Genomic DNA, 115,343 nt, shown 5'->3' on the forward strand with positions numbered 1-115,343 from the left:
ATAGGAACTGCTTCTGCCATCGCTGATGCGGCAACGCGCTCTGCCATCGACGGAACTGATTTTGGCGATAACGTTCTCGCTATACTGCCCAGCGTGATCGGACAGACGATTGGTAAAGCTATTGCGGGGGGGGTCTCAAAATCGATTGAGAGCGCGAAGGGTGGCGAGGATCGCGAAATCGACTATCTCAACGACGATCTTGAGACGATATTCCCTAGTCTCGACCGTCTTCGCAAATTGGCAGGATTGTCAGATTCGACGTCTCTCGGAACCGAATCTGGCTTGTTCTCCTTATCTGCCGATTTTTGGGATTTGGTAGACCCCGTATCTTTGCCAGCCTTCGACGTTGCACAGACTGCAATCTTAGCATCAGACGCAGCCTCGGGCGTCTTCGGCGCGGGATCAGCCTCTAGAGCCGAATTCTTGACTTCGGGGGCGCTTAGAATTTTCGGGACCTTGGTGACCGCGGAGCACTTCTTAAGATATTCCGTAGCCCAAGCTGAGAGAGCTCAGGTGGAGCAAGCGATTGAGGATTTTGGCCTCGATTCATCTCAGACCTCTCATGTAATGGCGGCCAACGCATATGTGTGGGCACAATACCAGTTGCCGTTGCATTCAAGTGCAAATTTCTACGGAGGAGATCTTAACGCGGCGTCTGAAGCGATCATGCGCCTTGAGTTGGTGAATCCAGGCCTTACGGCCATTGCATCCAACCGCGCTTTTATCGGGACCGAGGATCAGCGGCAGGCACGAATCATCATCCGGATGGCAGCCGAGGCGGCTATTGCCGACTACAATCTTGAAAGCCGCAGCCGACGACCAAGCGGTGTAGACAGGCATTTGCAAACAACATCAGCCTCGGCGCGGGCAGCCCTATCACTCCGAACTGGCGATGATATGCGGGCCCACCATCTTGTTCCGGCAAACGTTTGGGGGCAAACTCCGATATTGGCACAATCGGCTTATGAGGCAGGTTGGCGTGTCGATAGCATCATGAATCTCATTGCTTTGCCGGCAAATGAGATTGCACAGCAAAGGATTGGCAATACACTTCCTATCCACAACACGCAGCATCCCGACTATGATACGCAGACTCGCGTCCAAATCGCTACGTTGCGAGCGACGATTGGCGGGCGAGCACCAACACCTCTTGAGGCAAGAGGCATTTTCGAAACGGTCGCGCTGGTCAACCGGCTCCAGATTGTTTCGAGAATTTGGCACCCAAGGATGCACTGACCATGACTAGATATTGGGTGTTCACGCCATGGCTTCCTTACACAGTTGATGCAGATGAAATGGTCGCGAACTGTAAGTTCTTGAACGGCCAGGAAGTCTTTGCCGCCGGGCTTTCCGCTGGCGAGTTTCGCAGCACGCCCTTCCCAATGGCGCAATTGAAGATGACCATGCCTGGCTTCGATCTCGATTGTTTTGATTGGGATGGTCAAACGATTGTGTCTGAGAAGTTTCGTCTTGCGGCGGGGTTGGCGTCAGATGAAATCGAGTACTTCGATATTGATGCCTCTGAGACAGCGAGTTGGGCGCAAGAGAAGAAATACAAGATCATGAGCATCCCCGTGAACGCAGCGCTGGCCGATGTGTCGCTTAGGTTTGGGGGAGCACCTTCAACTTCAGCTGTGGTCAGCGCCATGATGGCCGGAAAGATCGCGGTCAAGAGCTCAGTGTCTATTCCGTTCGAGCTGTTTCACGATACGGTTCTGCGGGGGTACAGGTTCTGCACGGATGAATTTGCGCTGCGCCTGCTTCGCGCTGGCTGCACTGGGATGCGTTTTCTTGATCCCGACTTTATTGGACGACCTAGGCCGATGCGCTATCGAACCCTCCGAGGCGTGGAAGAGGCGGGTGATTGGGATCCTGTCGCGAAAATTTTGCATTCTAAATTGGTCGAGAGCATTCCAGACGCGATCTCGAACTAAGCGCTTTTCGACCCGCTTACGAATTTGGGCGTGGCCCGTGGTCATGGTCTGCGTCCCTTTCTACCGGACAACGCCATTGCCCGGTGTGTCCTCCGGGTCACGCGGTCGGATCCTGTCTGTCAGGCGCACGAGCGGGTCAGCTGTCACACAAGATGCACAACTGCGCGCGCTTCCTTCGGAATCGTGATAAGCAGCGGAAATCATCACGTAAATAGGATTGCTTCTGTGCGCAGTGCTCGAAATGCCCCGGGCCAGAGCGGCCCGGCGGTGGCACTGCATCCCTCAACCGCCTGAATTTACGCGTCTAAGGTATGGGCCATGAAGGCCCGGCGTGCGTGGCGCGGGGCGGGTCTGCCGCACAGTGCGGCATGGCGTGTTGGCGGCCCTTGCGGGCCGGTTGAGGGAGGATGTGTGGTGTCTGTGTCACAGAAGAACGGGGCGTCTGATCGGGATCCGGAACGGATGCGGGTTCCCCGTGAGCTGGCCGAGGGCTCAAATACAACTCGGTGCGCCTCTGGCCGAAAGCTTCGTTTGGATACTGGTCGTGTGAACGTCGAACAAGTGATGGGGCTGTCTGGCGGTTCACTTATTGTTATGCAAGGCCGGTTTTACGATCGGGGCTTTGACGATGATCAGGAACGCTTCATGTTTGATAATGCAGAGTATGTTGCGCGCAATTTTAATGACCCTCTGCAAGTCACGGAAATCATCGCGGTGCATCCGAACCTGTCGTGCGAACCTAGCCGTCAGGCATCGTCAACTGAACATTGAGTGATCGTGCCGAGCTACCTATTCTGCCTCATTCCGTCTGATGTTGTCATTTGTTCCACTGCTTCGTTCATTTGCGCCGCGCCCATACCCCCAATTCCCTTCGCGGTCGCGTCACCCTCTCCGACGCCCCCCGCGTATTCGCGGGTTTGATTCCGGGCTCCTGAAATCAACTATCGGCGGGCAAGCGCAAGATAACAGATTGCACCCTCCTCGCTGAAAACAGGCCCCGGGACAAACCCGAGAGAGAGACCACACCCAGCCCCATTTCGGTTGCATAACACGAATATCACCAATCCCACTTGCATCGCGCCAAAAGTGTGGTCTAGGGTCCGCGCCGTATGTGGGGTACGCGTTATGGACTTGTTGAGTGTTGCTGAAATCATGTTATCGACGTCGCAAAAGCGGCTCGAAACCGTGTCACGCAATATTTCCAACACCGAAACGAGTGGCCATAAGCGACTGGTTTCATTTGAAAATATTCTTGAAACCGCGCGCTCTGGCTCGATCACATCGCCCCTTGCGGCCCAGGCCTTCGCCACCGATGTGGTGATGGCGCAGGGCGCGTTGAGCCTCACCGATCGCCCGCTTGATCTTGCAATCAGTGGTTCGGGCTTTTTCAAAATGATGGACGGGGGGCAGATTCAGCTCTCCCGCAACGGCGCCTTCCAGCTGGATGGTGACGGGCATCTGATCGATGTTCAGGGCCGATATCTGCTCGATGAACACGACACCCCCATCCGCCTGCCCCACGCCGCAGTGAGCATTGAGAGCGACGGCACGATCATCGATGACGGCATCGCCCTGGCCCGTATCGGCCTGGTGGATGTCACCGACGGGGCCGTCCTGTCACCGCTCGGCGGTGCCAGCTTCCAGGCCGACCCTGCCGACCTGCTCCCTGTGGAGCGGGCCCAGGTGCTACAGGGCATGCTGGAAGGTTCCAATGTCGATCTGGCGCCGGAAATGCTGTCCATGATGACGGCCCTGCGACAGGGCGAAATGGGGGCCCGCATGGTCCAGGTCTATGATCAGCTGATGGGTCAGGTCTTTACAACATTCGGGAGTTCGCGCCGATGAATACCGCCTTTGATATCGCCGGTGTGGGCCTGTCAAACTACCAGCGCGCGCTGGATATTCTCGCCCATAATGTCACCAATCTGAACACCACCGGGTTCAAGCGCACGGATGTGCGGTTCAGCGATATCCTGGCTGCCTCGGCCGGTGAGCCCCGCCCGGCGGCCGGCGCGCGCCTTACCCCGCACACGGTGATGTCGGTTCAGGGTGAGATGCAACAGACCGGCGGCGCTCTGGATCTGGCCATTGATGGTCTGGGCTTTATCGAGCTGATGGGCGATCACGGCGAGAGCGTGCTGTGGCGCGGCGGTCATCTGCGCCTGAATGAAGACGGATATCTGACCGCCGATAATGGTCTGACCCTGCGCGCGATGATCAATCTGCCCTATGACAGTGCCGAGCTGGAAATCGCGGAGGATGGCCGTGTGCTCTCGCGCGATGGCACCGGCGAGACCCGCGAGATCGGTCATATCGATCTGGTACGGGTGATGGATGACGGCGCTCTGACCGCCCGAAGCGGCGGGTATTACACCCTGGAGCCGGGCACGCGCCTGGTGGATGTCCAGCCGGGCGAAGACGGGGCGGGCCTGTTGCGCCATGGCTATGTGGAGCGCTCGAATGTGGATCTCAGCGCGGAGATGATCGAGCTGATGATCATCCAGCGCGCCTATACGGCCAATGCCCAGGTGGTCCAGGCCGCCGATCAGCTGGCCTCGATCACCAATAATCTCAGGCGCTGATGATGTCCGGTCTTGTGAGTTCCATTGTTCTGGGTGCTGCGGCCTGTGTCGCAACGCATACGGACGTGCCTGGGGGGAGCCTGATCACCCGGGACATGGTCCAGGTGGTGGCGTGTGAGCTCAACGCCGAGCGCCCGGCCGTGGTGTATGATCGCCGCTCAGCGTCTGTCCGCACGATCACCGCCCTGCCCGCGGGCACCTATCTGGGCTCGGTCGTGCTGGCGCCATCGCACACCCATGATCGCGGCACACAGATGGTGATGCAGGTGGAGCGCGGCGCTGTGCGCATTGAACGCCAGGTCGCGCTGGCGCAGACCCTTCATGCCGATCAGGCACGTGTCTTCGTGCAGGGCGAGGACGGATCCGTCTTTGCGGTCTCCCGCGAGGCTCTGAGCCCGGCTGCCCCAAGCGATCGGGAGCCGGCCTCATGAAACGCCCCACCCGTCTGCACGCCCTGCTCGCCGCGCTCTGCCTGATCCTGCCAGCGGGAACGGCACAGGCCGACGATCTGTTCCGCAATTCACGCTTTGCCGGCATGGCGCATGATCTCAAGGCCGGTGCCATTGGCGACAGCCTGACCGTGCTGGTGATTGAAAATGCCGAAGCGCGCAATTCATCCAGCCAGGCCTCGCGCCGGGGCGGTTCGATCGATGGCGGGCTGAACACCTCGGCCCAGATCGATTTCGGTGAACTCTCTCTGGGGGGCGAATATGGTCGCCAGGGCGAAGTCCGTCGCAGCGACAGCCTGGTGGCGCAGATCAGCGTGGTGATCGAGGACATTCTGCCCAATGGCGATTTCCGCATCCAGGGGGAACAATCGCTGCTGGTGAATGGCAAGCAGACCGTCATCAGCATTCGCGGCCGTGTGCGTCCCAGCGATGTCAGCGCGAGCAATGAAGTTTTGTCCTACCGTATCTCCGAAGCCGAGATCCACTATGACGGCGAGGGCTTTGACCAGGATGCTGACGCGCCGGGCCCGATCCGCTCCTTCTTCCGTCGACTGGGTCTGGGTTGATGCGTACGACGATGACCCTCCTCGCCGGCCTGACCCTGGCCGCCAGCCCGGCAGCGCAGGTCCGGGCAGATGAGCCGGGCATAGCTCCCGCTGTCGCACCCGTGACCCGCGGCGTGCCGCTCAGCGCGCTGGGCCGGTATGAAGGTTGGCGGGAAAATGCCCTGATCGGTTACGGCCTCGTCGTGGGCCTTGCGGGTTCGGGCGATAGCGGTCGGTCCGATGTGACCCGCCAGGCCTTGCAGAATGTCTATGCGCGCCTGGGCACAACGGTCAGCGAAGCCGATATCTCCAGCCGCAATGTCGCTGTGGTGATTGTGACAGCGCGCCTGCCCGCAGCGGCCAATGTCGGCGATGAAATCGATATCACCGTATCCTCCGCTGCAGATGCACGCAGCCTGGCTGGCGGGCAATTATTGATGACGCCCCTTTTGGGCCCGGATGGCCAGCCCTACGCCCTCGCCCAGGGCGCGCTGGTCACCGGCGGCGACAGTTTCGAGAGCGAGCTGAACCGGTCTCAGCGCAACTATCCCACGACTGGCCGAATCGAAGCCGGCGCCACGGTCGAACGCTCGGTCAACGCCCATCTGGTGGGTGCTGATGGCCAGATCCGGTTTTTCCTGTACGACCCCAATTTCACGACGGCCACACGGATCGCCTCGGCGATCAATGCCCGTTTTGGTTATGCCATCGCAACGGCCGATCATGCTGACCAGGTGTCCATCCGCCCCGTGGGACATGACAGCGCGCTGACCGCCTTTATCGCCAGCCTGGAAGAGATCCGGGTCGAACCCGGCCGCGTCCCGCGCATCGTCATCAATGAGCGCACCGGAACCATTGTTGCGGGCGGTGATGTGATCATCGACAGCGTGGTGATTTCCCAGGGCGATATTCGCATCACGGTGACAGCCGAGAACACCGCATCACAACCGGCCTTCATTTCCGGCTTTGCAAGTGATGTATCGAGCCTGGTCGTGACCAATACTGAGCTGAGCGTCGAACGGGCCGCGAATGATGTGGTCGCCAGCTTTCCCAATACAACCGTCGCCGACCTGGTTCAGGGCCTGGCCGACGCCAATGTCGATACCCGTCGCATGATCAGCATATTGCAGGCCGTCCAGTCCGCGGGCGCCCTGCATGCTGAAATCATCGTGCAGTAGGAGCGAGATCATGGACGCGATCACCGGCGCCATTCTGGAAAAGGCCATTGATGGCCTGTCGACCCGGTATCTTTATCTGGCGCAAAACATCGCCAACGCCAATTCCGGTGCATTTCGTCCGGTCGAAGTGCGGTTTGAAGACGATTTGCGCCTGGCCGCCCAGTCCGGCCTGTCTGCAATCGAGGCCGTGGAGCCGGAGGTTGTCACGTCCAGCCGTGTGATTGAGGGCTCCGAGCAAAGACTGGACCTCCAGCTGGCAGAGGCCGCGCAAACCTCCATGCGGTACTCGGCCCTCATCGAACTTCTCAGCCGCAACATGTCGCTGCACCGCAGTGTCGTGACATCGAGGTAGTCCCCATGAATGCGTACGACATCAGTATCAGTGGCCTGAATGTTGAGTGGCAGCGCCTGGAAATCATCGCGCAGAACCTTGCCAACATGAATTCGAGCGCCGCGGACGGTTCAACGTTTCAACCCCTGCGACTGGTGAGTGGTCCAGCACAAAGCTTCCAGTCCACGCTCGATCAGGCGGGTGAACACGCGGGTCCAATGGGTGTTCAGGTGCTGGGTGTCGAGGCCGATTCCACCCGTCCACGCCAGGTTCTCGATCCCGACCACCCCCACGCTGACGCGGAAGGTTTTGTGAACTACCCCGATATCGATCACGCCGCCCAGATGACGCTGATGATCCGCACCTCGCGGGCCTATGAAGCCAATCTGACAACAATCACCCTGGCCCAGCAGATGTACAGCCGGGCCCTGGAGATCGGGCGGCAAGCATGACGGGCGTTGAACTCATTGCCGCCATTTCTGCGGTCAGCACTCAAGGCGTGACACCACAGGCCGTTACGCCACAGACGATCACGCAGGACCCGCCCCAGGCCGGTGCGCCCGGTTTTGCCGAGCTCATGCAGACCGGACTCGCCAATCTTGAAGCCAAGGTGGATACCGCCGACGATCTAGTGCGGGCCTTCGCCCTGGGTGAAGATGTCCCCATTCATGAGGTGACAATCGCTCTGGAAGAGGCCCGTCTCTCCGTGGAACTGGCCCTGCAAGTGCGCAATCGCATGGTGGAAGCCTATCGCGACATCATGAATACACAGCTGTGACCGCACTATGAGTGATCCGTCTTCCCAACCCCTCTCGGAACGCCAACAATATATGCGTGTCGGCCTGGTTCTCGCCGCCATGGCGATCGTCCTGGCCCTGGTCTATGTCCTGGTTCTGCGGGACAGCTATGAGCCCTTGCTGGCAGACCTGCCGCGCGAAAACATCGCCCTGGCGCGCGATCATCTCAACGAGGCGGGTATTCCAAACAGGCTGACCGCGGACGGGACTGGAATTAGCGTTCCCAGCCGACAAGGCGGAGCGGCCCGGATCGCCCTCACCTCGGCGGAAGTCCAGCTGAGCGCGGTCGACGGATGGGAAATCTTTGACACAAACGAAATGGGTCTGACCGATTTTGCCCAGCGGATCCGATTCCAGCGCGCCCTCCAGGGAGAGTTGACCCGGACGCTGATCAATATGGACGATATCGCAGAAGCCCGGGTGCATATCGCGCTCGCCGAACGCACCCTGTTTCGGCAGGAACAGAACCGCTCCACTGCTGCCGTATCGCTGATCTCGGCTCCAGGGGTTGAGCTGGGCCCATCACAGATCGAAGGCGTACAACGTCTCGTCGCGGCTGCCGTGCCCGACATGCGGGCGACAGATGTCGTCGTGCTGGCGTCGCAAGGCGATGTTGTCAGCGTTCTCGAGGCCGTCGACACCGCGAATGTCATCACCGGCAGCAATTCAGGAACGGATGAACTGGTTCAGCTGAGAGCCGTTGTCCGCGATGTTCTTCAGGACCAGGTCTTCGACCTGATGGTCGAACGCCAGAATGTCACCGTCGACGTGGTTGAGCCCAGTGAAAATGCCGGCGAGACGTCGACAGAGCCCTTTGCCCCGCAAACGCAAGCGCGCTTGAACGTTATCATTGTGTCGTCAACCCCGCTGCCCACGCGCTACAAACAGTCCATCCAGGCCCGGTTGGATGCTCTGAGATTCGAGAACGGTCGACAGGTCGGAACGATCAGCTTTGGCGTCGATGCGACGCTGGCACAGGTCGAACGCGTCACCAATGCCGAGGCCGCCGACCCAGGTGCAGCAGCGACATCGCCAACCCCGACCCCCAGTCTCACGCCGGCGACGCCTGCACCGCTGGTCTGGCCGATCGGGCTGGCCCTTGGATTGATCCTTGCGATCGGCGCCGCCGTGCTGTGGCGCCTGGTCCTGCGTCCGGACTTTGACAGCCCTCGCCATGAAGCCCTGGCCGCTCGACTTCAGCTTCTGCTCGACACGCCCTCGGGGGGAGTCCATGCAGATCGCTGACACCGAATTGCCGCAACTCTTGTCGCTCTACCGATCGTTGAAATGGACAGATCGCTGGGCCGTGCGCCGTCATTTACCGGCAAAGGCCCGCGCTGAGCTGGACAAAGCTCTTCAAACACCTGTGCCTGATGACACCCGATCGCCCGACCGATCCGCAGACGGGTTCGATGCCCTCAGCCCGGAGTTTTCCGCCTATTTGAGGCAACAACTCGAAAACAGGGACCTCTTGCCCGGCGAGCGATACGGGTCAGCCTTAATCGCGCATCTGCAGCACCTCGCTGCCGCGCCACGGGGGTAAAGCCATGTCCTCCCTGATCAAGTCAAACGAGGCCTACACGCGGCAAATCGGTCCCCCGGACATGAACACCCCACCGGCCTCAACGCACAAAATCGCTACCGCGCCTGTTGCGTCCCCTCTGGACGCGTTGGAGGCTGAGAATAAAAGGCTGCGCGATGCGCTGGCGGCTGCAAATGACACCGCAAAAGCGGCAATTGAAGACGCCCAGACCCGCGGGTTCGAGGCTGGCAAACGCGCGGCAGAGCAAGTTCGCACGCATGAATCCGACCGACTGGACAGGCTCACCCGCGACATCGAGCAGGCCGCTCACCGTCAGTTCGAGACACAGCAAGACCATGTGGTGGAGATTGCTGTGTTTGCCATCCGACACTTTGCATCCCTTCCCGACAACAAGCGGGCCTGGCTGGAATCGGTCATCAAACAGGCCTTCCAGGCCTTTCGCGACGAACACGCGCTTGTCTTGTGTCTTTCGCCAGACGATTTCGAGACCCATGACCTTCCCTCCGGTATCGGCGCGGCGCCCCCTTCAGGCGATCTGACCATTCAACTCGACCCCCGTCTCGGTTCGGGCGAGTTCGAGATCGTGTATGCCTCAGATCGCGTCCAGTTCAGTCTGGATACATTGCTGGATGAGATTTCCCATACGCTCCGTGACGTTGACGCGACCGGTGCGGCCCCATGAAAATGAGTGCCGTCAAATCCGCGCTGGCTTCGATCCCCACTTATCGACGAGTGGGAACGGTCGATCAGGTCACCCCATCCCATGTGAGAGCGACGGGACCGAAACTACCCACCGGGCGAATCTGTCGAATTCATCGCGCCGACACCGATATTCACTCCACCGTGGACGGGCTGGCGGAAGTGGTTGCGAGCGGGCCGGATGGCGTGGTGCTCTACCCGTTCTTCTCCACATCCTCCGTCCAGATCGGCGATTCGGTCGTCGAAGAGAGGCGGTTCCACGAGGCCGTTGTCGGCGAGACCCTGTCCGGACGTATTCTCGATGCCTTCGCCGAACCTCTTGATGGCGGACACGCTCTCGACACAAGCCAGACCGCCCGTCTGGACGCCCGTCCGCCGCTTCCGCGCGAGCGGGCCACTGTCACACCGAGGCTGACGACAGGGGTGCGCACGATCGACGGACTGCTGACCCTGAGTGTAGGACAACGGATCGGACTGTTTGCGGCCGGGGGTGTGGGCAAGACCACCCTCATTCGACAGATCGCAACACATGCGTCGTGTGACCGTTTGATCCTGTGCCTCGTCGGCGAGCGTGGCCGGGAAGTCGAGGGCCTGTCGTCCGACCTGGCTGGCCCTAAGACGAGCTGTATCGCTGCGACCTCCGACCAGAGTGCGCCTGTAAGGGCACGCGCGGTCCAGCAAGCCGTGGCCGCTGCGGAATTCTGGCGGGCGCGGGGCGAGCATGTCCTGCTGGTGATTGATTCCATCACGCGATACGCAATGGCCCTGCGCGAAATGGGTCTTGCGGCCGGTGAACCGCCAACGGTCAGAGCCTACACGCCTAACGTCTTCAGCGCCCTGCCCAAGATTGTAGAGCGGTGCGGCGCAACAAAGAACGGCGGTGCGATCACCGCAGTCATGGCTGTGCTGAGCGAGACAGATGATGTGGACGACCCGGTTGTTGAAGTGATGAAATCGCTGCTCGATGGGCACATCATCCTGTCTCGTCGCATCGCCGAACGCGGAATCTATCCCGCAATCGACATCCAGAAGAGTGTCAGTCGTCTCGCCGACACGGTCCGCACCCCCGCCCACAGCGCGCTCGCGCGTGAGACGCTGCGCACGCTCAGCCTCTATGAAGAATCGCGATTGATGATCGAGTCCGGCCTCTACAAGGCGGGAAGCAATCCTCAGACGGACCAGGCGATCTCCACCCGGTCAGCCATCGATGCCTTTGCGCATCAGCCGGTCGACGAACACAGCCTGTTCGAGACGACACTCGCCCGTCTGAACGCCCTTCATCAGGGCAAGGGGGAGACCCATGTCTAGCGCACACCCCTCCTCCCAGTTCGAAACCCTTCTCGCCCTGCGCTCTTTGCAAACACAGTTGGAACATGCCGCGCTAGCAGAAGAGACACGCCGGCTTGAGGCGGTCGAAACGGATCTCGGTCAGGCCGAGCTTGAATTGAACGACGCCCAGGAGCAATGGAAGGCCTATGTCAATCGCTCCACCCTGGCACCCGAGCAATTGCAGGCCTATGCGCAACACCTCATTGCAACCGATGCCCGTAGAAACCAGGCTCGGGATAAACATGAGTTCCAAAAAGACACGCTGGCCGTCCAACGCACACGTGTCTTCCAGGCACAGGCTCACGAGGATGTCGCCGAACACCTTCTGGAACACAATCGCGTCCAAGTAAAAAAGAAGAAAGAGCGTTTAATCGAAGACGCCCGGGATGAGCGCGTAGGCTTGGACTGGGGGCGATCATGACTGAAGCGATCAATTCGCGCGATACACTCTCTCCCGCGCACACACCTGCCTCGCCAACGGATGCGTCCCTGCAAGACGACAACCGCGATGTCGGCTCGTTTAAGGCCTGGCTGTTACCGACAGACCGGTCCCGGAACGAATTTGAGTCCCCATCGCAAAGGTCCTACTCCGAACCGGATCTGTCCGACACCATCCTGGCGTCATCTGACCCGACACTCGGCGGCTCATCGAGACACACTTTTGCGTTTAACCATTGGGGTGTATGGGCTCCTGACCGCACGACCTCCCCATCCAACAGCGCTGACCGCCAGAGCCTCACTCACCTCGCTCTGCGACACGGCACGGCCGAGCTGGCGCCCGTCGCGCTTTCCACGGCGGCACCGAACACGCCAAAACGCACACATTCTCTCTCCGGGCCTGGCGTGGAGACGAAACCTGCTTCTGACAGGTCGATCGGCAGAACACGTCACACTGCTCCGCCGCCCCTCCCGCCGATGCGCGCCAATCCATCGCGGATTGCACCTCTGTCCTCACCCAGCCCCTCCGATCCCATCGCACAAGATGCAGAGCCGGTCGGCTCGGAGAAGCCCGTCGCCCGGGCGTTCAAATCCACACCCGCGACCTCCGGCCGCGCATCTCCAACGGCCATAAAGATCATCCTGAACGCGCTGAACGGGCGGATGAACGTGCACATCAACGCCCCCGCCGCGCTACTCTCCGAGGTCCCGTCGCTCAGTCGCGATATTCGCGTCCTTCTCGCCGAATACGGGGAACACGCCGACACAATTACCGTCGCGACCTCAACGGTCCTCCCTCAAGTCACAGGAGTTCATGATGCAAGTCATCGATCCGATCGGTAGCGGTGGAGCCACCGGCGTGAACCGCGTTACCACTGATGCCAGTTCTGCCTTTGGCGTCGGGTTTGAGGACCTTCTGAGAATTGTGCTGACCCAGCTCACCTATCAGGATCCACTTCAGCCCATGGAGAATTTCGAGTTTGTCTCGCAGCTCGCTCAATTCTCCCAGATCCAGCAAACCGAGACCACCAACGAAAACCTTGAAGGCATTCGCCAGATCGGCACTGTCGGACAGGCAACGGGATTGCTGGGTCAGGTCGTCGACATTCCCAGCGGCGGCACGGTGCTCAGAGGACGTGTAACGGCCGTCAGCTTTGTGTCGGGCGCACCCAGCGTCTCAATCGAGACACAAGACGGAACCGTGATCAATTCAATCTCGCTATCAGCCATTAGTCGCGTTGCCGAAGGAGGTACACAATGATCGGTGCCATGTTTATCGGTCTGAGTGGCATGCAAGCCTATTCCAACGGCTTGCGCCAGATCAGCAATAATATCACCAATTTGAACACGCCGGGCTTCAAGGCGACAGACCTGACATTCCAGGGCATGTTCGGCGACTCTGGCCAATCCTCCGGCCTTGGCTACGGGGTGACCCTGGCGGACTCGCGCCTGAGCATGAAACAAGGTGAAGTCCGACTGTCCGACAATCCGCTGGATCTCGCCGTCGATGGAGAAGGCTTCCTGGTTCTCTTGGGCGATGACGAAATTCTCTATACGCGCACCGGATCGTTCGAAGTCGGCCCGGACGGAGATATCATTCTGTCAGGCACCCAGTACAAGCTGGCGGTTCTGGACGACACCGGACAGGCCACGCCCGTGAATATCGAGAGTCACCGGATCAGCCAGCCCCAGGCCACTCAATCGATCACCTTCTCGGACAATCTCTCTTCAACCGCCACAGAACATACGGTGGCGGCCATTGACGTCTTCAACGCACTGGGCGAGCAGGATTCCTGGGATATTCGCTTCGAGAAAGACACAAGCGTCACCAATCAGAATTCCTGGACCGTGATTGTCGAAAACAGTGCGGGTGTTGAGATCGCGCGTGAAACCCTGAGCTTCATCGCCGGTGTCGTGGATCCTCTTACCTCGTCATTCACCGTCGAGGACGTGGATGGTGGATACTCGATCGAGCTGGATTTCTCCTCAGGCGTGACCTCGTTCTCCTCCGGCTCCGTGTCGACCTTGCGGCTGGATGACAGCGATGGATACGGGATTGGCGAAATCACCTCATTGACCGCCAATGAGAATGGCGAGTTTGAGCTGACCTATTCCAATGGACAGGATCAGACTTTGGGTGCCATTGCCCTGGCCACGCTTCGCGATCTCTCCTCCATCACCCAAACGGGTCGTGGCCTGTTCCGCTACGACGCCAATAAACGTGTCGACCTGTCTCCCAGCTCACGCGAAACCGTTGGAACTGTTGTGGGCAGTGCCGCAGAAGCCTCCAATGTCGACCTGTCCTCGGAGTTCGGTGATCTGATCCTGATCCAGCGCGGATATCAGGCATCCTCCCAGGTCGTCAGCGTGTCCAATGACATGATCCAGCAATTGTTCGGCTTGCGGGGCCGCTAATGTCGCATGCACAGCCTTGGCTGCCGGATACGGCTTTGCACGATGGTCGCCTGAGCGCCTTGCTCTCAGAGGCCTGTCGGGAGTGGTCCAGCGCCTGGCTCAATACCGATGGCGTCGATCTGCAGCTGCTCGAAGACGAAGCACACGACGACGAGACCCGGATTGTGACCGGTTCAGCGGTCCACCTTCTGGGCGCCGATAGCGATCTGCGGGCCTTTGCTCATATCCTGTTGAACTGGGATGTCATTGGTGCACCCCCTTCAATGTCTGACATCGTGTTTGGCGAAACCATTGCCCAAAAGGCCCTCGGAGAGCTGTGTGACAGGATCGAATCCACGCTCGGACACGACGCGCCCTCCTTGGCTTCAGCCGGGCCGGTGGTACAGCCATATCTGCGCGCCCGAATAACATTCGACCGCCTCAACATGGGGCTATCGCTTGCCCTGTCTCGTCCGGACCTTCTGGCCAGACGACGCGCGATGCTGGCCGCGCCGGCCCTTCAGGACAGGCCACTCACCGCGCGGCATGTCGCGCAAGCCGAGCTCAAAGTGCCCATAGAGATCTGCCTGGCACGCCAGTCCTTGAGTCTGGCCGATCTCAGACATCTCGATGTCGGTGACGTTATTCTGCTGGAGTCCGATATGGGACGTATTGAAGCCTTGCACGTCAACGGCACGGCGTGCGACCTGCCTCCTCGTTCCATAGCGATCTCCGATCAAGGCCTCGTCCTGAGATGAGGAAAGAAAATATTATGTTGGATAAAACCGAGCATTCTCCCAATCCCAAAAACTCGGCCGTGACAGACCGCCTGATCAGTAATGTCCCCGTCGAGATCGATGTCTTTCTTGAGCGCACGCAGGTCACCATTGCCGACCTGAACGCGCTGGCAACAGGCTCTGTCCTGCCGCTCGACAGTCCCCTCAACAGCCTTTTCGAAATCCGCCTCAGCAATGAGACAATTGCGGTGGGCGAGCTGGTGTCCGTCGACGACAAGTTCGGGATCCGGATTGTCGAGATCCGCTAGTTTCCCATGCGCGTGTTTCTTTCCATTCTCGTCATTTGGGGCCTGGCCGGTGCAGAGCCCGTATTCGCCCAGGAGCTGGGTGGCGGGGCGAGTCCGTCGATCTCCTTTTTCCGCGTCTTCTTTGCCCTCGCGATCGGCATCATCGTCGCCCTGCTGGCAACACTGGGACTGAAACGCCTGTCACAACGCCCATCCCTGCCAAGCTGGCTGTCCGGTTTCCGGCTCACCTCACCTAACACACTCATATCGGTGAAAGAGGTCCGGCGCCTGGGCCTGCATGGCGAAATCTGTGTGATCGAAGTCGACGGTGAACGCATCGTCCTGGCCCAGACGGCCCACACGATCGAGGTCTTGAAACGCGAGCCGATAGCTTGCGAGACACACGGAGAGGCCCGATGAACGGTGTGTTGCGAAGCGCTCTGGGCGCCGTCGGCCTTCTGCTGGTCATGAGTGCGCCAGGAGACGCCCAGGAGCTGGCAGCCTCCTCGGAACAAACATCAAATCTCATGCGCACCGCCGCGCTGCTGACGCTTTTTGCCTTTATTCCTGCCCTGTTGATTTCAACGACCAGCTTCATCCGGATCGCCATCGTACTGGCCATGGTACGGCACGCCTTTGGCATGCCGGAAACCCCGCCCAACCAGGTGCTGATCGCCCTGGCGCTTATGTTGACGGCTTTCATCATGGGGCCAACGGTATCGGAGCTGAACCTTGTTGCGATCCAGCCCCTTCTGGACGGCTCTGTGACGGTTGATGAAGCCTTGAGCCTGGGCAGCCTGCCCTTGCGCGACTTCATGCTGTCCCAGGTCCGCGATGAAGACCTGGCGGCTGTTTATGCGCTGTCAAACACCCCGCTTCCCACCAGCCCGGAAGAGGTGGAATTTTTTAAACTCGTCCCGGCCTTCATTATCAATGAACTGCGGATCGCCTTCACGATCGGTTTTGTCGTGCTTTTGCCCTTCCTCCTGATCGAACTCATTGTCGCGAGCATCCTCTTGTCCCTGGGGATGATGATGGTGCCGCCCGCTACGATTTCCCTTCCGATCAAGGTTCTGGTCTTCGTCCTTATTGACGGATGGAGTCTGGTCGTTTTCGGAGTTGTGGGTGGTTTCCAATGAAGCGTGGACGGGGTCTCTCCATGATCCAACGGCCGCGGGCTGTCGAGGCCTCGTTGTGGCGACGCCTGAGGTTTGAAGGCCAGCGCGAGTGTCGTGAAAAACTGTTTCAGCGAAAGCTGACCTTCGCCAAGAAAGTCGCAGGCGGCGAGTATAAGCGAATGCCGTCAGGCCGACTTGACCGGTTGGATTTCAACCAGCTCGCCTTTATCGCCCTGCTCGAAGCCATCGACCGGTATGACCCCAAACGCGGGTCTGAATTCGATGTTTTCGCACGCCCGCGTATCCGGGGCGCGATTCTGGACGGCATCGCCCGGTCCAGTGACCAAACCGCCTATTATGCCGCAAGCCGCAGGCAGCAGGATGAACGCCTGGCATCCCTGACCTTTGAGAGCTCGGAATCACTGGACGTTTCCATTTCACAAGTGGCGCGCATTGCGTCCGGTCTGGCCCTGGGTCTAATTGCCAGCCAGTCGGACACACCGCCCTCCTCCCGGGACGGATATGAGAGTCATGACTGGATCGAACTTCGCCTGACCCTCCAGCGGGAAATCCAGCGCCTGCCCGAGCGTGAACGCTACATCGTGGAACGCCACTATATTGATGGCGTCTCCTTCAGTGAGATCGCGAATGCCATGAACGTTTCCACCGGACGCGTATCCCAACTCCACCGCAAGGCCATCGCCCGAATCCAGTCCCGCCTTACTTTGAGCTGAATGCCCCCACAGGAGAGCCCCTATGACCCTCTGTCCCGATGACGAACTCACCCGGCTTCTTGAAGGCATGGCACAGCCATCAGGTCCTACTCTGGAGGGCCTCAAGGGCGCCGTCAGCGCCTATCCGGATGACCCAAGGCTCCACTTCCTGCTCGGCTCGGTTCTTATTGGTGAAGGCCAGTTGATCGACGCCCACGAACATCTCGCCCGGGCCATTGAAATCGAGCCTGAGTATCATCTCGCGCGTTTTCAACTCGGCTTCTTCTCCCTGACATCTGGCGAACCGGAACGCGCCCTGGATGTCTGGGGGCGTTTGGATCGCCTTCCCGACGACCATTATCTGCGCAAGTTTGTGGACGGTTTGCGATGCCTCATCCGGGATGATTTCAATGGGGCGATTGCCTCACTCTCTGAAGGCATACAGCTGAACCAGGAAAACCTCCCCATGAATTCCGATATGCAGCTGCTTATCGAGGAATGCCATAAGCTCCTGGGAGGACAAACGGCCGATGATGCGCCCAGCGAAACCTCCGCAACCTCCTTGCTTCTCAATCAGCTAAGCGGCCGCGGCCCAGGGCATTAGCCACCGGGAGCAGACCATGACCCGTATTTCCGGTTCAAATCCGATCCTCGCCGCATTGCGCCAGCAGCTCGACCGCAAGTCTGGCATCAAGAAGGCGCCGCAAACCAAAACAGGACAAACCGCGAGCACCTCCGCTCCCGTACCCCATACCGCCGGCTTGGGGAAGAAGCTGCAGCAAGAACCGGAGATTGATGATGACGCCGCGAGACATCTCCTCGTGAAGGCCCTGTTGCTGGATCAGTTCGGAACGCGCTTTGCCAATGATCCCAGTTTTCTGGATCTTGTCCGACAGGTCGAAACACTCATGGCAAATGATGAATCGGTCTCAGCGGAACTGAGCACGATTGTCACTGGGCTGCGAACGGGAAAGACCGACGACAAGCAGAGCTAACGATCCGCATCTCAATATCGGTCGGCCCGTCCTCCTCGCGCATATGCAAGTTAAACACCCAAGTTTGCCCTTTTCGACATCCAACGTACGGCGCCGCTAAGACTTCTTCAGATTATACTCTGAGTAATCTGGTTCTCGCCTATTCCGTAAAAATGATGAGATGAACACTGCGTCGTCAGCAGACATCTCCAGTTTTCGCCCCAAAACAAAGGGCAACAACAAAAATGGAGGAGCTTTGGAGTCTTGGCTCACAACTCGCGTATATCTTTCCGCTGCCTGTGACACCACGATATCCGGGCTATTCATAACCACCAATTCTCGATGGAAAAATCTCGTTCGACAAAACAAAACGTCTCGGAAAGCTAGAGCCAATAGTCTTAGTGCGTTGAACAGATAACTATCGCCAAAAATAAGAAGTTTCTTGTCTGAAACACTTTCCTCGTTGCGGAGGCAGACTAGCCTGCCATCATTTACAGCGGTACCGCTATAATCATGGGTGATACCGTTCTCCGCAACCCGTATTGATGGAGCTAAACGCGGCCAATCTACGTCTTCCCCCTGCTGAGGATCCAGTTTGCGACCGAGGTCACCGTAGAAGATGTCGCCTAGAGGTTTGCAGATGTCCTTCATTCTGATTTCGAGTTGGTCCAACTCTTCTTTAGAGAACGATGCCTGCTTCGCAATTCGCTCAGTCGCCAGCATCATACCCGCAACAGTCCAGTGCGTATCCGTTTTGTAGTAAGATCGTCCGAACCGATTGTTTTTTAGGTCCGACTGTCCATACCAGACGACGCCACTATCGAAGTCGTCGTGATAATCCCAAAACGATTTAGCTCCTTGGATCGGAAAGCAGCGGTCCTCAACTTTATACTTTTCTGGCGCTACTATCTGCAAAAAAGGTGTGTTTCTTCTATCGCAGAACGCACTTCGTTCCTTCACGTTCCAGGCGAAATTTTTAACCGTTTCCACATCCACCGACCGAGCACCAGTAGCGTATTCGATAATGCTGTGGGCGCCTTGCGCAAGAAACAATTCCCCCTCATCACCGATAAGAACACCGTTCTCTATTTTTACATCTGCCATTTCCTCTGCTCTCTTCATCTAGTTAACTTTTTTGAGCAAATTTATATTCCCAAAGCTCCAAAAACACTTCAGCTACACTATCAATGTCGGGAAAATCGGGCTCTACGGGATATTTAGAGAAATCATCGTCGAATAAACTTTCGCGGCGAGGGAACCAATTCGCCCGGATGTACTCGTTCGAACTCGCAAACTGCCTCATAAAATGCTCGGCCTCCGCACGGCTTGGAACAATTCCTGACCCAGGGTACCGTTCTTCAAGCATTTCTCTAACACCACTTCGTAGAGGGTTATTTTTTCCGTCTACAAAACGCGGAAATCTCTCATTAAACCTTCTGAGAAATTCACATGCGGCTGGCGTCAATGAAGGATTGGTACGAGTATCCACCGAGATGTCGATCTCATCCGGCAGTCCTGCCGCAAACTTAAAGTCTACGAAAATATCTCCACCCGTGAGATGTAGAGGGTCAAAGATCCTTACATCAACATTTTCAATCCCAACCCATTTTGACCACAGCTTGAGTTTCTTCCCGTAGAAGATGTAAGCGTTAGAGTCTTTCGGGTAATCTAAGAGAATTCTTTGGCGGGTACCGCCGGTCTTCAAATAGGTGGTGTAATTACTGACCGCATTTAGGTCTTGGCGTCTAATGTAGCAAATAACCTTCGTTATATCACCAATGGGGTCAAGCAACTCTTTAAGTCGAGAAAACTCTGCATCACTGCTTAAACCGGCCAAACCTTCGTTAGACAACAAAACCGTATTACAATTTTTTCCGTCTTCAGAAACCTCAGCGAGCAAACGCTCTCTGATATCTTCCTTAAACGCATTCAGATCCTCGTCTGAAAATATTCCCAACACGGTGTGCGTGCTGTGCTTGTCACCATACTTCGCCGCATAGGCCTCTAACGCAAAATGATTGCGCTCACCGATCACCTGCGGGTAAAAGAAGCCGCTCTCAGCTAAAGACAATCTACTCCCAGCAAGGCCCGCCTGAATGCTAGTGGTACCCGTCTTGGGAAAACCAATATGGAGCACAATAGATTTCATAGTTGATGAACCTTCCTTTGGAGCACTTTACTTGGACACAAAATTCTTGAAAAGCAAGATCCGTTGAGGGGGCGCTCGCCCAATCATCTGTTTCACAGACATACGATTGGGCTCGAGTACCATACTCCATCCAAGAGCCTACATTACCCACAAATCGACGTCATTTCGCAGGTGTTGGTCAACAAAAAACACCCTACGGCTTGACGTTTCACCCATTGGCCAACAACGACACACAAGATAACACCATCCGCTATTTACAACGAATAAGCAGGGATGCAGCCGACCTATTTTCTGTGGAAACTCCCGAAAGGTGATCACACGTCGAAACAAATCTCTCAGGTCAAATCTTGGAGTAAAATAGCTTCGTCTCTAAGAAGTTGAATAGATTTGAATAAACAACTTCAGTAGACATGTAACTATTCACATAATTACGCGCACGGGTTCTTTGCGCATTAATATTTCGGCTGGAACTGAGAACACTAATGCAAGCTTCGGCGTAAGCATCGTAATCAGCAGTTATGACTGCCCCTTCATCAACTGCGCGCTCCAAACCTCGCGCACCCTCTATGGTTGACACGATAGCCTGTCCGTATCCCAATGCCTCTACCATCTTAATGGCTAAGCCGGTCCCAAACGGAGTTGGATTCACTATCAAAGCCGCGGACCGATACATTTCGGCCAAGTCTTCAACCACTCCGCAGAACGTCACGCCATCAAGTTCTATTCCCGCAAACTCATCACATACCGATCCGACCACATTAAACTTGATGCTGTCTCCATACTCTTTTCGAAGAGTCGGCCAGTCCTTCTCTAAAAAATGCCTTACACCATAAACATTGGGTTCGTAGCGATTTCCGACAAACAGAAGGCTCATATCCTTTCTGTTCACTTTTGGAAGGACGGTCTGCTGATTAATCGCAACACCAGCAGTCACAACATTTCTAGCTCCGACCATGTCCTTCAATTGGTCAGCCTCATGTTCGGTGATTGCGATGCATGCATCAGCGCGCGCCAAGTAACCCCTTTCAGTATCCTTACTGACTTTAAATTTATCCAAGGAAGGTACTGCGGATTTTCCAAACTTCTCATAAGCGGAGGCAAACACATCGTAACGCGAATGCTGAACATCATGGGTGTCAAGTAGGCCATAAGCGCCGGCCGGCAGAACATCGTGAATTTCGCAACTCCAGGCGAATTGCGTTACGACCAGATCTGGCTTCAATTCATGCAAGAGCGCGGCGCAGCTAAAGTTAAAATGGCTATCAACTCTTTTATATAGTTCAGAACCGTCGTTCTGAATCAAACGACCCTCTTTTGCGGATTTCGTGACTTTATCTCGCAGGCGGCCATCAACGCCCTGCCCGCCTGAGGATCGCTCGACCAGCCTATCGCGCAAATTAAACAACATCGGCGATTTTAGTTTTTTCGGAACAGTCAAATGAATGTCGATAGTTTTGTAAAACCCATCGAAAAAGGAGGCATTACCCAGGTAATCCCATGGCGCCGTTCGATCTATTAAAGCGACCATATAGCCATTGCTCTTGAGCGCCGACATCATCTGAATGATCCGAGTTGAGGCTCCGCCTTTTTTGTATATCTCTCCTTGATATACAAAAACCGCCAACGGCTCATCTACTGATGAATAGTAACCCACCTCTTCCACAAGGTTTTTCACTACATCTTCTTGCTTAGGAGATTCAATCAGCTCATCTGCACTAACGATCATAGGCTGGAAGTCAGAACTAATCTCGATGAAGTCATCGTTGCCGGCTTGAGCGAACACAGAAACCTTATCACTCGACTTAAGCTCGAAGTTAATCTCCTCCATAACGAACCAAGAACAAGCAGGTTCAGCATCACTGGTCTGAGGAGTGATTACATCAAATGTCCTGCCTATTTTCTTCCCGTTAATCTCAATATACGCTCTCGACGGCGCATGCCCGACTGCCGTCACAAACTTCCCGATAACAAACGACCGACGTTTATCAAACGTCAGCGAGGTGCATTTGGACACTTCCAGCTGGACGTCTTTAGGAGACATCGCACCCCAAAAAACTCGACGCTTCTTTGAGAACAGCGACACGTCAATGTCTAAATTCTTAGAACGCGTTAGCTCCCAGCTTGGAACATCAAACGCACTATCAATACTTTCAGCAATTCGGAACTTATAAACTGGCAAGCCCCGCAAACCCTGAGATTTGCCAAGCCCATCATCACGAACAACGTCGACCAACCCATGAACCGCATGATCATTTAGCTTCAATTCGAGATGTGAGATCGGGTCATGCGAACGGTACCAACCTTCAATTTCGAATTGGCCCTTAACCGCATTAACGTGCACCCGTTGAACTTCAACCATGGGTTCGTTGATAACAATGTTATCAGCAGAAAGCTGCCAAATCTGTTCGCTGCCATCAATGCCTTCCGAAAGCAGAGACATCTGCGAAAGCGCCCCCTCACCCACGAAGTTCACGAATAGGCTGAAGCCGCCGTACCGATTCACAACCCCACCTGTCTTCAACGATACGTTCTCGGACGGAAGGAAGGCATTATCGATTTGAACCCTTCGGCCGTTGGCCAACAGCAGCACGAAACCACGTGAGGGTTTCTCAGGATAAACTTCGCCCTCAATGCGCAAAAACTTGCCTTGGGTATCGTACGAGAACCTTGTCAATATCAAACTTTGATCACTGCCGCCAGCACCATTTGCAGCATAGTTTCGCACATCTAAAGTATCAACATACCTCAAAATTTTTAATTCTTTATCATCTTTAAGTATAAATTGAATATTAAGCTCTTCTTCAAGCAAAGACTCATTTTCAAATTCGACTTCTACTTCAATGCCTGACTTGGCATCCTCAACCAAGCCATACTGCCTATTCACATCCGGCCTAATGGCATTCGTCTCTGAAGATGACCACACCTGAACGACACCAACATACACCAAAATCTCGCGCACGAGTTCTGGGACTGTAACCCAAGCCCGAAAAGACAATGTTTTAGCCAACTTGTTGTATTTGGCTTCGCTTAATCCGGCCTTGGCCGCCACTGATTCACTCATTCATCCCCCCCACAAACTTAAAGAGTTACCCTAGGAATGCGATCCGATATCAGCTCGCTGTTAGTAACTGCCTCTAAACCTATTCCTTTACCTTGAAACCAATCGAAAAACGGCCCACTTGCCCCAGCACAAACCTCTACTTCTTCAGGAATTATTCGAGGTTTATTGTAAAGCACGCCTGCCGAATGCAGAAAACTATTCCGGCTTCTCTTGTCTGGAATATGCCGAGCTTTGGCCAATGAGCGCGTGCGATGAGCGCTTGGTACATCGTAGAAGTGGGGCATTACAGATGAGCTTTTGGCACCAACATCCCAGCCTATAGTCGTAATTTGAGAAACACCGAGGTGCACCGCCAAGTAAAAACCGACCTCATAAAGAACTCCCGGACCCCAAGGTCGTTCGATTTGTTTTTCAAATAAATATCTGTCGAAATCCAACGAACGCGCCAGCTGCTCTGAGGGATCGCTTACAACCGGAACTTGAAACTCTAGATCATGCTCACCATACACCGGGGGGTCGCTTGGCCCGTGCTCGTAAATCACGACTGGACGCCCGAGGGAAAAATCGTACTTTTGATAGTTCCAAGTATTCAATATCAAAAAGTCAGTATATTCAGGCAAATATTCATAGGCCTGCTTAACGGAAATCACGATTTTGTCTTGCGCGAACTTCCTCAACTTTTCTTTTTCGACAGTCGTCAGAGAAGGTCCGCACGCTAAAACAAGACAATGCTGACCCTTAGCGGTGTCCTTCATTGCATCGACCTTCTCGCGCAACGTAGTGACTTTGGTCAAACTTTCGAGAATAGAAGATCGGTATTCTGCATCGAACATTCTTACTGGTCCCCTTATACTACAAATCTTTGAATAAGCGTTTTTTCCAAGTTAAGCAAACCTAGAAACAGAAAGACTGGCCTTCCGGCGGCATAACAATTAGGGGCCGCAAATTCGGTTGTGGCCTGACCCATTTGATTGTTCCAACGCTCGAGTTTGATCTGGAGGTTTTGCGGCGATCATGCCGCTACACCCTTAACGTATGGCGGCAAACTGCCCGTGAGCAAGTATGTTTTGGGTGCTGATATACTATCGATGAGTGCGAGCCAAGCGTGTTATAGAATCGTCGCCATCCCTCGATCAAAGTCGCGACCTCCTTCAGGTGACAGAGGATTACCCGGTCCAAAAACTCGCGGCTGAACGTCGACTTAAAGCGCTTTCAACTTCCATCGTTGAGTCACAAAAACCGGCACCTTGCTCACTCCTGTGGCACCTTCAGGCTCCCTTACAGGTCGATGTAGAGGCCACCTCATACGCTACGACAGAGTGAAAGCACTCGCTCCGTCCCTCGAGGTGCACGGGAGGCCAGGCCAATAGACCCACATTGAAGCTGGCTTACACCGACCTCACGTGAAGTCGAATTGCCCCCGCTTCGCACTTTTCTAAGGTCGTTCCTGTTTGGGCCATCTTTCACCATCCGGGCGGAGCCAGAGCTGACTCAAAACCCAGACAACGCCTTCAGCTGCACACCAACACCTGGAGATGCGCACCTTAGAGCAATCCGATACTTCCTGCGTAGAACGCCCGACAGAAAACACCGCATTTTGGGGCAGACCAAACATCAAAATCTAATCACGCTTTACTCAGGTAAAGCCACTTTATTCATATATCTAAAATCAAGTTAAGACCACGGCGATACCAGGAAAGTACTGATCGAATTCATGTAACAATAAAATCAAATATTTTATTCAGCCCTGACCCTTGTCACGCTTTACCATCGGTGCCAACAACTCACTCAGCGGAGAAAATGTTCTGTCAATTCCAATACAATTTTGAGCATATTGTAGCGCCCGCTGACCTAACCCAATCAACGAACTGTCATCAGACAATAGTTGTGAGATTTGAGCAGACATTGAATCCCAATCCGCAATAATAGCGGCACCGGAGGATTGGATGCCCGGGAAACCGCGCGCCACAAAATCAGTGCATACAACCGGCTTACCAAACCCAAGCGCTTCACCCGTTTTGACACTCCCACCGGATCCAAACCGAACCGGATTAACAATAATTGCGGCATTGTGATACTCGTTTGCCAAATCGTCTACAAAACCTCGTAGGAAAATATTTTTACCCGAGGAAAACTGTAGAGGCACCGCCAATCCGTTACAAACGCTACCAACGACGTGTAACTCGGCGTCGGGGTGGGAACTTAGTATTGCAGGAAACACATCGGTTATAAACTCAGTCATCGCATGGATATTTGGTAGGTAATTATTACCAACAAACAGCAATCTCTTGTTTTTATCAGATCTGACTCGACACTCAACTAACGGAGCAGCACAACCGATTTTGATACTAGGCTTGTTAGGAACCAGCCTTTTCAAGGCCTGGGAATCATTTTCTGAGATGGCAATAATGCAATCAGCACCATTCAATGATTCTACTTCTTCATTTTCGGTTTGATAGTATTCGTCGATTACCTCGCCAATCGGCGCTCCAACAAATTTATGTCGTGCATAGACAAATGTAGCATAACGCGCACTCTGAAGGTCATGTAAATCAAGCACCCGGTACAGACCATCAGGAAGCATATGAAAATGAGAGGTCGTCCATGCGAATGATGAGATGTAGGCGACCGGGTTTACTAAGTTGGCGATTAATGCCGAGAAACAGTTGAAAATCGGATCCGTACGACGCTTAATTAAACATCTCGCACTTCCGTCTTTACCCGTTGAGATGGCACTAGATAGCTCGTCTGCAAGATTGCTGTAAGTGGCGTCAGGCAGGCCCCTCAATTCAGTGACGATTGAAGATGTGGTTTCTTTGGCCAGACTCGGATGCAGAGGAATGTGGAAGTCGACCAATTGGCCGATTTTGGCATAAAGCGCAGGCCTTTGCGCAATGTCCCAAGGCTCAGACCTATCGATCAAGACGATATTGTGCCCCATCGATGCGAGGTGCTCCAGCATATGTAATTGCCGTGTGTTTCCGCCGCCAGATCCAGCCGTGACGCTTCCCGGGAACACAATCAGAAGCGGCCTATGGACGACAGATTGGACAAAATTTATCTGATCTAAACTACGCTGTATTTCTAGCTGCCTAGAAGAAACCACTTCACGACCCTCCAATACGGTCATGGCAGTAGTTATTGTGGTATTTTTTCGCTTATGCTCGTCGGAATCTTCCACTTCGAAATGAAGCAGCACTGTAAGCTCACTGACAGTGAGATTGGCACTTTTGATTGGAAATTCAACAATCCAGTTAAATACCCTAGAATTCTCTTTAAGACATATATCGTTTAGGACATTTACACTAATCAAAGAAGACTCTTTGGGTCCAATTCCGTGCAACTCAACAGTTTTTGGGGCCTGCTCTAATGAGTAACCTGAAATGATCAAGTTTTCTTTATCACGTTCGTAAATACAGACATGGATGAGATCCGACTTTATACACGTTCCAGAAACTTTAACCTTAGCGGAAGTTAGAAGACGGTCCCTGGAAAGCAATTTGACATTCAAATATTGCCCTTCGATACTCTCATCAAAATTTTCTTCGAAGATGTCTTGAACCCTCATATTTACTTTCCAACGGTGAGGGCAAGGACCACAACGACCGAACTCGTTGTAAAGTGATAAATCCTTTTCTATAATTGGCGTGCAGTGAATTTTTTGATTTCGCAAATTAAGCTCAAGATGCGTAAACGCTTCATAGGCACGAAACCATCCTGTGACTGAGAATTCATCTTTCAGTAAGTCAAACTCTAAACTACCAATTTCTAGAACGTTGCTTGAACTAACCTTTGTATCCGCCAGACTGACCTGATATTTTTTACCGTCAACTTTGGTAAAATCGAACGATAGTTCATCAAGTTCCGCACTCGAAACATCGTGCAGAACTGTGTAGAAATAGTCGTAAGTCCCTTTTGTTGATCCAGGCCGTCTTCGAAAGCATTCCTCGACGGGAAAATTACGAGATTTAGTCGATATCGAAATTGACCGACAATGAAAGTCTGGGAGAAATCGCCCTAATATCCATAGAGCTTTTGATTTTGGATCATACTCGTATTCTTCAATAGAGAATTTGGCAAAATTTTGAATGTTCGCCGACAGTCTCGAACGCATAGCTCCATTATAATCATTTAGGTCGATTGTTACTTTCTTAGTTTGCGCGAGATCTAAGTGGAGTTTAAAATTGAACCCACACCGCAAAGTGCCCTCGGTTGCTTCTTTCTGTAAAACGTCATTCCGATCTTCGTTGAATTCATAAAAAGTTGTTTCATTTTCGCCGTCAATCGAGACTTTCAAGCTGTCCACTTCACTCGGATTCGGATACCATCCTCTCAAGAGCAATACGATTGACTGCTCGTTAAAGTCTTCCAAAGCGATGGCCCAAGATATCGCGCCCTCAGTAGACGGCGTTGCAGGAGATTTATTGCTACTCTGAAGATCATTATTAGAATGAGTCACCTGTCTTACCCCTGCAGCTATATTATAGCTTTCCACTTAACCTTGGCGGAAAAAGTTTTCAACTAGTATACCCCTGAATATGTGGTCCTGGTTTCGATCTAGCTCTAACTCCAACTGAGGCGCTAAATTGTGGCCCCAACGCGATATAAGGCTGGAACAATCATAGCACATTTGCATGAGAGCGAAGCTCGCCGCTACGAATGAGAGATGACTGGCTTTGCCTGCCGCCAGATCGGTATCGCAGTGCCAACCCACTATCGCTGAAACGGGTAGAAGATTTACGTCCTGAGGGCGTCATTTTTCATGCACGTGAAACAAGCATGGTGATGGAATTGTTTTGGCGGAAGTTCGGCGCGCAAAATGAATCGTCGCTGATGACTGGCTGACGAAATCGCAATATTATACCACCGGAATTCGCACAACACACAACCGCAACCCAGGCTGCTCTGACGCTAAGTATGACGCGCTTGCATGTCGTAATAAGATAACATATCGCTACACATCCTGTTGAGTATTCTGAGGGGAATAGGGTGATGAGCCTTCCACGAACACCACGCACGCTGAGCACCGTGATCGCAACGGCACTTGCGTCAACGAGCGCCTTGACCGTGTTCACCATGCCGGCACTCGCCCAGTCCAGCGATCCTGAACGGATTGAGGACACGATCTTTGTCCGCGGTGACCGCCAGGCTTACCGAGGCAATATCGAGGCGCTGGAAGTACCGGCTGCCGATCTGTCGCTTGACGCCGATCTCCTGGCTGATGCAGGCGCACTCAATCTCAGTGACGCCCTTGACCTGTCAGCCTCAGCCGCCCGTCAGAACAATTTTGGCGGCCTCTGGAATGCCTTTTCAGTGCGCGGTTTTGCCGGCGACATCAACCTGCCGAGTGGTTTTCTCGTCAACGGTTTCAATGCCGGGCGTGGATTTGGCGGACCGCGCGATCTTGTCGGGATTGAATCCGTCGACATTCTGAAAGGACCGCGCTCGGCGCTGTTCGGTCGGGGTGAACCGGGCGGTACGGTCAATCTGGTCACGAAACGTCCTGATTTCGAAACCGGGGGATACGTCCAGGGCACGATTGGCAGCTGGGACCAGTACCGGTTTGAGGGCGATGCCCAGACCGTATTGGGCACAGATGAAGCCCTCGGGATCCGACTGGTCGGATTCTTCGAGGATGCCGCCAGCTTCCGGGGCCCGGTCGAAACACAAAAATACGGCTTCTACCCCTCAGTGACGTGGAATGTGTCCGATGACACGAACATCACTTACGAACTGGAATATACGAGCCAGGAATTGCCGTTTGACCGCGGCGTTGTCTATTCGGACACGTTCGGCTTCTCGCCGCGCGATGTCTTTGTGGGCGAGAATGTTCCGATCGAGACCGAGGTTGTGGGACACCAGATCGAAGCCCAGCACAATTTCAACGACAATTGGAGTTTTCTGGGTGGCTTCGGATACCGCGAGACCAGCTTGGAAGGGGATGCGTTTGAACCACAATTTGGTTCCCGCCAGACCTATTTCCGGGACGGACAGACGATCTCGCGTTTCTTCCGGTCCCGCGATTTTGAATCCGATTACCTGGTCCTTCGCGGCGAGCTCGCTGGTGAATTCCACACTGGCAGCCTGCGTCACCGCCTGATCGTGGGGGCCGATTATGATGAGTTTGACAACACGCTCGTCATCGATCGCTATCGCAGCCGCTTTTCCGGCGACCTGGCCAATCTGACGCCTGGCGATATCGCGACCCATCTCCTGCTGGATATCGATAATCCGGTCTACGGGGCCAATCTGAGCCCGGCCACGTCGGCCAACACCAATCGCAATGAAGTGCTGACCGGTTATGGTGTCTATGTTCAGGATCAAATCGACCTGACAGAACGTCTCCAGGTTCGTATTGGCGTTCGATTCGACGATTTCGAGCAGGATCTGACGAATTTCCTCGCCTCGCCGGCATCCACTATCACAAGCTCCGATGATCGTGTCTCGCCTCAGTTCGGTGTGCTTTATCAGGTGAATGACGGCTTGAGCCTCTATGCCTCGTACGGCGAAGGATATCGTCAGCAAACGGGCCAGGATTTCCAGGGCAATCAATTCGAGCCCAACATCACGGAATCCGCGGAGATCGGGTTCAAGGTCGATGTCGGGGCCTTCTCAGAAACGATCGACGGCTTCATCAGCGCAACCCTATTCCAGGTTGAACAGAGCAATTTCCTCGTCAATGACGACCGGCCGGAAGCCACCGCAGTCGGTTTCTTTTCCATCCCCGCCGGTGAGGCGGAAAGCACGGGCATCGAGCTCGACGCCAGCCTCGACTTCAACAACGGCTTCGCCCTTTGGGTGTCCTATGCCTATACCGACGCCGAGTTTTCAAACAGCTTCGCAGACGTTGACGGGTTCGGTTTCACGATTGATGCCGGTGACCCGATGATCAACTCGCCGGAGCATCAGCTGAGCGTCCAGGCGAGCCAGAGCTTCGCCCTCGCCAGCATGCCGGTCGAACTGGGCGGTGGCCTGCTGTTTGTCGGCGAGCGCAATGGCTGGGTTGGTTCCGACTTCACCCTGCCTGATTACACGACCGTGCGGATTTTTGGCGAGGTTGAACCGGTTGACGGGATCAAGGTGCGTCTGGATATCGATAACCTCTTCGACGAAACCTTCTACACAAACTCCTTCGCGGATGTCTGGGTTGAACCCGGTGCCCCGCGACGGTTCCGTTTGACGGCCTCATACGCGTTCTAAGGGGGACAAAATGGAAGCCGCGCTCGCCGCCCATGCGGTCACGATCTCACGTTCGGGACAAACTGTTCTCAAAGACGTGTCGTTTGAAGTCGCCACCGGTGATGTTTACGCCTTGCTCGGTGGTAATGGCGCAGGGAAGTCGACAACACTTCTGACTTTCCTCGGCTTCCTGTCCCCTGATGGCGGGACGGTGGAGGTTCTGGGTCTGGATGTCGGGGAACACCTCAAGGACATTCGCCCCAGGATCGCATATCTTCCAGAGGCGGCAACGCTCTACGCCCACCTCAATGCCTATGAAAACCTCAACTACTTCCTGTCCCTGGTGAATGTGAAAGCGGATGAGCGCGCGCTTGATTCCGCTCTAGACCGCGTCTCCCTGAAACCGGGCGCCCGGCGCAATCGCCTCGACACCTATTCCAAGGGGATGCGCCAGAAAGTGGCCATCGCCCTGGCTCTGCTTCGCGACACGCCGGTCTTGCTGCTGGATGAACCCACTTCCGGTCTGGATCCTGTGGCGATCGACGAATTCAACGCCCTGGTCCGGTCTCTGGCGGCGGAGCAACGCACCGTCCTGATGGTGACACACGATGTCTACGGCGCCTGCCAGGTCGCTGACCGGATCGGTCTTTTGCGGGAGGGCGAGCTCGTCGGCACGTTCGATCGCCCCGAAGGAGGCCAGATCGATACAGAGCAGGTTCACGCCGCCTTTGCCGGACGCGCAACCTCATGACCGTGATACTGGCAATCGCCCGGCAGGAATGGCGTCTTTGGCTCCGGTCGCGTGTTGCAATCCTGGCCATGGCCCTCGTGAGCCTGATCATTGCGGCGACCAGCTTGTTAAACGCCCACCGCATGGCTGACGAGCGCGAGCATCGCATCCATCAACAGGCCGTCGCAGAACAGACGTTTCTCGAACAACCCGACCGCCATCCGCACCGCATGGTGCACTACGGACACTATGTTTTCCGCGCGCCACCCCCGCTTTCTCTGGTCGATCCCGGCGTCGATTCCGTCACGGGGCAATCGATTTTCCTGGAAGGGCATCGACAAAACACGCCGATGTTTGCCGATGTGCGTGCCAGTGCCAACCTGGGCAGTTTCCAGTCGATTTCACCCGCTTTTGTCTATCAGCTTCTTGTGCCCTTGCTGCTGATCTCGCTTGGCCATGGCGTGTTTGTGCGTGAACGGGAGTCGAAAACCCTGGCTCCGCTTCTTGCCCAGGGCGTGTCCGGCTCATCGCTCTTCATGGGCAAATTCCTGGCCCTCGCCTCGCTGTCAGGGACTTTGCTGATCCCGCTTGTAATCCTGACGGTCATCGCAATAGCCATCGGTGATCACGCTCTGATGGGTGTCGGGCTGACCCTGGGCTATGCAATGTATCTGCTGGTCTGGTGCGCACTCATCTGCGTGATATCGGCAATTGCCCCCAATCGAGGCCTGGCCCTCGGGGTTCTGGTCTTCATCTGGCTAGCCTGGGCGCTCATCCTGCCGCGCCTTGCAATTGCGTCCGCGGGCGCAATGCACTCAGTCCCGAGCAAGCTGGAAACCGATTTCCAGATGTATGCCGATATTCGCGAACTCGGAGATGGCCATAACGCCTCCGATCCAGCCTTCACACAGCTGAGAGCAAATCTTCTCGCCCAGTATGATGTGGAGCGCGTGGAAGACCTGCCCATCAATTTTCGCGGTGTCGTCGCTCAGACGTCGGAAGCCGATTTGACCACGTTGATGAATGAATATGCTGATCGGCGCATGACCAAAGAGCGCTCCCAGTCTTCGCACAGCAACCGGTTTGGGTGGGTCTCGCCGGTCATCGCGATTTCGACCGCATCGCGTCATTTGTCCGGAACGGATCTGGCCACCCATCACCGTTTTCTTCGTGAAGCGGAAGACGTGCGTTTCGATTTCGTCCAGGGTCTGAACCAAAGCCACATAGATACGCTGTCCTATACAGACGATATCAATCGAAACCGGAATGCCGAAGCAGCTCGTCGAGCCCGAATCTCCGCTGAAAACTGGGAGGTATTGGATCGCTTCGAGTTCACACCGGATCCGTCAGACGCGCGGGCCCAGCGTGCATTGTCTCCGCTGACCCAGCTCGCTCTATGGCTCATCATACTCGTGGGCCTCGGACATTTGGTTTGCGCGAGGGTTAAGCCATGACCGCTGTTATCCGAGAAATCTGGTTCCTCTCCCGTGATCGTGCCGCGCTGGTTTGGCTGCTTATTGCGGTGATCGCGGCAGGCTGTTCCGTGACCTTCGGCCTCGGCGAGATCGCCTCCCAGCGCGCAACCATCGAGCGTCTTGAAACTGCCGACCAGGCCGAACAAACCTATATGGCACAAGCCCACCGGGACTGGGGCAGCGCCGGGTATTATACCTTCCACCTTACCTATGATCCGCCCTCAGACTTTGCGTTTGCAGCCCTTGGACAGCGCGACGCCTCTCCGTGGAAACATCGCATCAGAATGCTGGCCCTGGAAGGTCAGATCTACGAGACAGATGCGGCAAACCCGGACTTCGCACTGACGGGCCGCTTCGACTACGCCTTTGTTGTTGCGATTCTTTCTCCGCTCTTCCTGATCCTGCTCTTGCACGATCTGAAAGCGCGGGAGCGCGCGGCGGGCCGATTCGAACTTCTTGAGGCTTCCGGGTCCGGCCTCTGGCGAGTACGCGCTGGTCTGCGGGTTGGCACGCTTGGCATGGCGCTCGTGCTCCCGCTTCTGATGGCCGGAATCATAAGTGGCAGTCGCGCCGGACCTCTGCTTTTCGGGAGTGCCGCCGTTCTGATTCACTTGCTGTTCTGGTGGGGCGTCATCGCCTGGATCAACCAGCGTGGCTGGACCGCCACCGTCAATCTCACAACGCTTTTTGGCGCCTGGTTAGTACTCGCGGTTCTGGCCCCGGCCGGGATCAAGCTCGCTGTCGACACGGCGATCACCGTGCCGGATGGCGGTGATATCATTTTGACCCAGCGAGAAGCCGTCAATGATGCCTGGGATCTACCGGTCTCAGCCACAATGGAACCCTTTCTGGAGCGTCACCCGGACTGGGCCGACTATGCGACCATCGAAGGCGCATTTGAATGGAAATGGTATTATGCCTTCCAACAGGTGGGCGATCAGACCGCCGAGGATCTCTCGCTGGCCTATCGGGCCGGGCGGGACCGTCGCGATCGCGTGTCATCGATCCTGTCCTGGCTGACCCCACCGGCCAAGCTGGAACGGGTTTTCCAATCCCTTGCAAACACCGATGTGGAAGCCACGCGTGAGTATGAAGACCGTGTACGAGCCTTCCATGCCGACTTGCGGGCGTATTATTATCCAAACCTGTTCATGGACCTGCCCTTCACCGACGAAACCCTCTCCGAACGGCCGGGATATTCCGCAACGCCTCAGACGGAGTGAACTCGTCCCGAGCCGTTGAGTGGATGATAGAAATCGGGTCCGGCAGATCGCTATCCGTTGCGATTATGATCGCGTGGGCCGACGATGAAGCGCTGATCCAGGAGCTTCATCGGGCCAGCCTTGAGGGCGTGGACACCGTTATCGCCGAGGCGACACGGACCCAGGTCGAGTTCGGCACGGAAGAAAACAATGCATGAGGAGACCAGATTGAACACGGGACACCTGCATCTGTTGTGCGGCTTGATGGGGTCGGGAAAATCCACCCTGGCCCGTCAGCTTGTGGACACCCACAAGGCAGTCCTGATCGAGGAAGATGTCTGGGCGGCCACATTATGGCCGGGTGAACTGGTTGATCTGGGCTCCTATCGCGACCGGTCTACCCGCCTTCGGGGCGTGTTATGGCCCCATGTTCGCACTCTTGTGGAGAGCGGCCTCACAGTGGTTCTGGACTTCGCCGCCAATACACGCGGACAAAGACGGAGCCTGGCGAAGCTGATCAGCGAGGGCCATTTCGGCCACACACTGCATGTGCTGGAAACCCCCAAATCGGTCTGCAAGTCGCGTTTGATCGCGCGCAATGCGCACGGCGAACACCCCTATCAGACCGACATGGATACATTCGAACTCTTCGCCCGCTATTACGAACCCCCGTCCGATGATGAGGGGTTCATCCTCCACCCCATCCCCTACCGGGCCTAGTCCATTGCCCCGGCGCCCGTTACGCGCCAAGCTTGGTCGCTTCTTCTCATGCTGACCGGTCCTGCACCGGTCAAGAGCGTCAGGGAGGCGAAATGACACCGACAGAGATGATGGTGACCCTGGTCAGTTGTGTGGCCTTCATGGGGCTCGTCGCCTGGTGGTCCTACCGGCAATCGCGCCAGGAGGTCCAATCCAAGGAAGGCTACTTCTTGGCCGGTCGGCATCTGGGGGGGGTCTTCATTGCCGGCTCTTTGCTGTTGACCAACCTATCGGCGGAACAGCTCATCGGACTCAATGGTTCGGCCTACGGCTATGATCTGTCCAGCATGGCGTGGGAGGTCACCGCCGCCGTGGCCACCATCGCCATGGCCCTGATCTTTTTGCCACGCTATCTGACCCAAGCCTTCACCACCCTTCCGGAATTCCTGCGCGAACGCTTTGATCCGGATGTCCAGCGTTTGTCGGTCATTCTCTTCCTGCTCGGCTATGGTCTCGTCACCATCCCATCTGTCCTCTATTCGGGCTCGATCGCCGTCATCCGGCTGTTCGACATTCCCGAACTCCTGGGCCTCTCACAGTTTGAAGCGCTCGTTCTTACGGTGCTGGTGATCGGTCTGGCCGGTTCGGCCTATGCCGTGCTGGGCGGGCTGAAAGCCGTGGCCGTGTCGGACACGCTCAATGGTGTCGGTCTCTTGATTGTCGGCACACTGGTCCCGGTTCTCGGCCTGATCACGCTGGGCCAGGGCAGTTTTCTCGACGGCCTGTCCACCCTCGCCCAGACCCATCCCGAAAAGCTCAATGCCATCGGGGGCCCCGCTTCGCCCATACCGTTCGGCACGATTTTCACCGGCATGATCTTCGCCAACCTATTCTACTGGTGCGCCAACCAATACGTCATCCAGCGCACCCTCGCGGCCCGGACCCTCGCTGAAGGCCAGAAAGGCGTCCTGCTGTCGGGCTTTTTCAAGATCCTGGTGCCCCTTTTCATGATGATCCCCGGCGTGATCGCCTTTCACCTCTACGGCCCCGGTCTGACGCGTATCGACGAAGCCTATCCAGCGCTCATCCGCGATGTTTTCCCGCTCTGGATGATGGGGTTCTTTCTCGCCGTCCTGTTTGGTGCGGTCTTCTCCTCGTTCAATTCCCTGCTCAACAGCGCCGCAACCTTGTTCACGCTGGACATCTATGCCCCGCTGCGACGAAAATCGTTGTCAGACACACACATTGTGCGGGTCGCCATGATCACCAGCGTGGTGATCGCGCTCTTCTCTTTTTGCGTCGCGCCACTCCTGTGGTTTGCGCCGGAAGGCTTGTGGCAAATCATCCGGATCTTCACCGGCTTCTACAACATACCCATTGTGGCGATCGTGATTGTCGGCCTGTTCGCCCGGCATACACCGGCCATCGCGGCAAAGGTCGTCATCGTCTTTCATGTCATCGCCTACGGCCTCGTGAAGTTCGCGCTAGCCGACATCGTGACGCTCCATTTCCTGCATCTCTATGCGATCCTGTTTGCCATCGAAGTCGCGCTGATGCTCGTGGCGGGATGGGTCGCCCCAAGGCCTGTTCCGTGGACGCCGACCCATCGCGCCCGGATCGATATGACCCCCTGGCGATTTGCCCGGCCTGTCGCCTTCAGCCTGTTCTCCCTGGTCATTGCCCTTTACCTGGTTTTCTCCCCCATCGGGTTTGCCAGCGGGGACATCGGACTGACTTTCCATGTCTGCCTGATGGGGTTGCTCGCGGCCAATGGCGTGGTCTGGGGCCGGCAATTCATGCGCCCCCGACAGGGGTGACACCCGCATCTGTTCTTGCAGTGAATTCTTGCCGTTGCAGAAGGCTTGCGCCATCGTGCAAACCAGACTTGCGGGGGATGCATGCAGACTAGAAAATCCGGCCGGGCGCGCGATTATTATCGCCGCGATCACGCCAAACCCGATGGGCGCCAGCTTTATCTTTACGGCTACTCACCTCATGAGGGGGAGGCCGGACCTGAATTTGATGACCCGGTCTCTTCGCGTTCGGAAATGCGCTTTCATCCGCTACGTCAGGATTGGTCGATTTTCTCCCCGCACCGGCAGAACCGCACATTCAAACCTTCCAAGGCTGCCAATCCACTGGCCCCGGCCACGCCCGGCGGTGCCATCACGGAAATTCCGTTCACCGCGTTCGAGCTTGCGGTGTTTGGCAATCGTTTCCCCAGCCTTCATCCACACGCACCCGTGCCCCCACAATCGCCCTGGCAGTCGCGCCCTGCAACGGGTGATGCGGAGGTGATCGTCTTTTCCTCAGAGGATGACGGCTCGCTTGCCACTCTTGGCCAGGACCGTCGTGTCTTGCTGATCGAGGCGCTGATCGACCGGTATCAGCACCATTTCGATGCCGGGGCGGCCTATGTCCTGCCATTCGAAAACCGTGGCGAAGCGGTTGGCGTGACACTTCATCACCCTCACGGCCAGATCTATGTCTTTCCCGTCATCCCCGAGCCCCAGGCCCGGGCCGAACGCGCTTTCGCGCAAGGTTATGATCTGGAGGCCGATCGCCAGAGCTGGGGCGAGGACTTCGCCATTGCCCAGTCAGGCGGCATCCACGCCTACTGCCCGCCCTTCACACGTTTCCCCTATGAAGTGTGGCTGTCGGCTGAAAGCCGCGCTCCCGGCCCTTGGGCCCTTTCACGTGAAGAGGTAGAAGGTCTCGCCGAGATGATGGGCGAGGTTGTGGCGCGTTATGACCGGCTTTTCGACCAGCCCATGCCCTATATGATGAGTTTTCAGGCCGCTCCACGTGAAACATGCGGCCAGTTCCAGTTCACCGTACAATTCTATCCCCTGATGCGCTCCGCAGGACGTCTGAAATACCTGGCCGGCGTGGAACAGGCGACGGGGGTGTTTACTGTTGATGTCGACCCGGCCACCGCCGCCCACGCGCTGAGGGACGCGACATGACCCGCACCTGCTGGACACCGGGCCGTGTGAACCTGATGGGAGAGTGGGTCGATTTCAACGGCGGGCTTGTTTTGCCCGCGGCCCTTCCTCTTGGCGTGACCGTGAGTCTGGCCCCGTCCGATAGCGACCAAGACCTGGTCACCTCGGCGCAGTTCACGGACGCGGTCCGCGCCCCACTGGATCAGATGGCCAAGCGAAGCTGGGCAGACTATGTGTTGGGCGCGCTGCAACTGGCCCGGCAGAAACGCTGGCTGGACACAGCCATGCGCGTTCACCTTGATAGCGATATTCCGCCCGGCGCCGGCGTATCCTCGTCTGCCGCTGTCACGGTGGGCGTTCTCAAGGCGGCTGCACCCGCTGGCACGGATCTCACGGAAATTGCCCGTCTCGCCCGGTCCGTTGAAAACGACTATATCGGCGTGCCGTGCGGGATCATGGACCAGATGGCGGTCGCGCATGCCGAGCCGGGTGAAGCCATCGCCTTGGACACGGACAGCCTGACGTTCAAACGATTGCCGATTCCACAGGGTTGGCGATTGTGCGTCATCCATTCCGGGGTGGAACGCCAGTTGGCGGATGGTCAGTACAAGCAGCGACGGGATGCATGTCTGCAAGCCGCCCGGCATCTGGGTCTGGATGCCCTATGTCATGCCAAGGACCTGTCCACTCTGCCGCCCGACCTTTATCCCATCGCACGCCATGTCGTGAGCGAGGAAACGCGGACACGCACCGCGCTTGAAGCCTGGCGAGCCGGTGACGGGACAACATTCGGAGCCTGCATGACGGGCACGCATATCTCCCTGCGCGATGATTTCCGCGTATCAACTGCCGATGTTGACGCCCTGGTCGACACCGCTCTCGATCTGGGGGTCGCGGGCGCCCGCATTACCGGCGCGGGGTTTGGCGGGTGTATTGTTGCCGTCGTGACGCAGGACACACCGCTCGACTGGAAAGATGACTTATTGGCCCGACACCCGGCGGCTCGGTGGATATGCGATATCGACCCGGTCGTCGTTACAACGGAGGCGTCCTGATGAAAATTCTCGTCCTGGGAGGGGCTGGCTATATCGGCGCCCATGTCTGCAAGGCGATCGCGGCACGGGGCGACACCCCGATTGTCTACGATAACTTCTCGGCCGGTCACCGTGATTTCGTGCAATGGGGGCCAATGGTCGAGGGTGATATCCGCGATCCGGCCACTCTGGACCGGGCCTTTGCACGCTTCAAACCCGGCGCTGTGATGCATTTTGCCGCTTCGATCGAAGTGGGTATTGGCGAGCGCGAGCCTCTCGCCTTCTGGCAAAACAATGTTGCGGGGGCCCTTACCGTGCTGGACCGGATGGCGCATCACGGATGTGAGATCTTCGTCTTTTCCTCGACCTGCGCCGTGTATGGCCAGCCAGACGCCCTACCCATCACAGAAGCGGAAAACCGCAAGCCTGCCAATGTCTACGGCCGAACCAAACTCGCGGTCGAACGCGCCCTGGAGGATATCAGCCGCGCCAGCCCACTCCGGTTTGCCGCCCTGCGCTATTTCAATGCCGCAGGGGCCAGCCCGGACGCGGAGATTGGCGAGAAACATGACCCCGAGACTCACCTCATTCCCAATGCCCTGAAAGCCGCCGCCGGACTGCTGGACGAGTTTCACCTGTATGGCGACGACTATGAAACACCGGACGGGACGTGTGTGCGGGACTTCATCCATGTCGACGACCTCGCTGCAGGCCATCTTGCTGCAATCGACCGGCTGGCCACCGGCGCGGACAGTTTTACCTGTAATCTGGGAACCGGTCAGGGCACGTCGGTCCGGCAGATCATTGATGCGGTGGAACAAGTCACCGGTCGCTCCATTCCCCTCACCATCCACCCCCGTCGGCCGGGTGATGCAGCCGAGCTATATTCCGATACCACGCGTGCCGGGGAGTTGCTGACGTTTCAGCCCCGCTTCTCCGATATTCACACGATCGTCGCCGATGCCTGGCGTTTCCATCAGAAGGATTGGGCATTGTGAGCCTGCGCATTAGCGGAGATCAGCTTTCGCTTATCGTTGCGTACAGCGAAACCGGCGACCTCCACCTGGTCTGGTTCGGGCCGAAAGAACTGGAAGACATGGCATGCGAGCCGTCTTTCCAGCGCCTGCCGGCCAGTCCGGATATCCCCGTCGGACCGGGGATCATGCCCGAACACGGACGGGGCTTTCATGGCATTGCCCAGCTGGAAGCGTCCTGCGTTGCGACCGCGCGCCGGGTCCGCCTGACCCCGCCGTCTGCGGTGCTGGACACCAACACGCTCGTGATATCTGCACGCGATGAAACGCTCGGGCTCCATGTCACCACAACACTGTCCTTCACCGGGGATCTTCTCGTCTCGGCCACCACGCTTCACAATGAAGGCGCACAGACGATTCACATCGAACGTGCGGCGTCAGCCTTGCTGCCATCGCCAGACTGGGCGGACCAGGTCATTACCGGCTATGGCGCCTGGGGGCGCGAAGGCGGGGAAGACATTAAGCCCTGGACAGCCGGACGGATCGAACAGGCCGGACGCAGCGGCCGCCCGGGATTTGATGGCGGCCCGACACTGTCTGTCTGCGAAACCGGGACCGACCACGCATTCGGTCGCATGCTCACGGTCCACCTAGCCTGGAGCGGACCCTTCCGCCTGGCGGCCGAACGCGCCACGGATGGATCCGGACAAGTCCTGGCCGAACGCCTCTTCGCGCCCGGCGAGGGGCGGCTTGAACCGGGCAAGCGCCTGGATCTGCCCCATGCCCTGATCGCGTCTTCGCGCACCGGACGAAACGGCGCCGCCCATCGACTTCATGACTATGTTCGGGAACATTCCCGGCCCCTGTCACGGCCCGTGCACTTCAACACCTGGGAAGCGCGCTATTTCAATCTGGACGAGGCCAGCTGTATTGAACTCGCCAGGAGTGCCGCATCGCTGGGTGCAGAACGCTTTGTCCTGGATGATGGCTGGTTCAAGGGACGACGGAACGACCAGACAAGCCTGGGCGACTGGACCGTCGATCCCGTCCCCTTCCCCTCCGGTTTCACCCCGCTGATCGAGGCGGTCGAAGCGTTTGGCATGACGTTTGGCCTGTGGGTCGAACCGGAAATGGTGAGCCCAGACAGCGATCTTTATCGCGCGCATCCCGATTGGGTTTTGGGATATCCGGACCCGGATCTGACGACCGGTCGAAACCAGCTCATGCTTGATCTCGCCCTGCCCCCGGTGCAGGCCTATCTGTATGACAGCATCGCAGCCCTGCTCGATACGTATCGGATCTCCTATCTCAAATGGGATCATAATCGCGACCTGTATCCGGCCATGCGCAACGGTAGGCCAAGGCCAGGTGCGCAAACGCTCGGCCTCTACAGCCTTCTCGACCGGATCCGCTCGGCCTATCCGGTTGAGATAGAGAGTTGTGCCAGTGGTGGCGGACGCATCGACGCCGGCATCGCCCGGCGGACCGACCGGTTCTGGACGAGCGATGCAACCGATGCCATCGACCGCCTGCGTATTCAGCGGTCTGCCAGCCGGATCATGCCGCCGGAAAGACTGGGCGCTCATGTCGGTCCCAGCCCCAATCCCATGACCGGTCGGCAGATCCCCATGGCGTTTCGGGTCCTCACAGCCTTGTTCGGGCATCTTGGCATTGAGGTTGATCCGGACACACTGACCACCGAAGACGCGGATATCCTCTCGCGCGGTATCGAAGTCTACAAATCCCATCGCGATTGGATGTCGACCGGCAGGCTCCATCATATGAGCCACAACGAAGATGATCCCGACATCTGCGTCCTTGTCGCAGCCGATGGCACTCAGGGGCTGGCCCGCGTCCTGCGGATCCATACGCCCCCCCGGCCGCTCCAGCCCAGACTCCGCCTGGCCGGACTGGCTCCACACGCTCGCTATAAGGTGACGGAGATCGCCCTATCCGGTGATCCTGTGCTGTGGCCCATCGGCGAGTACAGCGGTGCGGGCCTGATGAGTGAAGGTCTGCCGCTGGATCCAGGCCGGGCACTCACCGGTCGTCTCATCCATCTTGAAAGGAGCCGCTGATGCGCCTGGGCGTGTGTTACTACCCTGAACACTGGCCGGAAGACCGCTGGACCGTAGATGCACAGCAGATGGCCCAGCTGGGGATCGATTGCGTGCGTATGGGCGAGTTTGCCTGGTCGCGTTTTGAACCGGAACCGAGCGTGTATGACTGGGCCTGGTTTGATCGCGCCATCGATACGCTGCATGCGGCCGGTCTCGGCATCATTCTGGGCACACCCACGGCCACACCGCCCAAATGGCTGGTTGATCGCATGCCAGACATGCTGGCCTGCGACGAACACGGTCGTCCGCGACGCTTCGGGTCGCGCCGGCATTATTGCTTCTCGCATGCAGGGTATCGCGCTGAATGTCGTCGTATCGTAAGTGAAATGACCCAGCGCTATGGTCGCCATCCCGGTGTGGTGATGTGGCAGACCGACAATGAATACGGCTGTCATGACACCATCGAAAGCTATTCCGACGCCGCACAATCCGCCTTCCGCGACTGGTTGAAACGGCGCTACACTGACATCCAGTCTCTCAATTCCGCCTGGGGCACCGTGTTCTGGAGCCAGGAGTATCGCAGTTTTGATGAGATCGACGCACCCGCGGCGACTGTGACCGAAGCCAATCCCTCCCATCGTCTCGACTATCAGCGCTTTGCCTCGGATCAGGTGGTGAGTTTCAACCGCGAACAGGTCGATCTCATTCGCACCCATTCGCCCGGGCGCGAGATCACTCACAATTTCATGGGCGCGTTCACGGCCTTTGATCATCACAAGGTCGGAGCCGATCTGGATCTGGCGACATGGGACAGCTATCCGCTGGGTTTTCTTGATCTGAGTCCGGTTCCAGAAGAAATGAAACAGACCTGGCTGCGCCAGGGCCATCCCGATTTCCAGGCGTTCCACCATGATCTCTATCGCGGATGTTCACCCAAATGGGGGGTGATGGAACAACAACCCGGCCCCGTGAACTGGGCACCCTACAATCCTGCGCCCCTTCCCGGCATGGTGCGATTATGGTCGCTAGAAGCCCTGGCACATGGTGCGGACCTGCTCAGCTGGTTCCGCTGGCGCCAGGCGCCCTTTGCCCAGGAACACATGCATGCCGGTCTGCTGCGCCCCGACGGGGAAGCCGCACCGGCCTTCGACGAGGCGGGTCAGGTGGCGCGCGATCTCACGCACATCGACGGAACGCACACCACCCCGGCAAAGGTGGCTGTCATTTTCGATTATGAGGGCCAATGGACCCATATGATCCAGCCCCAGGGTGCGGGCATGGATCTTCTGCGCCAGACGTTTGAGGCCTATATGGCCCTGCGTTCGCTCGGCCTGTCTGTCGACATCCTGCCCCAGAGCGCTGCGCTCGCAGACTATGCCCTCATCATCCTGCCCGGACTGCCGATTGTCGACGAGACGCTGGCCCAACAGCTGACGTCCGGCCAGCAGACTGTGCTCATCCTGCCTCGCACGGGGTCGAAAACCGACCAGTTCCACATTCCCGACGCCCTCCCGCCACATCGGCTGCAGGACCTGGCCGGGCTCACGGTGACACGGGTGGAAAGCCTTCGCCCCTCGATCCGTGAGACTGTGACCTGGCAGGGCACGGAGATCGAGGTTGTGAACTGGCGAGAGACAGTCGAACTGGCAAACCCTGAGCAGACCAACATTCTCGCGCGGTTCGAGGATGGCTCACCCTTCTGGCTGCAACAGGACAGGGTGCATTACATGACCGGATGGCTGGAACCGTTTTCTGCAAGCCTCGCCTTCGATCACGTCGCAAAACAGGCCGGGCTCGAGACCCATGCGCTCGGTCTCAGCCTGCGTCTGCGGCAGTTGGGGGAGATCACCTTTGCCTTCAATTACGGGCTGGAGACGCTCAGCCTGGACACTGTGGTACCGGAGACAGCCCGGTTCTGCCTGGGCGGTCTGGATCTGCCACCCGCAGGTGTCGCGGCCTGGCGCTCCTAACGCGGAAGGCCGACAAACTCCGCGCTGCGCCCCCAGATGATCCGGTTGAGCCCCAGCGCCACCGCAATGGAGGTCACGAGGGTTGCGAACATGAGATGAATATAATGCGGCGGTTCCCAGCCCAGTCCGAAGAGCGTCTGGATCTGCGGCCACAGCAGGGTCAGACAGGCGTAAAACACTGTTCCGAACAGCACGCCCGTCATCGCAGCACCGGCGCTGACATTTCGAAACACCAGACCCACAATGAAGGCCGAGAGGATGGGCATAGACAGGAGCCCGAACAATTCCTGCACGAGATTGATGATGCTTTCAGCGCTTTGATAAACCGGCACCAGAGCGATCGCCAGGGCGACGAAGACCAGGGTGATCACCAGATTCATCACACCGACATTTGGTGAGGAGTCAAAATAGGTCTCGTGAATATCCAGCACATACAACGTGGTGGACGAATTGAGGACCGAGTTAAAACTGGTCAGCACTGCGGCGGCGATCATGGCCGCGAAGGCGCCTGAAAGCCAGGGCGGCAGCACGGTGGCCACGATCTGCCCATAGGCCGCATCGCCCACATCGCCGAACAGTTTGAACGCCACGATACCGGGCACAACCACAATGGCCGGCACAATGAGCAGGCGGATACCGGCCGCCGCCAGAACCCCCTTCTGGGCCTCCTTGAGCGAACTCGCCGCCATTGCTCGCTGAGTAATCGTCTGATTGGTACTCCAGTAAAAGACCTGGATGAAGATCATCCCGGTCAGCAGGGTGTGCCAGGGAATAGGCGAGGCATCATCACCGATCAGGGTCAGGCGTTCAGCCGGAATGCCGGACAGATCGAAATCAATCGCCTTGAGCGCCAGCACAACCACCAGAACGGCCACACCGAGCACGCCAATACCCGATATCGCATCCGACACGGCAACGGCTCGAAGACCGCCAAAAATGGCGTAAGCGGAACCGATCAGGGCCAATGGAATGGCAAAGGCCAGGATGGGCCAGTCGACACCCATCATCGATTTAAGGAAAAGCGAGCCAGTATAGAGCATCACGGGCAGGAAGACGATGATATTGCCCGCGAGGAAAAGAAGGGCGATCAGGGCGCGGATATTGCGGTCATTATAACGCTGCCCCAACAGTTCGGTCGTCGTCCGGCAATTGTTTCGATAGTAGATTGGAAGAAACACAAAGGCGAGAATGACCAGTCCCAAGACGGCAGCCAGTTCCCACCAGGCCAACAATGCCATCTGATTGCCATTCATCCCAACCAGCTGGTCGGTGGACAGGTTCGTGAGGGTAATCGAGCCTGCAACAAGCACCCAGCTCAGGCTTCGTCCGGCGAGAAAGTATTCACTCTCATCATCTGTGGCGGTCTTTTTCATGGCGGCCACACGCCACCAGGTCAAAACCCCGATCGCCAAAGTCAAAGCCGCGAAGATACCGATCTGAACGGGATCCAGTGCAAGATTATTGGTCATGTATATCTCCCCGCTTCGAGCCTAGTGGCGATTGCAGGGCGATCACAAGCCCTATTCGCCGTCCAGCCCGGCCTGGCGAAACAGAGCCGCAAGAAAGTCCGTATCCATTCCGTCCACAGCCTTACGGCCCCAGATCGCGGCGAGTGTGGCATCGGAAATCACGAAATAACACACGGCCCCGATCAATTGATAAGCCGCCGCACGCACACGATCCTCAGGCTCGCCCTGCCATGTTGGCAAAGCGGAGATCAGCGCCACGCTCACATCCAGGAAGCGCTTGAGATACCAGTGCTGACCGGTCTCTGTCCGATCCAGATTATCAAGGAGTTCGCGCGTGATGAGGCGGGCATCGCGCGGTTGGGTCTGCATGTGCGCATACATGCGAGCCAGATAAGCCTGCACACGCTGACGAGGCGAGCCCGTCACCGCCAGCACATCCTCCAGGATAACATCCAGGCGTTTGGCAATGTCGTCGATCACGGCGCCGTAGAGCGCGTCCTTCGTCTTGAAATGATAAAGAACAGACTGCTTGGTCAAAGCCAGCTCACCCGCCACATCAGCCAGTGACACACCGAAATAGCCACGCTCGGCGAACAGGACGAGCGCGGTTTCGACGAATTTCTTCTGGGCGGAGACGGGCCTCTCGGACATGAGACCAACCTAGCACGGGATTGACGACTTACCACTCGTCAAGTACACAACTTACCGACCGGTAAGTTGCCACCCCCGGAGGACGCCATGGGCCCGCAAGACCAGATCGACCTGCTCGAAGAGATCGACGCGCTCGGTAAAACCCAGACCTTCTTCATGGACGAGACGATCTCCCGCTCACCTGTTGAGCGCTATACCTGTAGTGACCGTTTCGACGCTGAAATGAACCGGATCTTCCGCGCCATGCCGGTGATTGCGGCCCATTCCAGCGAACTCCCTGACCCGGGCAGCTTCATCACGCTCCGCCTGGCGGGTCTGCCCGTCCTCCTCACCCGCGACATGACCGGACAGGCAAATGCCTTCCTGAATGTCTGCCGACATCGCGGTTCTCGCCTTGTTGGAGAGGAGCAGGGATGCAAGAAAGTCTTCAGCTGCCCTTATCATGGCTGGACCTGGGATACGGCCGGTACACTGCGCGGCATTCCCCATCAGGAACAGGGTTTCCCCGGGCTGGACACAAACGCCTACGGGCTCAAACGCCTGCCGGTGATTGAACGCCTGGGGCTGATCTGGGTGATTGCAGATCCGGCAGCGGGTGACACGGCCCAGGCGGAGTTTGAGCGCTGCCTGGCCCCGCTGGAGACAGATTTCACCTGGATGGCGATGGACACGCTCGCCATTGCCCACACGACCACGCAAGACCGGTCAGCAAACTGGAAACTGCTGGCAGAAGGCGGAATCGAGGCCTATCATTTCCGTGTGGTTCATAAACGCACGATTGGCCCACATTTCATGGACAATCTCTCCAGCTATCAAATGCTGGGCCCGCACATGAGATCCATTCTACCGCGCACATCCGTCCGTGATCTTCACAATCGTCCGCGTTCACAATGGTCAATCCGCGAACACGCCAATGTACTCTATACCCTGATGCCGATGGACCAGTTTCTGTTGATGCAGGATCACATCGCCTGGATCCATGCAGACCCCGTCGCCGCTGATCGTACACGCCTGCGCGTTTCCACCCTGGTACCCGCTGCGCAGCTGACCGAAGCCCGGCATGATCACTGGGCTCGTAATCACGATCTGACCTGCGCCACACTGGATGAGGATTTCGAGGTCAACGAACACGCCCAGAGTGGATTAACCAGCGGGGCGAATGACACCCTCACATTCGGCCGGTTTGAAAGCGCGCTCCACGCCTTCAATTCTGCTGTCGAAGCCCGCTTGAAGGATTATTGAGCTGTTTCGGGATCGGGTGCCGTGTCCAGCAATTGCGCTGTCAGGTTCAACAGGCCCAATTGCTCGCGTATGAGCTGAAACCGCGCTCTCACCACGTCGAGCTCGGCCTGTTCATAGTTCAATCGTGCGCTCACCAGGTCCGGCAGCGTGCCCAGACCATACTGGAACTCGCCAGAGATCGCGTCGAAATAGGCAAATTGACTGTCTGCGACCGCTTCACGCCGAACCAGTTGCGAGGCCAGCGAGAGCTGACGGCGAAAGGCGATATGCGCCTCTTCGCGCACATCCCGCTGTTCGGCCCGAAGCGCAAATTCTTCCCCAGACAAACGCGCCTGGGCCTGATCATTCCGTGCGCCCAGGGCACTACCGGTATAGAGCGGCACCGAGACATCCACCCCGACGCGGTCCCGGGCCTGCCAGGTATCAAAATCATCATCATAGGCGTAGGACACAATGCCCACGACCTCCACAACAGGCAGACGCGATCGACGCTGGCGCTCGCGCTGAGCCTCCAGAGACCGGACCGAAGCCCGTCGGCTCGACAATTGCGGATTGGCATCCAAGGCTCGGTCCACGGCGGTCTGCGCATCGGGCAGGGCCCGCATCATCTGGCCCATGGCGCTCTCCAGCGCTTCCACCGAGCACAGGCTTGGCCACACACCGGCATACTCATAGATGCGCACCGCGGCCCGGTCGGCCACGGATTGGATCTCCATCATCTCCGCCTCGGCCTGGGCCAATTCGGCGGCGATCTGTGCACTCTCGGCCCGGGTCGCACCGCCTTCCGCCAGAAGCGCATCAACCGATCTTTGCTGACGGGAAAAATACTCTCGCCGCTCATCGACAACACGCAGCAGGGACTCAGCCTCCAACTGCATTAAATAGGCCTGGGCGACGGTCATGGCGGTCCCCAACCGAACGCTGTCCTCAACGGACGCCTGACGATCCAGACCCGCGCGGGCGGCGTCCAGCGCGTAACGGCTATCACCAAAATCCCAGACACGTTGGGAGACCCGCAGACCATACTGGTTTTCGATCTGGGTCGTGCTCAGCCCGTTATCCCCGACAGCACCGCGTCCGAACGTCGACACCTGAGGCAGACGCAGCGAACGCACTTCGCGCACGACCGCCTCGGCTTCCTCAGAACGGGCCTCAGCCGCACCGATCTCCGGCGCCCGGTCGAGCGCCAAAAACAGGGTTTCGCGAAAACCCAGGCACTGGACCTGCGAGGCAGACACGCCAGGTGTTTGGGACTGGGCTTCAACGACACCTGAAGCCAGGAGACCCATGGTCGATACGGCCAGGACAAGGGCGGAACGTGTCGTCATCATGGTTATCCTTCTGGCCTGCGGCGCTACATTGTCTGTCTCGCCCAAGCGGTACTCACTCCTGCGCGGTTTTACGCAACCCCGCCCCAAACTTGAAGAGGGAGAGATGAGACCTGCCGTCAACGTGTACCACGCCGCAAATCCTTGACCTCTTCGATCAGCTCCGTGAGCCGTGCATTGACAACCGGCATGGGGTCCAGCGTATCCCCCGCCGCGGCCTCGCGCAGCAGATCCCGGCTCAGATATCCCGCACTGGCCATGGCGGTCAGCGCCAGCAGGGCGAGCGCCGCAGAGCGACAAATATCCGCATACGTCATCGGCCCGATCAAGAGCATGGCCAGCGCTGCCATCAGCATCACCAGTCCAACGGCAATACTGGAGGCCATGAACATGTCGCGCCAGTCACGCATCCAGCGGAGCAGCACAATCCGGAAGAGCCGCATTTCAAGCAAGGTTTCAATCGCCTCGGCGGCATGGTCGACATCGTCCAGACCGATCGCCTCGCCCGCAAGCGCCGCATTTCGCCGGATCGCGGCAAAACGGCGTTCGACCAGATGCCAGCAGGACTGCCAGATCGTGGCCAATGCTCCAGCGACAAACATGGCCGCAAACAGCCAGCCGGCAAGCTGGCTGATCAATGGTGTCAGACCGGCAATCCGAAAACCTTCAGACACGCCCAGGCCCAGAACCGCCGCAATGACAGGAATGCTCAGCAAGGCCATCTGGCGCCGGACAAGCTTGTGACGGTAGGTACGGTGGGCGGTCAGAATGCGACGTTCTTCAAAACTGGCCGCCGGTTGTCGCGGCACATCCCGCCGCACATCCGTACACGGCGGTGCATCAGACAAAGGGGTTACGACGCTCGCCTCGACGGGCTGCAGGGAAGACCGATCATCCTCATGAAAGGCCCTCACCCCCTCCATGACACCAGCACCGTCCGGATCGGTCGGAGCGGACGTCTGCATTGATCCGGACCTCACGGATGATGAGGAAGTATCAGGCGTTTTGGATTGGCTCATGCTCCCGCCTTTGCGCGTTCAACCGTTTACCCTGTCGTCATCTCTATTTAGTCCAGCCTGAAACGAGATGAAATGGGGCGGTGGAACGCGAGGATGGGGATTCCGACTGCGCGCCCGGGACGGGCATCAAAAAAGGGCGCGCAGCCGGTTCATCACTGCATCAGCCCACCACGGCGTGGCCACGGCCCTGCATGCAGTCGATGACAATCTGGCGGCGTTCGCCGCGGGTCTCATTCATGCGCGCGCCACCACCCGCGATCGCACCAACGACCGCGCCCGTCACAGCACCTTCGGTATCGTCGACCTCGTCATCGAGCACGCCGGCCACCGCGCCGATACCCGCACCGATAAGCGCATCGGTTCGCACATCATCATTGAGATAGCCTCGCTCGGTCGCGATCTGCTGGCACGCGGCGAGATCCGCACGATAGTTCGGACCCACCGGTCCATCGACAATCGGGGAATAGGTTGCGCCCGTATTGGCGCAGGCCGTCGCCAGCAGACCCGTAGACAGGCACAGGGGGAGAAGACGCGATTTCATGGTTTTATCCTTTTCTTTGAGAGGAGGAGTGGCAGACGGCCCGGATTGGGGGGAGGGGCGGACCGTCTGCCAGGGGGGGATCAGAAGGTAAAGCGCGCGCCCAGTGTCACCCGGTCTGCGTCCGACACATCATCGGCAAACGTGTGGTGATACCGACCGGAGACGGACCAGTTTGGCACCAGGTCCAGATCAAAACCCGCGGACAGGTCAGCGCGATTGCGCGCCGTACCCCCGGTTTCGATCCGCGCCCAGTCAGCCGTATTGTCAATGAGGCGTGCGTCCAGGCCATGGCGGCGGTCACCCAGTTCATAGCGCCACCGCGCGCCCACAACAGGGGTGAAACGCGTTGCATCACCCCATTGCCAGCTTGGCCCGCGCCCTTCGAGCAGCCCTTCCAGACGCTCGCTGCGCTGGGTCTGATCGGCATACTCCAGGGCGAGCCCCGTGGCACCGGTTTCGGCAAACCCGTCCAGCTCGAGTTCAGAGACATGAACGGCCACGCGTGAGCGCAGATCAAATCCAAGCCGTTCATAGGTGCGGCTCGCGGACAGGCTGACATCCCAATACCGACCATCGGTCTGCCCCTGCGCTGTCACGAGGTCCACACCGGTCTGACGCTGGATCTGGTCCAGATCCGTCCAGCCATAAACACCCGTCAGGGCATAGGTCATGGAGCCAAACTGAGCCCCGACCCAGGCATGAAGCGCTCGGGTTTTGAGATCAAATCCGCTCTGATCGGCAATATCACCCTGACCCTCGCCATAACTGAACGCAACACCGCCCAGATAGGTCTCGTTCAATCGGGCCTCTGCGCCAAAACTTCCGCCTGTCGAGCGGACATCCGTACGCTTATCGTGCCCCAGACCCTCCAGCCCGGCGTCAACATGCTGGACATCGGAAAACAGTACATATCCCTGTTCAGGCGCCTGACCCTGACGCGCTGCGACATCCTGCTGGATGTTTTCCAGCACGTATTGTGCAGCATTTGGCAAACGGCTGACCTGGCGCGCGGCCTCACCATTCGCGCCGTTCAGCGTCGCGGTCCACCACTGGGCCTCGAGGCGATGTGCCCGTTCGGTGAAGTGCAGGTCGTCGAAGAACAAATAGCTGTTTTGTCCCTCGACATCCGTTGCGCAAATCGTCTCTGCCTCATCGTCATAACAACCCGATACCGTGTTCGAAAAACCGAGGGCCTCGGCATTGCCGGTCATGTGAGCCAGAAGGGCGGAATACTTCATCGTGACCAGATTGACGTCGTCAGGCAGCCCCTGCGCCGCGATCGCTGCCAGCATCGCCTGGTTTGTGGCCTCGACCAGCGCAGCCAGATCGGCCTGCAGCGCGCTCTGCCCGGCAAATTCCGGTGCATACTGGATGGGTTGCATTTCCGACAGGATGATCGTCTTCACCCCTGCCTCTGCCAGGTTGCGCACATTATAGGCGGCGGCATTGGCAACATCCTCGAGAATGTCGAGCGCATTGTCTCCCTGGCCGAGGCGATCCAGGAAGTCATTGCCACCAGCCAGCATGAAGGCAACATCATCGCGATGAATATCCAGCTCGTCTGCTTCAACCATCGCGCCGAACAGATCAGTCTGGACCTGGACACCCGTCTGCACACCGAAGGGCACCAGATCCCCGCCTCGCGTCATGTGCGCGCCGGAAATTGCAAAGTTCAGGCTCGACGCTGTTCGGGTTGGGTCGAGCACGATGTCCACCTCGCGCCCCATCATTTCAGCCCAGATCAGGCCATTCGATTCCCGCGCATATCCATTATTGGAGGAATACGGCCAATGATCCTCGCCGTGTTCGCCCACGATGGCAGACCAATTGCCCTGCCCTGTCGCGCTATCTCCGAAGAAATAGAAATTGCCTTGCCCGGCCTGGGCTTCGCCATCTGCCGCGATCAACGCGATCGCGGCGACACTGGTCAGCAGGCAAGAGGATCCCGTCAGCACGTGCGAGCCCGCACGCGCAGCTTTGAATTTCAGCATGAGTGTCTCCTTCGGACCCGTGAGAACGAGTCCTATCCATGTCTCAGATTGTTGGGGGTATTCAGCGCCGCGACGTGCGGATCAGCCTTAGAAAAGTAAACTCATTCAATCGGCCTCCCGTCCCGGAAGAGGGCATGATCAACAGGCCGGAATCGGTCGCGATAGTCCGAGGCCGACACACCGACATGTCGCTGAAAGGCGCGCCGCATGCGCTCAGCACTTTGAAAACCTGTTTGGCGGGCAATCTCTTCAATTCCCGCGTGTGTTTGTTCGAGTGATACCCGCGCCGCCTGAACACGCGCTGCCTCAACGTAGTGGGCCGGAGTCATCCCGGTTTCATCCTTGAATTTGCGGGCAAAGGTCCGCTCGGACATGGCCGCCCTGGCAGCAAGTGCAGTAACGGTCAGGCTGTCGGTCAGGTGCGCGAGAACATAGTCCAGCGTGGCATTGATCACGGGATCCTCAGCCTTCTGGGCCACCAGATGCGCACTGAATTGTGACTGCCCACCGGGACGCATCATGTACATCACATTATAGCGTGCGACCTGCAGGGCGACATCATGCCCCCAATCGGCTTCAACAAGCGAAAGGGCGAGGTCCATGCCCGTGGTGACGCCTGCGGATGTCCAGATATTGCCGTCCTGGACATAGATCGCGTCCGGTTCGACCTGAACCTTGGGATACTTCTGAGCCATGACCGGACACCACCACCAATGGGTCGTGGCCCGGCGCCCGTCCAGCAGCCCCACCTCGGCCAGGATCATCGCTCCCGTGCAAATCGACACGATCCGACGGGCTTTGGGAGCAGCCTGGCGCACAAAGTCCAGAAGGTCTTTGTCTTCCAGTGCGTCCACAGTGCCGTGACCTCCGGCAATGATAAGCGTGTCAACCTGAGCATCTCTCGCCAGCTCGTCTTCAAAAGACGCTGTCGCCTGCAAGGTGAGACCGCTCGTTGTCGTCACCGGACCAGCCTCGTGAGCAACAACCGTCACCTCATAGGGCTGAATCCCGTCCCCGAGAAACAGCCGGCTGCCCGTGAGGACTTCCAGAGGTCCCACAACATCAAGAATGTGGGCGTCCGGATAGACCACCATGCAGACCTGGCGGGTCTGATTTGTCTGTTTATGTTCTGTGTCTGTCGTCATGATGATCGGACACTAGCCGTTTTCCCGAGACGACGGTTAGGACAACAACCCCACCCTTTCCGCCAAACTCACCGGCCAGCGATTGTCTCAGTTGATCACAAACGCGATATCACCGCTCACTTCGGCTGCCAGTCCACCATCAGAGCGCTGAACAGCGCCACGCCCGTGCGGTGATTTCCGTCTTCATGGCCTCTGAGCTGGTACCGACCGCATTGCAGGAGGCGTTCAAAAACGGTTAGGGCAATTCGACGTGCCAGCCTTTGTCCCAGACAGGTATGCGCGCCGGCGCTGAAACCCAGCGAACCGGACCGGGCAATATCCAGCCGCACAAGTGCGGCCTCGGGATAGACCGCATCATCCCGACCGGCTGACTGGATGTCCAGGTGCAGCATGGCGCCAGCGGGCAAGGTCACGCCTGCCAGTTCGACATCGCGGACGGGACGGCGCGGGATCACAACTGGGGTGCTCGGTCGGACCCGCAGAACCTCTTCCAGGAAACGTTCCAGGAGTCGTCGATCCGCGGCCAATACCTCCTGCAGATCGTCACTTTGAGCCATTAACCGCATGGCCGCGCAGAGATAGCTGACCGTGGTGGCCCAGATCGCACTGATGAAGAATAGCTCCTCATCGCGCAATCCGCGCGCACAGGCCTGACCGAACTGGCGCCCTCCCTGCCGGGGCGGGCTTTGCATGTGAGCAAAGACAAAGGCGAGATCCGCTTCGCAATCGGCGTACTGACTGGCCCGCAAAACGTAGAGGAAGCTCTCCCAGGCCCGGAAAGAACGTCTGACCACCTGTCGTGTCGTGGCGAAATCCAGACCCAATTGTTCGGCCGCGATGGCACTCATGAGGGCTTCAAAGAGCGTGTCATAAAAATCCACTGGCCCCGGATCCACCGCAGACAGACGGGTATCCAGCTCCACACGGAGCCGGTCTTGCGTCCAGACCCGATCCAAATCAGGCATCATCGACAAAAACACCTGTTTCTGCTCGCGATGGCGATCACCCGTCTGAAACACCATATTGCCCTCGGCAAACCGGCGCAGATTCGGGAAGGTCTGGCCCAGCGCCGTCTCCATGCGCTCGATTGTTTCAGTTGCCGAGACAGGCCTGACATCTGAGGACAGCAGGAGGCTGCGGATATCGTCATACCGACTGATCCGCCAGCGCCGATACCGTGTGTCAAACTCGGGAGGCCCGGGTGGCAAGGCCGGCTCCAGTTCGAGCGGCCAGACCCCCGGTCTTGTCGCGCGAATACGCCGAGCTTGTGCCTGGATGTTCATTCCACCGCTTGCAATTCGAGAGCACGCAGTGTGCCGCTTGTCCATGCCTTCCTGTTCGCCTGCCGACGGATCTTGCCGCTCGTTGTGCGCAGAAGATGGCCCCGTCGCACGAAATGCACCTCAAGTGGAAAGTGGAAGTCCTGGAAAACGGATCGACTAATGGCCCGGGACAAATCCTTGCGCAATTCATCGGTCATGCCCTTCCGGGACGTCTCGCACAGGATGATGCGGTTTTCCTTTTCACCGTCATCCTCAGCAAACACTGCGCATTCAAAAGTGGTGTCGTCCGATAGCAAACGCTCGGCACAGGCGTGAGCGACGGCCTCAACATCACCGGCTGCCAGATTGCGCCCGCCCAGATTCAGAACATCATTCTGCCGATCCACCACATAGAGGTCATCGCCTTCCAGAAAGCCGATATCTCCGGTGTTATAGAACAGCCCGTCTTCCCCTTCGAGGCGATGCAGGCTGAGATCTTCCAACCCGGTCGTGTGATGTCGCCAAACCGCGGGCGCGAGATTGGGACCCTTGACCCAGATACATCCCTGTCCATCGACCCGTTGACCGGTCGCATCCGCAATCCGGATCGACATACCCGGCGCGGCAACGCCACTGCAGATCCGGGCCACATCCCGACCGTTTTCACTGAACACTTTCATGGTGCTCGGTCCGGAAGCTGCCATGACGGTCGCTTCAGCCAACCCGTAACCGGACAGGAAACGATGGCGCTCAAATCCGCACGACACGAAGTTATCGGCAAACTGGTCCAGTACCCGCGGCCGGATGATCTCGGCAGAGACAAACGCGGTTTTCCAACCGGACAGGTCCAGTGCCTCGCGCTCGCTCTCCCGGGTCATGCGCACGCACATGTCATAGGCTGCAGTGGGCGCGCCGGACATGGCCATCTCATGGCCAGACAGAGCCTTCAACCATCGCAGGGGACGGCGATAGAATTTATCCGTGGGCATGTGAATGGCTTTGCGTCCTGCATGAAGCGGAAACAGAAGGCCAATAATCAATCCCATATCGTGAAAATAGGGCAGCCAGGTCACGTAAACCGCATGATCGGGCGTTTGATAGTGCCGGTCCATTTGCACCAGATTGGTCGCAAGATTGAACGCGGATACACATATGCCTTTGGGCTCAGCCGTCGAACCTGACGAAAACTGCATGAAGGCGATCGACTGCGGATCAGGCTCCGGCAGATCTGTGCTGGGCGGACGCTCGGCCAGCAGCGTCTCAAATGCCAGGATTTCCCATCCCTCAAGACGCCCTCTGAGCAGGTCCAGATGCTGTTCAAGACAAACTGTCGGTGCATCACCCAAAACATCGAGAATGGCCGCCAGACGCCGCTGACTGGTTGCACCTCCGGCAGCGGGCACCGGTACAGCGGTAACGCCGGCCTTCAAACATGCCAGAAACAGAACACTGAAAGCCTCGGTCTCTTCGATGGCCAAAACCAGGTGTTGTCCGCCCATCCCCCGGGCCAACAGGACCCGCGCCATATGGTCAGACCAGTCCGCCAGCTCGCGAAAGGTCAGGCGAGCCGTTTCCGCATCCCCATCCGCCCAGATCGACAGGGCGATGCGATCAGGGGCGTCTTCAGCCCAGCGAGCAAAGGTTTCGAGAAAGCCGGGGGTCACACCTCTACCCCTTTGGTGGACACTTTACCTTCGGACGCCTCGGCCAGCAAACCGGGCAGCGCTGAAAGAAAGGAATCGATCGATGGATAATCGTAGAACCAGTACGGATCAACGCTCAGACCGAAATCACGCTCCAGACCGCTAGCGAGTACAGCGATCTCGATAGAATCTAGGCCGAGATCATCAAAACTAGCGGCTGTGTCGATGTCAGACGGATCCAGCTTCAACGAAGACGCAATAGATTTCACGGACCAGTCACGGATCGGCAGCAGCCGGTCCGCATTCCAGGTATCTGTCATGATAAAACTCGTTGCCTCTCATCATTGGATGCACCGAGGTGCTGATGAGAAAAGGTAGACGAAAGAAGCTGCATCATGCCTTGGCGCGCCGCTGCACGAGCAACGCTGTCGTGTTTCGAGTACCCGGTCAGCCAATGCAGTTTCACCGCTTCATAGGACTCAAGATAGGCGGCATGGCGCTGATCTTCACACGGGCCCTCCGGCGCATAGACATGCGCTTCAAAGCCAGGTTGGGCCCGCGACAACACAGAACCGATTTCCAGATCAGCGACGTTCACCCGTTCACAGACCCGTGCGAAATAGGCGCGCCCCCGAAAATCCTTCAACGCATTGGATACTCGAAGATCGACCGTTGCAAAGGGCGAAAAACTGAGACTTCTGACAGCGCCAAGCCTCGCACCGTAGACAAGCGCGGGGAAACCTGCCGCGGAATTGCCCAGCGTGTATACTGGACGCCCCGGCGAATGCGCTTCGAGCAACTCGCGCAGGCCGATCAAGGTTCCATCCAGATCGCTAGCCACGCTGCGTAACCCGTTGAGGTGAAAGAGGTCTTGGCTATCCGTCAGATACAGGACCTGTAAATCCAACGCTTGGTAAAAACGGCCCATGATGGAGTCCGGCAGACGAAACGCGCCGTTCAGTCCACCAAACACAAGCACGATCCCTTCACGCCTGTTCGCCCCGTGCAAAACCAGCTCATCGCTCAGCGAAACAGGAGCAACCGCTTCTTCCGGACGGACTGGAAGTTGGGCGCACTCACGCACCAGCGTCGTATAATCCTCATCGGGTGCGGCTGACACAGCATCCTGCCACTGTCCCTGGTCAGCATACTGGATCATGGTCCGGAACCGGGCCCGAAAGACGCCCTTATTCGAGCCAGGTTTCGAACCGGTAATCTTGTAGCGCCGCAACTCCCACGATTCCGGAAGTTCGTGCTCCAGAAGGGCAACATCCAATTGGCTCACAGCCTCGGCGGCATGAAGCTTGCCGGCAAGCGCCTGGGTAATCAACAGGAGTTCGGCAGGCAGTTCTTCGTCCAATCGGCTCAAGACAAGCTGGATGAACCGACGCATCTCCGGTTCCGAAATATTCGCTAAGGCCCGCAGGAGCGGGGCGGGAATCTGCCGCCGAGCTTTGAGTGTTCGGGACCGAAGGAACACATCCACCGCACGCTCGGCTTGACCTTGCCCAGCCAGAGCCACCATGTGCAGCTCTCTCCAATAGGGATGATTGGGCAAGAGTCTGACAAGACGCGCACAAATGGGGGCAAGACGCTTCGGCGCGAGACTGGAAAGCGTGGCGCGAATCGGATTGAGGGATTGCCACGAGCCCGGATCCTGGCACGCCTGTGCCATGGCGCGAACAAAGAGGCGGTCCTCTTCCATGTCCAGTGCCCGACGTGCCAACTCGGACAGAAGCTGGACATTATCCGGATCAAGGATGGCACGACGCTTCAAGGCATGAAGTTCCGCACGATCCTCGCCACACTCAATAAGCTCTTCGAGTTGAGCGAGAAATCTTTCAGGAGCCCAGAGCAACCGTGCCTGGGACAGACTCTGCGTAGCCGCCTCAATCCGCCCGCTCTCGAACTGCCAACGCGCTTTCTGGACGACCGGAGACCAAGCGTTTGGATAGGTCTTGATACACTTATCAAGGCCCTGGAACGCCCGACGCGAATAGCCGGCAGCCCAGTCGCTGCGAGATTTTTCAAGCGTTTTTTCCAGGGAGATAGTCTGCATAGCTTACCCGTTGGCCCAGCCCCAGAGGGCTGCAAACGAACAGGAACTCACCCTAGCAACCTCTCACAACCTACAGCTTAGTCTACACATATTGTCATTGGAAGAGGGCTTCGGATTATTTACACGCGCAATTCGCCAGCCCGACACGCCTCTCGTTGCTTAGCGAAATCTTCTCCCAGGCGGTGCGGTCTAGATATGGTAATCGAGAGCCCGACCGTCGGGTGCGTGACGGGCAGAAAAGGCGCAATCCGGATCTAGTGCCTCGAGCGCTTCATACTGATGTAGAAATACCCGCCCCGTCAGCTCATCCAAAAAATGCGTCCGCTCCAGCCGGTCCATGACCGGCCCCTTTACCTCGGACAGATGAAGCGCGATCCCGCTCTCCTTGAGACGCAGATTGATCGCTTCAAGACTTTCGAGCGCGCTCGCATCAATGGCGTTGACCGCCGGACACATCAGCACCAGATGGCGGATATCGGGTCGATCATGGATCTCCTGATAGACCATATCCTCCAGAAATCGTGCATTCGCAAAATACAGGCTCTCATCCACACGCAAGATCAGAACGGATTTTGACAGGATGACATCGTGCCGGTCTTCATTGCGGAAATGATGCGTCCCGGGAACGATGCCCACACGGGCAAAATGAGGCCGACTGGTATTGTAAAGATGCAGCACCAGAGACAGCACCACGCCTGCGCTCACTCCCAACTCCACGCCAAAGGCCAAGGTTAAACCGATTGTTACGACCATGGCGGCGAAATCGGTCCGGGAATAGACAAAAACCTGACGAATGGCGGCCAGATCGACAAGGGAAAGAACCGCGACAATAATCGTGGCGGCCAGCACGGCCTGGGGCAGAAAAAACAGAAAAGGCGTCAGGAAGAGCGTGGCCAGCGCAATCCCGATCGCGGTGAACGCCCCGGCGGCCGGCGTTTCCGCTCCGGCATCAAAATTGACTGCCGAACGCGCAAGCCCGCCGGTCACCGGATAGCCTGAGGACAGCCCCGCTGCCAGGCTGGACATGCCCAGACCAATCATTTCCTGGTCTGGGTCCACGCTCTGGCGTCGTTTGGCGGCCAGTGTTTTGGCGACGGATACCGACTCCACAAATCCGATAAGCGCGATCAGCGCTGCTGATCCAATAAGCTGTTGCCAGATGGCCGGATCTAGGCTCGGCACGGACAGGCGCGGCAGATCGGTCGGTACTTCACGTAGGATCCGCACTCCCACCTCGTCCAGCTGGAGTAATGCAACGGCCAGAATACTGGCCACCACCGCAAACACCGGTCCGGCCCGCGCAATAATTGTCGCCAGTCGAGTGTTCAGACCCAGCCTGGTCAACAAGGGTTTCAGCTGACTGCGTGCCCAGAACAAGAAGACCAGAGAGGACCCGCCAATCGCCAGGGTCGGCACATGAATCTGCGGTAGCTGACGCCCCAGCGAGATAAGAAGCTCGAGCAGGTTATGACCCGATGCGTCGACACCCATAATGTGTTTGAGCTGTGACGCGGCAATGATCAGGCCCGATGCGGTGATAAATCCGGACACCACCGGGTGCGATAGGAAGTTGGCCAGAAAGCCCATCCGGAACACGCCCATCACCAGCAGGATCACGCCAGCCAGGATCGCTAGGATCAACGCGGCCTCGATGTAGAGGGCCGAACCGGGTTCTGCGATCCGGCCCGCTGCTGCCGCCGTCATCAGCGACAATATGGCGACCGGCCCAACAGCCAGAGTTCGGCTGGTGCCAAACACCGCATAGACAATCAATGGCAGAATGGAGGCATACAGACCGACCTGAAGGGGCAGGCCAGCCAGCATGGCATAGGCCAGGGATTGCGGGATCAGCATGATGGTGACGATCAGCGCCGCCACCAGATCATTGACCAGAGTGTGCCGCGAATAACGACGCCCCCAGTCGAGGACCGGCAAATAGCGGGACAGTTTCATCACCCCATCCTCCCTAACCCGACCGGGTCAGGCCTTGTCCTTGAAGTCGCAAGCCGGTTGCGCTTCGTGAGCCGTCGGCGCGTGCGGCAAGAGCCTCGGTCCGGCCAGAAACTCATCGCCCTTGAGCATCTGGTTGAAATAGATCGACGGCAGCATTTTCTCTTTCAGGAACCAGGCCCGGCGTGTGGGTTTGCGGCCATCAAGCAGCCAGGTCGGGAAGCTGGGATCGAGCACACCCCCGTAAGCAAACTCGGCCAGAACAATCTTGCCCCGCTCCACAGTGAGTGGGCAGGACCCATAGCCATTATATACAGCATTGGGGGACTGTCCCTCCAGCACAGCGAGAACATTGTGGGCCACGACCGGAGCCTGTTTGCGAACCGCGGCCGCGGTCTTGGCATTCGGCGTCGAGCCACCATCGCCCAGCCCGAATACATTGCCATAACGAACATGCTGCAGGGTCTCACCATCCACATCGATCCAGCCCGCCGTATTGGCCAAGGGTGAGGTGCGGATGAAATCGTGGGAGACCTGCGGCGGGCAGACATGGATCATGTCAAATGTATCCGTACGCTCGCTGCGCGTACCATCCGGTGCGATGATTTCAAACCGGGCTTCTTGCCGATCCCCGTCGACGGCCACCAATCGCTCGTTGAAGTCGAGGGTGATTCCGTAAAGCTCGACATACTCCATCAGGGCCGGGACATAATCGGCCACGCCGAACAAAGCACCGCCGGCATTGTGGAAGTGCACATCCATCTGGTCGAGCACACCACGTCGCCGCCAGGCATCACAGGCCAGGTACATGGCCTTTTGCGGTGCACCCGCGCATTTGATCGGCATGGGCGGCTGGGTAAACAGAGCCCGGCCGTCCTTTATGGAGTTGACGAGCTCCCAGGTGTACGGCGCCATGTCGAAGAGATAGTTGGACGTCACACCATTACGCCCCAGACTCTCTTTCAGCCCCTCTACCCCCGCCCAGTCCAGCTTGAGCCCCGGCGCAGCGATGAGCGCGGCATAGCCGATGCGCGTGCCATCCTCGAGCACGACCTGGTTTTGCTCGGGCTCGAATCCGGCACAGGCGGCTCGGATCCATTTCACCCCCTTGGGCATGACGGTTTCCATGCGACGCTCTGTCTGCTCGCGCTTGAACACACCGCCGCCCACCAGAGTCCAGCCGGGTTGATAATAATGCTCTTCGCGTGGCTCGATAATGGCGATATCGGCATCTGGCTTGCGGCGCAAAATGGATGAGGCTGTCGCGAGACCCGCCGCTCCGCCGCCGATAATCAGGATGTCGTGACTGGCCCGCGGCGCCGACCCGGGCGTGCCATGTGATTGTGCAGCGCGCTCTTCAAGCCGTGGCCGCAAGGCGGTCAAATCATAGCCTGCGCCCTGTGCGGCCTTCAAAATTGCCTCGACGGACAAATGCCCGGCCTGGGCCAGCGCCCACAGACTGACCGACCGGGTTCCCGTCCGGCAATAGGCCAGCAAGGGAGCGGGCATGTCACGCAGCGCCTGGGCGAACGCCTCAATATCCGCGTCCGTGATCTGCCCCGGTGTAATCGGGATCGAACGCACGTCCAGCCCGTGCCGGCTTGCGGCCTCCATGATGTCCGCCTGGGCCGGTTGGTCCTCGGCTTCACCATCCGGGCGATTGATCACCAGGCTGCAAAAGCCCTGGGCGGCGATCAGGCTGATATCTCGAACGCTGATTTGCGGTGAAACCGAAAAATCCGGTGCCAGTACACGAATATCCAAAATCTCCTCCCCGAGACGGATCCGATACCGGCGCCTAGAGCGCGTTGATCGGGACTTTCATATAGCTCTTGCCATTGTCTTCCTCGGGCGGCATTTCCCCGGCCCGCATATTGATCTGCACCGAGGGCAGGATCAGACGCGGCATGGACAGTGTGGCATCACGCGCTTCGCGCATCGCGATAAAATCCTCGCGAGAGAGGCCGTCCCGCACATGAATATTGGCGCGCTTTTGCTCTCCGACCGTTGTCTCCCAGACATAGGTATCGCGCCCCGGTGCCTTATAGTCGTGACACAGGAACATGCGGGTCTGGTCCGGCAGGGCAAACAACATCTGGATGCTGTCGTAGAGCGTGCCCGCATCTCCGCCGGGAAAATCGCATCGCGCAGTCCCGAAATCCGGCATGAAGATCGTATCTCCCACGAACAGGGCATCACCGATCAGATGACTCATACAGGCCGGCGTGTGACCCGGGGTCGACATCGCCTTCGCATCGATCCGTCCCAGCTGGTAGGTTTCGCCATCACTGAACAGGTGGTCAAACTGACGGCCATCGCGGGCAAACCGCTGATCCTCATTGAAAATTTCACCAAAAACCGTCTGGACCGTCGGGATCTGGTCTCCGATGGCCGTCGTGCCACCGACCTGGTCGCGGATATAGGGCGCAGCGGTCAGGTGATCGGCATGCACATGGGTGTCGATAATCCACTGGCAGGTCAGGCCCCGCTCGCGAATGTGCGCAATGATCCGGTCGGCAGATTGCGTATTGGTGCGACCGGACGCGGGATCATAGTCGAGCACACTGTCGATCACGGCACACTGCAAGGTCGCCGGGTCGGTCACGACATAGCTGATGGTGAAAGTCGCTTCGTCAAAAAAGCCGGTCACGTCGGGGATTTGCATAATCTACTCCGAAATCAGGACGGGGTGCGGGCGAACACCCCATATCCGCCCGGCGGATTGGGACGTCCGGCCTTCACAGGGCGGGCGGCGGGTGTCGCCGGGTTTTGGCGGGCTTCGGGTTCACACACGGTCTTGCCCAGCATGGCCGAACAGATGGAATCCAGCAGAGTGATGACACGATCACCTCCGGCCAGACGATAGAAAATCACCTTGGATTCGCGCCGTGTTTCCACCAGTCCCTCCTCGCGAAGCTTGGAGAGTTCGCGAGACAGGCGCGGCTGACGAATGCCAAGAACCGTCTCGATCTGGCCGACAGACATTTCTCCATCCCGTAACTGGCAACAGATCATCAGGCGCGCAGGATGAGCAAAGGCCTTGAGAAGGCGCGTCGCTTCTTCGGCGAGAGGCATCAGGGCCTGGCTCTGCGGCGTCACGACAGGACCTCCCGACGCATATACCACACCTCATCCTCCTCTGCGCCGTCCAGCGCCCCAGTCTGGTCCAGCGGTGGCGGCAAAAACCCAGGCTCTCCCGGCTGCCAGCCTTCCGGCATCACGCACTGGCGGGCCTCGGAATCCTGCAGCGCGCTCACCAGTCGCAATATCTCGGCGACAGAACGCCCCACATTCATTGGATAGTGGATCTGGGCGCGCAACATGCCGTCCGGATCGATGACAAACACCGAACGGACGGCGGCTGTGCTCTCCGACCCCGCGTGGATCATGCCATAAGCCTGCGCCACACTCATGGAGATGTCTTCGAGAATGGGAAATTCGATCCGCACGCCCAAACGGTCCTCGATATCCTTCACCCAGGCGATATGGGCGTACAGGCTATCGACTGACAATCCCAGCAGATCACAGTGCCGGGCTTCAAACTTTGGCATCGCCGCCTGGAAAGCGAGAAACTCAGTGGTGCACACGGGTGTGAAATTGGCCGGGTGAGAAAACAACACCAGCCAGCGGCCACGATAATCCTCAAGCCGCACAAAACCACGCGTCGAGCGGGCCTCGAAAACCGGCGCCGGCTCATCGATACGGGCCACCCGGCGGTCGGTATCGGTCAATTCATCCATAAAGGGCCTCGAACAGGTTCAACTCCCTTCATATTACATTTGTCGATAGTGTCAACTGTAAAGCGAAAACTGTCGCGCGACACATCCCAACAGTTTCAATTTTTGACAAGTGTTCGGTGGGCCACTGTTCGCATATGCGCGACAAATTCGTCCTGGGACCAACCCTGACCGCCACACAGAAGCTCCCAGTTCCGCACGGAAAGAAGCATCCAGAGACTGTCCGTCGCCCGCTCGACACTCAGGCCAGGATCCAGTACGCCAGCCTCATCGAGCGCCCGCACCGCTGCCGCGCAGCCATGACGGATCGCAGCCAGCCGATCGTCCCAGGCCGCTCGCGCCGCCTCATCCGTGTCATACATGGCCATGAAGGCCCGGGCGACGCCATAGATGTGCGGCATGTAACCCAGCCAGGCATCAATCCAGGCATCGAGCCGGTCAACACCCGTCGCGGCGCGTGAGGCCTTCAGGCGCTCATCCACCTCAAGAACTTCGTCCAGATAACGGGCCGTCGCAATCAGAAGCTCCGCACGCGCTGGGAAATGAAGGTAAACAGCCTGGCGAGACAGACCACTCTCCTTAGCTATATCACTCATGCGCACAGGCTTTGCCGGATTATCCTCGAGCAACCGCCAGGTCGTTTTCATGATCCGCTCGCGCGTGACTTCACTTTTTTTGCTCATGATCACCCACTGTCTTGATCCCGTGTAAACTACAAGCGGATACGCCGGTGGCAAGCCGCCACCGGCGCCCCAACCCAGCGGCTTAAAGGGGGGACACCGCCAGGAGACTACCGACACCGGCGAGGAGACAGGCGAACGTTCTCACATGATTGAGACGGGTCCAGCGATGCAGGTAAACCTGCCAGTATCCGCTGTTTTCCGCATCCGACGCGCTCATGGCGGCCAGTCGATTATTCATCGGCACATTCCCGGCGACCGTCACAAGGAAACAGCCCAGAGCATAAACAAGCGCCGATGCCGCGATCAGCCATCGAGACTCCATCCCGGTCGTCCAGCTCCACCAGGCCAGGGCAGAAAACGCTGGAAGCAGAAGAAAAAACTGCAACAGAAACACGGATCGCAGCACTGTGCGGTTGATGCCCTGCATGGCCAGAGTGGCGGCTTCATCGCCGGCCTGATCCAGGCCTCGCATGACAAAATCAGAAAACGCCAGGAACACACCCCCGACGAAAATCGAGGAGACGCCGACACCCATCAGCGCGGCCGGGATCAAGGACGTCGACATCACACCGTCTCCGCTTTCGCCTGCCACAGACCTGTCGCCGCCACGTCTTGCGCGTAGACGGCAAAATCCCTGGGCTCACGCCCCAAGGCCCGCTGGACGCCGTCACATAGATGGGCATTGCGACCGTCGAGGACCGTGCCGAACAGATAGCCCAGCAACCAGACCACCTCGTCTGGCGCACCTTCAGCCTTCATGGCCTCGAGAAAGATGTCAGAGGGGACATACTGAAAGTGAACCGGCCGACCCGCCGCCTCAGAGATAATCTCGGCGGCTTCACTGAAGGTCAGCAAACGCGGACCTGTGACCTCATAGACCTCGCCTGAGTGCCCATCTTCGCTCAGCGCGACAGCCGCCACTTCCGCAATATCATTCACATCCACAAAAGGCTCACCCACATCGCCTGCCGGCAAAGTGATGAGACCGGACTTCACCATGTCGAGGAACGCCCCTTCGGAGAAGTTCTGATTGAACCAGCTGGCCCGCACAATCGTCCACTCCAGGCCCGAGGTCTGGACAATGGCCTCACACGCCTGAGCCTCCTCCTCACCCCGTCCGGACAGGAGAACCAGGCGTTTCACGCCCGAGCGCTTGGCCGTTTCTACCAGCTGGGAGATTGCGTCTGTCGCGCCCGGAACCGCCAGATCGGGGGCGAAGTTGATATAGATCGCAGAAACATCCTGCATCAAACCGGCCCAGTTATCACGTGTATGCCAGTCAAAACGCGGCGTGCTGGAGCGCGAGACACCGCGCACATCCACACCCTTGTTTTCCAGAAGCTCGACAATACGACGCCCGGTCTTGCCGGTGGCGCCCAGCACCAGAATACGCTGCCTGTCCGCACTTGCCCGTCCAAAAATCTTCCACATGACGCACCTCCTTTTCTTGACGCCGTGTAAACTTTACACCGTGTCTATGACGGATGCTCGACCCCGCGTCAATCAATTTTTTGACACGCCGTCAATTTTGTGGGGCTTCACCTCGCTCCGCTTTGTGATTTCCGCTAAAGCTCGCCAATGATGAAAGACCGTTTGGATATCTTCTGCGTGACGCATCCGGGCCTGGAGGATGTGCTGGACACCGAGCTTGAGGCTCTCGGCTTCACGACGCGCGACACGACCCTTGGGGGCGTCGCGGTCTCTGGCAGCCGGGAAGATGTCTGGCGCGCTAATCTATTTCTGCGAACCGCAAGCCGGGTGCTCGTTCGCATGGACACCTTTCCCGTTCACCACTTGGCACAGCTGGACAAAAAAGCGAGGCGGCTCGACTGGTCCCACTGGCTGAGAGCTGACACGCCCGTACGGGTGGATGCCACAAGCCGGTCCTCGCGCATCTATCATGAGGGAGCTGCAGCCGAGCGGGTTGGAAAGGCCATTCAGGCCGCGCTGGGCTGCCAGCTCTCTGCAGACGCCCCTGTTCGCGTCCTGGTCCGCATCGAGAAGGACATGTGCACGATCAGCCTGGATACATCCGGCGAACTGCTTCATCGACGCGGCCACAAGCAGGAAGTCAACAAGGCGCCAATGCGCGAGACCCTTGCAGCTGCCTTTTTGGCCCTCAGCGGCTATACCGGTTCAGAGACCGTCATCGATCCCATGTGCGGCTCGGGAACGTTCGCGATCGAGGCCGCAGAAATCAGCCAGGGCCTGACAGCAGGTCGTTCGCGCAGATTTGCCTTTGAACACCTGCCCGGCTTTGATCCGGCCCGATGCACCACCCTGCGATCCACCCCCCTGCATGCCGCCCGAAACATTCGACATTTTGCGTCAGACAGGGACGCGGGCGCTGTGCGCATCGCGCAATCCTACGCACGCCACGCAGGCGTGGAGGACAAAGTCCACGTCGAGCAATGCGACATCGTCGATCGGGTCGCTCCCGACACGGCGCCTGGCCTCGTAATCCTCAATCCACCTTACGGCGCGCGCGTTGGTAATCCTCGCCAATTGACCCAGCTTTACCGGAGCCTGGGACAGACGCTTTGGAGCCGTTTCAGCGGCTGGCGGGTCGGCCTGGTCACGTCAGATGCCAAACTGGCGAAAGCCACCGGACTGCCCCTCAGGCCCGTGACGCCATCGATTGATCATGGCGGTATAAAAATTCACCTCTACACCTGCCCACCCCTTCGCTAACCCACCCCAGATCACGCAGCCGTGATCGGGTTACCCCTGCTTTTATTTATAACAGATGTTATTTATAGGCCATCCACACACATGGAAGGATGCGATATGAGCGCGATGATGATCTCCCAGGTCCAGATCCACGACCCGGCCTTGTTCCAGGACTATCTGGCGAAATCGAAGGATATAGCTGGCCGGTATGGCGCAGAACTACTGGCACGCGGGCGACTGGAAACAGTCTTGAATGGAAATGACAAACCCGCACCGCTTGTGGTGATTGCCCGCTTTCCAAGTCTGGAAAAGCTGAACGCCTGGTTCGAAGACGACGACTACAAAGCCATTATCGGACTTCGGGATAAGTCCTCACACCAGGAGATGACGGCATGGACGCTGATCGAGGACTAAGCCCGCAATTTCCGTTTGCCAGGGCCTGGACCTGGTTCAAGGAAGTCGCGGAAGCCGTTGAAACCACACCTGAAGAACAGGTCCAGGCCCAGGTGCGTCAACTGCGTGATGAGATCGATGTGCTCCATCATCGCCTCATGGTTCTGGAAAGCCAGACACCCAAATAAGGCTCAGGGCGGGGAACCGCCCTGCTCCACCCCGTGGCGCAAGGGCTCGAATGTTTGGTAGCGTCACACGATTTCCAATGTGAATGGACGGGGCCCGTGGCCAGAAAACGTGAATTCGACCCTGAAGAAGCCCTGGACAAAGCCATGCATGTGTTCTGGGAGAAGGGATATGCTGGCACGTCCATGCGGGACTTGACCGCAGCGACCGGGGTCGCGCCAGCCGGCCTCTATGCCGCTTTCGGCGACAAGGACGGCCTCTACCAAAAGTCTCTGGAGCATTATCGCGATAATTATATCGGCCGCCTCCTCGCGGAACTATTCACTGACGAAGCCGGGCTGGATGAGATTCGCGTTGTTTTCACACGCATTCACGACCGTCAGCAAACGTTTCGCCGCGGCGTCGGATGCCTGTGGACGAATGGCGCCATGGAGTTCGGCGACACCCAGCCAGACAAGTCGGATCTGTTCCGCTGGAATGCCGTGCGCATGGAGGATGCCTTTGCACGGGCCCTATCAAGATCTGTGGAAGCAGGCAAATGGCCTGCAGATCGCAGCATTGACCAGACTGCGGCCCTGTTGGTGTCCATCTTCAATGGCTTCCTGGTTCTCGGGCGCGGATCGGCCGAACCCCACATCATGGATCGCAGTCTGAAAGCGGTGTTCGCCCTGCTCGAAAGCTGAAACCCCGGCACTGAGATCATGATACCGCGTTCGGGTTTTCTCTCCGACATGTGATCCATTAAAATAACATCTGTTATTTTAATGCTTGAGCCTCTGTGGCATTCCTCTCGCTACACCCGGAGGATATCGACATGAACCATCACGCACCCCAGCTTCATCTCTCACCGGATTCCTGGTACCAGACCGGCGAGCTTCGGTTTTATGATCCGGAAACACGTACTTTGTCTGAAAAATCCAGCTCAGGCCGACACCGTGTTTTTCGTCGTCGGACCGGCTCCGCCACACGGTGGACAAGCGAGCCTGTAACCGTGTTTCTGGGCGGATTTCCAGATGGCAGTTTTGGCTGGTCACGCGTCGAGCCCCGGTTAAAGGACCCCGAACGCCCTCGCCTGTACATCGACTATCTGGGCATGGGGGCCTCGGACACTCCCCGCCACTACCGCTATTCCAGCATGGAGCGCGCAGATCAGATCGAAGCCCACCTCTTGGACCTTGGAATCCGGGATCTCCATATTGTCAGCTTCGACTTTTCCTCTCTGGTCGTCATGGAGATCCTGAGCCGCCAAGCCGATCGCCAAGCACGTGGTGAGCCCCAGGGTCCGCGCATCCGATCGATCAGCGTGTTCAATGGCGGCCTGTTCACGGACGGGCACTCTCACCCCTGGTTTACAACACCCGTTCTCAACTCGCCCTTTGGCGGTATGGGGACATGGTTTGCCCAGAGGTCCCGCTTTGTCTTTGCCCAGATGGTCAATGTGCTCTGGTCAAAGGACTACGGCGTCACATCACAGGAGGTTTCCGAACTCTTCAGCGTTGTCACCCGCAATCGGGGCGCGCATTTCATGAGCGCCGGTGCCGGGTTTGTGCGTGAACATTTGAGGCAGAAGACACGTTGGGATTTCAAGCGGCTCTTCGTTTCCACCCAGCACGATATTCGGTGGTGTCTTGTGGCGAGCAAGAAAGATCCTTTTGAACGCAAACAGGTCCGCAAGGCTGAAAAACGCCTGCGCACCTATGCCCCGGATGCGCGCTGGTTACCCGGCGGACATCTCACCACATCGGAACATCCCGATCTGATGGCAAGGATCATTCATGACATAACCGACCCGGCCGACAGCTGAGACCGTCAGAGACTCGCCTCTTTGCGATCGATAAGATTGGACACCTGGGACAGAGAGGCCAAAATAAAATAGGCATCGCGCAGGTGTCCGACCGCATTCAGCTCGGCGAGCTTGTCCGCTGAAAGCCCCAGCACAGCCTCTTGCTTGATGGAATAGAGATTGTCGAAACGCATACGCGAACCATCTTTGAAACTGACATCCAGCTTCACAATTTCGATCAACTGGTTATCGACCAGCGCCTGGATGAGTGCCTTGGTCTTGGGACCCGCGTCGACCAAAGTCGCGAGGACCGAATTCATTTCGGTCAGATAAGGCGTCGCTTCGCCGGCCGCATCGAAGAGGGCCTCGCCTGTCGTTCCAACCCGGCTGTCTTCACGATTGATCTGCGGCGCGAGGAAAACCTGCCCCTCTGCTTCCCGCTGACTGACCGAAAACGGACCTCGACGGATATGAAGCGGGACATAAGACGCTGTCCACGCCTCCCCCTCGAGAAAAAGGTTCTCATCAGCCCCGAAACCGGTCATTGCCGCGAGCAGAAACTCGCCCGTTTCGGGCTGTTTGACCAGAAACACCGGGTATTGTCCGATCAATCGCGGCAGTTCGACAGCCATAACAGGGAGCAAATGGGTGGCATGACCGAACTCAGCCCCGTAACGCGTGGCGACCTGAAGCTGGCCGTGAAGTTTTTGGTCGAGAAATTCTGGTTTTGACATGCGTATCTGCTTTTGGGTCTAGATCTGCTGCATTCCATGAACCTTGATCTTCTCGATCAGAGCTCGGTGATCTGGCAGATGCGCCAGCATCTGGTCGGTCACCTTCCGACGCTCGGCAAACTGCTGCTGGGCAAATGCCTTGGCGTCACTGGATGCGTTTAGATGGCTTGCTCGGGTCTGAAAACCCATGCCGTAAAGAACGTATTGATAACTGGCAGCCGGGAAGACCTCATCCTTGTGGTCAAAGTCATCATGCCAGGGCGGCTGATCTTTCCACAAGGTCAGCAATTCATTGAGAGACTCCGGAACGGTATCGGGGTCTTTATTGTCACGCCAGAACGCGTCTTCCTCGCGCTGCGAGAGCACATAGTGAAGTTTGAGGAAATCAATGATCCGGTCCCAGCGATAGCGGAATTTGGCGTTAAAGCGTTTGGCAACAATGTCCATGGCGCCACGTGTCGTCGGCATCTGCTCGGCCAGCATAAGCGAGGACAGCTCGATCAGGACCAGCGCAGAGGCTTCCAGCGGCTCCAGGAAGCCGGCTGACAGACCGATGGCCACGACATTCCTGTGCCAGAAGCGTTCGCGATGCCCCGGATTGATGTTGATTTTCCGGTAGCTCAACGCGTCGAGAGAGTGCCCGCTCTGCTGGAGATAGGCATCGAGTTCCCGGGCCGCTGTGTCTTCATCATTGTGGGCAGATGAATAGACATGCCCCACCCCGCGGCGCGTCGACAATCCGATATCCCAGATCCAGCCCGCGGACTGACCGGTCGAGATCGTGTGAGACGCAATCGGATCTGTCTCGGTGTGATAAGGCGTGTGAACGGCCAGAGCGGTATCAATAAACAGCACGTCCTTGCAGCTCTTGAACGGCACACCATAGTGCTCGCCCAGCAGCAGGGATTTGAACCCGGTGCAATCGACGAAAAGATCGCCTTCAATCCGCCCGGCCTGCTCGGTCTCGATGGCAGCGATATCACCATTCTCGGCCGCTTCAAGCCCGGTCACATCGGCCAGGACATGGTTCACGCCTAGCTGGCTGACACAATGATCGCGAACAAAATCTGCGAACCGACCCGCATCGAGATGATAGGCATAATTGAGCACGCCGGCGTATTCAGGCGTGGTGATCTGTTTGGGTGCCAGAGACCGGTCACAGACATGATCCTGGGGACTGACCGCCGCCGAGAAGGACAAACCCTGTGTCTCTTCCAACCAGTGAGGCGCCAGGTTTCCGTCCAGGAAGCCCTGGGGCAACATCAGCGGATGATAATAGCTGTCGTCCGGCTTGCCCGTCACCCAGCGCGCAAACTGGGCCCCCTGCTTGAAGGTCGCGGAACACGAACGAATAAAGTCTGTCTCGGAAATCCCCATACGGCGCAGGGTTGTGCGCATTGTGGGCCAGGTGCCCTCGCCCACGCCAATAATAGGGATGTTGGGGCTTTCCACGAGCGTGATCGACAAACGGTCAGGATGATCGGACCGGTGTTTGGCCGCCAGCGTGCCGGCGGTGATCCAGCCAGCAGATCCGCCCCCAACAATGACAATTCGCCGAACAGGCTTTTCCATCCGGACACCTCCGCCCCAACACATAGTTCAAGATAAAAAGAAGGCCACCCGTTGTCACGGGTGGCCCTCAGGAGGGTTCAAGTCAGATTAGAACTTGCCACGAACACCAATCGTGTAACGCGGGCCGCCGTGATAGGCGTAGACAAACTGGTTGTCGAAACGACCATGCGCTGTTGCCGTCTCATCCGTGATGTTCAGGCCTTCGGCGAAGACGCTGAAATAATCATTGATGTTGTAGCTGGCGCTGATGTCCCACTGACCATAGGTGTCCACGAACACCGGCTCACCCGGCTGGCGGAGCTGGTCGACAGCCAGGAGGAATTCATCACGCCAGTTGTAGGCGATCCGGGCCTGGAAGGAGTCGTTTTCGTAGAAACCGACCAGGTTGGCACTGTCAGACAGGCCGAGCAGAGCGACAGCTTGACTGAGCTGGGCCGGATCAAAGTCGACATCACCTTCCACGAAAGTAATGTTGGCCTGAACACCGAAACCGGTCTCACCAAACAGATGCTGGAGAGCCAGCTCGTAACCGGTGATTTGAGCCGCCTCGCCATTTGTCGGCGTGGTGATATCGAAGATCGCGGTCGGGTCAGAACACGTACCGTCCACCGGAGCCGGCGGGTTCACACCCGGGATGGACGGGTCCGTCAGACCACAGCCGATCGTGCCCGGCACTTCACCTCGTGTCGTGGACGTCACGATGTAGTTGTCCACGAATTTTGTGAAGTAGGACACCGCAGCGTAGGACCCTTCCTGATAGTACCACTCCGCTGACAGATCGATATTGTCAGAGATGTAAGGTTCCAGGTTCGGATTGCCCTGAACAGCCTGGTATGGTCCACCCGGACGGGTATCGGTGATGGACAGGTTCGGGCGCAGGCGGTTCAGATCCGGACGGGACAGGGACCGACCGTAAGAGAAGCGCACAAGCACGTCATCACGAACTTCCAGGCTGGTATCCAGCTGCGGCAGGAAGACGTCGTACTCACCGGCCAGCGTGAAGAGTTCTTCAGTGGACGAGTTCTGAGCCCGCAATTCGGTAGAGCTGATCCATGTCAGGTGGGACGGCGGGAAGCCAAGCGTACCACCGGTCACTTCCGTGGCTTCATAGCGCACACCCGCAACCGCGCGGAAGGGCATACCATTGAAGTCATCCTCCATATGGAATTGGAGGTAGAAGCTATCCGTAACTTCTTCGATCACATTAGTGACGGGCGTGACCAGTTCGAAGACATTCACCGTCGTTCCCGAAGGAGCGATAGAGTTCAGGAATTCTTCCAGACCAGACGCCGGATATTGCAGGAAGTAAGGTGGCAGAGTTCCTGTGCCAGAAAGGTCGCCACCATATCCACCGCGCTCCACCCGCGTCACAGTGTCGTTACACGGAGCGCCACAGGTGATGCCGCCGTTGAAGACGTCCAGATCGAAGATGAAGTTAGTGGTTACATTGTACTCAATGTGGCCATAGCCGAAATTGATCGCAGTCAGGAAATCACCCGACGTGTTTTCCCAGCTACCCCGCAGGTTAAACTCGTCCACTTCCACCAGCATCTGGTTACCACGCTGAAGCGCGATATTCGGACGCAGCAAGGTCGGATCAAACGGATCCTGACCAGCAACACCGTGGCTGTAAGTCAGTTGCGGGACGTCGAGACCGGAATTGAAATCAGCTGTGTAGCTGGTGCCAATCGGACCGGACACGATCGCCAGGAAGTCGGAACTGCGACCATCCGGCTGAGCGTGGGATTCAGAGTCGTGATAATCCAGCTCGACGGAGAGATTGTCTGTCACAAACCATTCGACATTGAAGCCGAGAGATTTGTTTTCGCGCTGCACGAAGTCCGAATAGGAGTTGAAGTCGAACGCACCAAAATTGACCAGATCAGAGGTAATCGTCGGATTGATCAGGGTACCATTGGCATCAGCGGTACCGGACACCAGGTTCTGGTCAAACCAGACAGCGGTCTGCGCGCGGTCGATCGTGTCTTCATAGTTCGAATAAGTGTAGTCCAGCGTCGCGGTCACACGCTCATTCGGTGCGAACTGCAGCACGACCTGGGCGTTTTCGCGGGTCCGGGAGTGGTCGGAAATATCCGTCACCAGGTTCCGAGGCGTGAAAATCACACCCGGGTTCAGGTTCGGGTCGACGGCGCTTTCGTCGACATTCGCATTCCAGCCGCGCGCATTGCGCAACCAGCCGTCGGAGGACACGATTTCTTCGCGGCTGTCACGCTCGGAGTAGGACGCGTTCACCAGGACACCGAAAGCACCCGTATCACCAAAATCCCAGGTCTTTGACACGATGCCGCTGACTTCCGGGGTGAAGTCGTCACCGACCTCATTGGATTCGTCGTAGAGGAAGTTTGCAGAGCCAGACAGCACGAAATCGGCCATGTCCAGCGGACGCGCTGTGGCGATATTCACCGTGGCGCCAATGCCGCCGGTCGGCATGTTGACATTCGTGGTCTTGTGGATCTGAACACCGGTCACGGCTTCAGCGGAGATGTCCGCAAAGTTGAAGCTCCGCGGCTGCAGGGCACTGTCTGCGTTCTCCTGCTTGGGAGAGGACGCGCCCGGCATCTGACGGCCGTTGAGGGTGACAAGGTTGAAGCTCGGGCCAAAACCACGAACAGAGATCTGGTTACCTTCACCATTCGCGCGGTCGATCGACACGCCCGGGATACGCTGAAGGGATTCAGCCAGGTTTGAGTCCGGGAAATCACCAATGTCTTCCGCGGAAATCGCGTCGACAACACCATCTGCTTCACGCTTGACGTCCGCTGCGGCCGTAATGGAGCTGCGAATACCGGTCACGGAAATGGTTTCAATGTCACCCGTGTTGTCCTGCGCATGAGATGCGCTGGTCGCGGCGACTGCCAGGGCAGCAACGCTCACACCGTATTTCAGATACTTATTCATATTTATTCTCCCCGAAGCCGCTGGCAAACTTCCCCGTAGCCCGCGCCCTGCATGTCCAAACAATCATCTGGCAGATGCCTCATCTACCAAACGTCCTAAAACAAAAGGCTCTCCCGGTCTGATCCAAAAATGGGAGCGCTATCATTTTGGTTTACTCCGCGCTGTGGGAGCGCTACCAATTCATACAAAGCTTCACATGCCCGTCAACGCCTCCGGAATAGAAAATTCGGAAGTAAAATCACGAAGATGCGGGTTTTGTGCGGCGCAGCAATTGAGAGAATTCGTTGAAAATCAAAGGCGGGGAGGCCTTTCAGTCATGTTTATGCTGCGGTTGCGAAATAGAACAAATTGGGCGTGGAGCGTGTCGCTTTTGCAACGCTTCTGTCACAAACCCGGATGGCTGGGCGTGTCCCTCGCCCTGGGGCTGAGTGCCTGCCAGGCACCGGAGGGGGAGGACACTCCGACGCCCGTAGACACAACAACTATGAGTGAGATTTCCGCAGAAACAGGGCCGTCCGCAAGCGGAACCTCTGCTGAAACTGCAGAAACTGCTGCCTCTGCCCGCAATTTGCTCATCATGGGTCAAGATATGGGCGCCATCCGCGGATATCTGGACAGCGACTGCTGTGTTCAGCCGGATGGTTACACCGAATATCTCTCCTTTTACGCGCTTGCGGACGAAAGCAAGGGCTTTGGCAATCTCGGCATTGATTTGGACGGTGAGCCAGATGGCCGCCTGGTCGATGGCGGCGCCGGCGCCATGAATACCCATATGGCCGCCGCACTGGATCCGGCCGCCTTTCTGGTTATCGGACTGTCGCTGACAGAGAACGAGGCCGAGGATGTGGCTCCCGGCGCACTCCAACGCATTGCCGATGGCGCCTATGACGCCGAAATTGACCGATTGAGTCAGCTGTTCTCGGTCATCGACAATCCCGTCCTTCTTCGCATCGGGTATGAATTCGAAGGTGTGTGGAATGTCGGCTATGAAAACAGCCCGGCCTATCGCGCGGCCTATCGCCGGATCGCCGAGCGGGTTCGCGCGGCCCGTGGCGACCAGGTTCAGTTCGTCTGGCAGACCTCCGCCTCTCCGATCGACGATGTGATCGATGGTCGCCGTGACACAATCGAGGACTGGTATCCCGGTGATGATGTGGTCGACTGGATGGGCCTGTCCTGGTTCCTGACCCTAGATGAAAACGCCCCGGCCCAACCGGAACCTGTGACAACCCAGCGCTCACTCATTGATGAAATGATGGCGTTTGCGGATGCACGCGACAAGCCGGTCCTCATCGCCGAAGCCTCGCCGCAAGGCTTCGATCTAGCCAACGGGACCAATCGTCATATCGTCGGTCTGTGGGATGGTCCGTCCGGCGAAGGCCGGGTCGAAATGTCCGGAGATGCGATCTGGGACGCCTGGTTCCAACCGCTCTTTGACTACATGGAGGCACACCCCCGGATTCAAGGTCTGGCCTATATCAACCAGAACTGGGATGGTCAGGACCGCTGGGGAGCACCCTACACTGAAGGATATTGGGGCGATACGCGTATTGAAGTGAACGACACGATCATCGTGCGGTGGAACGAGGCCATCACAGCCTGGAAAGCCCCGACCGACACGATGACAGACACAGGATCCACCGAATGACCCGCCAGACCCGATCTCTTATCATCCTCTCCAGTCTTGTATCGCTGGGGGGGTTTCTGTTCGGCTTTGACGCCGCCATTATCTCGGGTGCCGGTGGTCTTGTAGTCCGAGACTTCGGACTGTCCGATCTTCAATTCGGGTTGCTGGTGGGCGCGCCCTCCATCGCCGCCATTGTGGCCGGGCTGCTGGTCGGCCCGCTCAGCGATCTGCTGGGTCGGCGCCTGATGCTGATCATCGTCGCAGTGCTCTACGCCACATCGGCCTTGGCCTCCGCCCTTGCCCCTGACTATGACACACTCGTCGCGGCCCGGGCCCTGGGTGGTTTCGCCTTTGCGTCACTGGTTCTGGCTCCGCTCTACATTGCCGAGATTGCGCCAAGTGATGCGCGCGGTCGGCTGGTCTCGATCAACCAGCTCAACATTGTTGTGGGTTTTGCCGTGGCCTATTTTGCCGGCTATTTCATCATTCAAGCAGCCGGTGTTGTCGACGGCCCGATCGCGGCACTCAACCTGGACGAGACAGCCTGGCGCTGGATGCTGGGCATCGAACTCCTGCCTGCGGGCCTGTTCTTCCTGGCACTTCTGATTGCTCCGGAAAGCCCGCGCTGGCTGATGGTGCGCGGCAAGGAAGACAAGGCCCGGGCGGTCGTCGCCCGCTATCACGCGGCAGAGAATATCGATGCCGAGATCGAGGAGATCCGCGACAGTATCGAAAGCTCACGCAGCAAGGCCAAGACCCCCTTCCATGTCTTCCTCAATGTCGGGGTTCTCAAACTCCTCGCGATCGGCCTCATCGTAGCCGTCGCGCAGCAGATCACCGGTATCAACGCCGTCTATTTCTACGCACAAACCATTTTCGAACTCGCAGGTGCGGGCACCAATGCTGCCTTTGCACAGGCGACGGCAATCGGCATCGTGAACATCATCTTCACCTTGCTCGCCATTCTGGCCATTGATTTCCTGGGTCGCAAACCCCTCATGATCATTGGTCTGACCGGGGTGGTCGTATCGATGTCACTCGCCGGTTTCGGATTTCAACAAGCCCGTTTCACACTCGATGCCCAGGATGTGCCCAGCCTGAGCGCCGAAATTGATCGGACCGATCTCGCCCCCATGGTAGGCGTGACGTATGAAAGTGATGTCGCATTCCGCGAGGCGCTGTATGACTCACTGGGCGAGGATGCGGCCCGCATCCACCAACCCGAACTGACCAACAAGGCCATCGATATCAATGCCGGCCTCGTCCTTGCGGGCATTCTGGGCTTCGTCGCGTCTTTTGCCGTTTCGCTTGGGCCCGTCATGTGGGTCCTCTTGTCCGAAATCTTCCCGAACCGCATACGCGGGCTGGCAATGTCAGCCATTACCTTTGTGAATGCGGGGGTGAGTTCGGTGGTCCAGGTCGCCTTCCCCCTTCAGGTCGCCAATCTGGGGGCAGGCTTTACCTTCTATACCTATGCGGCCTTCGGATTGGTGTTCCTGGTCCTCGTCTTCATCTTCCTGCCGGAGACCAAACAGAAAACCCTTGAAGAATGGGAAGCGGAGCGAACAGGATGACACAGATTCGATGGGGGATTCTCGGGGCCGGGCGAATCGCCCAGCAGTTTGCCCGGGACATCCAGCACGCCCCCTCAGCGACGCTGAGCATGATTGCCGCCCGTGATCTCGGCCGCGCCCAGGCGTTTGCCGAGACGTTCAACATTCCTAACGCCGTTGGGAGTTATGACGCGCTATATTCCAGCGATCAGGTCGATGCCATCTACATCGCCACCCCTCACAGCCACCACCTCGAACAGGGGTTGGCCGCCATCACCGCCGGGAAAGCGGTGCTCTGTGAAAAACCCCTGTCAGTCAATCATGCCGACAGCGAACGCCTCATCGAGGCCGCACGGGATGCCAATGCCTACCTCATGGAAGCCATGTGGACCTGGTTCCTGCCCGCCATACGGCAGGCCGAGCAATGGCTGAATGATGGGCGCATCGGGGAATTGGTGCAGGTCAAAGCCGATTTTGGGTATCCCATGCCCTGGGATCCGGACGGACGAGCCTGGAATCCGGATTTGGCCGGCGGCTGCCTGCTCGACATGGGTGTTTATCCCACAGCGTTTACCTGGCTCTTCACGCGCAAACCCGCGGATCGCTTGAGCGCGATCGGGCGCCTGGCCGAGAATGGCGTGGATGCCGATATTGTCTGGCAGGGAGATTACGGGACGGTCAGCGCGTCGATGGGGACGAGCTTCCGGTCGAAATTGCCCAATCTGGCCTATCTGATCGGAACTGAAGGCTGGATCGAGATCCCCGATTTCTGGCGCGCGCCCCAGGCCCGTCTCTACAAGGTGAATGACCTCATCGAGACCTTTGTGGATGATCGGGCCGGAGACGGTTTCGAGTTTGAAATCGAGGCGGCCAGTCAGGATATTCTCGCCGGACGCACACAGAGTGAACGCGTTTCCCATGCGGATACGCTCGGTTTCCAGATCGAGATGGACCGGATCCGTCACGCCATTCAACCGCGCTGATCACGCTACACCTGATCAGAAAGGCCGGAACTTGAATAGAAAAAGCCGGGGCCACGCCCCGGCTTTTGAATGCCACATTGGAACCGCCATGGATCAAGCGCGCTCCATAACCACTTCACTGGTCGAGAATTTATAGCGCATGTTCCGGTAGACACAGATGTCCGTGATATCCTCCGGCGTTCCTTGCGGGCCGGCACGGAAATTGGTGGAAGACCGACTGCCACCCTGACTCGGGAATACCCGGTGCCAGGCATGTCCATGAAGAATGACGAGATCCCCCTTCTTCGGTGCCAGAACCTTCTGGGTGTCGAAATCACCCGTCGGGTCACCCACGGTCAGCTCACCCATGCGATGCGAACCCGGCACAACGCCCAGCTGACCGCCCTCTTCCTCTCGGATATCCTGCGTGTAGATCAGGCGATTGAGATTGTGCACACCCGCATCGTCCGGCGGACAGTCCTGATGCCAGGACTGACCATTCGAGCCATCCTTGGAAAACATAACCATGCAGTATTGCTTGCCCCAACCCTCACCGAGGATCGTGCGCGTCAGGGTGTCGAGACGCTCATCACCCTCCTCAACGTCGAAATCGTGAATCCCCTCACGTTGCGGGAACCACGGCACAACCTCGACCTTGGATTTTTCGAGAAACTCCTCGGTATGCTCAAAATCCGGATTCGCGCCGAAATGATCGTGGATCATGGCGTTGAGATGATCCATGCGGTCTGCCGTGAAGAAGCCGGGCAAATGAAGATAGCCCTGCTCCCAGAATTGCTCTGCCAATTCTTTGTAATCCATTGCTCTCCCCTAGGATGGTTTCGGTTTTGCTGAAGAATCGCGTTCGACAATCGTGCAATCGAGCAACCAGCGCTTCTGAACCGGGGCATCCGAATCGCCCTTGAGGTCACGGATCAGAACACCGACCGCCGCCTCGGCCATTTCGGCAATCGGCTGGCGCACCGTCGTCAAAGCCGGCCAGGTTGTCCCGGCGATCGGCGTGTCATCGAAGCCGACAACAGACAGATCTTCGGGAACTTCCAGGTCGAACTTGCGGGCCATGGTGATGGCGGCGGCGGCCATGTCATCATTCGACGCAAAGATCGCCGTCGGACGATTGTCCCCTGACAACAGGGCCTCGGTCGCTTCAATACCTGATCGGAAGTCAAAATAGCCCTGCGCAACACTGGCCCGGTCCACCGTCAATCCGGCCGCCGCCATGGCATCAGCAAAACCGCGATACCGTTCATGGCTTGAACCCTGATTGGGATGCCCCTTGATGAAGCCGATCTGCGAATGCCCCAGATCAATCAGATGACGGGTCATCTGATACGCGGCCTCATAGTCATTGATCCCGACAGCAGGCGCATCATTCTCCTCACCATCGGGCGCAATTCGGACATAGGGCAGACCCAGGTTTTCAACGGCCTGGATGACAGACGGATTGTTGCTGACCGGCGGCAGGATAATCACCCCGTCCACATTCGCCTGGGACAGGGTCTCGGTGATCAGATCACCGCCCTCTTCATCGGCCTCGCTGCAATTCTCCAGAACCATGTGATAACGGTCCGCCCGACAACGGCGCACGGCCCCGTCGAGAAACTCGCTCACATACCCGGCAGACGGGTTGTCATAGAGAAGTCCAATGAAAAAGGAGCGTGCCTTTGCCAAACTCCGGGCCGAAAAATTCGGCCGGTAGTTCAGCTCTTTTACGGCTTCCATCACTCGCGAACGCGTCGCCGGTTTCACAACCGGCTCATTATTCAAGACACGTGATACGGTCATGGGGGAGACCCCGGCGTGGGTCGCCACATCCTTGATCGTCGTCCCCGACTGCCATCTCGCGCGTGTCTTCGCCATGTGATTACAAGCCCTTCGCTCCTCGTCCACGCTGCAATTCTCGCTCTCCCCGGCTTCAGATCAAGGCATGATCACTGTTTTATCAGTGGTTGTGCCGTGGCAGGGATTTTGACAGCCCCCTGTAACGGGTAGCGACATCAAGGCTGGCGCCCTCTTTGAGAGGCTCGGCATGCGCCCTATAAATCTCCTGCCAGGGAGTCCGGCTTTCCATCGTTTCAACCGGAACGGAGGCATCGCGGCGCGCGATCTCGGCCTCATCCAGCAAGATATCACAGGTTCCTGCGGGAATATTGATCCGCACACGATCACCATTCTGCAACCAGCGCAAACGTCCGCCCGCTGCTGCTTCAGGTGTCACATGGAGAATGGACGGGCTGCCCGAAGTGCCAGACTGGCGACCGTCGCCAAGGGTTGGCAGGCTGCTCACACCTTGAGCGATCAGCGCGTCGGGCGGCTGCATGTTCACCACCTCGGCCGAGCCCGGCCAGCCCAGCGGCCCGGCGCCGCGCATCACCAAAAGAGTGTGCGGGTCAATGCCCAGCTCCGGATCGTTGATCCGGGCGTGATAGTCCTCCGCCCCGTCAAACACCACGACCTTGAGCTCAAACACACCCGGTGTTTCGGCACCATCGAGATAACGCGCCTGGAATTCAGCATCGATGACACTGGTTTTCATCACAGCGAAATCGAAGAAGTTACCAGAGAGCACCAGGAATCCGGCTTTCTCCTTGAGCGGCTCGGCACAGGTACGAATAACCTCCCGATCCCGGGTCGCCCGCCCCTCGATATTTTCGCGGATGGGGGCACCCGTGACGCTGGCCGCATCGCCGAGGAGAAGCCCGGCAGCCTCCAGCTCAACCTGCACGGCGGGAACACCCCCGGCCCGATGGAAGCGTTCCCCCAGATACTCCCCGGCGGGCTGCATGTTCACAATCAAGGGAACATCATAGGCTTCGCGTTGCCAGGCTTCCGCTTCCAGTTCAACACCGGCGTGTTTGGCCATGGCCGAGATGTGCGGCTGGGCATTTGTTGACCCGCCGATCGCTGCGGTCACACGCATCGCATTGATGAAGGACTCTCGCGTCAGGATGTCAGACGGTTTGAGATCGGAATTGACCATTTCGACGATTCGGCAACCGGTGCGGTACGCCATCTGGCCCCGCTCACGATAGGCTGCAGGAATGGCGGCACAGCCCGGCAGAGACAGCCCCAGGGCTTCCGCCACAGCATTCATGGTCGATGCTGTACCCATGGTGTTGCAGTGACCAACCGACGGAGCAGAGCTGAGGGCCTCTTCCAAAAACTCCTCTTCATTGATCTCCCCGCGGGCAAATTTCTTCCGGCAATTCCAGATCACACTGCCCGAACCGGACAGCTTGCCCTCGTGCCAGCCGTCCAGCATCGGGCCACCGGAGAGCACAATCGCGGGAATATCCACCGTGGACGCAGCCATAATGCCCGCCGGAGTGGTCTTGTCGCACCCGGTGGTCAATACAACTCCATCAATCGGATAGCCGTCCAGGATCTCCACCAGGCCGAGATACGCCAGGTTCCGGTCCAGCGCAGCGGTGGGGCGCCGACAATTCTCAAAGATCGGATGGGTGGGAAACTCCATCGCAATGCCGCCCGCATCGCGAATGCCATCACGCGTGCGTTTGGCGAGTTCGAGATGAACGCGGTTACACGGCGACAGGTCGCTGCCCGACTGGGCGATACCGATAATCGGCCGACCGGACCGTAATTCTTCCGGGGTCAGACCGTAATTCATGAAACGCTCGAGATAGAGCGCGGTCATGTCGACATGGTCGGGATTGGCAAACCAGTCCTGGGAGCGCAGGCGACGGGTCATCGACTATTTCCACCCTGCATCAACAAAGTATTCGTGACCCGTGCACATGGCGCTGTCCTCTGCGGCCAGAAAGAGCGCCATCGCCGCCACGTGATGGGGTTCGATGCGTTCGTTCAAACATTGCTGGTCGAGGATTTCACGCTCGCTCTCCGGCGTCGTCCATAACTGCATCTGGCGCTCGGTCTTCACGGCGCCGGGAACAATGCAATTCACGCGAATACCGTCAGAACCGAGATCCCGGGCCAGGGCGCGCGTCATGCCGGAGATACCGGCTTTCGCCGTGATATAAAGTGGCATGTTCTCCAGGCCGAGATGCCAGGAGATCGATCCCAGATTGATCACCGAGCCATACCCTTTTGCCTTCATGCCCGGCAGCACCGCCTGGATACAGAAGAACTGATGACGCAGATTCACCGCCATGCGGTTATCCCAGTATTCAGGCGTGATCTGACCCACTTCGTGGCGATCATCATTGGCGGCATTGTTGACTAGCACATCGACAGCGCCCCCCAGCGCGTCAATGGCTTCGTCAAGACAGGCCTGCAGGGCATCGAGATCCGTCAGGTCACACTGGAATGCAGCCGGCGCGTGTTTGCCAAGCTCCGAGAGCCGGTTCGCCAACAGCGCGCCGGCCTGATGATTGAGGTCCAGGAAGGCCACTTTCGCGCCCTGCAGGACAAAGGATTCAACCAGGGCCGCGCCGATGCCGGAGGCACCGCCGGTGATAATCACAGTCTTGTCTTCCAGGGAGGGATAGAGAGCGACAGGCATGGTCAACGCTTTCTCATCTGGTGCAAATCATAAAAGGCGCGTGCCGGGCCCCGAAGAGCCCGGACACGCGAGGGGAGGAGTTCTTGCAAATACTCATGCGGTCAGGAGGCCGCGATCGGCCAGATTCCGCATCAAATTCATGACGCCAAAGCTCCAGCGCGGCGCCAGGTCACACGTCGTGACCTCGTTTTCGAGCACGCCGAGCTTTTCACTGGCGATGCGAACGCGGTCACCCACCTTGTGTGTGAAGCCCCGGCCCGCCTCGTCCCGATCATCGGTCGGAGCGAACATCGTGCCCAGATACAGGGCAAAGCCATCGGGATACTGGTGGTTCTTGCCAATGGTCTGGCTGACCAGCGTAGCGGGGTCGCGGCTGATCTCAGACATCGGGCTCGCACCCTCCAGACGGAAACCGTCCGCCCCCTCGATCTCAAGAGAGACCGTGGCAGAGCGCACATCATCAAGGGTGTAGGTGTCGTCAAACAGCCGAATGAACGGGCCGATCGAGGCTGACGCCGTGTTATCCTTGGCCTTGCCGAGCAACAGGGCGCTGCGACCCTCGAAATCGCGCAGATTCACATCATTTCCAAGCGAGGCTCCGAGCGCCCGCCCGACGCCATCACAGACGAGAACGATTTCCGGCTCGGGATTGTTCCACTCGCTATCACCGCGCACACCGATATAGTCGCCCCACCCCATCGTCGACAGGATCGGCGCCTTGGTGAACACTTCGGCATCCGGACCGATCGCCACTTCGAGATATTGCGACCACAGACCATCTTCGATGAGGGCCGCCTTGAGACTGCGGGATTCCTCGGAGCCCGGCACCACAGAGCGAATATCGGCGCCGACACGTTCGGCCAGTTTCGCCCGTATATCCGACGCGGCGCTGCTATCGCCCATGGCGCGTTCCTCAATCACGCGCTCAATGGCCGACACCGCGAAGGTCACGCCGGAGGCCTTGACCACCTGCAGATCGATCGGGGACAGCAGGCGCATGGCGCGCTCGTCATTTTCCCACGCCGGCACCAGGCTCAGCTGCTCGATATCACCCATACGCGTCACAGACCGCGTGAAACGATCAAGATCGCCGTTCCAGCAATTCAGGAATTGCGAGGTCGTGGCGGCTTCGTGACTGAGATCATAGACCACACCCTTGACCACAAGGACCGGGCTTGGGCCTTTGCCCTGCCAGATCCGGCCCAGAAGAATGGCGTCTTTGTAATCTTGCGGCAGACAGTTCAGCATCGTTCATTCACCTTGTGCATCTGGCACCCTGTGCATCTGACCCTGATCGGCCAGATCGCGACCGACAGCCCGCCCTTGCGCAGATCTGCCCGGTCATGAAACACCGCACACCTCGATTGTGTTAGCGGTATCATTTCTGTTGACTCCAAACCCGCCTGTCAAGCGGATTTCCTCAGTCTAGTTGTTACTCACATCCGTTCCGGCCTCGAAACGGTCCAGTTCCAGCAACCATCGGCGCGTCAATTCCGGGTCGAGTTCCAGGCGCGTATCGCCCCAATACCCACCCTCATACGGCGCGTCCCAAAGCCCCTGATCATCCCAGCGGACATTGATGTAGGCGATGCCTCGAATGACGTCCGAGTTCGCGTGGACATAGTCGAAAAAGGGCTCATACCAGAGAGACCAGATCTGTTCGGACGACAGATCCTGCTGCACCGGTCCTTCCGGCCCGTCCCAGAGATAGGAGACATTGCCTCGGGTCCGCTCACGAATATCAAAACCCTGGGGACTCGCCTCAGCAACGAGCACAGGCTTGTTGTGTTCCCGCGCCAGCGTGAGGAGCTCGTCCATGAAGTCGCGTTGGGTCCAGTCGATACGATTATCAGCGACCTGGGATCGCTGAACATCATCCGGCGGAAGGAAGAAAGACAACCCCATCCAATCGACATAATCGTCCCCGGGATACCAGCCGGACAAGTCTTCACGGCGCCCTTCGATCACATCATCAATGGGAGAGGTGGCGCTCTGCCAGACAAATTCGACCTTGTCGGCCCCAGCCGCCCGGACCCGGTCAACGATCCGGCGATAGGCTTCCACAAAACGGGGCTGGTCCTCATATCCCGGATTCCACGCCCCATCGAATTCATACCCGATCCGGAGATAGACGGGCCGATCGATGCGCACAAAGAAGGCCGCGAGATGATCAATCTCTGCATCCAAACCACCCGCCACCAGGCGGTCGATCAGGCCATCCCCCCCATAGTCCGCGAAGTTCAGACCAATCGCGAGACCATTGGCATCAAACTCATCAACGGCCTTCCACGCACTGGTCGGACCGCCACCCCAATCCGTCTCGACATCTACAGGCTCACCATCCAACCCGACGCCCAGGCCGCCAAAATCCGCGTCCGCATTGAGCAGATTCATCAAGCTGAGATAGACCGTCACGCCATCAGGTTTGGGAAACAGGCCACTGCCGTGATAGCCACGCAGGGCATCAAGGTCCTGGCCGACAATGACCCGAAAGTCCGGTTGAAGTTCGGCGGGCCGGGCCTCAGACGAGGTAGGCTGGGCCTCACAGCCCGCCAGCAGAGCAGCCCCCCACAGGCCCCCCGCGATCAACTGTCCCAGAGCCTTCATGTCTCGATCTCCTCATGACGATCCGGATTACGTTTGTCCAACTCAGCCTGGATTTCCCGCATATGGCCGCGTGTGAGTTTCAGCTGGGAGGCCAGCAAGGCAGTGATAAAACACAGGAAACCCGGTATCAGGGCAAACGCCATCGATATCCCCTGCAAGGTCTGCTCTGTTTGCAATTCCAGCTCGGCGTCATAGCCATAAAAGGCCAGCGTCCAGGCTGCGATCACGCCGCCAAACATGACCCCCATTTTCAGAGCAAAGAGATTGACGGAGAAATTCAAACCCGCGACGCGCCGCCCAGTTTTCCACTCACCATAATCGACCGAGTCCGTCATCAAGGACCAGATGATCGGAACCGCGACCTGGTTGATGAACATGATGCCCACGAACAGCGCCAGGGCGAGCAGGAAATCGTTTCCGCCCACCATGTAGAGGGCGAGGTGCGCCATGCCTTGGGCGATGAACAGCATCGACAGCGCGCCGATCCGACCGAACATCGCTCCGATCACTTCCGACAGCACCACCCCGGCCAACACGGCGCAGCCCGCATAGACGGCCATCTCCACCGTGGCGATACCCACGACGACAAACAGGATGGAGAGCCCGATCTGGACAAGGGCAAGCAACAGCAACTCGCGCATCGGTCCGTTGCTGGATACACGATTGGCTTCAAAACTGCCGACGATCGCCCCAATGGAGCCCAGCGTGAAGAAGGCCGTCACCAGATAGCCGGCCGACTTGCCGTCCACCGTTCCATAGAACTCGTCGACAAAATAGAAGGTCACCGTGGCGCGCATGACGAGGAATGTCAGAAGAAACAGCTGGATTATCGCCAGACGCCGCCATTGGTCATTCTGGAACAGGGCCGCAAAATCACCCCACAGATCCGCGGGAGCCGCGCTTGCCGCAACCTTCACTCGCTCCCGGGTCAAGAGGAAACACGCGACAAACAGGATCACCGACAGAACGCCGAACACAGCCGCAGTGTATCGCCACCCGGCCACATCATCCCCCTGGCCAAGAAGGGCGACCAGCGGCAGCGTCATGGACGACACCACCAGGGCCCCGGTCTGGCCACCGACAAAACGCCAGGACTGGATCGAAGACCGCTCGTCCGGGTCGCTGGTCATGGAGGCTGCAAGCGCGCAATAGGGAATGTTGATCGCCGTGTAGACGATCATCAAGAGCGCGTAGGTGATCATGGCATAGATGAATTTACCATTCTCATGCAGTTCGGGGATGGAAAAGGCGAGCAGGGCCGAGAGACCGAAGGGCACTGCAAACCAGAGCAGGAAGGGGCGATATCGTCCCCAGCGGGAATTCTGCCGGTCCGCAAACGCGCCCATGACCGGGTCCGTGATGGCATCGATAAACCGCACGACCAGCATGATCAGACCGACCTGGAAGGCATCAATCATGGCGACATCGGTATAGAAACGGGTGATGAAATTCAGCGCGAGCTGAAACACCAGGTTGGACGCTGTATCGCCCAGACCGTAGCCGATCTTTTCCCGAAGCGAGAGCTTGCTGCCCCCTCTTAACGCACCACTCATTTATCCTCCCCGCCGCCAGGTTTTCCCGGTCGGCTCATTCCAGACTATCCCCGGTAATAGGCCGGCGGCAGTCCTTTGACACCCGGATTGAACGAGAACAGGCCGCCACCATGGGCCTCATCCACGCCATCCGCAGCGGTCGTCACATACATTCGATCAAGGTTAGCGCCGCCAAATGTGCAGCTTGTGATATTCGTAACGGGCATGATGACCTGGTCTTTCACCTGACCATCCGGGCCAAACCGGGTAATGCGGCCACCGCCATAATGGCCCATCCAGATATCGCCCTGCTCATCGACGGTCATACCATCGGGCTTGCCCTCTTCGACGGGCACTCGGGCAAAAACTCGCTTGTTGGACAGATCGCCGCGCGCATCCACATCAAAGGCGAAGATCACACGTTCCATCGTCGAGGTGTGATACAGCACTTTGCCGTCCGGAGAGAAGGTCGGGCCGTTTGTGACCTGATACCCGTCATCATGACGTGTGATCACATCATCCAGCATGCGATAGAGCGATCCGGATTTGTGTTCGAGATCGGCATGCATGGTCCCGGCCCAGAAACGGCCGGCCGCATCGACCTTGCCATCATTGAAACGGTTCTCCGGAAGATCCGGTTCCTGGACGCCCCAGTCCTGGACGATTTCCATATCTTCATCCAGGCGGACAAAGCGGTCCCACAACGTGCCAATAAAGCCACCGTCCGCATGAAGACCCAGTGCGGTCAGTGCGGTCGGCAATTCGCGCTGGATGTGAGACCCTGTTTCCGTGTCCAGGCAATGCAGATGCGCCTTGAGGATATCCACCCACCACAGACACCCTGTATGGGGAACCCACAAAGGTCCCTCACCCAGCGTACATCCCGAATCGACTTCAAGCCGGATATCCATGAAATTCGCGTCCTGCGGCCCGCGGGCCTCTGTTTTGGTAGCGGTATCATTTGTAGCTAGAGTCATGTTTGTCAATTCCCGCTTCGGTTAAATCCCTTGTGCAGCGCAACACACGCCACACTCTACCAATTGGTGAAACTTCCGTCCGCTCGCTGAATATGCGGCAGTTCGACCATCTCGAACGGATATCGAGCCAGGCCCTCAAAATCGATTTCAATGCCCAGACCCGGCCGGTCTTCCAGCGTCACAAACCCATCCTGCCAATGACATGCCGTGGATATCACGTCCGACAAGCAGTCTTCGGGACGACGCGGCAACTCCATGACACCGAAATTGGGAAGGCTCAGATTGAAATGGGCGCACGCCGCCGTGGATACCGGGCCGATCGGGTTGTGCACCGCAATATCAATGAGATTGGTTTCACACCAGCCCGCGATCTTGCGCGCCTCCGTCAAACCGCCACCCACACACAAATCCAGCCGAGCGAAATCAATCAAGCGGTTTTCGACAAGCGGTTTATACTGCCATTTGCTGGCAAATTGCTCACCTGCCGCCAGGGGCACACTGACCTGTTCGCGCAAACGGTCATAAATCCCGGCCGCCTCGGATCGCAGCGGGTCCTCCATAAAGAACGGACGAAACGCCTCTACACCCTTGCACAGGCGGATCGCGTCAGACAGGCCCAGCCGGGTGTGAACATCGAAACACAGATCGATGTCATCCCCCACAACGCCGCGCACGGCCTCCCATTGCCTGAGACTTTCCGTGACAGAGGCCGCGGGCTCGATCACGCCATCGGCTTCGTAGTGCGGCTCCCAGCGCAGGCTTTTCCACCCCTCATCCACCGCCTGGCGAGCAGATTGGGTGATACCGTCAACACCGCGCCCATGCAGATGACAATAGGTCTTCAACCGGTCCCGGCATTGACCACCGAGCAATTGATAGACGGGTGTTTCCAGTGCCTTTCCCTTGATATCCCACAACGCCAGATCAATGGCACTGATGGCACTCGATCCGATCGGACCGGCCGGAAAAAAGCCGCCACGAAACAGTTTTTGCCAGATGTGCTCGATACGGAACGGGTCCTCGCCGATGATCAGGGGCTCGAAATGCTCCAAAGCTCCTTTGACCGCCAGCTCCCGTCCCGTCAGCCCGGCTTCACCGATGCCTGTAATACCCGCATCCGTCTCGATCGTGATGAAGAGGAATGTCCGCCATTCTTTCGCGAGGTGAATATTCAGGCCGGTGATTTTCATGGGTCAGCGCTCGTCTATCACGTCCTGCCAGGTGTATTGAGCCACCCAGCCCAGATCCCGGCGCGCCTTATCGGCGGAGACCGGTGATGTGCGCCCCGCCAGCTCGGACTGGACGTTCACGTCGGGAAATTCCGCGGCGATCAGATCGCGGGTGTCCTGGCGCATAATCGTGTCGGGCGCGGTGATATTGTAGACATTTGCCCCGGCCAGATCGGCCACCAGGGACAGCTCGACAGACCGCGCCACATCGCGCGCGTCGATATAGTTCCACAGATTGAATTTGCGGCTTTTGAAATCATCCCAATAGCCCGGGATTTTCGAATAAAGATCGCGATGATTGGCTTCGTAGAGCACGTTGGACAGACGCAGCCCGACAATGCTGATCCCTGCGTTGAGACGGCAGACATGCTCCGCCAGCTCTTCGCACAAGACTTTCGAAATGGCGTAGGCGTTTTGCGGCTGGACCGGCGTCTCCTCCGTCACCGGGAAATGAGCCGGCGTGTTTGTGAAATACGGAAAGCCGTGCACGGTTTCACTCGACGCCCAGACCACGCGGGACAGTCCCAGTGCCACCGCTGCATTGAACACGTTGAAACAGGACACCGTATTGTTGATGAAACGCTGTGCACCCGTGTGCAGGTCAAAATCCGGTTCGGGATGGGCCGCAAAATGCACGACGGCATCGCATCCCATCATCGCCGACAGAACATCCCCGTAGCGTTCCAGGTCAACCTCACGGAATGAGGCCGGGTGACCGCGCACAAAAACGCGATCCAGATTGACGACGGAATATCCCAGGGCGATCAGGTGTTCGCAGACAACACGCCCTGACGCGCCGCTTCCGCCCGTTACGGCAATCGTTTTCATGATCCAACCCCGCGACTCTCATCATAGGAGAAACTGTAGAAATCCGCATGCTTGCGCTGACCGGTTATGTCCTGACAGGCCATGCCCACAAAGGCACCCGTGAAATTGGCGCCCTCGCCCTTGCCCGCCTCATCGGATAGAAGGCTGGCATCGAGTTGCGGTCCGATCTGCGTCCACTCACCGCCCTCGATCGCGAACCGGAACTGGGCAACGTCGCCCGTCACATCGAGCCCCAGTCGAACACGCCCTTCATCCGGCAACCAGACCGGCGCCTCGGCCAAGGGCTGGTCGGTGTGAAGATCCATACGCGCATTACAGCTCATCAGCCCGAGATAGCGTCGCCCGTCTTCATGACGGCTGACGAAGAGGTAGTGAAACTTGTGAGCATTGTAATAAGCCGTCAGCCCGGCCATTTGCTGATAGTCTTCCGGGTCGAAATCCAGCTCGGTTTCAGCCGTATAGGTGAAGTGCGTCTGCCGACGCGCGACCAGTGCCTGAGTGAAGAAACTGCCGATGGATTCGCGCCCATGCAGCCGCAGAGCCGCAGGGTTTTCATCCAGAGACAGGATGTCCGACGGCACGGGTGTGCGTAACCACTGGAAGTCTTCCGGCAGGGTGTCGCCATCAAACGTATAGTGTTTGACCGTCGGGTTGGTCAGCTCGAAACGCTGATAATTCTCGGGCTTGTCGACAAGCTCCAGCCAGCCCTGCGCATTCCAGCTCACTTCATGGATCGCCGTCTCCCGCCCCATGGGTGAACGGCGCTGATTGTCAGAATAGGGCCGCGAGACCAGGTGCGCGAAGAAATGGCGTCCATCCGGCGTATCAACCAAAGCGCCATGCCCGCACCGTTGCAGACCATGCTCGGGATTGTCCTTGGCGGTGATGACATGCCCGTTCGGGTCTGTCTCATACGGCCCCCAGATATCCCGGGAACGCGCGAAGGTCACAGCGTGATTATATCCCGTGCCGCCTTCGGCCACGACCATGTAGTAGAAACCGTCTCGCTTGTAGATATGCGGCCCCTCGGTGAAACCGAGCTCGGATCCGGGATAGACAAGCTTGCGCGGCCCGGTCAGCTTCTGCGCGTCGACATCATATTCCTGGAGCATGATGCCCTGAAAATAGGTCCGATCCGTACGGTGGTCCCACACCATGTTGGAGACCCATTTACGGCCATCCTCATCGTGGAAGAGACTCGGATCAAAGCCCGAGGCATTCAGATAGACCGGCTCGGACCACTCTCCATCAATGGTCTCGCATGTCGTGAGATAATTAGGTGTATCCTTGAAGTCGCCATCGAAGCGCGTGACGTTGGTGTAGAGCAGCCAGAACTTGCCGTCGGCATAGCTCAGACACGGCGCCCACACCCCGCAGGAATCCGGCACGCCCCTCATATCCAGCAAATCGGGACGATTGAGCGGACGCGACACCAGCGTCCAGTTCACCAGATCCCGGGAGTGATGGATCTGCACGCCCGGAAACCATTCGAAAGTCGAGGTCGCGATGTAGTAATCCTCGCCGACCCGCAAAATACTGGGGTCCGGATTGAACCCACGCAAAACTGGATTGACCATCGGCCTCACCCCCATCAGCTCAATTCAAACCCTGTCAGCGTCATCGTCACCGACAGGCTTTCACCGGGTGCCAGCACGCGCAGCCCGGTTTCATTTTGATCACCGTGCCAGTTCACCGCATCATTCATGTGCGTGACCGGCTCGATACAAAAAAAGTCTTCCCCGCACGGGAAATAGGTCACCAGGTGTCGGGCAGCATCATCGGCCCCCATCCTGATCCCGACGCCCCGGTCGGGCCAGCGCAACTCCGCCTGTCCCGTCCAGCCCTCGAAACAATGATCGATAAACTCTGGGCCTGGCACTTTGCGGGTGGAGAAATCCATGTAGGACGGCAGTTCTTCCCGGCGGGCCGGAATCCCGTGCACAGGCCCCGTCCAGACTCCCCGGACCGCATATTCAACCTCACAATCCGAAGTGCGAGGGAAATAGGGATGCAAACCCAGGCCCGCCGGCATGGGTGAACGGCTGCGATTGGTCACCGACAGGGTGTGAGTAAACGCGTCTTTTTTGATGGAGAAATCCTGCCGCGCCACATAGTCCCAGGGCCAGTCTGAAGCGTCATGCACCAGTTCCAGCGTGGCCGACTTGTCGGCGAAAGACAGGACCGACCAGGGCCTGACCCAACCGTGGCCATGGATTGCATTGCCCTCGCCTGGCATCGGCTTTTCCAGCTCGATATCCTGGCCGTTGAACGCGAACTTCCCGTCACGTATGCGATTTGAGAAGGGCACAAGCGGGAAGGAGGACAGGCACAGCGGCGCGAAACCTGAGACAGGCAGGCGCGCAGGATACATCACATCCACACCGTCATAGCGGCCAGCCAACAGGCCACCACCCAGCTCAGGCGCAATATCCACGCGCCATTTCGAGCCATTCAGGCGTATCATGCAACACTCCCCATTTGCCGATGTTGAAACATCTGTTATGGTACCGCTACCAAGTTTGCGGCGGGCGGGCAAGCATCACGAACGGGTCGCAACACTTGACGGTTTAACGGTCTTGCGCCTTTGATAGCGCTACCGAAATCGCGGCGTAACCCCCACCCGGTTCTTTGGGTGGGCATGCGACACGCGCATAAGGGGGGAACGGTCCACATGTATCTGGGGATCGATATCGGTACATCTGCTGTCAAGGCGATGATTATCGATGACACAAATACGATTAAAGGACAAACCGCTGCGCCTCTGGCCGTGCAACGGCCGCAGCGGCTATGGTCGGAACAGAACCCGAAGGACTGGTGGGAAGCCACCAATACGGCGGTGAGCCAGCTGGATGCTGATCTGCGCCACCAGGTGCAGTGCATCGGCCTGAGCGGACAAATGCACGGCGCGACGCTCCTGGATACCAGCGACACGCCGCTGCGCCCTGCCATTTTATGGAATGACGGTCGCAGTTTCGCGGAATGCGAGGCCCTGAAAACAGCCTGTCCGGCCATTGAGGACATCACGGGCAATCTCGTCATGCCCGGCTTCACAGCGCCCAAACTGCTCTGGCTGAAAACCCATGAACCGGAGCTGTTCGACAAGATCCACAAAGTCCTTCTGCCCAAGGATTATGTGCGCCTGCGCATGACCGGAGAGTATGGATCGGACATGTCCGATGCTGCGGGTACGAGCTGGCTGGATGTGGCTGCGCGGGACTGGTCCGACACTGCGCTGGATGCCACCGGGCTGTCGCGCTCGGCCATGCCCGACCTGTATGAAGGCCCCGAGACCACCGGCAAGCTGCGCGCCGAACTGGCGGAAGCCTGGGGCATGCAACGGGTCAATGTGGTCGCAGGGGGTGGAGATAACGCCGCCGGAGCAGCCGGTGTGGGCGTGATCAATGAAGGCGATGCCTTGTTGTCCCTGGGCACGTCCGGCGTGATTTTCCTGGCCGGCAGCGCCTTTCGTCCTCATCCGGGGCGGGCTGTGCACGCATTCTGCCATGCCTTGCCCCAACGCTGGCACCAGATGACGGTAATGCTCAGCGCAGCGAGCTGCGTCGACTGGGCTGTGCAGCTGACAGGCCAGGCCGGACCGGCCGAGTTGGTCTCGCTGGCAGAACAGGAAGGCGGGCTAGATGTGCCCGAAATCTTCCTGCCCTACCTGTCAGGTGAACGCACCCCACACAACAATCCGCAAGCCCGCGGCGTGGTGTTTGGCATGGACCATGACACAAACCCGGCCCGGATCAGCCAGGCGGTGCTCGAAGGCGTTGCCTTTGCCTTCGCCGACGGACTCTCGGCCTTGATCGAGTCCGGCTCGACGGTCAACACACTCTCGGTGATCGGGGGCGGTTCACGCTCACGCTATTGGGGGCGCCTCCTCGCCGCGGCCCTCAAACGCCCGATGATCTTCCGCAGCGGGTCTGAATTCGGCCCGGCCTTCGGTGCCGCGAAACTGGCACGTCTTGGGCATGAAGACGGCGATTCCGACACCATTTTGGCTCCGCCACCGATTGTGGACATCATCGAACCGCGTGATGCCGACATGTCGACCCTGGCGCCGAAATACGAACGTTTCAAATCACTCTACTCCTCCCTCTCTTGCGAGTTCAAAGGACAATGATCATGGCGGATGGAACCACGCAGACCGCAGTCACACAATTTTTCCCGGGCATCGGCCCGATTCCGTACGAGGGTCCGGAATCCGATAATCCGCTGGCTTTCCGTCACTACGACAAGGATCGTGTGGTGCTGGGCAAGACGATGGAAGAACATCTCCGCCCGGCCATCTGTTTCTGGCACACCTTCTGCTGGGATGGTTTCGACATCTTCGGTAGCGGCACATTCCCGCGCGCCTGGCATGAGGGCGACACACCGGCCGCAGCCGCTGCAAAACGGCGGGCTGCAGCGTTCGAATTCTTCACCAAAATGGGGACGCCGTATTACTGCTTCCACGATGTGGATGTGTGCGAGGCCTCGCCCACGCCGGACGAACTCTCAGCAAACCTCGCCATCGCTGTAGACGATCTCGAGCGTCATCAGGAACGCACGGGCCAGAAACTGCTCTGGGGTACCGCCAACCTGTTCTCCCATCCGCGTTATGCGGCCGGTGGACTCACCAATCCGGATCCGGACGTGACGGCCTGCGCCCTGCGCCAGGTCCGCGACTGCATGAATGCGACCCAGCGACTGGGCGGCGAGAATTATGTCCTGTGGGGCGGACGCGAAGGCTATGATACCCTGCTGAATACCGATCTTAAGCGGGAGTTGGACCAGTTTGGTCGCTTCCTCGCCATGATCGTCGAGCACAAGCACAAAATCGGTTTTGGCGGCACGATCCTCATCGAGCCGAAGCCGCACGAGCCGATGTATCATCAGTATGATTTCGATACGGCGACCGTCTATGGTTTCTTGAAAACCTACGGGCTGGAAAATGAGGTCCAGGTCAATATCGAACCCAACCACGCCACCCTGGCCGGCCACAGCTTTGCCCACGAAGTGGCGACCGCCAATGCGTTCGGCATTATGGGCTCGATCGACATCAATTGCGGCAACTACCAGAATGGCTGGGACACCGACCAGTTCAATGTGGATACGCGCGACATCACGCTGGCCATGTATGAACTGATCAAGGGCGGCGGTTTCAAAACCGGTGGGTTCAATTTCGACGCCAAGGTCCGCCGTCAAAGCTCCGACCTGGAAGATCTGTTCTATGGTCATGTGGGCGGGCTGGACGCACTCGCAAAAGCTCTCCTGGCTGTCGAAGCCCTGTTCGCACACGACCGTATCGCGACCAACAAGGCCGAGCGCTATTCCGGCTGGACGGGCGATCTCGGACAATTCCTGCTGGATGAGACCACAAGCTTGGACGCGGCGGCAGATCGGGTTATGTCGGACGGTATCAACGGTCAGCACTCCAGCGGCCGTCAAGAATATCTCGAAAACATTGTGGCGCGCAGCCTCGACTAGGGGACAGGACCAATGAAATTCTTTGTCGACACGGCAGAAGTTAGCGATATCCGCGAGCTTGCCGAGACCGGCCTGATTGATGGTGTCACCACCAATCCCTCGTTGATCAAGAAGTCCGGCCGGGACTTCATCGAAGTGATTACCGAGATTTGCTCTGTCACGGATGGCCCGGTCTCTGCCGAGGTCGTCGCCACCGATGCAGAGGGCATGTTGGATGAAGGCCGTAAACTGGCCGCAGTCGCCGACAATATTGTCATCAAGCTGCCGCTCACCTGGGACGGCCTGAAGGCGTGCCGCAAATTCTCGGACGAAGGCATTGCGACCAATGTGACGCTGTGCTTCTCCGCCAATCAGGCCCTGCTGGCCGCCAAGGCCGGTGCCACCTATATCTCCCCGTTCATCGGACGTCTGGACGATCTGGGTACGGACGGCATGGAGCTGATCGAGAAAATCCGGGTTGTCTATGACAATTATGGCTTCGAGACCGAAATTCTGGCGGCCTCGATCCGGTCTGCTGCTCATGTCGAACAATGCGCCCTGATAGGTGCAGACGTGGCGACCGTGCCGCCGGCCGTTCTCAAATCGCTGGCCAAGCACATGCTGACAGACAAGGGGCTGGAAGCCTTCCTGAAGGACTGGGCCGCGACAGGTCAGTCCATCTGATCTCAGCACACCTTGTTTATCCGTGTCTTTCCCGAGACACACAAAACCCGGTCGCTTGCGGCCGGGTTTTTCGTTTGTGAACCGGGAACCGGTTTCTCAGAACTGGCGGGTCAGACCTGTATAGACCGTCACACCACTGGTCGTGGCGTTGTAGAGACGACGGACACTGTCGGAATACTGTTCTTCGCGTTCATCCGTCAGGTTGATGACATCCAGCGACCATCGCCAGTCTGTACCCAGATAGGCAAAGGCGGCCAGATCGACATAGGTGGTCGCGTTGAAACCCCGATGATCCTCATCCGACCCGGTCGCGCCCCCTCGGGAAACGTAATCACTGCGATGATTGGCCGAGACCCGCACCCCCCAATCCGACGTCTCGTAATACACGCTGGCATTCCATGTGAGGTCTGACAGGCCCTCAAGACCGAAAATCGCTGTTTCACCCCGGGCCCGCTGGTCCGGGCTGGCATAATTCACCTCACCCTCGGCGAACGTGAGATTGGCCAGGAAACCGAACGGCTCGGGCAGGCCGGGCAGAAAATCCAGCTCACTTTGCCAGGCCAGTTCGAGCCCCATCAAATCCGCGTCTTCCAGATTTATGCTGCGCGTAAACTCGGCCACGCGGCTTTGCGCGGTGAGCGCAGGTGCAAGCGCCGGATCAAGCCCGGTCTCCGCAAAACTCAGATCGGTCTGGACCTGCGTTCCGATAAAACCATCAATCTGTTTGAAAAAGACCGCAGCGCTGACAAGCTCGGTTCCGCTCGGATACCACTCCAACGACACATCCAGATTATCGGACTGGAAGGGGCGCAGATCCGGATTGCCAGCCGATATGCGATAACTGTTGTCCGGCATCTGCTCGACATCCACCGCAGCGGCAAGCGCATCGACCGGTGGTCGATTGATATTGCGATACGCCGCCATGCGGATCACCAGCCCGCCATCGAACTCCGTCGCCACTTCCAGGCTTGGCAGCCAGTCGGAACTCTCTCCGGTATTACGATCCTGGCCCGTCAGGCCGACACGTGTTTGGGTCCGCGTCCGGCTGTAGCGCACGCCGGCTTCACCCCGGATCTCGCCCCAGCTTGGCTGAGAGCGAAACGCCGCTTGCAGATAGGCCGACAGGGTCTCTTCGCGCAATCGCCAGACCTGATCGACCGGAATGGGAATGTCCTCCACACCATAACGTTCAAACGTTGCGTTCTGATCGACGACCGTCCACGCCTGGTCGGCATGACGATCGAGACGGCGCGCATACAGTGTGGGATCATCGTCCAGCGCACCACTCTCAAAGACGTCGACGAACAGGTCGTCCAGGCGGTCCCGGCGCCCGGAATTGGCATATCTCTGCCAGGCCAGTCCTGTGTGAACATCCAGGCCATCATGCCAGGGCTGCTGAACATCCAGCCGGGCCGTATGTTGCTCGAGATCACGATAGAACCGGTTCCGGTCGACTTCGTGGGCGCGCCAGTTCTGCACGCGATCCACATCCCATCCATAGGTGTTCCGGCCGTAGAAACGATCGGCCCGATAGTCGGTCGTCACAGGCCCCAACGCCTCGAGATAAAACTTGTCACTCTTGGGCAGATCATAGCTCGAGGTCTGCCACCCACCCGACGCTCGAACGACACCGCCACCGCTCAGATCCCAATCAAGACCAAAGGAGAGCTGATCCATGCGGTGCCGTGACCGCTGGATGCGTGTTTCCGAGGCCGTTGTTGCCTGGTCGGCTACGAGATAGACAGCATCTCCGTTGGCATCCACGTCCAGCTCCAGCAGGCGTGTCGGTCCGACCGGCTGACCATCCACACGTGTATCTCCATCAAGCCAGGTGGAGCCCAGCCCCCGAGAGGCGAGATGCCACTCCTGTCGATCACTGTCGAATTGGCCATGCATGAGGTCGACCACAGCCTGGACAGACGGATTCACCTGCCACTGCAGGGTTGTTACGACACCGAAACGGCTTTGTTCTGCCCCCCAGACAGACAGGCGATTGCCGCGCGCGAAGGCGATTTCACCCTCTGCAATACGCTGGGCCAGAACCGGGTCGAGCGCTGAAAGATCGGTATTGCCTCCAGTCAAACGACGCCAGCGATAGGTGTTATACCCCTGCTCCTCGGTCTCGCGCTGGCTGTATGCGCCTGAAACGGCCACGCCAAAACGCGATGTCGGCTGCCAGACCCAGCGCGCCGTCAGCTGTGGGCTGATATCTTCCGTCCTGTCATTCGTGCCCACCCGCGCGGTGATCTGGTTGAGAGACGCGCCAACCTCCAGCGGACGAGGCGTATAGAGCCGCACTGTACCGGCCAGCCCCCCCCTCGCGCTGATCCGCAGAGAATGTCTTGTCGACATCAATGCGTGTGAAAAGGTCCGCAGAGAAGACATTGAAATCAAACGCGCGGTCCCGCGTGCGCTGCCCTCGGCTGTCCATCGGGGAATCCACCCCTGCCGTCACCGGCATGCCGTTCAACTCCACCCGGGTGAAACCCGGGCCCAGCCCCCTCAGGGTAATGCGACGCCCCTCTCCGGCTTCGCGGTTGATCGCAACTCCGGGCAGTCTCTGAACAGCCTCCGCCAGGTTGAGATCCGCAAAACGCGCAATGTCCGAGGCGATAATCACATCGGAAACACCGACGTCCGAGCGCTTGATCCGCAACGCGTCAAACAGGGCCTGGCGAAATCCCGTCACCTCGATCCATTCGATCGGCATCACCGGATCCGCAACCTCTGAATCAACCGGATAGACCAGATGGGGGATCGCGACCGAAACCGGCGCGATGACGAATCCGCCCTCACGCTCCACAGCTTCGAACCCACTCCCGTCAAGCAGGCGCGCCAGGGCCTCGCTTACACTCAAACGCCCCACCACACCGGTCGTTCTGATGTGGGTGAGGTTCATGCGCGTTCCGATCGGACGATCGGCTTGCTCGGATACACGTTGAAGCGCCTCAACGAGAGAGCCGGAGGCTATGTTGAAATCGACGACCACGGCATCGTCGACCTGAGTCAGCTGTGTCGACAGGTACAGGGCGTGTGCCGGCGACAGGGTCGACGAGACAAGTCCGAGCATCCCGATGATGCCGCAGATGCCAGTGCGCTGCCTCATGCCAACAAAAACTCGTGTCCCGACCCGGAGAAACCCCAAGATCTGGTTATCCTGTGCGCATGTCAGAGGTATGAAACAGGTCGAGTCGAGCTGAGAACAGCACTGTTTATTCACGTTCAGGCTGTCCGAGTGCGTGACGCCTGCAACCGAGGTGCGATACCCCCATCCAAACAGCCTGCAGGAAAAAGAAAAGCGCCCTCCCGGGGTCCGACGGAAGGGCGCTTGCAGTCAGGTCGCTAGATTAGAATTGAACGTTCACACCGGTGTAGACCGTCGTGCCGCTCGTCGTCGTATTATAGAGGCGACGGGCGCTGTCAGAGTATTGCTCCTCACGCTCGTCGGTCAGGTTGATCAGGTCCAGCGTCCACTTGATGCTGTCATTGATCTGGTAGAAGGCGGACGCGTCGACATAGGTGGTTTCATTGAAACCGCGAATGTCTTCATCGGAACCGCCACCGCCAACACGGGCGATGTAGTCGCTGCGATAATTGGCGGACACACGCGCACCATAAGTGTCGGTCTCATAGTAGAGCGTGAAGTTGAATGTGTCCTCGGACAGACCTTCCAGCGGGAAGACCGTGGTCGTGCCCGGGAAGTTCGAGGCCACCACGTCTGCATAGTCCAGCTCCGCGTCCACATAGGTGTAGTTTGCGGTGAAACCGGCATTTTGCAGCAGACCCGGCAGGAAGAAGAAATCGCTCTGAGCGATCAGTTCCAGACCGGTGATTTCAGTGGAGTTCAGGTTCACCGAGCGGGAGTAATTGCTGACCACCTGGTCCAAGGATGCCGTCTGGCCCGTCGGCATGACAGCCTGCAGCAGGTCGAGAGACAGACCGGTTTGCGAATACGCGATACCGCTGATGCTCTCGGTACCAACAAAACCGTCAATCTCCTTGAAGAAGACGCCGGCGCCGATCATGCCGACATCACCGAAGAAGTATTCCACACCGAGGTCGAAATTGTCGGACGTGTAGGGCTGGAGTTCCGGATTGGAGGCCGACACCTCGATCTCCACACCACCAACATTATCCACGTTGGAGACCGAACCATTCAGACGCAGCGCGCCGAGAGAGGGACGGTTGATGTTCTGGGAGAAGGCTGCACGAACCTGAAGATCTTCCGTGACTTCCAGAACCGCATTGATGGACGGCAGGACATCGTCATAGGAATTGGTCTGGGTCGTGTCCTGGCCATTCACCTGACCGAAAGCGGTGGTTTCGGTCTCGAAGTAACGCACACCGACATTACCGCGGAACGGCATGTCGCCCAGCATGGTGTACCAGTTCACCTTGGCATAGGCCGCGACGGTTTCTTCCTCGACAGCATATTCGTTGCGGATATCCGCATTGGCGCTCATGGACGCTTCGCGGTCGACACCGAAGAGGCTGAATGCCGCATCCATGTCCACGATCGTCCAGGACTGATCATCATGGCCCGAAAAGACCTGTGCGACGGAGGACACATCACCGCTGATCGTTCCGGCCTGCCATTCAGAGCGCAGCAGGTTGGAGATGCGACGTTCGGAGCCCGAGTTTTCGAACTTCTGCCAGGAGGCACCGGCTTCCAGTTCGAACACCTCGTTCAGATCGTAGGAGAGATCGAATTTAGCATTGTCGAAGGAAGACGTCTGCTCGCTGTCATCCAGATCAATCTCGTGAGCCCACCACTCGGACGCATCGGCCGGATCGAAATCATAGGTGTTGTAAGCATAGTGACGGTCACCGGTATAATCCGAGATCACGCCGCCATACGTCTCCAGATAGAATTTGTCGGAGATCGGCAGGGAGAAGTTGGATTCTTCCGTCCCGATCAGGCCGGACACGGTCAGACGTTCGGTCACGTCCCACTCACCGGACAGAACAAATTGCGTGAAATCATTCTCGGCCAGCTGGCGGCGGGTTTCCGTGGCGATGTTGGTTTCCGACACGTCGAGATACACAACTTCGTTGGCATCATTATAGCGGATCTCATTGATGGTCGCCGGACCATAAGTCACACCATTGTGGGTGTTCGTTCCACCCAGCCATGTGGAAGAAGAGTTCCGGGCCGCCAGATGCAGCTCGTCACGCTCGCCGGTGAACTCACCATACAGAGCGTCAAACGTCAGGGTCACATTCTCGGCCGGACGCCATTGTGCGGCGAAGGTCAGGCCCAGGCGTTCCTGTTCGCTTTCCCAAACCGACAGACGGTTACCACGCGGGAAGATCAGATTGCCGGAATTCACGGCATCCTGGTCGGCTTGCGGCAGCAGGGAGAGGTCGGAACCCCGGCTGTCGCGGGCGCGCCAGCGATAGGTGTTGTAGCCCTGCTCCTGGGTGTCACGACGGGAATACGCGACCGAAAAGAGCATGCCGAACTGGTCATCCCAATTCTGGGAGATCAGGCCTGCAAGGCGAGGAGAGAAGTCCTCCGTGGCCGTGTTGGTACCCGCCTGGGCCGACACAGCTGCACGGAAACCATCGCTGTCGAACGGTTTGGCGGTGAACAGGCCCACGGTACCGGCCAGGCCGCCTTCGTTCTGGTCGGCGGAGAAGGACTTGGTCACGTCGACCCGATTGAACAGCTCAGACGCGAAGATGTTGAAGTCGAAAGCCCGGTCACGTGTACGCTGGCCGCGGCTGTCCATCGGCGAGTCGACATTGCCGAGTACTTCCATGCCGTTCAGCTGAACACGGGTGAAGTCCGGGCCGAGACCCCGGAGGGACACACGACGACCTTCGCCAGCTTCACGATTGATGGCCACACCGGACACACGCTGCAGCGATTCAGCCAGGTTGAGGTCCGGGAATTTTGCGATGTCTTCGGCGATGATGGTATCGCGGACTTCATCGGATTCACGACGAATGTCACGGGCGTTGGCCAGCGTGGTGCGGAAACCGGTCACGGTGATGACTTCGGCATCTGCGGACGAGGTGTCGTCCTGGGCCAGGGCCGGGGCGGCCAGAGCCAGAACGGCGAGCGAGGCGGAGCTCATCAGAGCGATGGATTTCATGTCATGTCCCCCAATTGGACGGTCAGATAGCGCGGTGGCGGTGCACCGGAACCCGACAGTCCCGTGCGCACTGACCGGGAAGAGCGGCCGGACAGTCGTTTGGGGACAGGGAGTTGCGTGAATGTTTTGCGACGAAAACGAGATAGAAAAAAGGACTGGAAATCCAGCCCTTTAGCTTATTGGAGTTCCCAACCTTCGTCGGTCTCGACAAGATCGACATCCAGGATGGACGCGACAAATCTCAACGTCTCCTCCGGCTCGTTCAGCGGGTATCGCCCCGACAGGGGCTGGTCGAGCAGCGCAGGGTCCGCGACCCGGACCGGTCGATCGGTGTAATCCGCCAGCCGCGACAGAATGTGACGCAGGGCCAGATTATCCGCATCCAGCCAGCGCCAGTCGGTCAGGTCCTGCTGACCTCCCAGTCTTCCTCGCTGAAGACCTAGGATGGGATCGACGCGCACCCATTCTCCCGCAAGCGCCATATGTGCGCGTCCGGCACGGTCATCCACACGCACGACACCCTCGCTGACACGAACTTCGACGACATCAGCCGCGAGACGATCAACACTGAAAATCGTCCCCAGTGCCGTTGCACGCACACCATTCGCCTCGACGGTGAAACGCCGGGCCGGATCAGAGGTCACATCAAACAGGGCCCGCCCATCCAGAAGGCGGATATCTCGCGCTGCATCTGAGTACGCCACTTCCAGTCGGGTTTGCGCACCCAGATCCATCCGCGTCGCATCGGCAAGTTCGTGACTGGCACGCTCGCCCTGACGCGTGGAGTAAAGGCTTGCCTCGATGCGGGGTGCGACAACCGGGCCCACGTCCTCGCCGCGCTGGAGCGCGACCGGAACGGCAATCGCGACACACAGGGCTGCCACAGCCGCCGGCGCCACCCATGTCGCGGAAACCCAGTCGGCCAGGCCGGATTGAATACGACCCCAAAGCCCGGGGCGCACGATCGGCGCTGCCTGGGCGGCAAACTCACCTTGGAGGGCAGCGTCCAGCAGGGCCGGATCACTCATGGTCTGGCGCACAACGGCATAGGCTTCTGCATGCGAGCTGTCGGCGTCCAGCCATGCCTGAAACTCAGCCAGGCCGGCGCTGTCGAGCGCGGAACTTCGGTCAAACCAGTCCGCGGCCTGCTCGAAAACGTCCATGTCATCTGTTCCGGTCATGTGAACCGTCATCGTGAGCCTCCTGTGCCCATCTTCTTGTTTTTTGGTGCCCCGTCCAGTCCGGGCTTGCCCGAGGCCTTCAAATTGGCACGGGCCAGGTCCGACATTGCGCGGACCAGGTGTTTTTTCACGGCCTCAACACTCAAGCCCAGACGCACGGCAATGGCGTCGCGCGACAAACCGTCAATGTGACGCATCACAAACACCTGACGACGCAAGGGGGGCATGTCTGAAAGCCGTCCTGCGAATTGCCGGAATCGCTCCCTGTATTCCACCTGCTCATCCACCAGCGGCTGATCGCAGACAATCTGCTCATCCACCGGATCATGAATCACCGGCGCCTTTCGGTGCTGCGCATAAATCACGCTGTCGAGAACCCGATAGGCATAGGCCAATGGATTTTCGATCGTTGTCCGGCGCATTTGCTCCACGATACGCAGCAGGGCTTCCTGCACGACATCCTCGACCTGGGATGTGTCCCGCATGCGCCGCGAGGCATAGCCCTTCAGCCGATCCTTCTGGGACAGAAGCTCGGAAATGAGACTGTCATCACTCATCCGGACCGCTCCGCTCAGCGCCAACGCCATTACACCACGTCCAAAGCCTGGTTTCCATTCACTCAGGAGGACGAGTCACGCGCCAAGGAAACGGGGACAATTACATCTCAGCCTGTCCCCGAAACCGGGCGTCGTGAGTCATATAGTCTGGAGACAGGAGTATCCCATGCTGACATGCCTCGCCATCGCAGCGTTCGCCCTCGACATGTGCCAGGACACTTCCGCAGATCTGGAGGAGGCGTCGCTGGCCCGCTGGCGCGCCGGAGATCATCACGTCCACAGCGAATACAGTGTGGGCTGGGATGACACCACCGCTCCCCCCACACCGATCCTTGCCGGCGATGCCATCTATCCAATCCGGCTGAATGTGGCGCAGGCACAGGCTCATGGACTGGAATGGATGGTCAGCACGGATCATGGCGGCCCCAATCACGCCCGCCTCAATCTCGATGACGCCTATCCTGATCTGCTCGAGGCCCGACATCAGTATCCCGGCATGATCGTGTTCTACGGCATGGAGTTTGACACCCCCGGGGCGGATCATTCAGCCTTGATCCTGCCTCACACGCATGATGAAGCCGACCGGCTCTATGCGCTTGAGCAGACCTATGCCAAACGTGACGCTTGGCCGCGGGACCCGGATCGCGACACGCCGGACCGCATGATCGACGCTCTCGAGGCCATGCGTGACATGACCCCACCCCCTGTCCTGATCGCCCACCACCCCTCCCGGTCCGCGACCGGACAGGGCGAATGGGGCCGGGACGATCCGGCGGAATTGCGAGCGTGGAACGATACCGCGCCAAACGTGGCGGTGGGTATGGAGGGATCGCCGGGACACCAGGCCGCCACCCTGACACCGTTCGGGGCTCCCAATCTCACAGCCGCCCGCGCAAGCTATCGTCGCCATCCCACCTATGGCGGCTACGACCAGATGACCGCTCAACTGGGGGGATTTTGGGATTCCATGCTGGCCGAGGGGCGACGCTGGTGGATCACAGCGTCATCCGATTCCCACAAACACTGGCGTGAAGGCGGGGCTGATTTCTGGCCCGGTGAATACTCCAAGACCTGGGTCCATGCTCCAGCCGACGCCAATGCCCTGCTCGATGCCGTGCGCGCCGGTCATGTCTTTGTCACGACAGGCGATCTGGTTGATGAACTGGCTCTGGAACTGGAAACCGACTCAGGTGCAAGAACCGAACTGCCCGGCCAGACCCTGCGCCTTGACCGCCCCGCGCGTGTGACCCTTCGCCTGGAGGTTCGAGACCCGGACACCGAGAATTTCGGTGGGCGCAATCCCCGGCTCAATCGGATTGATGTAATCCGGGGCGATATCACAGGCCATTATCACGACCCCGATACAGCGCACCACGCGCATGTGGAGGTGATCGCCCGCTTCGGCCCTGCGGACTGGGAACAGGATGGCGAGTTGATCCGGATCGAACTCGATATGGGGCTCATCCGGCGTGACGGTTACATCCGATTGCGTGGCACCAATACCAATGAGCTCGAACCGGCTGCCGACCCGCTGGGTGAAAACCCCTGGGACGATCTGTGGTTCTACACCAATCCGGTTTTCGTGGAGATGGTCGAAGACTAGGCGTCGGCGACCGTCAGGACTTCACTGATCCGGGCCAGTTGTAGGCTTTTGGCAACGACACCCCGGGCGCCGCGAATGGCGAACCGCGTCTGGTCTGTCGCAATCCGGTCATTGGCCATCAACAACATGCCAATCCCGGCGGAATCGATCGACGTCAGACCGCTTAGATCGAAACAAACCAACTCGTGGGAGCCGGATTTCATCTCAGCCATCAACGGGGTCATCTGTTCCAGTTCATCAAAGGTCAGAACCCCGGACAAGGATACCACGGCGCGATTGGCACTCACATCTTGTTGGATCTGCATGACCACTCCTAGCTGGCGAGACGCTGATCAGTGAATATTGGATCCTGATCTACACCATCATCACTTGCAGAGGCCTTAACGTCATCAAAGGCCTCATAACCGCCTGTACTGGACTTCGCACCATAGGTTTCTTCTTCAGCGCGTTCTGATGCTGTGATCACGATGCGTGGAATCTCGAAACGGGCCAGTTCGGACATGTCCGCCATGGCCTCGGCCGTCTGTGCGAACTGATCCGACTCACCCGCTGCATTACCGGTCAGGCCTTCAATCCGCTTCACACCTTCAGCCACCTGCGCGGTGGTTCCGCGCGTCTGATCGACAAACGCCCGGAAGCTGGCCGTGGATGCGCGCTGTTCCTCCATTGCCGCTGACACGGCCGTCGTGACCTCGCTCAATGTCGCGATGGAGGAGGAGATTGCCTCGATGGCGGATACAGTATCCTGGGTCTGATCCTGGATCGCGGCCACACGGTCATTGATTTCCGAGGCAGACTGATTGGTCTGGGCGGCGAGGGCCTTCACTTCGGCAGCCACAACAGCAAACCCCTTGCCGGCCTCACCTGCGCGCGCCGCCTCGATGGTGGCATTCAGGGCAAGGAGATTGGTCTGCTCGGCAAGCCCATTGATAATCTCGACAAAACTTCCGATTTGGCCCGCGGCCTCGTCCAGCTTGTTGACCGTCTGGCTGGAATTCTCGGCCCGGGCGACCGCATCCCGGCTCAGCTTGTCACTGGTGGCAATCTGTTCCGTGACCTCATTGATCGCATGAATCAACTGATCCGCCTGGATCGCGGCATCATCGGCCTGTTCTTCTGATTTCCGGGCATGGGCCGCAACCTGTTTGGCTTCGTGCGTGGCGTCAGACAGCGCCTCCCGTACCGCGACCGAACGCGTACGAATATCCGATGCCGATTCCACAACCCGGCCCAGACTGCGCTCGGACGCCGTTTCGACTTCGCTCGACATGGCGCGCATCAGACGTGTGCGCTGCTCCATGGCCAGTTGATCACCCTGTGCCTTTTCGATCTCCAGCTCCCGTCGCTTGCGAGAATCAATCAGGAAATCCCGGGCGGCGCGCGCCAGAACACCGATTTCATCGGTCCGCTCCAGACCATGAATATCAACAGACTGCTTACCCTGGGTAATCTCGGTCAGATTCTCTGTAATCGCCTTGATCGGGCGGACAACCCCCAAGGTGACGAAGATCGAAATCATGATCGTCGCCAACGTCACCACCGCGGCCAGCGTGCCTGTGAGCCAGGCCGATCGGGTTGAGCTGGACAAGCGGGCTTCTGCCAGCCCGATCAGATGATTGGAGAATTGGGTTTCAACATCCATCAGAGCATCAATTCGCACGGTCGAGGCATCGAACCAGTCACCGCCCCGCCCTTGCGGGACTGACGCTCCATACCCGCCTTCGCTCATCAGTTCACGGAACCGGACAACCTCCACCTCGGGTGCTGCGATCGCGGTGCGCAGACGCGAACTCCATTCATCCCCCATGATCATCTCGAATTCCTGCATGAACGCATTCTGGGCGGCCTGCAGCTCGATCAGACGACGATGGTTTTGCTGGGAGACTGAACCGGACCCCAGCGAGTTTGAACCGATCGCCCGTTCAATCCCGGCCTTCTCCTTGGCCTCCATCAGATTGAGCAGTGCGATCATGCCCTGTGTCATGCCGGCATCATCCGTCGCGTGGATTTCCTCGACATAGGCTTCGAAGATGGAGTTGATGATCGCCGTATAAAAAGAGACGCCATTGCCGAGCGACATGCCCCCGGCATCCACAGCGCCGCGATGATCGCCCAGCTGCGCCAATTGCGTGCTGACAGCATTGATCTTGGCCTGGTACTCGGCGCTGAATTGAGACTGATCCTGTTCGGCTAGGGCTGATCGATAAGCTTGCACGATCGCATTGGTGCGCTGGCGCTGGTCTCGAAGACGCTGGGTAAACACCGCACCCCCTCCGGAACCAATAAAGCCCGCCGTATTGCCCCGTTCGCGCTGAAGCTCGTGGATCACGGCACTCAGATTGCCACTAAAACGGGTGATCTCGGCAATCGTGCTCATACGCACCGCCTCTCGGCGTTGCTCGATCACAAAGAAACCGGCGAAAAACACCAGGGCAATAATCGGCAAACCCACCGCAATCGACAATCGATGCACGAGGTTCAGGCGCAGTCCAAACATGTGTTGCCTCCACGAACAGACTCATCTGGTTCGAAGAAGCTTCAAGTTTATGGTTTCAATATTGCTAATTCTGGAGAAAAGGGCGCCCGGAACACGAAAACTCCGGGCGCGCCTCTCTTATTCGTGCTGATGTGCCTCATAATCGCCGCGCGGATCCATGATTACCTGTGAGAAAAACAGGGAATTCATGAACAGCTTTTCGTTGCCGCGATACGTGGCCCGGAACAGGGGGTTATCGGCAAACAGAATCACTGAGCCGCGCCCCAGTCGTTCTGCGACGACCGCCGGGGTGCCACCGATCTCCTCCAGGCGTCGTTGCGACGCGTAACCCGACAAAAGCGGGTCTTCAGTGTATTGCACCGCCACAGCGAACGGATTGTCCTCCGGCCATTCAAGAGTGAAGGTCGCATTGCGATGCAGGGCAATATCACGATCTGTATATCCCCAGCCCAGCGGGTGCGACGTGTCGAGATCGCCTGCAAAGAGGGCGCCGCCAATCACGTGTTCTGCATCATTGAGACGCATGTCTGAATAGCTGCGACGATCAGGTCCGGCCTCCTCATCACTCTCATCCTCCGCGTCTTCATCGATCTCACGACCGAGGAAGGTGGACTGTGCCATCAACGCTGCCTGACGCAGGGCGATCACGGTGCCGCCATCTTCACGGATCCACTGTTCGACCCGTTCGGACGCTCGCTCGCCCAGTCCGGTCCGGCCCCCACCGGCAATCACGAGATGGGTGTATCGCGACCAGTCCAGTCCACCCAGCTGGGATTTGCGGCGCAAGGTCACGGGAATTTCCATACGGTGATCCAGCTGGTGCCAGATCTCCCCGACATCATACCGGGCCAAACCATCATCAAACAGGACAAGCACGCTAGGCTTGCGGATCGAGCGGAAACCCGACCCATCCCCCAGATCGGGTGTATTGCCTGTTGTCGATCCCGAGCGGACGGCCTGAACAGGAACGCCATCCTCTGCTGCAATACGGCTGACCAGATCATGGATCGCATCACGATCGACATCCTGACCCTGGAACGGAATGAAAACCGTTCCCGCGCCATACCGTTCGCGTCCGGCCTCGGTGAGAATTTCCGCAGGCTCGGTCGCGACACGCACCCGCACATCCGCATCCAGCAGGCGATAGAGCGCGCGAGGCGCATAATAGTCTGACCATCGCATCACATAGCCATAATCAGAACGCTGAGGCGGTGCGAAGGAGACGGGCTGGGCATTGAGCGCCTCGCCAGCCAGGCCCGGTGAGAAATTCCGGCCCAGCGGGGCATAATCCAGATCCCACGCGAGCGGCATCGTCCAGCCGGACACATCATAGAAGATGTTCTCATCAAACTCGGTCACCCGGTCGAACAAGGCCCGGATCATGGTGTACTGATCCTGCCGAAGGTCGATGAGAATGGACTGGTCGGCCTCGAAGAATTGACCGTCCAGTCGGACATCGCGGGTCAGGGTCTGCACCGTCACATCATGCCGGTTCAACAGATCGATAAACTCATTCAGACGGGCCGGGTCATCCGCGGCCGAAACCACAAAGGCCCGGTCCCGGTCTGCATTCGCCGCGCTGCGCGCATTAGCGAAGAAGGTTCGCTGATATTGGGCAATTGCTGCGCGATTGGCGCGGGCCCCGTCGATCGTCGTCAGCGAGGTACGGAAATGCGTCCGCACATTCTCCCCATGATCTACCAGCCCGCGCTGGGCCTCGATCAGACCGCCACGCGCTGCGCCAACTTCGAACAGAATGCCCAGCGAGCCATTGACCTGGGGATAGGTCGAGCCCTTTCCAACATAGAAATTGTCGAAGCCTTCCTCGGACGTAAACAGCCGCGCTTCACTGTCCAGGAAGGCAATATGATGTTGCGCAATCGCCTGGGTGAGAGTGCGGGCATCCTCCGGGATCAGGGGATTGCGGCGCAAAGGTTCGCCCGGGTGGAAATAGAAGGTCGATTCAGTTCCCATTTCATGGAAGTCCGCCGAGACCTGGGGTTTCCAGCGATGCCAGGCGGAGAGCCAAGCCTGGCTCTCCGGCTGCGTCTGCAGCAGCCACTGACGATTGAGATCGAACCAGTAGTGATTGGTGCGTGCCTCAACCCATAAATTGTGCTGCTGGTGCGCAGGATCGGTGGTTTCGACAGCGCCGCCAAACATTTCAACATGATTGATTCGGCGCGCATGGCCATCCGGGTTAAAAACGGCCGTGATCAGAACGACGCTGTCATCCAGCATCGCGTCAATCTCGGCGCCCTCGGCCGCCGCCAAGTGGTACAAGGTGGGAATAGCGGCATCCATGCCCGCACTTTCCGCGCCATGAACACCGTAATTGAGCCAGATCACCGCCTTGTCACTGTCGGAGGCCACGGCCCCTGCGTCCAGTGTTTCAAGATGTTGGGCGCGGATCTCGTCAATTCGGGCGTGATTGTCTGGCGAGGTCACCACAAAAAAAAGGATCGGCCGACCTTCGTGCGAATACCCCAGGGTTTCGACGCTGATCCGGTCGGAATCCTCGGCGATTTCGGTCAGATAACGCACCATCACATCATGGCGGACCGGCCGGTCACCCACACCAAAACCGAGAACATCCTCCGGCCGGGTGATCGCCTCATCATATGTGACACCGTCCAGCTGGAAGTATTCGATCGGTTCGGCAGATGCCACAGGTGCCATCCCGGCCCATGTCACCATCGACAAGGCCGCAACGGCCGTGCGTGTCAAAATGCGCATTCTCATCCCCTTCTCGCGTATCAGTGGGGAAGCTAGCGTCCTTACACCCGAAGGCCAATCACTCTCACAGCGCTTTGATCGCGGTGCGGCCTGCAAAACAGCGATTGCCCCCACTCCGGCTTGGCGGCAAGGTTTTGAAAAAACGGGAGGTCACCATGTCCACTTCACAGCGTTTTCACGACCGGGTTCGTGTCGATATCGCCGACCATATCGCGCGGGTCGTCCTCGATCGTCCCGACAAGCTCAATGCGCTCGACCCCGCCATGTTCAGCGGATTGATCGAGGCCGGAGACTGGATCAAGACCCGGTCCGATATCCGTGTCGTCGTCATGAGCGGTGAAGGCCGGATGTTCAGCGCCGGCCTCGATTTCATGAGCTTTTCGGGAATGGCAGACGGGGATGGCGCGCCTACAGATCTGAGACCGAGAACACATGGCCTGGTCAATACACCTCAGAAGGTCGCCTGGGTCTGGCGGGAACTGGACATTCCGGTGATTGCGGCCGTCCAGGGCGGAGCACTGGGAGGCGGACTTCAGATCATTCTCGGCGCAGACATCAGACTGGTCGCCCCGGACGCCACGCTGTCCATTGCAGAAATCCGTTGGGGTCTGGTGCCAGACATGTCTGGTTGTGCGATTTTGCCGGGCCTGGTGCGCGCGGATGTTCTGGCGGAACTGACCTATACGGGTCGCAATGTCTCGGGCGAGGAGGCCGTCGCTGTAGGTTTGGCGACACGGGTGGAAATAGATCCGCTTGCCGCAGCGGAACAGATGGCAAGGGAGATCGCAAGCAAGAGCCCGTCTGCGATCCGCCACGGCAAGCGGTTGCTGGAGATAGCGTATTCAGCCGACACAGCGGCGATACTGCAGGCCGAATCCGACGCCCAGCAAGCCCTGATCGGGCAGCCGCACCAGGTGGAAGCCGTTATGGCCCAGCTGGAAAAACGTCCGCCCGAATTCAGCTAGTTCTGTCATTCGGCAGCCGACCGGGTTTCGCGCAGAATCTGGGCCTCGTGGGTGTTATGCCAGGCCCAGGCATGGGCAATCATGTCGATCAACTCGTGCCTGGGTTTCCAGTTGAGCACGTCGAAGGCCCGGCTCGCATCAGCATAGAGCGCGGCGGGATCCCCCCGGCGGCGCTCGGACGCCAGGGCCAGAATGCGCTCACCCGTGACTTCATGACAGGTCTGGATGATCTCACGCACGCTGGTTCCCTGTCCGGTCCCCAGATTGGCAACCAGACTCTGTCCGCCCGCCCATAAATGCTCCAACGCCGCGATATGCGCATCTGCCAGGTCCAGCACATGCACGTAATCGCGAATGGCCGTGCCGTCCGGAGTGTCGTAGTCCGTGCCGAAGATTTTCAGCGGACCCCGACGACCCTGCGCCGTTTTCAGAGCCAGCGGGATCAGATGGGTTTCCGGATAGTGCGACTCACCGATCCGGCCTTCCGGGTCCGCTCCCGCCGCATTGAAATAGCGCAATCGGGCCGTCCGCATTCCGGTCTTGCTCTCCTGGGCGGCCAGAACACATTCCGCCATGTATTTGGACTCACCATAAGGGCTTTCCGGTGCAATCGATGTCTCTTCTGTCAATGCGCCACCGGACCCGGAATTTCCGTACACCGCGCAGGTGGATGACAGGATAAAGGCGTCAGCTCCACATTCCGCTGCCATGTCGGCGACACAGGCCGTGCCTCCCAGATTGATGCCCAGAGTCTCTTCCGGATTGCGCATGCTGGCGGCAACATCCGCCTGCGCCGCAAAATGCATGACAGCCTCTGGACGGTAACAATTCATCACCTCGGCCAGGCGCTGGCGATCGCGAACATCGCCCTCTTCAAACGGGCCGAACCGCACAAATTCGCGGTGCCCCGTCGACAGATTATCATATGTGATCGGCATATAGCCGGCTTCAGCCAGTTTCAAACAGGCGTGGGAGCCGACATAACCTGCGCCCCCGGTGACCAGAACTCGTTTCATCTGCACATCCTCCCTTGCTTGCGTGCGATGACTCTGTCCACTCAAGCGGGGGGCCAAGCTGGGGCCAACCACAACCTCTACGGCAAACAACTGAATTATAACTGTTTTTTGGGCCCTTCCCCGGATCGACGCCACACATCGCCGAGACGGGATTGCGAATTGCAATAGCTGTGCTCGCAAAATGCGAGGATGCCCGACCGTTTTGCGAATCGCATTTTGCGGATCGGCCTCGAAGCCCCTGAAAAACAAGGCCTAAGCGCGAATTCCGGTCTGGCAGAGGCCTTGCGACACTCCGATCAAAAGGAGTTTCGCCATGACCCGACACATCACGAACCAATACCGCCTGACAGACCCCGCCCAGCGTCATCGTTTTGACCGGGCCCTGTTTGACTTCCTGCATCGGGCCTTCGAACGCGAGGATGCGCCCACCATCCGGGTTCATAGCCATCAGGAGGCCGGCACGGTCGTTCGTGAGATCGAATGCCGCTGCCCCCGCACAGCAAAAGCCCTGGCACAGCACATCGCATCCGCCCTGCCCGAGGCCCGCGCCTGACAGTCCCTCAGGGAAGCTTGCGCTTAGGAGATCATCATGACGCGCCTGTCCGTACTTGCCTTGTCCCTGCTCGCCGGTGCCTGTGCCACGGCCTTTGAAGAACCCCGCAACACGGTGGATCTGAGAAGCGGAGCGTATATGTCGGCGCGCCAACCCATGCAGCCCGCCGAAGAGACCACACTGTCGGGCCAGGGTCGCTATGGCGATATGGCCCGCTGCACCGATGCCGATCTACCCATGGCGGCTCCGGACAGTCGTTTGATGACCGGGGGCAGCCAGCCGCCTGCACCGCCGCTCTCTCCGGGCGATATGGTCGAGATCCGCCTGCCTGAAGGTGAAGCCTTTGAGGGGCGCTACATCATCGGGCCGGATGGATATCTGGTTCTGCCTCACCTGCGCCCGGTCATGGCCGCTGGCTTTCCGGCGGAAACAGTGGAAGGTCTGATTTCCGCTGCCCTGATCGAAGGCGAATACTATCGCGCCGGTTTTCTCCAGCTCGACCTGGACGTCGTGCACTGGGCCCCGGTGCAGGTTCATGTCAGCGGCGCCGTGTTTCAGCCGGGCGATATGCTGCTGAACGACCAGCCTTCCGACTCCATATTCGTCAATCGGGTCGAGGCCGGCGGCGATGTCGCGACGGGCCGCACTCTGACAACGGCGCTGTCCCGGGCTTCAGGCATTCGTCCCGATGCGGACATCCGCAATGTCGTCGTCGTCCGCGATGGCGCTCGCCGGGTCTATGACGTCTCCGGCGCACTGAATGGTCAGCGGTTTGCGGATCCGGTGCTGGCAGCCGGCGACCAGGTCCACATCCTGTCCCGCGGCTGTTTCCAGGAAGCCCTGGCCCGCCCCTCCCGTGTCACGATGTCGGGTGTGCGTGTGTTCATGTCGAACCTGACCCAGCCCGCCTCATCCAATGCCCAGTCCGCGATCAGCGCCGAGGCTACCAGCCTGCCCTATGGCACCCGCTTCTTGCAGGCGCTGGTATCGGCCAACTGCGTCGGGGGTATTCAAGCCACAAATGCCAATCGCTGGGCGGTGCTGATCTCGCGCAATCCGGTCACCGGCGAAAGCGAAGTCATCGCCCGGTCGATTGAGGGCCTTGTCCGTCGGGCAGACCGGGATGCCTTCAATCCCGTCATGCTGCCCAATGATGCGATCGCCTGCTATGACAGCCACGTCACCAATGTGCGTGACGTCGTCAGCGCCTTCAGCGACATCATCTACCCGGCCGTCAACGTCTCGATCTTGGCGGAGGCGGCCCGATGAACCCGCCCCCCTTCCCCCCCATGGAGGGCCCGCCGGAACCCCGCTCGGGTTCTGGTCGGCACTACACCTCACAGGACCGGGATCGGGACCTGGCTATTGTCCGCCGTCATTGGTGGGGGAAGCTCCTGGTCGGGTTCAACAGGGATGGCCGTATTCTGCGCTATATTCTGGTTCTGGCTCTGGGCCTGATCCTGTTTGGCGGTATCGCCGGGCTGTACTACGTCGCCACACCCAAATCCTACACCAGCGGCTTCACGCTGATCCTGCCGGGCACAGGCCCGGGGGCGAGTGTGAACCTGGAATCGCTGGGCCAGGCAAGCTCTGCATCCTCCTCCCCCTTCTCCAGCCCCAATCTGAGTCCGACACAAAACTACAAACGCCTGTTGATGTCGTTCCGCGTCCGCTCTGCGGCGGCCG

103 protein-coding genes (1 of these 103 running past the window's edge) are annotated in these 115,343 nt (G+C 58.3%); 55 read left to right on the plus strand and 48 right to left on the minus strand.

Annotation, left to right across the window (positions count from 1 at the left end; genetic code table 11):
• The 25 genes from RMQ97_RS14745 to RMQ97_RS14865 form a co-directional block, all read left to right on the plus strand.
• On the plus strand, nucleotides 1-1,236 hold a 1,236-nt coding region (locus RMQ97_RS14745), incomplete at its 5' end, for an AHH domain-containing protein (RefSeq protein WP_413661665.1).
• A gap of 2 nt (nucleotides 1,237-1,238) precedes the next feature.
• Nucleotides 1,239-1,934, plus strand: coding sequence for a hypothetical protein (locus RMQ97_RS14750; RefSeq protein WP_413661666.1), 696 nt, complete (start codon nucleotides 1,239-1,241; stop codon nucleotides 1,932-1,934).
• 546 nt (nucleotides 1,935-2,480) lie between these two features.
• A complete protein-coding gene (locus RMQ97_RS14755) occupies nucleotides 2,481-2,705 on the plus strand; it encodes a hypothetical protein (RefSeq protein ID WP_413661667.1) in 225 nt (74 codons plus the stop codon).
• A 381-nt stretch (nucleotides 2,706-3,086) separates the two neighbouring features.
• A complete protein-coding gene (locus RMQ97_RS14760; protein ID WP_413661668.1) occupies nucleotides 3,087-3,779 on the plus strand; it encodes a flagellar hook-basal body protein in 693 nt (230 codons plus the stop codon).
• The gene (locus tag RMQ97_RS14765; protein ID WP_413661669.1) at nucleotides 3,776-4,516 is read left to right on the plus strand and encodes a flagellar hook-basal body protein; all 741 of its coding nucleotides are present in this window, start codon (nucleotides 3,776-3,778) and stop codon (nucleotides 4,514-4,516) included. The genes RMQ97_RS14760 and RMQ97_RS14765 overlap by 4 nt, the downstream gene beginning before the upstream one ends.
• On the plus strand, nucleotides 4,516-4,947 hold the full coding sequence (locus RMQ97_RS14770; protein WP_413661670.1) for a hypothetical protein: 432 nt from the start codon (nucleotides 4,516-4,518) through the stop codon (nucleotides 4,945-4,947). Before RMQ97_RS14765 ends, RMQ97_RS14770 begins: the two co-directional genes overlap by 1 nt.
• On the plus strand, nucleotides 4,944-5,531 hold the full coding sequence (locus tag RMQ97_RS14775) for a flagellar basal body L-ring protein FlgH (RefSeq protein WP_413661671.1): 588 nt from the start codon (nucleotides 4,944-4,946) through the stop codon (nucleotides 5,529-5,531). Before RMQ97_RS14770 ends, RMQ97_RS14775 begins: the two co-directional genes overlap by 4 nt.
• On the plus strand, nucleotides 5,531-6,688 hold the full coding sequence (locus RMQ97_RS14780) for a flagellar basal body P-ring protein FlgI (protein WP_413661672.1): 1,158 nt from the start codon (nucleotides 5,531-5,533) through the stop codon (nucleotides 6,686-6,688). Before RMQ97_RS14775 ends, RMQ97_RS14780 begins: the two co-directional genes overlap by 1 nt.
• Nucleotides 6,689-6,698: 10 nt before the next feature.
• A complete protein-coding gene (locus RMQ97_RS14785) occupies nucleotides 6,699-7,040 on the plus strand; it encodes a flagellar basal body rod protein FlgB (protein ID WP_413661673.1) in 342 nt (113 codons plus the stop codon).
• A gap of 5 nt (nucleotides 7,041-7,045) precedes the next feature.
• On the plus strand, nucleotides 7,046-7,471 hold the full coding sequence (flgC, locus tag RMQ97_RS14790) for a flagellar basal body rod protein FlgC (protein ID WP_413661674.1): 426 nt from the start codon (nucleotides 7,046-7,048) through the stop codon (nucleotides 7,469-7,471).
• On the plus strand, nucleotides 7,468-7,797 hold the full coding sequence (gene fliE, locus RMQ97_RS14795) for a flagellar hook-basal body complex protein FliE (RefSeq protein ID WP_413661675.1): 330 nt from the start codon (nucleotides 7,468-7,470) through the stop codon (nucleotides 7,795-7,797). Before flgC ends, fliE begins: the two co-directional genes overlap by 4 nt.
• A gap of 7 nt (nucleotides 7,798-7,804) precedes the next feature.
• Complete coding sequence (gene fliF, locus RMQ97_RS14800; RefSeq protein WP_413661676.1) at nucleotides 7,805-9,061, plus strand: flagellar basal-body MS-ring/collar protein FliF; 1,257 nt, start codon at nucleotides 7,805-7,807, stop codon at nucleotides 9,059-9,061.
• Nucleotides 9,048-9,359: a hypothetical protein gene (locus tag RMQ97_RS14805; protein ID WP_413661677.1), complete on the plus strand. Its 312-nt coding sequence runs from the start codon at nucleotides 9,048-9,050 to the stop codon at nucleotides 9,357-9,359. The genes fliF and RMQ97_RS14805 overlap by 14 nt, the downstream gene beginning before the upstream one ends.
• A 4-nt stretch (nucleotides 9,360-9,363) precedes the next feature.
• A complete protein-coding gene (locus RMQ97_RS14810; protein WP_413661678.1) occupies nucleotides 9,364-10,041 on the plus strand; it encodes a hypothetical protein in 678 nt (225 codons plus the stop codon).
• Entirely contained in the window at nucleotides 10,038-11,366 is a 1,329-nt protein-coding gene (locus RMQ97_RS14815) for a FliI/YscN family ATPase (protein WP_413661679.1), read from the plus strand. Before RMQ97_RS14810 ends, RMQ97_RS14815 begins: the two co-directional genes overlap by 4 nt.
• Nucleotides 11,359-11,808: a hypothetical protein gene (locus RMQ97_RS14820; protein ID WP_413661680.1), complete on the plus strand. Its 450-nt coding sequence runs from the start codon at nucleotides 11,359-11,361 to the stop codon at nucleotides 11,806-11,808. The genes RMQ97_RS14815 and RMQ97_RS14820 overlap by 8 nt, the downstream gene beginning before the upstream one ends.
• An 834-nt stretch (nucleotides 11,809-12,642) precedes the next feature.
• Nucleotides 12,643-13,086 (plus strand): flagellar hook assembly protein FlgD, encoded by a 444-nt coding sequence (locus RMQ97_RS14825; RefSeq protein ID WP_413661681.1) that lies wholly within the window; start codon nucleotides 12,643-12,645, stop codon nucleotides 13,084-13,086.
• The gene (locus RMQ97_RS14830) at nucleotides 13,083-14,240 is read left to right on the plus strand and encodes a flagellar hook-basal body complex protein (protein ID WP_413661682.1); all 1,158 of its coding nucleotides are present in this window, start codon (nucleotides 13,083-13,085) and stop codon (nucleotides 14,238-14,240) included. The genes RMQ97_RS14825 and RMQ97_RS14830 overlap by 4 nt, the downstream gene beginning before the upstream one ends.
• The gene (locus RMQ97_RS14835; RefSeq protein WP_413661683.1) at nucleotides 14,240-14,977 is read left to right on the plus strand and encodes a FliM/FliN family flagellar motor C-terminal domain-containing protein; all 738 of its coding nucleotides are present in this window, start codon (nucleotides 14,240-14,242) and stop codon (nucleotides 14,975-14,977) included. The genes RMQ97_RS14830 and RMQ97_RS14835 overlap by 1 nt, the downstream gene beginning before the upstream one ends.
• A 14-nt stretch (nucleotides 14,978-14,991) precedes the next feature.
• Entirely contained in the window at nucleotides 14,992-15,264 is a 273-nt protein-coding gene (locus RMQ97_RS14840; protein WP_413661684.1) for a FliM/FliN family flagellar motor switch protein, read from the plus strand.
• 6 nt (nucleotides 15,265-15,270) lie between these two features.
• Nucleotides 15,271-15,663 (plus strand): flagellar biosynthetic protein FliO, encoded by a 393-nt coding sequence (locus RMQ97_RS14845; protein WP_413661685.1) that lies wholly within the window; start codon nucleotides 15,271-15,273, stop codon nucleotides 15,661-15,663.
• A complete protein-coding gene (gene fliP / locus RMQ97_RS14850) occupies nucleotides 15,660-16,382 on the plus strand; it encodes a flagellar type III secretion system pore protein FliP (protein ID WP_413661686.1) in 723 nt (240 codons plus the stop codon). Before RMQ97_RS14845 ends, fliP begins: the two co-directional genes overlap by 4 nt.
• A 20-nt stretch (nucleotides 16,383-16,402) precedes the next feature.
• On the plus strand, nucleotides 16,403-17,095 hold the full coding sequence (locus RMQ97_RS14855; protein ID WP_413661687.1) for a sigma-70 family RNA polymerase sigma factor: 693 nt from the start codon (nucleotides 16,403-16,405) through the stop codon (nucleotides 17,093-17,095).
• 22 nt (nucleotides 17,096-17,117) lie between these two features.
• Complete coding sequence (locus RMQ97_RS14860; protein WP_413661688.1) at nucleotides 17,118-17,678, plus strand: tetratricopeptide repeat protein; 561 nt, start codon at nucleotides 17,118-17,120, stop codon at nucleotides 17,676-17,678.
• A 16-nt stretch (nucleotides 17,679-17,694) separates the two neighbouring features.
• A complete protein-coding gene (locus tag RMQ97_RS14865; RefSeq protein WP_413661689.1) occupies nucleotides 17,695-18,069 on the plus strand; it encodes a hypothetical protein in 375 nt (124 codons plus the stop codon).
• Between the two features lie 96 nt (nucleotides 18,070-18,165).
• On the opposite strand, the gene RMQ97_RS14870 is transcribed toward RMQ97_RS14865, so the two are convergent.
• The 5 genes from RMQ97_RS14870 to RMQ97_RS14890 all read right to left on the minus strand — a co-directional run bounded on the left by RMQ97_RS14870 (nucleotide 18,166) and on the right by RMQ97_RS14890 (nucleotide 27,753).
• Nucleotides 18,166-19,170 carry a hypothetical protein gene (locus tag RMQ97_RS14870; RefSeq protein WP_413661690.1) on the minus strand — a complete coding sequence of 335 codons (1,005 nt, stop codon included), beginning with the start codon at nucleotides 19,168-19,170 and terminating at the stop codon, nucleotides 18,166-18,168.
• A 4-nt stretch (nucleotides 19,171-19,174) separates the two neighbouring features.
• A complete protein-coding gene (locus tag RMQ97_RS14875; RefSeq protein WP_413661691.1) occupies nucleotides 19,175-20,197 on the minus strand; it encodes a hypothetical protein in 1,023 nt (340 codons plus the stop codon).
• Between the two features lie 340 nt (nucleotides 20,198-20,537).
• On the minus strand, nucleotides 20,538-23,258 hold the full coding sequence (locus RMQ97_RS14880) for a glycosyltransferase (protein ID WP_413661692.1): 2,721 nt from the start codon (nucleotides 23,256-23,258) through the stop codon (nucleotides 20,538-20,540).
• Between the two features lie 17 nt (nucleotides 23,259-23,275).
• Nucleotides 23,276-24,091 carry a hypothetical protein gene (locus RMQ97_RS14885; protein ID WP_413661693.1) on the minus strand — a complete coding sequence of 272 codons (816 nt, stop codon included), beginning with the start codon at nucleotides 24,089-24,091 and terminating at the stop codon, nucleotides 23,276-23,278.
• A gap of 908 nt (nucleotides 24,092-24,999) precedes the next feature.
• Complete coding sequence (locus RMQ97_RS14890; protein WP_413661694.1) at nucleotides 25,000-27,753, minus strand: glycosyltransferase; 2,754 nt, start codon at nucleotides 27,751-27,753, stop codon at nucleotides 25,000-25,002.
• A gap of 164 nt (nucleotides 27,754-27,917) precedes the next feature.
• Between RMQ97_RS14890 and RMQ97_RS14895 the strand changes: the two genes are divergently transcribed.
• The 13 genes from RMQ97_RS14895 (at nucleotide 27,918) to RMQ97_RS14955 (ending at nucleotide 43,526) form a co-directional block, all read left to right on the plus strand.
• Complete coding sequence (locus RMQ97_RS14895) at nucleotides 27,918-28,103, plus strand: hypothetical protein (RefSeq protein ID WP_413661695.1); 186 nt, start codon at nucleotides 27,918-27,920, stop codon at nucleotides 28,101-28,103.
• Nucleotides 28,104-28,250: 147 nt separating this feature from the next.
• Nucleotides 28,251-30,458, plus strand: a complete 2,208-nt coding sequence (locus RMQ97_RS14900; protein WP_413661696.1) for a TonB-dependent siderophore receptor — start codon at nucleotides 28,251-28,253, stop codon at nucleotides 30,456-30,458.
• A 10-nt stretch (nucleotides 30,459-30,468) separates the two neighbouring features.
• Nucleotides 30,469-31,188 (plus strand): ABC transporter ATP-binding protein, encoded by a 720-nt coding sequence (locus RMQ97_RS14905; RefSeq protein ID WP_413661697.1) that lies wholly within the window; start codon nucleotides 30,469-30,471, stop codon nucleotides 31,186-31,188.
• Nucleotides 31,185-32,621: a DUF3526 domain-containing protein gene (locus tag RMQ97_RS14910; protein ID WP_413661698.1), complete on the plus strand. Its 1,437-nt coding sequence runs from the start codon at nucleotides 31,185-31,187 to the stop codon at nucleotides 32,619-32,621. Before RMQ97_RS14905 ends, RMQ97_RS14910 begins: the two co-directional genes overlap by 4 nt.
• On the plus strand, nucleotides 32,618-33,865 hold the full coding sequence (locus RMQ97_RS14915) for a DUF3526 domain-containing protein (RefSeq protein WP_413661699.1): 1,248 nt from the start codon (nucleotides 32,618-32,620) through the stop codon (nucleotides 33,863-33,865). The genes RMQ97_RS14910 and RMQ97_RS14915 overlap by 4 nt, the downstream gene beginning before the upstream one ends.
• 65 nt (nucleotides 33,866-33,930) lie before the next feature.
• A complete protein-coding gene (locus RMQ97_RS14920) occupies nucleotides 33,931-34,062 on the plus strand; it encodes a hypothetical protein (RefSeq protein ID WP_413661700.1) in 132 nt (43 codons plus the stop codon).
• Nucleotides 34,063-34,072: 10 nt separating this feature from the next.
• On the plus strand, nucleotides 34,073-34,564 hold the full coding sequence (locus RMQ97_RS14925) for an AAA family ATPase (RefSeq protein WP_413661701.1): 492 nt from the start codon (nucleotides 34,073-34,075) through the stop codon (nucleotides 34,562-34,564).
• A 92-nt stretch (nucleotides 34,565-34,656) separates the two neighbouring features.
• A complete protein-coding gene (locus RMQ97_RS14930) occupies nucleotides 34,657-36,360 on the plus strand; it encodes a solute:sodium symporter family transporter (protein WP_413661702.1) in 1,704 nt (567 codons plus the stop codon).
• Between the two features lie 81 nt (nucleotides 36,361-36,441).
• Nucleotides 36,442-37,509: a galactose-1-phosphate uridylyltransferase gene (locus RMQ97_RS14935; protein WP_413661703.1), complete on the plus strand. Its 1,068-nt coding sequence runs from the start codon at nucleotides 36,442-36,444 to the stop codon at nucleotides 37,507-37,509.
• Complete coding sequence (locus RMQ97_RS14940) at nucleotides 37,506-38,543, plus strand: galactokinase (protein WP_413661704.1); 1,038 nt, start codon at nucleotides 37,506-37,508, stop codon at nucleotides 38,541-38,543. The genes RMQ97_RS14935 and RMQ97_RS14940 overlap by 4 nt, the downstream gene beginning before the upstream one ends.
• Nucleotides 38,543-39,520, plus strand: coding sequence for a UDP-glucose 4-epimerase GalE (gene galE / locus RMQ97_RS14945; protein ID WP_413661705.1), 978 nt, complete (start codon nucleotides 38,543-38,545; stop codon nucleotides 39,518-39,520). The genes RMQ97_RS14940 and galE (RMQ97_RS14945) overlap by 1 nt, the downstream gene beginning before the upstream one ends.
• On the plus strand, nucleotides 39,517-41,574 hold the full coding sequence (locus RMQ97_RS14950; protein WP_413661706.1) for an alpha-galactosidase: 2,058 nt from the start codon (nucleotides 39,517-39,519) through the stop codon (nucleotides 41,572-41,574). Before galE (RMQ97_RS14945) ends, RMQ97_RS14950 begins: the two co-directional genes overlap by 4 nt.
• Nucleotides 41,574-43,526 (plus strand): beta-galactosidase, encoded by a 1,953-nt coding sequence (locus tag RMQ97_RS14955; RefSeq protein WP_413661707.1) that lies wholly within the window; start codon nucleotides 41,574-41,576, stop codon nucleotides 43,524-43,526. Before RMQ97_RS14950 ends, RMQ97_RS14955 begins: the two co-directional genes overlap by 1 nt.
• Here RMQ97_RS14955 and RMQ97_RS14960 read toward each other — a convergent pair.
• A complete protein-coding gene (locus RMQ97_RS14960; protein ID WP_413661708.1) occupies nucleotides 43,523-44,995 on the minus strand; it encodes a sodium:solute symporter family transporter in 1,473 nt (490 codons plus the stop codon). The two genes, RMQ97_RS14955 and RMQ97_RS14960, sit on opposite strands and share 4 nt — an antisense overlap.
• 51 nt (nucleotides 44,996-45,046) lie before the next feature.
• The gene (locus tag RMQ97_RS14965; RefSeq protein WP_413661709.1) at nucleotides 45,047-45,646 is read right to left on the minus strand and encodes a TetR/AcrR family transcriptional regulator; all 600 of its coding nucleotides are present in this window, start codon (nucleotides 45,644-45,646) and stop codon (nucleotides 45,047-45,049) included.
• An 87-nt stretch (nucleotides 45,647-45,733) separates the two neighbouring features.
• Here RMQ97_RS14965 and RMQ97_RS14970 point away from each other — a divergent pair, with 87 nt between their 5' ends.
• On the plus strand, nucleotides 45,734-46,888 hold the full coding sequence (locus tag RMQ97_RS14970; protein WP_413661710.1) for an aromatic ring-hydroxylating oxygenase subunit alpha: 1,155 nt from the start codon (nucleotides 45,734-45,736) through the stop codon (nucleotides 46,886-46,888).
• Here the strand turns inward: RMQ97_RS14970 and RMQ97_RS14975 are convergent.
• From RMQ97_RS14975 to RMQ97_RS15055, 17 genes are all read right to left on the minus strand, one after another.
• Complete coding sequence (locus RMQ97_RS14975) at nucleotides 46,882-48,216, minus strand: TolC family protein (RefSeq protein WP_413661711.1); 1,335 nt, start codon at nucleotides 48,214-48,216, stop codon at nucleotides 46,882-46,884. The genes RMQ97_RS14970 and RMQ97_RS14975 overlap by 7 nt on opposite strands.
• A gap of 119 nt (nucleotides 48,217-48,335) precedes the next feature.
• On the minus strand, nucleotides 48,336-49,181 hold the full coding sequence (locus tag RMQ97_RS14980; protein ID WP_413661712.1) for a hypothetical protein: 846 nt from the start codon (nucleotides 49,179-49,181) through the stop codon (nucleotides 48,336-48,338).
• A gap of 214 nt (nucleotides 49,182-49,395) precedes the next feature.
• Nucleotides 49,396-49,776 carry a glycine zipper family protein gene (locus RMQ97_RS14985; protein ID WP_413661713.1) on the minus strand — a complete coding sequence of 127 codons (381 nt, stop codon included), beginning with the start codon at nucleotides 49,774-49,776 and terminating at the stop codon, nucleotides 49,396-49,398.
• 80 nt (nucleotides 49,777-49,856) lie between these two features.
• Entirely contained in the window at nucleotides 49,857-51,767 is a 1,911-nt protein-coding gene (locus RMQ97_RS14990) for an autotransporter domain-containing protein (protein ID WP_413661714.1), read from the minus strand.
• Nucleotides 51,768-51,868: 101 nt separating this feature from the next.
• The gene (locus RMQ97_RS14995) at nucleotides 51,869-52,912 is read right to left on the minus strand and encodes a GlxA family transcriptional regulator (protein ID WP_413661715.1); all 1,044 of its coding nucleotides are present in this window, start codon (nucleotides 52,910-52,912) and stop codon (nucleotides 51,869-51,871) included.
• 116 nt (nucleotides 52,913-53,028) lie between these two features.
• A complete protein-coding gene (locus RMQ97_RS15000; RefSeq protein WP_413661716.1) occupies nucleotides 53,029-54,195 on the minus strand; it encodes a cytochrome P450 in 1,167 nt (388 codons plus the stop codon).
• Complete coding sequence (locus RMQ97_RS15005) at nucleotides 54,192-55,838, minus strand: AMP-binding protein (RefSeq protein WP_413661717.1); 1,647 nt, start codon at nucleotides 55,836-55,838, stop codon at nucleotides 54,192-54,194. Before RMQ97_RS15005 ends, RMQ97_RS15000 begins: the two co-directional genes overlap by 4 nt.
• Nucleotides 55,835-56,137: an acyl carrier protein gene (locus RMQ97_RS15010; protein ID WP_413661718.1), complete on the minus strand. Its 303-nt coding sequence runs from the start codon at nucleotides 56,135-56,137 to the stop codon at nucleotides 55,835-55,837. The genes RMQ97_RS15005 and RMQ97_RS15010 overlap by 4 nt, the downstream gene beginning before the upstream one ends.
• Nucleotides 56,134-57,522, minus strand: coding sequence for a hypothetical protein (locus RMQ97_RS15015; protein WP_413661719.1), 1,389 nt, complete (start codon nucleotides 57,520-57,522; stop codon nucleotides 56,134-56,136). The genes RMQ97_RS15010 and RMQ97_RS15015 overlap by 4 nt, the downstream gene beginning before the upstream one ends.
• Before the next feature lie 543 nt (nucleotides 57,523-58,065).
• Nucleotides 58,066-59,829, minus strand: coding sequence for a SulP family inorganic anion transporter (locus RMQ97_RS15020; RefSeq protein WP_413661720.1), 1,764 nt, complete (start codon nucleotides 59,827-59,829; stop codon nucleotides 58,066-58,068).
• A gap of 27 nt (nucleotides 59,830-59,856) precedes the next feature.
• On the minus strand, nucleotides 59,857-61,590 hold the full coding sequence (locus RMQ97_RS15025) for a TIGR01244 family sulfur transferase (RefSeq protein WP_413661721.1): 1,734 nt from the start codon (nucleotides 61,588-61,590) through the stop codon (nucleotides 59,857-59,859).
• Nucleotides 61,591-61,624: 34 nt separating this feature from the next.
• Nucleotides 61,625-62,491 (minus strand): MBL fold metallo-hydrolase, encoded by an 867-nt coding sequence (locus tag RMQ97_RS15030; protein WP_413661722.1) that lies wholly within the window; start codon nucleotides 62,489-62,491, stop codon nucleotides 61,625-61,627.
• A gap of 14 nt (nucleotides 62,492-62,505) precedes the next feature.
• Nucleotides 62,506-62,925 carry a metalloregulator ArsR/SmtB family transcription factor gene (locus RMQ97_RS15035; RefSeq protein ID WP_413661723.1) on the minus strand — a complete coding sequence of 140 codons (420 nt, stop codon included), beginning with the start codon at nucleotides 62,923-62,925 and terminating at the stop codon, nucleotides 62,506-62,508.
• Nucleotides 62,922-63,566 carry a peroxiredoxin gene (locus tag RMQ97_RS15040; RefSeq protein WP_413661724.1) on the minus strand — a complete coding sequence of 215 codons (645 nt, stop codon included), beginning with the start codon at nucleotides 63,564-63,566 and terminating at the stop codon, nucleotides 62,922-62,924. Before RMQ97_RS15040 ends, RMQ97_RS15035 begins: the two co-directional genes overlap by 4 nt.
• A gap of 95 nt (nucleotides 63,567-63,661) precedes the next feature.
• Complete coding sequence (locus tag RMQ97_RS15045; protein ID WP_413661725.1) at nucleotides 63,662-64,246, minus strand: TetR/AcrR family transcriptional regulator; 585 nt, start codon at nucleotides 64,244-64,246, stop codon at nucleotides 63,662-63,664.
• Between the two features lie 82 nt (nucleotides 64,247-64,328).
• Nucleotides 64,329-64,811, minus strand: coding sequence for a DUF1772 domain-containing protein (locus RMQ97_RS15050; protein WP_413661726.1), 483 nt, complete (start codon nucleotides 64,809-64,811; stop codon nucleotides 64,329-64,331).
• A complete protein-coding gene (locus RMQ97_RS15055; protein ID WP_413661727.1) occupies nucleotides 64,811-65,677 on the minus strand; it encodes an NAD(P)H-binding protein in 867 nt (288 codons plus the stop codon). Before RMQ97_RS15055 ends, RMQ97_RS15050 begins: the two co-directional genes overlap by 1 nt.
• 150 nt (nucleotides 65,678-65,827) lie before the next feature.
• Between RMQ97_RS15055 and RMQ97_RS15060 the strand changes: the two genes are divergently transcribed.
• The 5 genes from RMQ97_RS15060 to RMQ97_RS15080 all read left to right on the plus strand — a co-directional run bounded on the left by RMQ97_RS15060 (nucleotide 65,828) and on the right by RMQ97_RS15080 (nucleotide 69,299).
• Nucleotides 65,828-66,937 (plus strand): THUMP domain-containing class I SAM-dependent RNA methyltransferase, encoded by a 1,110-nt coding sequence (locus RMQ97_RS15060; RefSeq protein ID WP_413661728.1) that lies wholly within the window; start codon nucleotides 65,828-65,830, stop codon nucleotides 66,935-66,937.
• 96 nt (nucleotides 66,938-67,033) lie between these two features.
• Nucleotides 67,034-67,330 carry a DUF1330 domain-containing protein gene (locus tag RMQ97_RS15065; RefSeq protein WP_413661729.1) on the plus strand — a complete coding sequence of 99 codons (297 nt, stop codon included), beginning with the start codon at nucleotides 67,034-67,036 and terminating at the stop codon, nucleotides 67,328-67,330.
• Nucleotides 67,309-67,497 (plus strand): hypothetical protein, encoded by a 189-nt coding sequence (locus tag RMQ97_RS15070; protein WP_413661730.1) that lies wholly within the window; start codon nucleotides 67,309-67,311, stop codon nucleotides 67,495-67,497. Before RMQ97_RS15065 ends, RMQ97_RS15070 begins: the two co-directional genes overlap by 22 nt.
• Before the next feature lie 96 nt (nucleotides 67,498-67,593).
• Nucleotides 67,594-68,178, plus strand: a complete 585-nt coding sequence (locus RMQ97_RS15075; RefSeq protein ID WP_413661731.1) for a TetR/AcrR family transcriptional regulator — start codon at nucleotides 67,594-67,596, stop codon at nucleotides 68,176-68,178.
• Nucleotides 68,179-68,309: 131 nt separating this feature from the next.
• Nucleotides 68,310-69,299 (plus strand): alpha/beta hydrolase, encoded by a 990-nt coding sequence (locus RMQ97_RS15080; protein ID WP_413661732.1) that lies wholly within the window; start codon nucleotides 68,310-68,312, stop codon nucleotides 69,297-69,299.
• A gap of 5 nt (nucleotides 69,300-69,304) precedes the next feature.
• On the opposite strand, the gene RMQ97_RS15085 is transcribed toward RMQ97_RS15080, so the two are convergent.
• The 3 genes from RMQ97_RS15085 to RMQ97_RS15095 form a co-directional block, all read right to left on the minus strand.
• Nucleotides 69,305-70,012 (minus strand): SapC family protein, encoded by a 708-nt coding sequence (locus RMQ97_RS15085; RefSeq protein ID WP_413661733.1) that lies wholly within the window; start codon nucleotides 70,010-70,012, stop codon nucleotides 69,305-69,307.
• 18 nt (nucleotides 70,013-70,030) lie between these two features.
• Nucleotides 70,031-71,584 (minus strand): tryptophan halogenase family protein, encoded by a 1,554-nt coding sequence (locus tag RMQ97_RS15090; protein ID WP_413661734.1) that lies wholly within the window; start codon nucleotides 71,582-71,584, stop codon nucleotides 70,031-70,033.
• Between the two features lie 87 nt (nucleotides 71,585-71,671).
• Nucleotides 71,672-74,503, minus strand: coding sequence for a TonB-dependent receptor (locus tag RMQ97_RS15095; protein ID WP_413661735.1), 2,832 nt, complete (start codon nucleotides 74,501-74,503; stop codon nucleotides 71,672-71,674).
• 577 nt (nucleotides 74,504-75,080) lie between these two features.
• Between RMQ97_RS15095 and RMQ97_RS15100 the strand changes: the two genes are divergently transcribed.
• Genes RMQ97_RS15100 through RMQ97_RS15110 form a run of 3 tightly spaced genes read left to right on the plus strand, consistent with a single transcriptional unit; the run spans nucleotide 75,081 to nucleotide 78,666 of the window.
• Nucleotides 75,081-76,151 (plus strand): glycosyl hydrolase, encoded by a 1,071-nt coding sequence (locus RMQ97_RS15100; RefSeq protein WP_413661736.1) that lies wholly within the window; start codon nucleotides 75,081-75,083, stop codon nucleotides 76,149-76,151.
• Entirely contained in the window at nucleotides 76,148-77,704 is a 1,557-nt protein-coding gene (locus RMQ97_RS15105) for an MFS transporter (protein WP_413661737.1), read from the plus strand. The genes RMQ97_RS15100 and RMQ97_RS15105 overlap by 4 nt, the downstream gene beginning before the upstream one ends.
• The gene (locus RMQ97_RS15110; RefSeq protein WP_413661738.1) at nucleotides 77,701-78,666 is read left to right on the plus strand and encodes a Gfo/Idh/MocA family protein; all 966 of its coding nucleotides are present in this window, start codon (nucleotides 77,701-77,703) and stop codon (nucleotides 78,664-78,666) included. The genes RMQ97_RS15105 and RMQ97_RS15110 overlap by 4 nt, the downstream gene beginning before the upstream one ends.
• Before the next feature lie 93 nt (nucleotides 78,667-78,759).
• On the opposite strand, the gene RMQ97_RS15115 is transcribed toward RMQ97_RS15110, so the two are convergent.
• The 12 genes from RMQ97_RS15115 to RMQ97_RS15170 all read right to left on the minus strand — a co-directional run bounded on the left by RMQ97_RS15115 (nucleotide 78,760) and on the right by RMQ97_RS15170 (nucleotide 92,780).
• On the minus strand, nucleotides 78,760-79,464 hold the full coding sequence (locus RMQ97_RS15115) for a phytanoyl-CoA dioxygenase family protein (RefSeq protein ID WP_413661739.1): 705 nt from the start codon (nucleotides 79,462-79,464) through the stop codon (nucleotides 78,760-78,762).
• Nucleotides 79,465-79,473: 9 nt separating this feature from the next.
• Complete coding sequence (locus tag RMQ97_RS15120; RefSeq protein WP_413661740.1) at nucleotides 79,474-80,523, minus strand: LacI family DNA-binding transcriptional regulator; 1,050 nt, start codon at nucleotides 80,521-80,523, stop codon at nucleotides 79,474-79,476.
• A gap of 82 nt (nucleotides 80,524-80,605) precedes the next feature.
• Entirely contained in the window at nucleotides 80,606-82,372 is a 1,767-nt protein-coding gene (locus RMQ97_RS15125) for an IlvD/Edd family dehydratase (RefSeq protein WP_413661741.1), read from the minus strand.
• A 3-nt stretch (nucleotides 82,373-82,375) separates the two neighbouring features.
• Nucleotides 82,376-83,143, minus strand: a complete 768-nt coding sequence (locus RMQ97_RS15130) for an SDR family NAD(P)-dependent oxidoreductase (RefSeq protein ID WP_413661742.1) — start codon at nucleotides 83,141-83,143, stop codon at nucleotides 82,376-82,378.
• Nucleotides 83,144-83,236: 93 nt separating this feature from the next.
• Nucleotides 83,237-84,391 carry a fumarylacetoacetate hydrolase family protein gene (locus tag RMQ97_RS15135; RefSeq protein ID WP_413661743.1) on the minus strand — a complete coding sequence of 385 codons (1,155 nt, stop codon included), beginning with the start codon at nucleotides 84,389-84,391 and terminating at the stop codon, nucleotides 83,237-83,239.
• Between the two features lie 177 nt (nucleotides 84,392-84,568).
• Complete coding sequence (locus RMQ97_RS15140) at nucleotides 84,569-85,750, minus strand: hypothetical protein (protein ID WP_413661744.1); 1,182 nt, start codon at nucleotides 85,748-85,750, stop codon at nucleotides 84,569-84,571.
• Nucleotides 85,747-87,303 (minus strand): glycoside-pentoside-hexuronide (GPH):cation symporter, encoded by a 1,557-nt coding sequence (locus RMQ97_RS15145; protein ID WP_413661745.1) that lies wholly within the window; start codon nucleotides 87,301-87,303, stop codon nucleotides 85,747-85,749. The genes RMQ97_RS15140 and RMQ97_RS15145 overlap by 4 nt, the downstream gene beginning before the upstream one ends.
• 44 nt (nucleotides 87,304-87,347) lie before the next feature.
• Nucleotides 87,348-88,259, minus strand: coding sequence for an SMP-30/gluconolactonase/LRE family protein (locus RMQ97_RS15150; protein ID WP_413661746.1), 912 nt, complete (start codon nucleotides 88,257-88,259; stop codon nucleotides 87,348-87,350).
• Between the two features lie 56 nt (nucleotides 88,260-88,315).
• On the minus strand, nucleotides 88,316-89,449 hold the full coding sequence (locus tag RMQ97_RS15155) for a mandelate racemase/muconate lactonizing enzyme family protein (RefSeq protein ID WP_413661747.1): 1,134 nt from the start codon (nucleotides 89,447-89,449) through the stop codon (nucleotides 88,316-88,318).
• A gap of 3 nt (nucleotides 89,450-89,452) precedes the next feature.
• Nucleotides 89,453-90,316 carry an NAD-dependent epimerase/dehydratase family protein gene (locus RMQ97_RS15160; protein WP_413661748.1) on the minus strand — a complete coding sequence of 288 codons (864 nt, stop codon included), beginning with the start codon at nucleotides 90,314-90,316 and terminating at the stop codon, nucleotides 89,453-89,455.
• On the minus strand, nucleotides 90,313-91,893 hold the full coding sequence (locus RMQ97_RS15165; protein WP_413661749.1) for a glycoside hydrolase family 43 protein: 1,581 nt from the start codon (nucleotides 91,891-91,893) through the stop codon (nucleotides 90,313-90,315). Before RMQ97_RS15165 ends, RMQ97_RS15160 begins: the two co-directional genes overlap by 4 nt.
• A 14-nt stretch (nucleotides 91,894-91,907) precedes the next feature.
• Nucleotides 91,908-92,780, minus strand: a complete 873-nt coding sequence (locus RMQ97_RS15170) for an aldose 1-epimerase (RefSeq protein ID WP_413661750.1) — start codon at nucleotides 92,778-92,780, stop codon at nucleotides 91,908-91,910.
• A gap of 207 nt (nucleotides 92,781-92,987) precedes the next feature.
• Here RMQ97_RS15170 and xylB point away from each other — a divergent pair, with 207 nt between their 5' ends.
• From xylB to fsa, 3 genes are read left to right on the plus strand one after another with little or no spacing between them, the layout of a single operon-like run.
• Nucleotides 92,988-94,442 (plus strand): xylulokinase, encoded by a 1,455-nt coding sequence (gene xylB, locus RMQ97_RS15175; protein WP_413661751.1) that lies wholly within the window; start codon nucleotides 92,988-92,990, stop codon nucleotides 94,440-94,442.
• A 2-nt stretch (nucleotides 94,443-94,444) separates the two neighbouring features.
• Complete coding sequence (gene xylA, locus RMQ97_RS15180; protein WP_413661752.1) at nucleotides 94,445-95,788, plus strand: xylose isomerase; 1,344 nt, start codon at nucleotides 94,445-94,447, stop codon at nucleotides 95,786-95,788.
• A 12-nt stretch (nucleotides 95,789-95,800) separates the two neighbouring features.
• On the plus strand, nucleotides 95,801-96,451 hold the full coding sequence (gene fsa / locus RMQ97_RS15185; RefSeq protein ID WP_413661753.1) for a fructose-6-phosphate aldolase: 651 nt from the start codon (nucleotides 95,801-95,803) through the stop codon (nucleotides 96,449-96,451).
• Between the two features lie 96 nt (nucleotides 96,452-96,547).
• On the opposite strand, the gene RMQ97_RS15190 is transcribed toward fsa, so the two are convergent.
• The 5 genes from RMQ97_RS15190 to RMQ97_RS15210 form a co-directional block, all read right to left on the minus strand.
• The gene (locus RMQ97_RS15190) at nucleotides 96,548-98,749 is read right to left on the minus strand and encodes a TonB-dependent receptor (RefSeq protein WP_413661754.1); all 2,202 of its coding nucleotides are present in this window, start codon (nucleotides 98,747-98,749) and stop codon (nucleotides 96,548-96,550) included.
• A complete protein-coding gene (locus RMQ97_RS15195; RefSeq protein ID WP_413661755.1) occupies nucleotides 98,673-99,557 on the minus strand; it encodes a TonB-dependent receptor plug domain-containing protein in 885 nt (294 codons plus the stop codon). Before RMQ97_RS15195 ends, RMQ97_RS15190 begins: the two co-directional genes overlap by 77 nt.
• Before the next feature lie 241 nt (nucleotides 99,558-99,798).
• Nucleotides 99,799-102,549 (minus strand): TonB-dependent receptor, encoded by a 2,751-nt coding sequence (locus tag RMQ97_RS15200; RefSeq protein WP_413661756.1) that lies wholly within the window; start codon nucleotides 102,547-102,549, stop codon nucleotides 99,799-99,801.
• 176 nt (nucleotides 102,550-102,725) lie between these two features.
• On the minus strand, nucleotides 102,726-103,742 hold the full coding sequence (locus RMQ97_RS15205; protein ID WP_413661757.1) for a FecR family protein: 1,017 nt from the start codon (nucleotides 103,740-103,742) through the stop codon (nucleotides 102,726-102,728).
• Nucleotides 103,739-104,287 carry an RNA polymerase sigma factor gene (locus RMQ97_RS15210; protein ID WP_413661758.1) on the minus strand — a complete coding sequence of 183 codons (549 nt, stop codon included), beginning with the start codon at nucleotides 104,285-104,287 and terminating at the stop codon, nucleotides 103,739-103,741. Before RMQ97_RS15210 ends, RMQ97_RS15205 begins: the two co-directional genes overlap by 4 nt.
• 166 nt (nucleotides 104,288-104,453) lie before the next feature.
• On the opposite strand from RMQ97_RS15210, the gene RMQ97_RS15215 reads away from it, so the two are divergent.
• On the plus strand, nucleotides 104,454-105,890 hold the full coding sequence (locus RMQ97_RS15215) for a phosphoesterase (protein WP_413661759.1): 1,437 nt from the start codon (nucleotides 104,454-104,456) through the stop codon (nucleotides 105,888-105,890).
• On the opposite strand, the gene RMQ97_RS15220 is transcribed toward RMQ97_RS15215, so the two are convergent.
• The 3 genes from RMQ97_RS15220 to RMQ97_RS15230 all read right to left on the minus strand — a co-directional run bounded on the left by RMQ97_RS15220 (nucleotide 105,887) and on the right by RMQ97_RS15230 (nucleotide 111,123).
• The gene (locus RMQ97_RS15220; protein WP_413661760.1) at nucleotides 105,887-106,195 is read right to left on the minus strand and encodes an STAS domain-containing protein; all 309 of its coding nucleotides are present in this window, start codon (nucleotides 106,193-106,195) and stop codon (nucleotides 105,887-105,889) included. The genes RMQ97_RS15215 and RMQ97_RS15220 overlap by 4 nt on opposite strands.
• 8 nt (nucleotides 106,196-106,203) lie before the next feature.
• Entirely contained in the window at nucleotides 106,204-108,387 is a 2,184-nt protein-coding gene (locus tag RMQ97_RS15225) for a methyl-accepting chemotaxis protein (RefSeq protein ID WP_413661761.1), read from the minus strand.
• Between the two features lie 117 nt (nucleotides 108,388-108,504).
• The gene (locus RMQ97_RS15230) at nucleotides 108,505-111,123 is read right to left on the minus strand and encodes a M14 family zinc carboxypeptidase (RefSeq protein WP_413661762.1); all 2,619 of its coding nucleotides are present in this window, start codon (nucleotides 111,121-111,123) and stop codon (nucleotides 108,505-108,507) included.
• A 155-nt stretch (nucleotides 111,124-111,278) separates the two neighbouring features.
• Between RMQ97_RS15230 and RMQ97_RS15235 the strand changes: the two genes are divergently transcribed.
• The gene (locus RMQ97_RS15235) at nucleotides 111,279-112,088 is read left to right on the plus strand and encodes a crotonase/enoyl-CoA hydratase family protein (protein ID WP_413661763.1); all 810 of its coding nucleotides are present in this window, start codon (nucleotides 111,279-111,281) and stop codon (nucleotides 112,086-112,088) included.
• Between the two features lie 5 nt (nucleotides 112,089-112,093).
• Here RMQ97_RS15235 and galE (RMQ97_RS15240) read toward each other — a convergent pair whose 3' ends face one another.
• Nucleotides 112,094-113,104 carry a UDP-glucose 4-epimerase GalE gene (galE, locus tag RMQ97_RS15240; RefSeq protein ID WP_413661764.1) on the minus strand — a complete coding sequence of 337 codons (1,011 nt, stop codon included), beginning with the start codon at nucleotides 113,102-113,104 and terminating at the stop codon, nucleotides 112,094-112,096.
• A gap of 313 nt (nucleotides 113,105-113,417) precedes the next feature.
• Between galE (RMQ97_RS15240) and RMQ97_RS15245 the strand changes: the two genes are divergently transcribed.
• The 3 genes in view from RMQ97_RS15245 to RMQ97_RS15255 are tightly spaced (at most 36 nt apart) and all read left to right on the plus strand, a layout consistent with a single transcriptional unit that may run on beyond the window.
• Nucleotides 113,418-113,657 (plus strand): hypothetical protein, encoded by a 240-nt coding sequence (locus RMQ97_RS15245; protein ID WP_413661765.1) that lies wholly within the window; start codon nucleotides 113,418-113,420, stop codon nucleotides 113,655-113,657.
• 36 nt (nucleotides 113,658-113,693) lie between these two features.
• Nucleotides 113,694-114,926, plus strand: a complete 1,233-nt coding sequence (locus tag RMQ97_RS15250) for a polysaccharide biosynthesis/export family protein (protein ID WP_413661766.1) — start codon at nucleotides 113,694-113,696, stop codon at nucleotides 114,924-114,926.
• Nucleotides 114,923-115,343, plus strand: the start of a protein-coding gene (locus RMQ97_RS15255; RefSeq protein WP_413661767.1) for a GumC family protein. Its footprint extends 1,064 nt past the window's final position; only the first 421 of its 1,485 coding nucleotides appear in the window; the start codon lies at nucleotides 114,923-114,925; its stop codon lies off the right edge, out of view. The genes RMQ97_RS15250 and RMQ97_RS15255 overlap by 4 nt, the downstream gene beginning before the upstream one ends.

This window comes from Maricaulis sp. D1M11 (genome assembly GCF_047308265.1).
GTDB lineage: Bacteria > Pseudomonadota > Alphaproteobacteria > Caulobacterales > Maricaulaceae > Maricaulis.

Bases quoted from the DNA above. Each gene is read 5' to 3' on its own strand.
- RMQ97_RS14750 (WP_413661666.1), top strand. From the start codon at position 1,239: ATGACTAGATATTGGGTGTTCACGCCATGGCTTCCTTACACAGTTGAT.
- RMQ97_RS14760 (WP_413661668.1), top strand. From the start codon at position 3,087: ATGTTATCGACGTCGCAAAAGCGGCTCGAAACCGTGTCACGCAATATT.
- RMQ97_RS14765 (WP_413661669.1), top strand. From the start codon at position 3,776: ATGAATACCGCCTTTGATATCGCCGGTGTGGGCCTGTCAAACTACCAG.
- RMQ97_RS14770 (WP_413661670.1), top strand. From the start codon at position 4,516: ATGATGTCCGGTCTTGTGAGTTCCATTGTTCTGGGTGCTGCGGCCTGT.
- RMQ97_RS14775 (WP_413661671.1), top strand. From the start codon at position 4,944: ATGAAACGCCCCACCCGTCTGCACGCCCTGCTCGCCGCGCTCTGCCTG.
- RMQ97_RS14780 (WP_413661672.1), top strand. From the start codon at position 5,531: ATGCGTACGACGATGACCCTCCTCGCCGGCCTGACCCTGGCCGCCAGC.
- RMQ97_RS14785 (WP_413661673.1), top strand. From the start codon at position 6,699: ATGGACGCGATCACCGGCGCCATTCTGGAAAAGGCCATTGATGGCCTG.
- flgC (WP_413661674.1), top strand. From the start codon at position 7,046: ATGAATGCGTACGACATCAGTATCAGTGGCCTGAATGTTGAGTGGCAG.
- fliE (WP_413661675.1), top strand. From the start codon at position 7,468: ATGACGGGCGTTGAACTCATTGCCGCCATTTCTGCGGTCAGCACTCAA.
- fliF (WP_413661676.1), top strand. From the start codon at position 7,805: ATGAGTGATCCGTCTTCCCAACCCCTCTCGGAACGCCAACAATATATG.
- RMQ97_RS14805 (WP_413661677.1), top strand. From the start codon at position 9,048: ATGCAGATCGCTGACACCGAATTGCCGCAACTCTTGTCGCTCTACCGA.
- RMQ97_RS14810 (WP_413661678.1), top strand. From the start codon at position 9,364: ATGTCCTCCCTGATCAAGTCAAACGAGGCCTACACGCGGCAAATCGGT.
- RMQ97_RS14815 (WP_413661679.1), top strand. From the start codon at position 10,038: ATGAAAATGAGTGCCGTCAAATCCGCGCTGGCTTCGATCCCCACTTAT.
- RMQ97_RS14820 (WP_413661680.1), top strand. From the start codon at position 11,359: ATGTCTAGCGCACACCCCTCCTCCCAGTTCGAAACCCTTCTCGCCCTG.
- RMQ97_RS14825 (WP_413661681.1), top strand. From the start codon at position 12,643: ATGCAAGTCATCGATCCGATCGGTAGCGGTGGAGCCACCGGCGTGAAC.
- RMQ97_RS14830 (WP_413661682.1), top strand. From the start codon at position 13,083: ATGATCGGTGCCATGTTTATCGGTCTGAGTGGCATGCAAGCCTATTCC.
- RMQ97_RS14835 (WP_413661683.1), top strand. From the start codon at position 14,240: ATGTCGCATGCACAGCCTTGGCTGCCGGATACGGCTTTGCACGATGGT.
- RMQ97_RS14840 (WP_413661684.1), top strand. From the start codon at position 14,992: ATGTTGGATAAAACCGAGCATTCTCCCAATCCCAAAAACTCGGCCGTG.
- RMQ97_RS14845 (WP_413661685.1), top strand. From the start codon at position 15,271: ATGCGCGTGTTTCTTTCCATTCTCGTCATTTGGGGCCTGGCCGGTGCA.
- fliP (WP_413661686.1), top strand. From the start codon at position 15,660: ATGAACGGTGTGTTGCGAAGCGCTCTGGGCGCCGTCGGCCTTCTGCTG.
- RMQ97_RS14855 (WP_413661687.1), top strand. From the start codon at position 16,403: ATGATCCAACGGCCGCGGGCTGTCGAGGCCTCGTTGTGGCGACGCCTG.
- RMQ97_RS14860 (WP_413661688.1), top strand. From the start codon at position 17,118: ATGACCCTCTGTCCCGATGACGAACTCACCCGGCTTCTTGAAGGCATG.
- RMQ97_RS14865 (WP_413661689.1), top strand. From the start codon at position 17,695: ATGACCCGTATTTCCGGTTCAAATCCGATCCTCGCCGCATTGCGCCAG.
- RMQ97_RS14870 (WP_413661690.1), bottom strand. From the start codon at position 19,170: ATGAAGAGAGCAGAGGAAATGGCAGATGTAAAAATAGAGAACGGTGTT.
- RMQ97_RS14875 (WP_413661691.1), bottom strand. From the start codon at position 20,197: ATGAAATCTATTGTGCTCCATATTGGTTTTCCCAAGACGGGTACCACT.
- RMQ97_RS14880 (WP_413661692.1), bottom strand. From the start codon at position 23,258: ATGAGTGAATCAGTGGCGGCCAAGGCCGGATTAAGCGAAGCCAAATAC.
- RMQ97_RS14885 (WP_413661693.1), bottom strand. From the start codon at position 24,091: ATGTTCGATGCAGAATACCGATCTTCTATTCTCGAAAGTTTGACCAAA.
- RMQ97_RS14895 (WP_413661695.1), top strand. From the start codon at position 27,918: ATGAGAGATGACTGGCTTTGCCTGCCGCCAGATCGGTATCGCAGTGCC.
- RMQ97_RS14900 (WP_413661696.1), top strand. From the start codon at position 28,251: ATGAGCCTTCCACGAACACCACGCACGCTGAGCACCGTGATCGCAACG.
- RMQ97_RS14905 (WP_413661697.1), top strand. From the start codon at position 30,469: ATGGAAGCCGCGCTCGCCGCCCATGCGGTCACGATCTCACGTTCGGGA.
- RMQ97_RS14910 (WP_413661698.1), top strand. From the start codon at position 31,185: ATGACCGTGATACTGGCAATCGCCCGGCAGGAATGGCGTCTTTGGCTC.
- RMQ97_RS14915 (WP_413661699.1), top strand. From the start codon at position 32,618: ATGACCGCTGTTATCCGAGAAATCTGGTTCCTCTCCCGTGATCGTGCC.
- RMQ97_RS14920 (WP_413661700.1), top strand. From the start codon at position 33,931: ATGATCGCGTGGGCCGACGATGAAGCGCTGATCCAGGAGCTTCATCGG.
- RMQ97_RS14930 (WP_413661702.1), top strand. From the start codon at position 34,657: ATGACACCGACAGAGATGATGGTGACCCTGGTCAGTTGTGTGGCCTTC.
- RMQ97_RS14935 (WP_413661703.1), top strand. From the start codon at position 36,442: ATGCAGACTAGAAAATCCGGCCGGGCGCGCGATTATTATCGCCGCGAT.
- RMQ97_RS14940 (WP_413661704.1), top strand. From the start codon at position 37,506: ATGACCCGCACCTGCTGGACACCGGGCCGTGTGAACCTGATGGGAGAG.
- galE (WP_413661705.1), top strand. From the start codon at position 38,543: ATGAAAATTCTCGTCCTGGGAGGGGCTGGCTATATCGGCGCCCATGTC.
- RMQ97_RS14955 (WP_413661707.1), top strand. From the start codon at position 41,574: ATGCGCCTGGGCGTGTGTTACTACCCTGAACACTGGCCGGAAGACCGC.
- RMQ97_RS14960 (WP_413661708.1), bottom strand. From the start codon at position 44,995: ATGACCAATAATCTTGCACTGGATCCCGTTCAGATCGGTATCTTCGCG.
- RMQ97_RS14965 (WP_413661709.1), bottom strand. From the start codon at position 45,646: ATGTCCGAGAGGCCCGTCTCCGCCCAGAAGAAATTCGTCGAAACCGCG.
- RMQ97_RS14970 (WP_413661710.1), top strand. From the start codon at position 45,734: ATGGGCCCGCAAGACCAGATCGACCTGCTCGAAGAGATCGACGCGCTC.
- RMQ97_RS14975 (WP_413661711.1), bottom strand. From the start codon at position 48,216: ATGACGACACGTTCCGCCCTTGTCCTGGCCGTATCGACCATGGGTCTC.
- RMQ97_RS14980 (WP_413661712.1), bottom strand. From the start codon at position 49,181: ATGCAGACGTCCGCTCCGACCGATCCGGACGGTGCTGGTGTCATGGAG.
- RMQ97_RS14985 (WP_413661713.1), bottom strand. From the start codon at position 49,776: ATGAAATCGCGTCTTCTCCCCCTGTGCCTGTCTACGGGTCTGCTGGCG.
- RMQ97_RS14990 (WP_413661714.1), bottom strand. From the start codon at position 51,767: ATGCTGAAATTCAAAGCTGCGCGTGCGGGCTCGCACGTGCTGACGGGA.
- RMQ97_RS14995 (WP_413661715.1), bottom strand. From the start codon at position 52,912: ATGACGACAGACACAGAACATAAACAGACAAATCAGACCCGCCAGGTC.
- RMQ97_RS15000 (WP_413661716.1), bottom strand. From the start codon at position 54,195: ATGAACATCCAGGCACAAGCTCGGCGTATTCGCGCGACAAGACCGGGG.
- RMQ97_RS15010 (WP_413661718.1), bottom strand. From the start codon at position 56,137: ATGACAGATACCTGGAATGCGGACCGGCTGCTGCCGATCCGTGACTGG.
- RMQ97_RS15015 (WP_413661719.1), bottom strand. From the start codon at position 57,522: ATGGAAGAGGACCGCCTCTTTGTTCGCGCCATGGCACAGGCGTGCCAG.
- RMQ97_RS15020 (WP_413661720.1), bottom strand. From the start codon at position 59,829: ATGAAACTGTCCCGCTATTTGCCGGTCCTCGACTGGGGGCGTCGTTAT.
- RMQ97_RS15030 (WP_413661722.1), bottom strand. From the start codon at position 62,491: ATGCAAATCCCCGACGTGACCGGCTTTTTTGACGAAGCGACTTTCACC.
- RMQ97_RS15040 (WP_413661724.1), bottom strand. From the start codon at position 63,566: ATGGATGAATTGACCGATACCGACCGCCGGGTGGCCCGTATCGATGAG.
- RMQ97_RS15045 (WP_413661725.1), bottom strand. From the start codon at position 64,246: ATGAGCAAAAAAAGTGAAGTCACGCGCGAGCGGATCATGAAAACGACC.
- RMQ97_RS15050 (WP_413661726.1), bottom strand. From the start codon at position 64,811: ATGTCGACGTCCTTGATCCCGGCCGCGCTGATGGGTGTCGGCGTCTCC.
- RMQ97_RS15055 (WP_413661727.1), bottom strand. From the start codon at position 65,677: ATGTGGAAGATTTTTGGACGGGCAAGTGCGGACAGGCAGCGTATTCTG.
- RMQ97_RS15060 (WP_413661728.1), top strand. From the start codon at position 65,828: ATGAAAGACCGTTTGGATATCTTCTGCGTGACGCATCCGGGCCTGGAG.
- RMQ97_RS15065 (WP_413661729.1), top strand. From the start codon at position 67,034: ATGAGCGCGATGATGATCTCCCAGGTCCAGATCCACGACCCGGCCTTG.
- RMQ97_RS15070 (WP_413661730.1), top strand. From the start codon at position 67,309: ATGGACGCTGATCGAGGACTAAGCCCGCAATTTCCGTTTGCCAGGGCC.
- RMQ97_RS15080 (WP_413661732.1), top strand. From the start codon at position 68,310: ATGAACCATCACGCACCCCAGCTTCATCTCTCACCGGATTCCTGGTAC.
- RMQ97_RS15085 (WP_413661733.1), bottom strand. From the start codon at position 70,012: ATGTCAAAACCAGAATTTCTCGACCAAAAACTTCACGGCCAGCTTCAG.
- RMQ97_RS15090 (WP_413661734.1), bottom strand. From the start codon at position 71,584: ATGGAAAAGCCTGTTCGGCGAATTGTCATTGTTGGGGGCGGATCTGCT.
- RMQ97_RS15095 (WP_413661735.1), bottom strand. From the start codon at position 74,503: ATGAATAAGTATCTGAAATACGGTGTGAGCGTTGCTGCCCTGGCAGTC.
- RMQ97_RS15100 (WP_413661736.1), top strand. From the start codon at position 75,081: ATGGGTCAAGATATGGGCGCCATCCGCGGATATCTGGACAGCGACTGC.
- RMQ97_RS15105 (WP_413661737.1), top strand. From the start codon at position 76,148: ATGACCCGCCAGACCCGATCTCTTATCATCCTCTCCAGTCTTGTATCG.
- RMQ97_RS15110 (WP_413661738.1), top strand. From the start codon at position 77,701: ATGACACAGATTCGATGGGGGATTCTCGGGGCCGGGCGAATCGCCCAG.
- RMQ97_RS15115 (WP_413661739.1), bottom strand. From the start codon at position 79,464: ATGGATTACAAAGAATTGGCAGAGCAATTCTGGGAGCAGGGCTATCTT.
- RMQ97_RS15120 (WP_413661740.1), bottom strand. From the start codon at position 80,523: ATGGCGAAGACACGCGCGAGATGGCAGTCGGGGACGACGATCAAGGAT.
- RMQ97_RS15125 (WP_413661741.1), bottom strand. From the start codon at position 82,372: ATGACCCGTCGCCTGCGCTCCCAGGACTGGTTTGCCAATCCCGACCAT.
- RMQ97_RS15130 (WP_413661742.1), bottom strand. From the start codon at position 83,143: ATGCCTGTCGCTCTCTATCCCTCCCTGGAAGACAAGACTGTGATTATC.
- RMQ97_RS15135 (WP_413661743.1), bottom strand. From the start codon at position 84,391: ATGCTGAACTGTCTGCCGCAAGATTACAAAGACGCCATTCTTCTGGGC.
- RMQ97_RS15140 (WP_413661744.1), bottom strand. From the start codon at position 85,750: ATGAAGGCTCTGGGACAGTTGATCGCGGGGGGCCTGTGGGGGGCTGCT.
- RMQ97_RS15145 (WP_413661745.1), bottom strand. From the start codon at position 87,303: ATGAGTGGTGCGTTAAGAGGGGGCAGCAAGCTCTCGCTTCGGGAAAAG.
- RMQ97_RS15150 (WP_413661746.1), bottom strand. From the start codon at position 88,259: ATGACTCTAGCTACAAATGATACCGCTACCAAAACAGAGGCCCGCGGG.
- RMQ97_RS15155 (WP_413661747.1), bottom strand. From the start codon at position 89,449: ATGAAAATCACCGGCCTGAATATTCACCTCGCGAAAGAATGGCGGACA.
- RMQ97_RS15160 (WP_413661748.1), bottom strand. From the start codon at position 90,316: ATGAAAACGATTGCCGTAACGGGCGGAAGCGGCGCGTCAGGGCGTGTT.
- RMQ97_RS15165 (WP_413661749.1), bottom strand. From the start codon at position 91,893: ATGGTCAATCCAGTTTTGCGTGGGTTCAATCCGGACCCCAGTATTTTG.
- RMQ97_RS15170 (WP_413661750.1), bottom strand. From the start codon at position 92,780: ATGATACGCCTGAATGGCTCGAAATGGCGCGTGGATATTGCGCCTGAG.
- xylB (WP_413661751.1), top strand. From the start codon at position 92,988: ATGTATCTGGGGATCGATATCGGTACATCTGCTGTCAAGGCGATGATT.
- xylA (WP_413661752.1), top strand. From the start codon at position 94,445: ATGGCGGATGGAACCACGCAGACCGCAGTCACACAATTTTTCCCGGGC.
- fsa (WP_413661753.1), top strand. From the start codon at position 95,801: ATGAAATTCTTTGTCGACACGGCAGAAGTTAGCGATATCCGCGAGCTT.
- RMQ97_RS15195 (WP_413661755.1), bottom strand. From the start codon at position 99,557: ATGAGGCAGCGCACTGGCATCTGCGGCATCATCGGGATGCTCGGACTT.
- RMQ97_RS15200 (WP_413661756.1), bottom strand. From the start codon at position 102,549: ATGAAATCCATCGCTCTGATGAGCTCCGCCTCGCTCGCCGTTCTGGCT.
- RMQ97_RS15205 (WP_413661757.1), bottom strand. From the start codon at position 103,742: ATGACGGTTCACATGACCGGAACAGATGACATGGACGTTTTCGAGCAG.
- RMQ97_RS15210 (WP_413661758.1), bottom strand. From the start codon at position 104,287: ATGAGTGATGACAGTCTCATTTCCGAGCTTCTGTCCCAGAAGGATCGG.
- RMQ97_RS15215 (WP_413661759.1), top strand. From the start codon at position 104,454: ATGCTGACATGCCTCGCCATCGCAGCGTTCGCCCTCGACATGTGCCAG.
- RMQ97_RS15220 (WP_413661760.1), bottom strand. From the start codon at position 106,195: ATGCAGATCCAACAAGATGTGAGTGCCAATCGCGCCGTGGTATCCTTG.
- RMQ97_RS15225 (WP_413661761.1), bottom strand. From the start codon at position 108,387: ATGTTTGGACTGCGCCTGAACCTCGTGCATCGATTGTCGATTGCGGTG.
- RMQ97_RS15230 (WP_413661762.1), bottom strand. From the start codon at position 111,123: ATGCGCATTTTGACACGCACGGCCGTTGCGGCCTTGTCGATGGTGACA.
- RMQ97_RS15235 (WP_413661763.1), top strand. From the start codon at position 111,279: ATGTCCACTTCACAGCGTTTTCACGACCGGGTTCGTGTCGATATCGCC.
- galE (WP_413661764.1), bottom strand. From the start codon at position 113,104: ATGAAACGAGTTCTGGTCACCGGGGGCGCAGGTTATGTCGGCTCCCAC.
- RMQ97_RS15245 (WP_413661765.1), top strand. From the start codon at position 113,418: ATGACCCGACACATCACGAACCAATACCGCCTGACAGACCCCGCCCAG.
- RMQ97_RS15250 (WP_413661766.1), top strand. From the start codon at position 113,694: ATGACGCGCCTGTCCGTACTTGCCTTGTCCCTGCTCGCCGGTGCCTGT.